95 protein-coding genes, 1 tRNA gene and 2 pseudogenes (2 of these 98 running past the window's edge) are annotated in these 115343 nt (G+C 44.8%); 62 read left to right on the top strand and 36 right to left on the bottom strand.

The genetic code is table 11. From position 1 onward, the window contains the following. From betA to L5M49_RS04880, 4 genes are all read left to right on the top strand, one after another. Positions 1 to 359, top strand: partial view of a choline dehydrogenase gene (betA, locus tag L5M49_RS04895; protein WP_263265562.1) — the final stretch only. It extends 1327 nt beyond the left edge of the window; only the last 359 of its 1686 coding nucleotides appear in the window; its start codon lies off the left edge, out of view; it ends in the stop codon at positions 357 to 359. Between the two features lie 350 nt (positions 360 to 709). Next, on the top strand, positions 710 to 1927 hold the full coding sequence (locus L5M49_RS04890; RefSeq protein WP_131523000.1) for a BCCT family transporter: 1218 nt from the start codon (positions 710 to 712) through the stop codon (positions 1925 to 1927). A 14-nt stretch (positions 1928 to 1941) separates the two neighbouring features. Continuing rightward, positions 1942 to 2646 (top strand): TorF family putative porin, encoded by a 705-nt coding sequence (locus L5M49_RS04885; RefSeq protein WP_263184775.1) that lies wholly within the window; start codon positions 1942 to 1944, stop codon positions 2644 to 2646. Positions 2647 to 2747: 101 nt separating this feature from the next. Further along, on the top strand, positions 2748 to 3224 hold the full coding sequence (locus tag L5M49_RS04880) for a MarR family winged helix-turn-helix transcriptional regulator (protein ID WP_006080852.1): 477 nt from the start codon (positions 2748 to 2750) through the stop codon (positions 3222 to 3224). Between the two features lie 128 nt (positions 3225 to 3352). Here the strand turns inward: L5M49_RS04880 and L5M49_RS04875 are convergent, their stop codons facing one another. Beyond that, positions 3353 to 3982, bottom strand: coding sequence for a peptidylprolyl isomerase (locus tag L5M49_RS04875; RefSeq protein ID WP_173497052.1), 630 nt, complete (start codon positions 3980 to 3982; stop codon positions 3353 to 3355). A gap of 566 nt (positions 3983 to 4548) precedes the next feature. On the opposite strand from L5M49_RS04875, the gene malQ reads away from it, so the two are divergent. From malQ to L5M49_RS04825, 10 genes are all read left to right on the top strand, one after another. Further along, positions 4549 to 6975, top strand: coding sequence for a 4-alpha-glucanotransferase (malQ, locus tag L5M49_RS04870; protein ID WP_263265561.1), 2427 nt, complete (start codon positions 4549 to 4551; stop codon positions 6973 to 6975). 131 nt (positions 6976 to 7106) lie between these two features. Beyond that, positions 7107 to 9338, top strand: a complete 2232-nt coding sequence (glgB, locus tag L5M49_RS04865; RefSeq protein WP_263265560.1) for a 1,4-alpha-glucan branching protein GlgB — start codon at positions 7107 to 7109, stop codon at positions 9336 to 9338. 1 nt (position 9339) lies between these two features. After that, positions 9340 to 11541: a glycogen debranching protein GlgX gene (gene glgX, locus L5M49_RS04860; protein ID WP_263265559.1), complete on the top strand. Its 2202-nt coding sequence runs from the start codon at positions 9340 to 9342 to the stop codon at positions 11539 to 11541. 11 nt (positions 11542 to 11552) lie between these two features. Continuing rightward, positions 11553 to 14084: a glycogen/starch/alpha-glucan phosphorylase gene (locus L5M49_RS04855; protein ID WP_263265558.1), complete on the top strand. Its 2532-nt coding sequence runs from the start codon at positions 11553 to 11555 to the stop codon at positions 14082 to 14084. Between the two features lie 59 nt (positions 14085 to 14143). Beyond that, complete coding sequence (locus L5M49_RS04850; RefSeq protein WP_263145093.1) at positions 14144 to 14275, top strand: hypothetical protein; 132 nt, start codon at positions 14144 to 14146, stop codon at positions 14273 to 14275. Then, positions 14268 to 15530, top strand: a complete 1263-nt coding sequence (gene glgC, locus L5M49_RS04845; protein WP_006085131.1) for a glucose-1-phosphate adenylyltransferase — start codon at positions 14268 to 14270, stop codon at positions 15528 to 15530. Before L5M49_RS04850 ends, glgC begins: the two co-directional genes overlap by 8 nt. Positions 15531 to 15714: 184 nt before the next feature. Beyond that, on the top strand, positions 15715 to 17334 hold the full coding sequence (locus L5M49_RS04840) for a glycogen synthase (RefSeq protein ID WP_263265557.1): 1620 nt from the start codon (positions 15715 to 15717) through the stop codon (positions 17332 to 17334). A gap of 128 nt (positions 17335 to 17462) precedes the next feature. Further along, positions 17463 to 20510, top strand: coding sequence for an EAL domain-containing protein (locus tag L5M49_RS04835; RefSeq protein WP_263145090.1), 3048 nt, complete (start codon positions 17463 to 17465; stop codon positions 20508 to 20510). Between the two features lie 129 nt (positions 20511 to 20639). Next, complete coding sequence (locus L5M49_RS04830) at positions 20640 to 22058, top strand: DEAD/DEAH box helicase (RefSeq protein ID WP_131522993.1); 1419 nt, start codon at positions 20640 to 20642, stop codon at positions 22056 to 22058. A gap of 240 nt (positions 22059 to 22298) precedes the next feature. Next, the gene (locus tag L5M49_RS04825; protein ID WP_263140381.1) at positions 22299 to 23405 is read left to right on the top strand and encodes a CobW family GTP-binding protein; all 1107 of its coding nucleotides are present in this window, start codon (positions 22299 to 22301) and stop codon (positions 23403 to 23405) included. A gap of 79 nt (positions 23406 to 23484) precedes the next feature. Here L5M49_RS04825 and L5M49_RS04820 read toward each other — a convergent pair whose 3' ends face one another. Beyond that, positions 23485 to 24246 (bottom strand): substrate-binding periplasmic protein, encoded by a 762-nt coding sequence (locus L5M49_RS04820; RefSeq protein WP_263140379.1) that lies wholly within the window; start codon positions 24244 to 24246, stop codon positions 23485 to 23487. Between the two features lie 384 nt (positions 24247 to 24630). On the opposite strand from L5M49_RS04820, the gene L5M49_RS04815 reads away from it, so the two are divergent. Then, positions 24631 to 25155 carry a DUF3087 domain-containing protein gene (locus L5M49_RS04815; RefSeq protein ID WP_219250127.1) on the top strand — a complete coding sequence of 175 codons (525 nt, stop codon included), beginning with the start codon at positions 24631 to 24633 and terminating at the stop codon, positions 25153 to 25155. Positions 25156 to 25255: 100 nt separating this feature from the next. On the opposite strand, the gene L5M49_RS04810 is transcribed toward L5M49_RS04815, so the two are convergent. Then, entirely contained in the window at positions 25256 to 26797 is a 1542-nt protein-coding gene (locus L5M49_RS04810) for an MFS transporter (RefSeq protein WP_263265556.1), read from the bottom strand. Between the two features lie 400 nt (positions 26798 to 27197). Here L5M49_RS04810 and L5M49_RS04805 point away from each other — a divergent pair, with 400 nt between their 5' ends. The 4 genes from L5M49_RS04805 to L5M49_RS04790 all read left to right on the top strand — a co-directional run bounded on the left by L5M49_RS04805 (position 27198) and on the right by L5M49_RS04790 (position 31505). Next, a complete protein-coding gene (locus L5M49_RS04805) occupies positions 27198 to 28553 on the top strand; it encodes an MATE family efflux transporter (protein WP_028760699.1) in 1356 nt (451 codons plus the stop codon). Positions 28554 to 28941: 388 nt separating this feature from the next. Further along, positions 28942 to 30453, top strand: coding sequence for a hypothetical protein (locus L5M49_RS04800; RefSeq protein WP_113941018.1), 1512 nt, complete (start codon positions 28942 to 28944; stop codon positions 30451 to 30453). Positions 30454 to 30574: 121 nt separating this feature from the next. Continuing rightward, the gene (locus L5M49_RS04795) at positions 30575 to 31042 is read left to right on the top strand and encodes a DUF6386 family protein (RefSeq protein WP_251071031.1); all 468 of its coding nucleotides are present in this window, start codon (positions 30575 to 30577) and stop codon (positions 31040 to 31042) included. A gap of 109 nt (positions 31043 to 31151) precedes the next feature. Then, a complete protein-coding gene (locus tag L5M49_RS04790) occupies positions 31152 to 31505 on the top strand; it encodes a hypothetical protein (RefSeq protein ID WP_263265555.1) in 354 nt (117 codons plus the stop codon). 11 nt (positions 31506 to 31516) lie between these two features. Here the strand turns inward: L5M49_RS04790 and L5M49_RS04785 are convergent, their stop codons facing one another. From L5M49_RS04785 to nadK, 7 genes are all read right to left on the bottom strand, one after another. Continuing rightward, positions 31517 to 32695, bottom strand: coding sequence for an AAA family ATPase (locus tag L5M49_RS04785; RefSeq protein WP_212600339.1), 1179 nt, complete (start codon positions 32693 to 32695; stop codon positions 31517 to 31519). Between the two features lie 633 nt (positions 32696 to 33328). Further along, on the bottom strand, positions 33329 to 33898 hold the full coding sequence (locus tag L5M49_RS04780; RefSeq protein ID WP_168823311.1) for a lactate utilization protein C: 570 nt from the start codon (positions 33896 to 33898) through the stop codon (positions 33329 to 33331). 1 nt (position 33899) lies between these two features. Further along, positions 33900 to 35294 carry a lactate utilization protein B gene (locus L5M49_RS04775; protein ID WP_131522986.1) on the bottom strand — a complete coding sequence of 465 codons (1395 nt, stop codon included), beginning with the start codon at positions 35292 to 35294 and terminating at the stop codon, positions 33900 to 33902. Between the two features lie 10 nt (positions 35295 to 35304). Next, positions 35305 to 36048: a (Fe-S)-binding protein gene (locus L5M49_RS04770; RefSeq protein ID WP_006085148.1), complete on the bottom strand. Its 744-nt coding sequence runs from the start codon at positions 36046 to 36048 to the stop codon at positions 35305 to 35307. 310 nt (positions 36049 to 36358) lie between these two features. Next, entirely contained in the window at positions 36359 to 39163 is a 2805-nt protein-coding gene (locus L5M49_RS04765; protein WP_263265554.1) for an FAD-binding and (Fe-S)-binding domain-containing protein, read from the bottom strand. A gap of 77 nt (positions 39164 to 39240) precedes the next feature. After that, positions 39241 to 40884, bottom strand: coding sequence for an L-lactate permease (locus L5M49_RS04760; protein ID WP_049821741.1), 1644 nt, complete (start codon positions 40882 to 40884; stop codon positions 39241 to 39243). Positions 40885 to 41900: 1016 nt separating this feature from the next. Then, positions 41901 to 42779 carry an NAD(+) kinase gene (nadK, locus tag L5M49_RS04755; RefSeq protein WP_081729057.1) on the bottom strand — a complete coding sequence of 293 codons (879 nt, stop codon included), beginning with the start codon at positions 42777 to 42779 and terminating at the stop codon, positions 41901 to 41903. 100 nt (positions 42780 to 42879) lie between these two features. Between nadK and grpE the strand changes: the two genes are divergently transcribed. Continuing rightward, positions 42880 to 43500 (top strand): nucleotide exchange factor GrpE, encoded by a 621-nt coding sequence (grpE, locus tag L5M49_RS04750; protein ID WP_113941025.1) that lies wholly within the window; start codon positions 42880 to 42882, stop codon positions 43498 to 43500. A gap of 126 nt (positions 43501 to 43626) precedes the next feature. Here grpE and dxs read toward each other — a convergent pair whose 3' ends face one another. From dxs to L5M49_RS04735, 3 genes and pseudogenes are all read right to left on the bottom strand, one after another. Next, positions 43627 to 45495: a 1-deoxy-D-xylulose-5-phosphate synthase gene (dxs, locus tag L5M49_RS04745; protein ID WP_263265553.1), complete on the bottom strand. Its 1869-nt coding sequence runs from the start codon at positions 45493 to 45495 to the stop codon at positions 43627 to 43629. Between the two features lie 21 nt (positions 45496 to 45516). Further along, positions 45517 to 46398 (bottom strand): (2E,6E)-farnesyl diphosphate synthase, encoded by an 882-nt coding sequence (gene ispA / locus L5M49_RS04740; RefSeq protein WP_028760690.1) that lies wholly within the window; start codon positions 46396 to 46398, stop codon positions 45517 to 45519. Between the two features lie 2 nt (positions 46399 to 46400). After that, positions 46401 to 46496 (bottom strand): annotated as a pseudogene (locus tag L5M49_RS04735) (exodeoxyribonuclease VII small subunit); the annotation flags it as partial. Between the two features lie 284 nt (positions 46497 to 46780). On the opposite strand from L5M49_RS04735, the gene pomA reads away from it, so the two are divergent. The 3 genes from pomA to thiI all read left to right on the top strand — a co-directional run bounded on the left by pomA (position 46781) and on the right by thiI (position 50390). Next, entirely contained in the window at positions 46781 to 47548 is a 768-nt protein-coding gene (pomA, locus tag L5M49_RS04730) for a flagellar motor protein PomA (protein ID WP_263140359.1), read from the top strand. A 3-nt stretch (positions 47549 to 47551) separates the two neighbouring features. Beyond that, positions 47552 to 48484 carry a flagellar motor protein MotB gene (locus L5M49_RS04725; protein WP_131522981.1) on the top strand — a complete coding sequence of 311 codons (933 nt, stop codon included), beginning with the start codon at positions 47552 to 47554 and terminating at the stop codon, positions 48482 to 48484. A gap of 451 nt (positions 48485 to 48935) precedes the next feature. After that, the gene (thiI, locus tag L5M49_RS04720) at positions 48936 to 50390 is read left to right on the top strand and encodes a tRNA uracil 4-sulfurtransferase ThiI (protein ID WP_028760687.1); all 1455 of its coding nucleotides are present in this window, start codon (positions 48936 to 48938) and stop codon (positions 50388 to 50390) included. 135 nt (positions 50391 to 50525) lie between these two features. Here thiI and L5M49_RS04715 read toward each other — a convergent pair whose 3' ends face one another. Continuing rightward, positions 50526 to 50762 carry a hypothetical protein gene (locus tag L5M49_RS04715; RefSeq protein ID WP_263265552.1) on the bottom strand — a complete coding sequence of 79 codons (237 nt, stop codon included), beginning with the start codon at positions 50760 to 50762 and terminating at the stop codon, positions 50526 to 50528. Positions 50763 to 50989: 227 nt separating this feature from the next. Here L5M49_RS04715 and L5M49_RS04710 point away from each other — a divergent pair, with 227 nt between their 5' ends. The 4 genes from L5M49_RS04710 to rlmM all read left to right on the top strand — a co-directional run bounded on the left by L5M49_RS04710 (position 50990) and on the right by rlmM (position 54240). Then, positions 50990 to 51901, top strand: coding sequence for a transcriptional regulator GcvA (locus L5M49_RS04710; RefSeq protein WP_105249769.1), 912 nt, complete (start codon positions 50990 to 50992; stop codon positions 51899 to 51901). Further along, the gene (locus L5M49_RS04705; RefSeq protein ID WP_263196237.1) at positions 51882 to 52556 is read left to right on the top strand and encodes an alpha/beta family hydrolase; all 675 of its coding nucleotides are present in this window, start codon (positions 51882 to 51884) and stop codon (positions 52554 to 52556) included. Before L5M49_RS04710 ends, L5M49_RS04705 begins: the two co-directional genes overlap by 20 nt. A gap of 28 nt (positions 52557 to 52584) precedes the next feature. Then, complete coding sequence (locus L5M49_RS04700) at positions 52585 to 52977, top strand: DUF423 domain-containing protein (RefSeq protein ID WP_263265551.1); 393 nt, start codon at positions 52585 to 52587, stop codon at positions 52975 to 52977. Between the two features lie 177 nt (positions 52978 to 53154). Next, positions 53155 to 54240, top strand: coding sequence for a 23S rRNA (cytidine(2498)-2'-O)-methyltransferase RlmM (rlmM, locus tag L5M49_RS04695; RefSeq protein ID WP_011846285.1), 1086 nt, complete (start codon positions 53155 to 53157; stop codon positions 54238 to 54240). Positions 54241 to 54460: 220 nt separating this feature from the next. Here rlmM and L5M49_RS04690 read toward each other — a convergent pair whose 3' ends face one another. Next, positions 54461 to 55468: an isocitrate dehydrogenase gene (locus L5M49_RS04690; protein ID WP_113941031.1), complete on the bottom strand. Its 1008-nt coding sequence runs from the start codon at positions 55466 to 55468 to the stop codon at positions 54461 to 54463. 254 nt (positions 55469 to 55722) lie between these two features. Here L5M49_RS04690 and L5M49_RS04685 point away from each other — a divergent pair, with 254 nt between their 5' ends. Further along, on the top strand, positions 55723 to 58557 hold the full coding sequence (locus L5M49_RS04685) for a prolyl oligopeptidase family serine peptidase (protein ID WP_263265550.1): 2835 nt from the start codon (positions 55723 to 55725) through the stop codon (positions 58555 to 58557). Between the two features lie 99 nt (positions 58558 to 58656). Here L5M49_RS04685 and L5M49_RS04680 read toward each other — a convergent pair whose 3' ends face one another. From L5M49_RS04680 to L5M49_RS04660, 5 genes are all read right to left on the bottom strand, one after another. Further along, the gene (locus L5M49_RS04680; protein WP_028760680.1) at positions 58657 to 59079 is read right to left on the bottom strand and encodes a DUF3192 domain-containing protein; all 423 of its coding nucleotides are present in this window, start codon (positions 59077 to 59079) and stop codon (positions 58657 to 58659) included. Between the two features lie 110 nt (positions 59080 to 59189). Further along, positions 59190 to 59996 carry a flap endonuclease Xni gene (gene xni / locus L5M49_RS04675; RefSeq protein ID WP_049821740.1) on the bottom strand — a complete coding sequence of 269 codons (807 nt, stop codon included), beginning with the start codon at positions 59994 to 59996 and terminating at the stop codon, positions 59190 to 59192. A 21-nt stretch (positions 59997 to 60017) separates the two neighbouring features. Further along, positions 60018 to 61373, bottom strand: a complete 1356-nt coding sequence (gene ppnN / locus L5M49_RS04670; protein ID WP_028760679.1) for a nucleotide 5'-monophosphate nucleosidase PpnN — start codon at positions 61371 to 61373, stop codon at positions 60018 to 60020. Positions 61374 to 61429: 56 nt separating this feature from the next. Continuing rightward, entirely contained in the window at positions 61430 to 62986 is a 1557-nt protein-coding gene (locus L5M49_RS04665) for a GGDEF domain-containing protein (protein WP_113941035.1), read from the bottom strand. Positions 62987 to 63137: 151 nt separating this feature from the next. Beyond that, on the bottom strand, positions 63138 to 65300 hold the full coding sequence (locus L5M49_RS04660; protein ID WP_263265549.1) for a tetratricopeptide repeat protein: 2163 nt from the start codon (positions 65298 to 65300) through the stop codon (positions 63138 to 63140). Between the two features lie 134 nt (positions 65301 to 65434). On the opposite strand from L5M49_RS04660, the gene L5M49_RS04655 reads away from it, so the two are divergent. Further along, positions 65435 to 67246 (top strand): M61 family metallopeptidase, encoded by a 1812-nt coding sequence (locus tag L5M49_RS04655; protein ID WP_263265548.1) that lies wholly within the window; start codon positions 65435 to 65437, stop codon positions 67244 to 67246. A gap of 171 nt (positions 67247 to 67417) precedes the next feature. On the opposite strand, the gene rdgC is transcribed toward L5M49_RS04655, so the two are convergent. Further along, complete coding sequence (gene rdgC / locus L5M49_RS04650; RefSeq protein ID WP_113941038.1) at positions 67418 to 68332, bottom strand: recombination-associated protein RdgC; 915 nt, start codon at positions 68330 to 68332, stop codon at positions 67418 to 67420. Positions 68333 to 68623: 291 nt separating this feature from the next. Here rdgC and L5M49_RS04645 point away from each other — a divergent pair, with 291 nt between their 5' ends. The 6 genes from L5M49_RS04645 to L5M49_RS04620 all read left to right on the top strand — a co-directional run bounded on the left by L5M49_RS04645 (position 68624) and on the right by L5M49_RS04620 (position 74914). Continuing rightward, a complete protein-coding gene (locus L5M49_RS04645) occupies positions 68624 to 69592 on the top strand; it encodes a porin (protein WP_168823290.1) in 969 nt (322 codons plus the stop codon). A 186-nt stretch (positions 69593 to 69778) separates the two neighbouring features. Next, entirely contained in the window at positions 69779 to 70468 is a 690-nt protein-coding gene (gene phoB / locus L5M49_RS04640) for a phosphate regulon transcriptional regulator PhoB (protein WP_006085167.1), read from the top strand. An 80-nt stretch (positions 70469 to 70548) separates the two neighbouring features. After that, positions 70549 to 71847 carry a phosphate regulon sensor histidine kinase PhoR gene (gene phoR, locus L5M49_RS04635; RefSeq protein ID WP_105249762.1) on the top strand — a complete coding sequence of 433 codons (1299 nt, stop codon included), beginning with the start codon at positions 70549 to 70551 and terminating at the stop codon, positions 71845 to 71847. A gap of 228 nt (positions 71848 to 72075) precedes the next feature. Beyond that, a complete protein-coding gene (locus L5M49_RS04630) occupies positions 72076 to 73047 on the top strand; it encodes a PstS family phosphate ABC transporter substrate-binding protein (RefSeq protein ID WP_113941039.1) in 972 nt (323 codons plus the stop codon). Positions 73048 to 73899: 852 nt separating this feature from the next. Then, the gene (locus L5M49_RS04625) at positions 73900 to 74706 is read left to right on the top strand and encodes a tyrosine-type recombinase/integrase (RefSeq protein ID WP_263265547.1); all 807 of its coding nucleotides are present in this window, start codon (positions 73900 to 73902) and stop codon (positions 74704 to 74706) included. Beyond that, positions 74690 to 74914 carry a hypothetical protein gene (locus tag L5M49_RS04620; protein ID WP_263265546.1) on the top strand — a complete coding sequence of 75 codons (225 nt, stop codon included), beginning with the start codon at positions 74690 to 74692 and terminating at the stop codon, positions 74912 to 74914. The genes L5M49_RS04625 and L5M49_RS04620 overlap by 17 nt, the downstream gene beginning before the upstream one ends. Positions 74915 to 74969: 55 nt before the next feature. On the opposite strand, the gene L5M49_RS04615 is transcribed toward L5M49_RS04620, so the two are convergent. The 12 genes and pseudogenes from L5M49_RS04615 to L5M49_RS04560 all read right to left on the bottom strand — a co-directional run bounded on the left by L5M49_RS04615 (position 74970) and on the right by L5M49_RS04560 (position 87261). Then, positions 74970 to 75860, bottom strand: coding sequence for an HNH endonuclease (locus L5M49_RS04615; RefSeq protein ID WP_263265545.1), 891 nt, complete (start codon positions 75858 to 75860; stop codon positions 74970 to 74972). Positions 75861 to 76517: 657 nt separating this feature from the next. Then, positions 76518 to 80285, bottom strand: a complete 3768-nt coding sequence (locus L5M49_RS04610) for a hypothetical protein (RefSeq protein ID WP_263265544.1) — start codon at positions 80283 to 80285, stop codon at positions 76518 to 76520. Positions 80286 to 80341: 56 nt separating this feature from the next. Then, positions 80342 to 80848, bottom strand: coding sequence for a hypothetical protein (locus L5M49_RS04605; RefSeq protein WP_263265543.1), 507 nt, complete (start codon positions 80846 to 80848; stop codon positions 80342 to 80344). A 106-nt stretch (positions 80849 to 80954) separates the two neighbouring features. Continuing rightward, positions 80955 to 82460 (bottom strand): annotated as a pseudogene (locus L5M49_RS04600) (replication endonuclease); the annotation flags it as partial. A gap of 15 nt (positions 82461 to 82475) precedes the next feature. After that, positions 82476 to 82922 (bottom strand): hypothetical protein, encoded by a 447-nt coding sequence (locus L5M49_RS04595; protein WP_263265542.1) that lies wholly within the window; start codon positions 82920 to 82922, stop codon positions 82476 to 82478. Continuing rightward, positions 82915 to 83217 (bottom strand): hypothetical protein, encoded by a 303-nt coding sequence (locus L5M49_RS04590; RefSeq protein ID WP_263265541.1) that lies wholly within the window; start codon positions 83215 to 83217, stop codon positions 82915 to 82917. Before L5M49_RS04590 ends, L5M49_RS04595 begins: the two co-directional genes overlap by 8 nt. Next, a complete protein-coding gene (locus L5M49_RS04585) occupies positions 83217 to 83465 on the bottom strand; it encodes a hypothetical protein (RefSeq protein WP_263265540.1) in 249 nt (82 codons plus the stop codon). Before L5M49_RS04585 ends, L5M49_RS04590 begins: the two co-directional genes overlap by 1 nt. Next, positions 83449 to 83637, bottom strand: coding sequence for a helix-turn-helix transcriptional regulator (locus tag L5M49_RS04580; RefSeq protein ID WP_263265539.1), 189 nt, complete (start codon positions 83635 to 83637; stop codon positions 83449 to 83451). Before L5M49_RS04580 ends, L5M49_RS04585 begins: the two co-directional genes overlap by 17 nt. 111 nt (positions 83638 to 83748) lie before the next feature. Continuing rightward, positions 83749 to 84879, bottom strand: coding sequence for a hypothetical protein (locus L5M49_RS04575; RefSeq protein ID WP_263265538.1), 1131 nt, complete (start codon positions 84877 to 84879; stop codon positions 83749 to 83751). 18 nt (positions 84880 to 84897) lie between these two features. Next, the gene (locus tag L5M49_RS04570; protein WP_263265537.1) at positions 84898 to 85752 is read right to left on the bottom strand and encodes a hypothetical protein; all 855 of its coding nucleotides are present in this window, start codon (positions 85750 to 85752) and stop codon (positions 84898 to 84900) included. 211 nt (positions 85753 to 85963) lie between these two features. Then, positions 85964 to 86039, bottom strand: a tRNA-Arg gene (locus L5M49_RS04565). Between the two features lie 55 nt (positions 86040 to 86094). After that, positions 86095 to 87261, bottom strand: coding sequence for a flagellar assembly protein FlgT (locus L5M49_RS04560; RefSeq protein WP_263265536.1), 1167 nt, complete (start codon positions 87259 to 87261; stop codon positions 86095 to 86097). A gap of 280 nt (positions 87262 to 87541) precedes the next feature. On the opposite strand from L5M49_RS04560, the gene L5M49_RS04555 reads away from it, so the two are divergent. Together L5M49_RS04555 and L5M49_RS04550 are read left to right on the top strand one after the other, a co-directional pair. After that, complete coding sequence (locus L5M49_RS04555; protein WP_028761216.1) at positions 87542 to 88174, top strand: FlgO family outer membrane protein; 633 nt, start codon at positions 87542 to 87544, stop codon at positions 88172 to 88174. Beyond that, positions 88171 to 88620 (top strand): LPP20 family lipoprotein, encoded by a 450-nt coding sequence (locus tag L5M49_RS04550; RefSeq protein ID WP_028761215.1) that lies wholly within the window; start codon positions 88171 to 88173, stop codon positions 88618 to 88620. The genes L5M49_RS04555 and L5M49_RS04550 overlap by 4 nt, the downstream gene beginning before the upstream one ends. A gap of 115 nt (positions 88621 to 88735) precedes the next feature. Here L5M49_RS04550 and L5M49_RS04545 read toward each other — a convergent pair whose 3' ends face one another. The 3 genes from L5M49_RS04545 to flgA form a co-directional block, all read right to left on the bottom strand. Continuing rightward, complete coding sequence (locus L5M49_RS04545) at positions 88736 to 89161, bottom strand: flagella synthesis protein FlgN (protein WP_028761214.1); 426 nt, start codon at positions 89159 to 89161, stop codon at positions 88736 to 88738. 2 nt (positions 89162 to 89163) lie between these two features. Continuing rightward, positions 89164 to 89487, bottom strand: coding sequence for a flagellar biosynthesis anti-sigma factor FlgM (flgM, locus tag L5M49_RS04540; protein ID WP_263201394.1), 324 nt, complete (start codon positions 89485 to 89487; stop codon positions 89164 to 89166). A gap of 75 nt (positions 89488 to 89562) precedes the next feature. After that, positions 89563 to 90270, bottom strand: a complete 708-nt coding sequence (flgA, locus tag L5M49_RS04535; protein ID WP_028761212.1) for a flagellar basal body P-ring formation chaperone FlgA — start codon at positions 90268 to 90270, stop codon at positions 89563 to 89565. Between the two features lie 205 nt (positions 90271 to 90475). On the opposite strand from flgA, the gene L5M49_RS04530 reads away from it, so the two are divergent. The 25 genes from L5M49_RS04530 to fliG form a co-directional block, all read left to right on the top strand. Continuing rightward, positions 90476 to 91396: a chemotaxis protein CheV gene (locus L5M49_RS04530; protein WP_028761211.1), complete on the top strand. Its 921-nt coding sequence runs from the start codon at positions 90476 to 90478 to the stop codon at positions 91394 to 91396. Positions 91397 to 91496: 100 nt separating this feature from the next. After that, positions 91497 to 92336: a CheR family methyltransferase gene (locus tag L5M49_RS04525; protein WP_168824478.1), complete on the top strand. Its 840-nt coding sequence runs from the start codon at positions 91497 to 91499 to the stop codon at positions 92334 to 92336. A 143-nt stretch (positions 92337 to 92479) separates the two neighbouring features. Further along, complete coding sequence (gene flgB / locus L5M49_RS04520; protein ID WP_028761209.1) at positions 92480 to 92881, top strand: flagellar basal body rod protein FlgB; 402 nt, start codon at positions 92480 to 92482, stop codon at positions 92879 to 92881. A 2-nt stretch (positions 92882 to 92883) separates the two neighbouring features. Further along, positions 92884 to 93300, top strand: a complete 417-nt coding sequence (gene flgC, locus L5M49_RS04515) for a flagellar basal body rod protein FlgC (RefSeq protein ID WP_263265535.1) — start codon at positions 92884 to 92886, stop codon at positions 93298 to 93300. A gap of 24 nt (positions 93301 to 93324) precedes the next feature. Next, positions 93325 to 94095, top strand: a complete 771-nt coding sequence (gene flgD, locus L5M49_RS04510; RefSeq protein WP_168824475.1) for a flagellar hook assembly protein FlgD — start codon at positions 93325 to 93327, stop codon at positions 94093 to 94095. Between the two features lie 82 nt (positions 94096 to 94177). Next, positions 94178 to 95539, top strand: coding sequence for a flagellar hook protein FlgE (flgE, locus tag L5M49_RS04505; protein ID WP_028761207.1), 1362 nt, complete (start codon positions 94178 to 94180; stop codon positions 95537 to 95539). A 173-nt stretch (positions 95540 to 95712) separates the two neighbouring features. Continuing rightward, the gene (flgF, locus tag L5M49_RS04500) at positions 95713 to 96456 is read left to right on the top strand and encodes a flagellar basal-body rod protein FlgF (protein ID WP_105251930.1); all 744 of its coding nucleotides are present in this window, start codon (positions 95713 to 95715) and stop codon (positions 96454 to 96456) included. Between the two features lie 10 nt (positions 96457 to 96466). Then, positions 96467 to 97255, top strand: a complete 789-nt coding sequence (gene flgG, locus L5M49_RS04495; RefSeq protein WP_028761205.1) for a flagellar basal-body rod protein FlgG — start codon at positions 96467 to 96469, stop codon at positions 97253 to 97255. 11 nt (positions 97256 to 97266) lie between these two features. Then, positions 97267 to 97941 carry a flagellar basal body L-ring protein FlgH gene (flgH, locus tag L5M49_RS04490; protein ID WP_028761204.1) on the top strand — a complete coding sequence of 225 codons (675 nt, stop codon included), beginning with the start codon at positions 97267 to 97269 and terminating at the stop codon, positions 97939 to 97941. 11 nt (positions 97942 to 97952) lie between these two features. Further along, positions 97953 to 99044: a flagellar basal body P-ring protein FlgI gene (locus L5M49_RS04485; protein ID WP_028761203.1), complete on the top strand. Its 1092-nt coding sequence runs from the start codon at positions 97953 to 97955 to the stop codon at positions 99042 to 99044. 17 nt (positions 99045 to 99061) lie between these two features. Then, positions 99062 to 100204, top strand: coding sequence for a flagellar assembly peptidoglycan hydrolase FlgJ (gene flgJ, locus L5M49_RS04480; protein WP_028761202.1), 1143 nt, complete (start codon positions 99062 to 99064; stop codon positions 100202 to 100204). Positions 100205 to 100244: 40 nt separating this feature from the next. Beyond that, positions 100245 to 102170, top strand: a complete 1926-nt coding sequence (gene flgK, locus L5M49_RS04475) for a flagellar hook-associated protein FlgK (protein ID WP_113939459.1) — start codon at positions 100245 to 100247, stop codon at positions 102168 to 102170. Positions 102171 to 102181: 11 nt separating this feature from the next. Next, positions 102182 to 103393, top strand: a complete 1212-nt coding sequence (gene flgL, locus L5M49_RS04470) for a flagellar hook-associated protein FlgL (RefSeq protein ID WP_263168860.1) — start codon at positions 102182 to 102184, stop codon at positions 103391 to 103393. A 94-nt stretch (positions 103394 to 103487) separates the two neighbouring features. Beyond that, positions 103488 to 104309: a flagellin gene (locus L5M49_RS04465; RefSeq protein WP_173497644.1), complete on the top strand. Its 822-nt coding sequence runs from the start codon at positions 103488 to 103490 to the stop codon at positions 104307 to 104309. A 253-nt stretch (positions 104310 to 104562) separates the two neighbouring features. Further along, a complete protein-coding gene (locus L5M49_RS04460) occupies positions 104563 to 105381 on the top strand; it encodes a flagellin (RefSeq protein WP_263265534.1) in 819 nt (272 codons plus the stop codon). Between the two features lie 140 nt (positions 105382 to 105521). Continuing rightward, a complete protein-coding gene (locus tag L5M49_RS04455; protein ID WP_263265533.1) occupies positions 105522 to 105899 on the top strand; it encodes a flagellar protein FlaG in 378 nt (125 codons plus the stop codon). A 33-nt stretch (positions 105900 to 105932) separates the two neighbouring features. Further along, positions 105933 to 107303: a flagellar filament capping protein FliD gene (fliD, locus tag L5M49_RS04450; protein ID WP_263265532.1), complete on the top strand. Its 1371-nt coding sequence runs from the start codon at positions 105933 to 105935 to the stop codon at positions 107301 to 107303. A gap of 30 nt (positions 107304 to 107333) precedes the next feature. Next, on the top strand, positions 107334 to 107654 hold the full coding sequence (locus L5M49_RS04445) for a flagella biosynthesis chaperone for FliD, FliT (protein WP_263265531.1): 321 nt from the start codon (positions 107334 to 107336) through the stop codon (positions 107652 to 107654). 6 nt (positions 107655 to 107660) lie between these two features. Continuing rightward, positions 107661 to 108071, top strand: coding sequence for a flagellar export chaperone FliS (fliS, locus tag L5M49_RS04440; RefSeq protein ID WP_212600932.1), 411 nt, complete (start codon positions 107661 to 107663; stop codon positions 108069 to 108071). 286 nt (positions 108072 to 108357) lie between these two features. Then, on the top strand, positions 108358 to 109791 hold the full coding sequence (locus L5M49_RS04435; protein ID WP_283090761.1) for a sigma-54 dependent transcriptional regulator: 1434 nt from the start codon (positions 108358 to 108360) through the stop codon (positions 109789 to 109791). A 109-nt stretch (positions 109792 to 109900) separates the two neighbouring features. Beyond that, positions 109901 to 110983, top strand: a complete 1083-nt coding sequence (locus L5M49_RS04430; RefSeq protein WP_113939465.1) for a sensor histidine kinase — start codon at positions 109901 to 109903, stop codon at positions 110981 to 110983. Then, complete coding sequence (locus tag L5M49_RS04425; protein ID WP_263148449.1) at positions 110976 to 112319, top strand: sigma-54-dependent transcriptional regulator; 1344 nt, start codon at positions 110976 to 110978, stop codon at positions 112317 to 112319. The genes L5M49_RS04430 and L5M49_RS04425 overlap by 8 nt, the downstream gene beginning before the upstream one ends. A gap of 231 nt (positions 112320 to 112550) precedes the next feature. Continuing rightward, on the top strand, positions 112551 to 112886 hold the full coding sequence (gene fliE / locus L5M49_RS04420) for a flagellar hook-basal body complex protein FliE (protein WP_028761191.1): 336 nt from the start codon (positions 112551 to 112553) through the stop codon (positions 112884 to 112886). Positions 112887 to 112931: 45 nt separating this feature from the next. Further along, a complete protein-coding gene (gene fliF / locus L5M49_RS04415) occupies positions 112932 to 114614 on the top strand; it encodes a flagellar basal-body MS-ring/collar protein FliF (RefSeq protein ID WP_263139440.1) in 1683 nt (560 codons plus the stop codon). After that, on the top strand, positions 114607 to 115343 hold the 5' portion of the coding sequence (fliG, locus tag L5M49_RS04410; protein WP_028761189.1) for a flagellar motor switch protein FliG. Its footprint extends 316 nt past the window's final position; only the first 737 of its 1053 coding nucleotides appear in the window; the start codon lies at positions 114607 to 114609; its stop codon lies off the right edge, out of view. Before fliF ends, fliG begins: the two co-directional genes overlap by 8 nt.

Below are 115343 nucleotides of genomic sequence, written 5' to 3'. Positions count from 1 at the left end.
AGTATCGTGGTGAGGAAATTCAACCCGGCACACAAGTGCAAACCGATGCGCAAATCGATGCCTTTGTGCGTCAATCGGTTGAGAGTGCGTATCATCCTTCTTGCTCGTGCAAGATGGGCACGGATGCGATGTCAGTGGTGGATCCCGAAACCCGCGTGCATGGATTGCAGAATTTACGGGTGGTGGATTCTTCTATTTTCCCGACTATCCCGAACGGCAATTTGAATGCGCCGACCATAATGTTGGCCGAGCGCGCCGCGGATCTGATTTTAGAGGCTGAGATGTTAGCGCCAGCAGACTGTGCCGTTGTGGTTGCCGACGCTTGGCAAACCACACAAAGAAGTACTGCGACAAGTTAAAGCCATAAGTTAACAACACGCCTGCTCAGTCCGTCGAATCGACGGACTGGCGGCTTCAATTTTGAAGTGACTCATTAATTGATGACTCAAAAGGGTCATTATTCATTTTATCTAAAGGGTCGGTCAGCCCGCAGTGAGTGTGCAAATGACCGCTTTCACGACTGATCATCTATCAGGGTTTAACTATCGCGGAGTGTTTTTAAGTAGCGATATTTAAGGCTTGAGGGCAGAACGTTGCCTTTAAAAATGGTTCAGTTTTTATTATTAAATAAAAACATGGAGTTACATTTTATGGGTTTATATCCAGATGCCGACTTACACCCAGTATCGACTGGGACTGAGTGCTCATTATGACTTGGTTATTATCCGCAGGGATACTGTTCACTTTTACCGCGATTGCGTTTGTGATTTATCGCTGGGGCAATATTCGCTGTATCGGCGTGACGCCTGTGCGTACTTTTACCTTTATCGCGATTCTGTTTACCTCAGGACTTGATGTCGGCTTGATCATGTTTCCGCTCACCGAGTTTGCGGGTTACGCCAATGTGGCGGCGAGTCCTGAATACGGCTTTAGTAATCCACTGGCGATTGAGTTTGGCTTCTGGGCCTTCTTGATTTGGAGCTTCTACTTTTTAACCTGTTTCTATTTTTGTGTCATCGAGCCTAGGGTGAAGTTTTTTGATATTCCTTGGGTTAAGTTCATTAATAATATCGTAATTATTGGCACCTGCGCCTTTACCGCCTATTTGCTATTGAGCAATTTACCTTGGTATTTACCCGAATTAGGTGATGGCGAAACTATAGTCGGTAGCTTCTATTTAATCGTATTTATGGTGATCGCCGCGGCTGTGTATTCCAGCACTAGCATACGTTATGTGCGTATCTTGAGTCTGGCTAGCACTTGGTTGTTTTTAGGCTTGATTGCCATGATGTGGGCCAGTGCATTTTTATCGGCTGACTCGAGTGTGGGCGAGTTCTTTACGACCTTTGCCATGCTGGGTGACTACTTCGGCAATATTCAACATTTTATGTTACCCATCAACGACTACCATGAGTTTTATCTGTTCTGGTGGTTTGCGTGGAGCATTATGATCGGTCAATTTACCTCGCGCTTTGTCGGCGGCATGAAAACATATCAAGTGCTGTTGGCCATGATGGTGTTTCCGTCTATCCCCATCGCTATCTGGTTCACCGTACTTTATTACTACAGCGCTAATGGCTTAGATACTTCGGGCTTCTATAATCTGGCGATGGTGATTGTGGGAATTACCTTTGTAATCAATTCACTCGACTCACTGGTGCGCCTCTATACCGATAATCTTAATTTGACGATTGAACGCTTAGGCAAGTTTAAATATGTCAGTTTTAACTTAGTCTTGCTCTGCAGTCTGACATTACTGTTTCAATTAGACTTTCTTCAAATTCAATGGGTTGGTGCAATCGCACTGGGCCTGATCTTTAGCTGTTTTGGTTACATCATGATGACGCAATTGCAAACTGTTCGTGCCATTGAGCGCTCGCCAAAAGAGAACAAAATCGACTTTACTAAAATTGAGCTAGCCAACTAATGGAAAAATTGATAATGAAATCAAAATGTTTTTATCTTGTCGCTGGTGGATTGTTATTGATGTCGACTGCGGCGAATGCCGGATTATCGGCCACTGTGACGGCGACGTCGGATTACACTTTTAATGGTGTCAGCCAAACGGACAACGGCCCAGCACTGCAAGGCAGTTTGGATTACGGTTTTGATTCGGGATGGTACGTGGGCGGCTTTACCTCGAACGTCGACTTTGGGGGGAACGACAGCACTTGGTTGGAACTCGATGCCTATGCGGGTAAGTTTTATCAGCTCAATGAGCAACTGAGTTTCGATGTCGGACTGGCTTATTACACTTACCACGGCGAGTCGTTTTCCGATGAGTACAACTATCCTGAGCTGTATAGCAAGTTAGGATATGATAGTTCACTGGGTCACTCTGAGGCTAAGTTGACCTATACATGGGATTACTTTGGTTTGGGTGGTGAGCATTACACTATGTTGCTTGGCCATACTGTTAGTGTCGCTGAAGGACATGATATTCGCTTTAGTGTCGATCGCTCGACATCACTTGATGAGGATAAATGGTCATGGGATGGTGGCAAATCTTTTAATCATTTCCGTATCGCCTATCTGACCAGTTGGAGTGGCTTTGATTTCAGTCTTGCTGCCGAAGATACTAGCATGAACTTAGATACCAGTGACGAGCGTCTAGTGTTGTCGGTATCGCGTCAATTCATGTTGTAACCTCAGGGATTTTGCCTTAAAAGCGCCTCCCGTGGGTGAGTTCAGTCGCGCTTTCTGGTAAGGTGCACTCGTTGCTTAGAATGGGGAGAATGAAAAGAACGATGGAAAAGTACGAACAACTGCTTATTTCGCTGCGCCGAGTGATACGCGCTATCGACATTCATTCTCGCCAGCTGAACAAACACTCAGGTTTAACTGGGCCGCAATTGATGGTGATGCAGAAAATCGCCCAATTGGATGCGCCATTGGCTAAAACCGTGGCGGAAGAAATTACGCTCAGCCCTGCGACTGTAACGACCATTATCGATCGACTCGAGGGCCGTGGTTTAGTGATCCGTCTGCGCAGTGAGACTGACAAACGTAAGGTGCATTTATATCTTAGCGATGCGGGACGAGCGCTGTTACAGGACTCTCCTAAACCGTTACAGGATCATTTTATTAAGCGTTATCAGAATCTTGAAGAATGGGAGCAGAGTCAATTGCTCTCAGCCGTTGAGCGTATCGCGACTATGATGGACGCCGATAAAATTGATGCGGCGCCTATGCTCTTGGTGGGGAAGATCCAAGGGGATGAGTAATCGTTTAGCTCATGCTTTAAATTGATTAGACGTTAAAATCGATTAGATTTTAAAATGAAAAAGCACTGAATCTTCAGTGCTTTTTTGCTTTTAGTTAGATGTCGTTTAGCTGTGCGTCTTTTAGATGCTTAAGCAGCAGGGCAGCTTGTTTTAGCAACAGAGTTAATCAGGATTTCTTGCACTGGCGTATTAGCAAAACCACCGCTGTTTTTTGTCGGTACTATGCTGATTTGATCCGCCACATCCATGCCGTCGACCACTTTGCCAAACACGGCATAACCATAATTACTCGCAGACGCATCCAAATGTGGATTATCTAACACATTGATAAAGAACTGTGATGTTGCAGAGTTAGGATCATCCGTGCGAGCCATGGAGATAGTGCCACGTTTGTTGCTAATACCGACAGCGGCTTCATTCTTGATGGGGGCATCGCCTGGTTTGCTTTTGAGCCCAGTGGTAAAACCGCCGCCTTGGATCATAAAGTTATTAACGGTTCTATGGAATAAGGTGCCGTTATAGAATGACTTATCAACATACTGCTTAAAGTTTTTACCTGTGATTGGCATGTTAGTTAAGTCAATGGCAAGTGTGATATCGCCTTTCGTGGTTTTCATTAAATAACACACATCCGCAGCTAAGGCTGGCGGAGTGGGATCGGGCGTCGGTGGCGTCGGCGTTAAATCACCATCTGTACTTCCTTCACAACCCGTCAAGGCAATGCAGCCGACAAATAGTAATCCTGATAACTTCTTCATTTCATATCCTTATTCTCAATCATCATTGGGGTGTTTTTGCTTTAGCATTCCATGGGAGCGAGCCACTGGCGTATATGCGAGGGCATATCAGGTTCCATGAATTTAATGTTGTTATTATGTTTCTATGCTGTAGCGAGACGAGATGTTGACAGAGGAGAGATAGGCTGTTCAAGTTATAAAACGCAATTGATACAAAGTGTTGCACTGATGTCTGTGGTTAATATGTCACCTGACGTATTTGTTAGTATTAGTCTGAACGCAATGACATAAAAATGACTTACGCTTGTCATGTTATTTCTACCCATTTGCTCTTCACTTATTGCATGCTTTAGGAGCCATGCTTGCCCTCTTGCTGAACGCATGCCCCAATTTAGTGCATTCCACTCTTTATATCCTGATAGCTACTGAGCGCCAACTTAACTGAGTGCTTCTAGTAAGTTACTGATTTTTTGAAAAAGTTTTTTGTTATTTCTCTGAAATATTTATGTCATCTTCTTGTTACTTTTCGTTGGCATGGTTACTGTATATCTAAAGCTATGGATGAGCGGTCGCGGGGGCGACAAAATATGGGGCTGGAAAAGTTGCTGTATTTGCGGGGAGTTGGAGCAGAATTTACTGATTGTTTTGGCCAAAATATCCATATTTCCGAGGTAGACAGGCAAGGTATCTTGACCTGTATGTTACAGGAAAAAAACAGCGTGGCAGGGACTGCCATTGATGCTCCTGCTACAGAAGCGTTATCGAGTGATGCTGGGCTGACCTGTGTCGATACGGTATTGACCGAAGCACTGATCGCGTCGCAAATTGATTTACTGGATGCCCGTCCTTGGACTCAGGTGCTACCTGAATTCCATTGGTGTTTTGTGGATGAACCTTGGATAAGCCTTTGTTTACCGGAAACCTACACCTCAGATCTGAGTGTGGCGATTGAATGCGAACAGGGTGAGTCCATTGTATTCGATGTGCCTTTCTCGGCGCTTAAGTCCATTGGCGATTACCGCATTGAACAAACGCTTTATCTACACTATCGCCTTGATCTTACGCAACTGGGATTCGCACGCCTCGATTTAGCTGAGGCCAAGACCCAAGCTTTCCCTGACAACTTAATGCCCGCCGAGACTGAAGCGGTGAATTTAGCGTCCTATTTCCTGAGCAGCCAAGAGTTTACTAACAACCCTGCCTTAATCAAAAACCAAGACTCATTTGCGCATGCAGCCGACAAAAATGCGAGTGATTTCTCTGTGTTAGGTTTGGGCTTTCATCGCATAGCCTTAAGCTTAAAACATGCCCTATCGACAAGTGCACAAGCGGCAAGCTCTGCGCTAGAGAGCAGTGTGACGGCTGAAGCTGATACCAGCACTTTGTTCTCTGGCACCTTAATGGTGGCGCCGCGGGCCGCCTACCAAGGCGTACTCACGGCTGTCGCCCAAGGTAAACGCCATAAACCTTGGGGGATCAGCGTTCAACTTTACAGTTTGCGCAGCGAGAGCCAATGGGGCATTGGCGACTTTGGTGATTTAGAACAACTGATCGGGCTGGTGGCGGCGCAGGGCGCGGATTTTATTCAACTCAATCCCTTGCATGCCCTCGATATCGCGGCGCCAGAGCATCCGAGTCCTTATAGTCCGTGCGATCGCCGCAGACTTAATCCTCTTTATATTCAATTACAAAGCGTTCCTGAATACCAAGCTCTTGCCACTGAATTTTCAAGCGCTACTTGGGTAGAGGCTATCGCCTTACTGAATCGTGATAATTGGCTCGATTATCCTAAAGTGAGCGAGCTGAAATACCGTGCCTTTGAGCAGTTATATCGCGTTTTTTGTGACACGCATCTGGCGAACGACACGCCCAGAGCGCAAAGATTCCATGAGTTTGTGCGTGAGCAGGGCAGTGCGCTACAAGAGTTTGCTCAAGCGGAATATTTACGTAGTCCTAAAGCGTTTGTGCAAGAGGAAGGTTTCTATCTTTACCTGCAATTTGTGGCTGAAAAGCAGTTACACCTCTGTCAGCTAAAAGCTAAAGAGGTTGGGATGGGGCTGGGATTGATCCGTGATTTGGCCGTCGGTGCAGCGCTGCAGGGCAGTGAAGTACAGGCTAATGCCGAGCAGTTTTGTTTGAATGCCAGCATAGGTGCACCGCCCGATCCCTTTGCACCCCAAGGACAAAATTGGGGCTTAACGCCACTCGATCCTGTGAAGTTAAAACAACATCATTTCAGCCATTTTATCGCCTTGATCCGCGCCAATATGGAAAGCTGTGGCGCCTTGCGTATCGATCATGTGATGGGCTTACTGCGACTCTGGTGGTGGCCGCTGGATAAGCAACTCGGTCACGGTGCCTATGTGTATTATCCCGTCGAAACCTTGCTTGCCATCGTTTGCCTTGAGAGCCAACGTGTTCGCTGTGTGGTGATTGGTGAAGATTTAGGACTGGTGCCACCTGACATTATTCATCGTCTCTACACTTCTGGCATTTATTCCAACGAGTTGTTCTATTTCTGCAAAGACCATCAAGGCTTTAAATCACCGGATCAATATAAGTCTCAAAGCTTAATGATGCTGGCGAATCACGATGTGCCGACTTTAGTCGCTTGGTGGTGTGGCAGCGATTTACACCTGCGTCGGCAGTTATCCCTGTTTGAAACTGACGAGCAGCTAGGCGAGGCGCTTGCTGGGCGTGAACATGAAAAGCAGCAACTGATTTCACTGTTAGTCGCTCAAGGTCTGTTAGCCGATGTGACGATAGCCGAACTCGATATTCAAACCTTGCTCACGGCTTGGATGACCTTAGGAGCTCGCGGTAATAGTGCGCTATACAGCGTGCAACTGTGCGATTTATTAGCCGATCGCCATGCGGTGAACATTCCTGGTACTTGGCTCGAATATCCAAATTGGCAGCGTCGCCTGCCGCTGAATTTAACGCAAGTGTCGACTTCGCCAGAGATACTGCAGCGATTACAAAATATCGCTGTGGCGAGACAGCTACCGAGCTAAATCTAGCACCAGCGAAAGGCTGCCTAAGTCGCACCACATTATGCCATCCCTAAAGATTAGATTATTAGGGGGTGTTATGTGGGTAAAGAGTGCCAATTTGCAAGTTTAATTGACTGATAAACGGAAGAAAAATGATGACTCAAGCCAATGCCTATTTCTACGATGGTGCCGACGTCGCCTTACTTAATGGTCAATACACTGATGTTTTTTCGCTCTTAGGTATGCACAGTGCCAACGAGGGTAAGGCATTAATTGTTCGTTGTTTTTTTCGCAATGCCCTCAATGTGGATGTGATCAGCATTAAAGATGGCCGCAAAGTGGCGAGTCTGGACAAAGTCAACGAGCAGGGACTGTTCGCCGGCACTCTGGGACGACGCGTCAAGCCGTTTCTCTACTTGCTACGGGTGGAATATCCCCTGTGTCAGTTAGATATAGTCGACCCTTATCAGTTTGATTCACTGCTCAATAGTGACGATATTTACCTGTTTGGTGAAGGCAGCGCCGAGCGAGCCTATGAATTTTTAGGTGCCAACTGGCGTCAAACCCAAGGCGTTGAAGGTGTGCATTTTTGTGTGTGGGCACCCAATGCTAAGCGGGTTTCTGTGGTGGGAGATTTTAACCATTGGGACGATACTCGCCATGTGATGCGCCAACATATTGCCAATGGTTTATGGGAGCTATTTTTACCCAATGTGGCTGAAGGTGCACACTATAAGTTTGATTTGGTTTATCAAAATGGTGAGCGCCATACTAAATCCGATCCCATGGCAACCCAAATGGAATGCGCGCCCCACAATGCTTCTATCGTGCCCAAAAAAGCCCACCATAGCTGGAATGATACCGCTTGGATGAGTAAGCGAGCGGCGACTGCTTGGCATAAAGCGCCCATGTCGGCCTACGAAGTGCACTTAGGTTCGTGGCGTCGTAAGGGAGAGCAAGGCGAGCAATATCTTGATTATCAAGACTTGATTGAACAGCTTATTCCCTATGTGAAGGAGCAAGGCTTTACCCACATCGAACTGATGCCGATCAGCGAGTTTCCCTTTGATGGTTCGTGGGGATATCAGCCTGTGGGTCTCTATGCGCCTACCCACAGATTTGGTGATGCCAATGGGTTAAAGGCCTTTGTGGATGCCTGCCATCAGGCGGGGATTGGTATTATCCTCGATTGGGTGTCGGCGCATTTCCCTAAGGATCCCCACGGCTTAGTGCGTTTCGATGGCACATGTCTGTATGAACATGAAGATCCTCGCAAGGGTACACATCCCGATTGGGATACCCTGATTTATAACTATGATCGCGGTGAAGTGCGCAGCTTCTTGTTGAGTAATGCTTGTTATTGGCTGCGGGAGTTTCATTTTGATGGCCTGCGTCTCGATGCCGTGTCTTCTATGTTGTATCTCGATTACAGCCGCGAGCCGGGCCAATGGCTGCCTAATGCCTATGGTGGACGGGAGAATCTCGAGGCTATCAGTTTCTTACAAATTTTGAATCAACGCTTGTACCAAGCTTTCCCCGGCATTTGCATGATTGCCGAAGAGTCCACCGCTTTTGCGGGGGTGACTAAGCCGACGGATCAGCAAGGTCTTGGCTTTGGTTTTAAGTGGAATATGGGATGGATGAACGACAGCTTAAGCTACTTAGGCCGTGACCCGCTTTACCGCCAGTTCCACCATCATCAATTGACCTTCAGTTTAATGTACGCCTATACCGAGCAATTTATGTTGTCCGTGAGTCACGATGAAGTGGTCCACGGCAAGGGTTCGTTGCTGCATAAAATTCCCGGTGATGATTGGCAGAAATTTGCAACTCTGCGTGCCTATTACGGTTTTATGTGGGGGCATCCAGGTAAGAAATTACTCTTTATGGGCTGCGAGTTTGGTCAGCGAAATGAGTGGAACCATAACCAGAGTTTAGATTGGCACTTATTGGCTTACAAGCCGCACCAAGGCGTCCAGCGTTGGCTTAAAGATCTCAATCACTTATATCAAAAAATGCCAGCCTTATCGGTTCAGGATTATGAGGGCGCAGGATTTAGTTGGCTAGATTGTGAGAATAGCCGCGACAGCATCTTTACCTTTGTGCGTTACGGGTTAGCGGGTGATGCGCCGTTAGTGTTTGTCATCAACATGACGCCCCAATTACACACTGGGTTCCGTATTGGTTTGCCTTTGGCGGGGGATTACCGCGAATATCTTAATAGCGATAGCCAGATTTATGGTGGCAGTAATCAAGGTAATGCGGGCACTGTGGTTGCTGAGCCGCTGCCGTGGCAAGGAATGGCGCAGAGCGCGCTGATCACTGTGCCGCCCTTGGGCTGCCTAGTGATAGGGCCTGCAACTGGATTGGCTGAGGCGAACTAGCATGCAAAAGCCCACGGCTGATGATATTAAGCTCAACCCTGACGCTAAAAATCACCCATTTCAAAGCGAAAAATGGGCGTTAGGGGTAGGTGAGCCTTTTCCGCTCGGTGCTAATGTTGAGGGCGATGGCGTCAACTTTGCGTTATTTTCAGCTAACGCCACAGCGGTTGAGTTATGTTTATTTGATGACAATGGCGAGCAAGAAGTCGCGCGTATTGTGTTAACTGAACAAACCCAGCAAATCTGGCATGTGTTTGTGCAAGGGCTTAAGGCGGGGCAACTCTACGGTTATCGCGTTTATGGCTCCTATGAGCCTCAGCTTGGTCACAGATTTAACCCCAATAAATTATTGCTCGACCCCTATGCGCGCCAGCTCGTCGGTGAATATCGCGACCATGAGTCTAACTATGGTTACGAGCTGAACCACATGGATGAAGACTTATCTTTCAGCAAGTTAGATAACGCTGCCTATGTGCCAAAATGCAAGGTCGTGGACATTCGTCCATTAATCGAGATAGCTGCCAAGCAGTCGATTCAGCCCCTTGCGACGAGGTTTCAGCCCAAACCCCTTGAGCGCAGCATCATTTATGAGATGCATGTTAAAGGCTTTACGGCGGCGCATCCTGAGATTGAACCCCATAAACGTGCCACCTTTGCGGGTTTAGCGACTCAGCCGGCTATCGATTATTTGGCCGAACTTGGGGTGACGTGTGTCGAGTTACTTCCTGTACAGGCCTTTTTCACTGAGCCATTTTTGCTCGAGAAAAAGCTCACTAACTATTGGGGTTACAACAGTATCGGCTTTTTTGCCCCTGAGCCGAGTTATCTATCATCCGACGATATTGGTGAGTTTCGGGCCATGGTGGATGCACTTCACGGCGCAGGTATCGAAGTGATCCTCGATGTGGTCTATAACCACAGCGCAGAGGGGAGTCGACTTGGGCCGACCTTTAGTTTTCGTGGCATAGATAATCTCAGTTATTACCGTCTGCATCCGAATGATAAGCGTTTTTATATTAATGATACGGGTTGCGGAAACACCTTAAATATCAATCATCCACGCATGTTACAGCTAGTGCTAGATTCGCTGCGTTATTGGGTAGAAATCATGGGCGTCGATGGGTTTCGCTTCGACTTGGCGGCTTGCTTAGGTCGCGAGGCCTATGGTTTTGATCCCGGCTCAGGTTTCTTCGATGCGCTGTTGCAAGACCCTGTTTTGTGCCGAGTGAAATTGATTGCTGAGCCTTGGGATATTGGCCCTGGTGGTTATCAATTGGGCAATTTTCCCGTGGCTTTTAGCGAATGGAATGACAGATATAGAGACACTATGCGCCGCTTTTGGCGCGGCGATCACAGCATGTTGCCCGAATTTGCTCGGCGTTTTCACGGCTCGGGGGATTTTTTTGAACACAGTGGCCGTCCACCAGCGACTAGTCTTAATTTTTTAACCAGTCACGACGGTTTTACCCTTAAAGACTTAGTGAGTTATACCCAGCGCCATAACTTGGCAAATGGGGAGGATAACCGCGATGGTCACCAAGAAAACTTCAGCCATCATTATGGGATTGAAGGGGAAACCGAAGATAGCGCAATTCTGGCACTTCGCAGCCGTCAACAGCGTAACTTATTGACGACACTATTTTTATCCCAAGGTGTGCCTATGTTGTTGAGCGGCGATGAAACGGGCCGCACCCAGCAAGGTAACAATAATGCCTATTGCCAAGACAATGAACTGAACTGGTTTGATTGGTCGGCAAAGGGCATGGACACTGAGCTGTTAGCCTTTACTCAGCAGCTAATCGCCCTGCGGAAACGTTTCCCGTTGTTATGCGCTAAACGCTTCATTCATGAACAGTTATTGGCCGAATCTTTAGCCGATACCGGTGCTCGCTTAGATTGGTTTAGTCGTCAAGGTGAGCAAATGACCAAGAGCCTGTGGACTGAGTCTATGTGTCGCAGTTTATCTGTGGTGCTTTCTGGTGACTTAGAAGGCCAAGGTAAGCAGCAAGCTCTGCTGTTGATGGTCAATGCTGACGACAACCCTTTGGCATTTACGCCGCCGACCTTTGAGCACTTGAGTCCGTGGCAATGCCTGATCCATACCCAAACTGAGCCGCTGGATGCTCAGATCTCTACGACGCGATACTTGCTGCAAGATCGCAGTCTCATGCTTTTTCATGCTGATTTGATTTTCAAGAAATGAAGGAATTAACTATGACTGACGAAAGCGAGCTGAGCCCAAATACCAGCGAAAAAACCGTATCATCCGCGCCAAAAGCGGCAAGTAAGAAGGCGCCAGCTAAGCGTCAGGCCAAGCCTAAAGTCGTTGAACCCTGCGAGCCCTGCGATGCCTTGCCCGCTTCTTTTGAGCGCCATTTACGTTATGGACTCAGCCGTGGCGAAGGCGTGAGCTGCGAATTATTTCAAGCGCTGGCCTATAGCGTCAAAGAACAGATGCTAGACAATTGGCGTCAGACCCGTGTGGATGACAGCCATTTTCAGCGCAAGCAAGTGGCGTATTTATCCCTCGAATTTTTGATGGGCCGGGCGCTGGGCAATGCACTGCTGAGTCTAGATTTACAGCAAGATAGCCGTGATGCCTTGAGCAACTATGCGGTATCGCTAGAAGAGTTAGAAGAAGCCGAACATGATGCCGGTTTAGGTAATGGCGGCCTAGGTCGATTGGCGGCGTGTTTCCTTGATAGCTGCGCCAGTATGGACTTATCCGTGACGGGTTATGGCATACGTTACGAATATGGCATGTTCGCCCAGAAGATAGTCGACGGTTATCAGGTTGAGCGTCCCGACCGTTGGCTGCGCGAAGGCAATCCGTGGGAAGTGCGCGTGCCGACCCACAACGTGACAGTGCCGTTTTTTGGCCACACTGAATCCTATGTCGATAAACAAGGCCGTAGGCACATTATTTGGGTTGAAACCCAAGATGTGCTCGCCGTCGCCTATGACATGCCAGTTCCTGGTTATCGCAATGGACGGGTGAATACCCTGAGATTGTGGAAGGCTGAAGCGACCGATGATTTTGATTTAGCTGAGTTTAACCAAGGCGACTACACGGAAGCCGTGGCCCGTAAAAACTTGGCCGAGCAGATCACTATGGTGCTCTACCCAAATGATGCGAGCGAGAACGGCAAAGAGCTGCGATTACGTCAGCAATACTTTTTATCCTCCTCTAGCTTGCAGGATTTACTCAAACGTTGGGTGAGTCGTCATGGTCATGATTTTACGCAGTTTGCCGCTAAAAATGTCATGCAGTTGAATGACACTCACCCTAGCATTGCCGTGCCTGAGTTGATGCGATTATTGATCGACGAATACGGTTTGGAATGGGACAGTGCGTGGGCGATTACCAGCCAGACCATGGCTTACACTAACCATACCCTGTTGCCTGAAGCACTAGAGCGTTGGCCCGTGCGTATGATGGCGCAAATGTTGCCACGCATCTTAGAAATCATTTATGAAATCAACGCCCGTTACTTAGATATTGTCGCCCACCATTGGCCAGGAAATAGTGAGAAATTGGCGAGTATGTCAATTATTCAAGATGGCCCACATCCCTATGTACGTATGGCGTATTTGGCGATTGTGGCGAGTTTCTCGGTCAACGGTGTCGCGGGTTTACATACGCAACTACTCAAATCTGGGTTGTTTAAGGATTTCTATGAGTTGTGGCCGCATAAGTTTAATAACCGCACTAATGGTGTGACGCCAAGACGTTGGCTTGCCCATTGTAACCCTGCCTTAGCTAAGTTACTGACCGCCCATTTAGGTCAAGAATGGGTGACAGACTTAAGCCAGTTAACGGCGCTCAATGCTCTCACACAGGACAATGCGTTTATCCAAAAATGGCGTGATGTGAAGCAAGCCAACAAGGCTTTGCTGGCTAAGATGATTGTTAAGGAATGTGGAGTTGAGTTCGATCCGGCTATGCTGTTTGACGTGCAAGTGAAGCGTATTCACGAATATAAACGTCAGTTACTCAATATCTTGCATGTGATCCATCTCTATCATCAGATCCAGCAAGGCCACACCGAAAACATGGTGCCACGTTGTGTATTGATCGGCGGTAAAGCGGCGCCCGGTTACTTTATGGCTAAGTTGATCATCAAGCTCGCCAGCAATGTTGCTCATATGGTCAATTCCGATCCTATGGTGACGCCTTACCTACGCTTTGCTTTCTTACCAAACTACAACGTCAGCGCCATGGAAAAAATCTGTCCGGGGACTGACTTGTCCGAGCAAATTTCAACCGCGGGCAAAGAGGCATCGGGCACGGGCAATATGAAGTTCATGATGAACGGCGCCCTGACCATCGGCACTATGGATGGCGCCAATATCGAGATGTTAGAGGAAGTAGGTTCAGAGAACTTCTTCCTGTTCGGACTCAATGCGGAGCAGGTCTCGCAGGTACGTAGTCACTATCATCCACGCAGCATTATTGACGATTCACCGGCGTTATCTGAGGTGATGAAGTTACTCAAAAGTGGTCATTTCAATCTGCTGGAGCCGGGGATTTTCGATCCCATTATTGCCGCCATCGAAAGCAGCGACGATCAATGGATGACGGCCGCCGACTTTGACAGTTACCGAGTCGTGCAAGAAGCCGTGGCGCGGGCCTATAAAGATCCGCAGGTGTGGACGCAGATGAGTATTCGCAATACCGCCGCCAGTGGACGTTTTTCGAGTGATGTGACGATCGCGGGTTATCGCGATGAAATTTGGAAACTGTAAGGGCTGGGCTCTGGGTTATAAGTCTTGTTATAGCGGTTGAGTATAAGTGTTTGAAAGGAATGCAGCAATCAATGGAAGGAATGGGGAATGCAAGTGAGAAATACTCAGGGGAGTACGGCAGTGTCTGCCGTATCGATAAGCCATTTATGGGCAATCAGTTTGCCGATTTCGGAGTAAGAGCCTATGTCTAATGTTCGTTATATCAGTAATTTAACTCGTGAAACCTATGCGTTGATTTTAGCTGGTGGGCGCGGGTCTCGCTTGCATGAACTCACGGATTGGCGTGCTAAACCTGCACTGTATTTCGGTGGTAAGTTTCGTATTATCGATTTCCCGCTCTCAAATTGTATCAACTCGGGTATTCGTCGTGTCGGGGTTGTGACTCAGTACAAGTCGCATTCTTTGATCCGCCATGTGATGCGCGGTTGGGGCCATTTTAAGAAGGAGCTCGGCGAGTCGGTGGAGATTTTACCCGCTTCACAACGCTATTCGGAAAACTGGTACCAAGGCACGGCCGATGCGGTATTTCAAAATATCGATATCATTCGCCACGAGCTGCCTAAATACGTGATGGTGTTGTCTGGCGATCACGTGTATCGCATGGATTATGCTGGGTTATTAGCCGCCCATGCCGAGTCGGGTGCAGATATGACAGTCTCTTGCCTTGAAGTGCCGATTGCCGAAGCTGCGGGTTCGTTTGGGGTGATGGAAGTCGATGAAGAGATGCGCATTTTAGGCTTTGAAGAAAAGCCGCTGCAACCTAAGCATTCTCCGGGTAATCCTGAAATGTGTTTAGCATCTATGGGCAACTATGTGTTTAACACAGAGTTTTTGTTTGACCAGCTCAAGAAAGATGCCTTAAATGAAAGCTCAGATCGCGATTTTGGTAAGGATATTATTCCTGCGATCATCGAAAAACATAATGTGTTTGCCTATCCCTTTAAGAGCGCTTTCCCGAACGAGCAAGCCTATTGGCGCGATGTGGGTACGCTAGATTCTTTCTGGCAAGCAAATATGGAACTGTTATCGCCCACGCCAGCACTGAATTTGTACGATGCGAAATGGCCAATTTGGACTTTCCAAGAACAATTACCACCCGCTAAATTTGTGTTTGATGACGATGACAGACGCGGTATGGCGTTGGACTCGATTGTTTCGGGCGGTTGTATTATTTCGGGGGCGACAGTGCGCCGTAGCGTATTATTTAACGAGGTACGCGTTTGTTCTTATTCGTTGGTTGAAGATTCAGTAGTGCTACCCGATGTAGTCGTGCTGCGCCATTGCAAAATCAAGAATGCCATACTCGACCGTGGCTGCATTATTCCCGAAGGCATGGTGATAGGTTATAACCACGATCACGACCGAGCCAAAGGCTTTAGAGTGTCGGAAAAAGGCGTCACCTTAGTGACCCGTGACATGCTAGGTTTACCAGTGGGTTATGAATAACATTGCAATTCATCCTTTGAGTCGCCATGCATAATGAGCGCAAATGGCTTAGAAACGGGCTTAAGTTCGAGCTTTAAGTACGGGCTTAAGTTAAGTGTTTAGATTAAGCCCTTAGATTTAGCGCTTAGGTACAGTCAGCTTATTAATAAGCCGCTGAAATGAAGTAGCGGGAGTATCCAATTAATTGAAACAACGCATTTTAATGGTCGCGGCTGAAAACGGTGCCCTTGCGGGCGCCAAGGTTGGCGGTATGGCGGATGTGATCCGTGACTTACCCGACGCTTTGGCGGGTGTGGATTTGTGCGCCGATGTGATTATGCCAAGCTATGGCTTTTTGACTGCGGTCGCGAATCAACCCCAAGATTTGGGTGAGTTAACCGTGGCCTTTGGCGGCCGATTGGAGCGGGTGCATTTGTTTGCCATGCCCCATCCTCAAGTGCCAGAGGCGATGATTTATCTGCTCGAACATGCATTATGGCAATCCGTACCTGGGCAGATTTATAGCCAAGGCAGTGCCGAGCGTCCTTTTGCCGACGATGCGACTAAGTTTGCTTTTCTTTGCGCGAGCGTCGCGACAGCATTAGTTACTGGCAGAGTACCTATGCCGACTGTGCTGCATTTACATGACTGGCATGCGGGCTGCTTAGCCATGCTTAGGGCGTTTGTGCCTGAGTTCAGTGCTCTCAAAGAAATTGAGTGTGTGTTCTCCATCCACAATTTGGCGCTGCAGGGGATACGTCCCCTAAGCCAAGACTCGTCCTCGTTTGCGGCATGGTTTCCCGAGTTATTTGCGTCTTTAACGCAGGGGCAAAAACAGCTGATCACCGATCCGCGTTATCCCCACTGCGTTAACCCAATGCGCATGGGGATAGTGCTGAGCGATAAAGTGCATTTAGTCTCACCCAGTTACGCCAAAGAAGTGTTACAGCCCTCCAAACCAGAGGCGGGATTCTTTGGGGGCGAAGGGTTAGAGCATGACTTACAGGTCAAGGCTAATGACGGCAAGGTGGTGGGGATTTTAAATGGCTGTGTATATTCATCGGCAGCCGATGTAAACCCTAAGCCAAAGGCGCGCATTCAAGGGGCGCAGTTCAAGCAACTGCTCAGTGCGATTGAGACTGCGTTAGTGCAATGGCAGGGACATCAAACCCAAGTGAGCGGCGTGGACATGATTGCCTTTGCGCGCACGCAAGCCCATTGGCGTCAAGCAATGGCGGAGCAAGTACCGAGTCTGTTACTCACTTCGGTGGGCCGTTTGACCGATCAAAAAGTCTTGCTGCTGCGGCATCAATTGCCCTCGGGCTTATCTGTGCTTGAGACCTTGCTTAACGCGTTGAAGCTAACAAAACCGACGGCGCTATTTATTTTACTCGGCAGCGGCGATGTCTCCATTGCTAAGTCCTTCCAAGCGTTAGGGGCTAAATACGATAACCTATTATTTTTGCAGGGATATAACGAGGCTTTATCCGAAGCGCTGTATCAGCATGGCGATCTCTTCTTGATGCCAAGCTCCTTTGAGCCCTGTGGCATCAGTCAAATGTTGGCTATGCGCGCGGGACAGCCATGTTTAGTGCATAGTGTAGGCGGTTTAAAGGATACCGTTGAGGATGGCGTTAATGGTTTTGCTTTTAACGGCAATAGCTTAAATGAGCAAGCCGAAGCGTTTTTGCAAAGGTTGGTGCAAGCCATTGCTTGTTTCGAGGGAAAAACATGGCCACAAGTGCGTGCTGCGGCCATGGCACAGCGTTTTGACTGGCATTCTATTGCAGAGCAATATCGTCAACAACTCTATTGCAAAATGTAATGTGGTAAGTCCAAAGTGTGATGCGACAAAGGGAATTAACGCATGATTTCTAAGTGATTCTGCTACACTTGTGGGGGAATGTTAAAATGGTATCAAGCCCCCTCATTTTTGGAGTCGCTCTCTGAGTTATGGATAAAGGTATTCTCTTTCCGTTAGTACAAAATGCGGCTTTATTGCTGGCGTTGGTATTTTTGTACGACGTGATCCCTAAAAAACACCAGCGGCAGTATTTTTTACTGTGGCGCATCATTATTGGGATGCTGATTGGTGGCATTGGTATCACTATTATGAGTACGCCTTGGGTATATTTGCCTGGCGTTTTCTTTGATACCCGTTCGGTTATTCTCTGTATTTCTGGTCTGTTTTTCGGTGGTTTACCGACCTTGGTTGCTGTCGTGATGACGGCGCTGTATCGCATCAGTATCGGTGGCGCTGGTATATGGATTGGCGTCGGCGTGATAGTGTCATCCGGTTTAATCGGGGTGATCTGGCGCCAATATCGTAAGTCTCTGTTAGCCAATATTTCAGGTGGAGAAATTTTTCTCTTTGCCTATACCGTTCATATTGTGATGTTGTTGTGGTTCTTATTTCTACCCGATGGCATAGCAATGCCATTGCTCGCCAAAGTGACCCTCCCAGTATTGACCATTTTCCCGATTGCGACTTGGCTACTGAGCCGCTTGTTATCGCGACGTTTTGAATTAGAGCGTGATGAACAAATTCGTCTGCAGGATGATTTCCTTTTTCGGAGCCAATTCAACGCGGGCAATATTGGTATTGCAATAACGGGGATAGATCAAAAGTGGATAAAGGTGAATCCGCGGTTATGTCAAATGCTCAAATATTCAGAAGCTGAATTGCTACGGATGACGTGGGCACAAATTACCCATCCCGATGATTTAGAAGCGGATGCCCTGAAATTTGAGCTTATGCTGCGGGGGGATATCGATAATTACGAGATGGATAAACGTTTTATCGTTAAAGACGGCAGCGTGGTTTACACCCATATGACAGTCGCCTGTAAGCGCGGTGGTAATAATGCCGTGTTGCTTGTTATTGCTGGATATTTAGATATCACCTCACAGGCCATTGCCGACCAAGAGGTGCTCGCTAGCCGTGAGCAACTCGAACTGGTGTTAAGCAGTAGCGATCTTGGGGTGTGGGATTGGGATATTCGTAATGATCGTATCGAACGTAACGCCCGCAGCGCCGATATTCTAGGCTGCGATGTTGATATGCTCAACGCTAATAGTCGTCAATGGATGGATGCGATAGTCGCCGAAGACAGGCCTAAAGTGCTGCATTCGATTGAGGCCCATATTCGTGGCGAAACGGCGCAACATAAGATGGAGTACCGCTTAAATACCGTAAACCGTAAGGTGCGGTGGATCCTTGATACAGGTAAAGTCGTGAGCAGAGATGCAAACAACAATGCTCTGCGTATGTGTGGAACCTATACCGATATTACCGACGCAAAACTTATCGAAGAATCCTTAAAGTTGTCGGCACTGGTTTACGATAACAGCTCAGAAGCCATGAGTGTCCTCGATGAAAAGGGTGTAATTATTACCGTCAATGCCGCCTTTAGTGTGATGACGGGTTATCGCGAATTTGAAGTGCGGGACCAACATATTCGGCTGCTTTATTGTGACCTCAATGGCCGTGATTTTTACACCAAAATGAATAATGATATCCGCGAGAAAGGCCAATGGCAGGGGGAAATGTGGCAGCGGCGCAAAAATGGCGAAGAATATGTCATCTGGTTAACCATCAATACGATTAATGATAAAGAAGGCCATCCCTATCGACGTGTTGCCCTGTTCTCAGACATTACCGATAAGAAGCAAAATGAGCATCTGATTTGGAAACAAGCCAACTACGATACGCTGACGGGGTTGCCCAATCGGCGCATGTTGTTGGAGTATTTAAGCAGTGAAGTGAAAAATGCCGACCGCAATCGCAACCACTTTGCCTTACTGTTCTTGGACTTAGATTTCTTTAAAGAAGTGAATGACACCTTAGGCCATGCCATGGGCGATTTACTGCTGATAGAAACCGCGAGTCGATTGAAATCCTGTGTGCGTGATGCTGACGTCGTGGCGCGTCTTGGCGGCGATGAATTTACTGTGGTGTTAAGTTCGATGGAAGACCATAAGGGGATTGAGCGCGTCGCCGAGAATATTTTGCGACGAATTGCCGAACCCTATGTGTTAGGGGAAGAAACCGCTTATATCAGCGTCAGTATCGGGATTACTTTATATCCCGATGATTCGACCAGTATTGAAGGGCTTCTCAAGCATGCGGATCAGGCTATGTATGCGGCGAAAGATCAAGGGCGTAATCGCTTCAACTATTTCACCCCATCGATGCAGGAATACGCCAAATACCGCATGCGCTTGATCCAAGACTTACGTCAAGCGGTCGTGAATAAAGAATTTGAACTGCATTATCAGCCGATTGTTGCCTTAGCAACGGGTGAAGTGACCAAGGCTGAAGCCTTGATCCGCTGGCATCATGCGGAGCGTGGTGCTGTGTCGCCTGCTGAGTTTATTCCTGTGGCAGAAGACACCGGCTTGATTGTTGAAATCGGCAATTGGGTGTTCGAGCAAGCCGCTCGCCAGAGTGCGGCGTGGCGTCACGAATTAGGGGTTGAAATCCAAATCAGCGTCAATAAATCCCCAATTCAATTTCGTGATGAAGGCACGCTGCTCAATGATTGGTTGAAGTTATTGCAAGATCTTAATATTACAGGTGCGGGAGTCTGTGTTGAAATTACCGAAGGCCTGTTATTGGATGCCAGTATGGGTGTAACCGAAAAACTACTGGCCTACCGCGATGCGGGTGTGCAAGTGTCGCTGGACGATTTTGGTACTGGCTATTCGTCACTCGCCTATTTGAAAAAGTTTGACATTGATTATCTTAAAATTGATCAATCTTTTACCCGCCATATCGATACCGATTCAAACGATCAAATTCTCTGCGAGGCGATTATCGTGATGGCCCACAAGTTGGGAATGAAGGTGATTGCCGAAGGTGTCGAAACCGATGCGCAGCGGCTAGTCTTGTTGGCTGCAGGCTGTGACTACGGCCAAGGTTACTTGTTCTCAAGACCTGTTCCTGCGGGTGAATTTAGCCAAAAATACTTACAGGATCCGCTTTTAGTCTCCCATGTCTGAGGATATATTAACTTAGTGGCGATAATTGCCTATAAAAACGCCGCGGATTTTGCTAGACTCCGCGGCCCCGCGTTGGGGCATTGAGTATCACCTCGCATCAAAGTTTTACTACTTAGCTAAAGAGTCCCTATGAAATTTGAAACACTCGGTTTATCTTCTCCTATTTTGAATGCGATAACTGAGTGTGGCTATCAGCAACTCACTCAAGTGCAAGAGAAAGTGATCCCGCTTGCCTTTGAAGGCAAAGACATTATGGCCTGCGCCCAAACGGGTACAGGTAAGACGGCTTCCTTTGCTCTGCCTGTACTTGAAAAGTTGGCGGCTGAGTCTTTAACAAGCGACAGCAATGATAAACCGATTTTACGCGCGTTGGTGATGACGCCAACCCGCGAACTCGCGATCCAAGTCTGCGAAAATATCCAGAAATACAGCCAGTTCCTGCCACTGAAAACCTTAGCGGTTTACGGCGGCGCCAATATGAATCCCCAGCGTAAAGGGGTAGAGCAGGGCGTTGATATTTTGGTGGCAACTCCTGGTCGCTTATTCGACATTATCGGCCAATTCCAGTTAGATTTGTCGAGCGTCACGACCTTAGTGATCGACGAAGCCGACCGTATGTTAGACATGGGTTTTGTGCGCGACATTGAAAAAGTGAAACGCTTAATTGCGCCGCAGCATCAAACCATGTTGTTTTCAGCGACCTATAGCGATGCCGTCAAACAACTCGCCGAGAAAATGCTGAATGAACCTCAGTGGGTGAATGTTGCTGACACGACTACCGCATCCACAGTTGTGCAGGAAGTCTATCGCGTTGATAAACGCCGCAAAGCCGAGCTGTTGTCAGAACTCGTTGGCCGCAACAATTGGCGCCAAGTGCTGGTGTTTGCCAGCACGAAAGAAAGCGCCGAGCATTTATTACAAGAATTAAAGCTGGATGGCATAGCCGCAGGTGTATTCCACGGCGATAAAACACAAGGCGCCCGTAATCGGGTGTTGGAAGAGTTTAAAGCTGGTAAATTGCGGGTGCTGGTGGCGACCGATGTGGCCGCTCGTGGTTTAGACATTCATGCCTTGCCTATGGTGATCAACCTTGAATTACCTTTCCTTGCCGAAGATTATATCCATCGTATTGGTCGTACAGGTCGTGCAGGATTAACGGGTCGCGCGATTTCGTTCGTGTCACCTTCTGACGATGAAATGCTCGCTGAAATTGAAGCCTTGATTGAGCAGAAACTGCCCGTGTCGGTACAACCGGGTTATGAAGAAGGCACGCCTTTGCCTGCCCGTTACCGTGATGCGCCTGCGGCACCGATTAAGCCGATTGGAAAGTGGAGCCATAAGGCGCCGCAGGATCGTACTATTGGTCAGTCTCGTCAGGGTAAGTACGCGAAAGGTAAAGCGCAGGATAGCAAAACCAGTGCCGATAAATCCTCTAGCCGTGCTAAGCCAGCTTCTGGCTCAGGTAAGCCGTTTAATGCGACTAAACCTAAGTCGAATTTGGTGAGCAATAAGTCAGGTTTTGGCTCTCGCACCAATAAGTCAAAATAGGCTAAGTCAAAATAAGCTAAGCCCAACAATCAAGGCTAATAAGTGCAAAGTGCCTATTAGTTTAGCCGTCTAACGGTTGCCTAGTTTGTTGATTTGACTGTTGAATAGTCAGTTGCATATTTTGCTACATAGCCTGTCGCGATTCTAAAAGCGCATCCTCACCGATGCGCTTTTTGTTGAGCTTCAAAGCCAATACTTCTACACTCGAGCGCTAAGCTTTCTATTCGAGCGAGTTTCCTTATGATTATCAAAGCGATTCCCACCAATATCATTACAGGTTTTTTAGGTGTAGGTAAAACCTCTCTGATTAAGCAATTGCTGGCGACTAAACCCGCGGATGAAATTTGGGCAGTGCTGGTCAATGAATTCGGTGAGGTCGGCATTGATGCGGGGTTACTTAATTCCTCCGATAACGGCATACAAATTCGTGAGGTTGCGGGTGGCTGTATGTGCTGCGCCGCGGGCGTACCGACACAAGTGGCCATCAATCAGTTGATTGCGAAAGCGAAACCTGACCGCTTATTGATTGAACCGACTGGGCTTGGGCATCCTAATGAAATCATTAAAGTACTGAGTGCGCCCCATTATCAGAATGTGATTTCACTGCGTAGCACCCTATGTTTGGTGGACGCGCGTAAGATCCACGATCCTCGCTATCGCGAACATGCAAATTTTATTCAACAGTTGCAAGTGGCCGATGTGATCATCGCAACTAAGTCTGACTTGTATGATGCTGAAAATACTAAGTTACTCTATGAATTGCAGACTTATTTAAGCCATATTGAACGTACTGATATTCCTGTAGTGAGCCACTCTAATCAACAGCCTTTACCTAGCGCTTTGCTGGACTATCTTAACCAACTAAGGCGCGTGTCACTCAATATAAATGGGCATGCTAGCGCTGGCCTAAAGCTGGGCAGCCTACCGACGACGGCCCCAAGCTTGTTTCGTGCTGGTGGTTCTCGCTTGAGTGAGTTGAGCCTCTTTGCCGAAGGTGCAATCGAAGCCGCACTTGATTTTGATGATCGCGGTATAGTGCGAAAGCAGAATCAAGGTGAAGGTTGTTTTAGCTGCGGCTGGGTGTTTGAACCGAGTCAAGAATTTGATTTTGATAAATTAATGGATTTTATTCAGCGGCAAGCTCAGTCATCCAACGTTGGGCAAGTGTTGCTTAGATTAAAGGCCGTGATGATCACTACTGATGGAATTGCGGGATTTAACTGGATTGACCATGAGTTTACTGTGGTTGAACTCGATGACACCTTAGATTCCAGACTAGAAATGATTACCATGGACGACGTCAATTGGAACGAGATTGAGCTGCAGTTGATTGCTTGTCTTAGCTAACAGAGTTCCCCATCACTCTTTATTACAGGTGTGAGCATAGGTAAGAGGGGTCAGATTTGGTGGGAATAGTAAGGCCGGCTCAGTAAGGCAAGGTCACGCGGTATTTTTGGCCGAGTGTCGTGAGTGTGCCATTTTGGATCATCTCCTCGAAGAAGCTGTCAAAACGAATTCTTAGCGGATCAAATTTAGCTTGTTTCGGAAAAGCCATAAAGCCGTCTCGCACATCGATTATCGGCATGATTGGCGTAATTGCTTTAGGGATTTTGATTTGGGCGAGCACTGCATTGGTATTGCGACTATTGGTGGCGAGTAAATCTAAATCACCCCGCGAAAGCCGTTCTATGCCACTTTTAATATCGACAAATTCATTGATATTTAATGATTTAGTTTGTTCAGTAAACCGTGTGCCATAACTCCAACCCTGCATTTTTCCAATCCGTTGCGTTTTAATACTGGCATAGTCGCCATTCCACACTATTTCATTGTCTGCCCGAGCATAAAACACCATATCATCGCGGTAAAATGCCTTCGCCGCAAAAACCAAGTTGGCATTACGTTCTGGGGTATCGTAGGGACCAATAAGAATATCCGCTTGGCCACGTTCAACCATAGAGATAGCGCGGCGCCATGGGGTAATTTGATAGTGAATGTTCACACTTTGCTGCTGGGCGAAGCGATTCAAAATATCGACACCTAAGCCGGTATATTCGCCATTGGCTTGTAGTTCAAAAATTTGACTGAAACTCGAACCCACTGCGAGCAGATCTTTGGCCTGTGCAGTCAAGCAAAGGCTGCTGAGCACCAAAAGGACGACTTGTGCAAAGCCTTTGCTGAGTATCATGGCATTCCTTGTGTGGTTTGAATGCGGAAGGTTAGAACACTGTCTCTCGTAAAAGCGGCGATATCGTTATGCAATTCACTAGGGTTAAGGTTAGCAAATTTTACTCAGATTTGATTGCACGTTAACATTTTAATGTTTTGAAATAAATGGAAGATTAATCGTAAGGGCATTAAGCCGTTGATCTTCAATCGATACATCATCCTATCCCTCAGCCTGCTTAGTTACGCCTAAAAGTTTCAATTTGTATCGTTTGTAAGTGAGAATGAGAAATGTATTTTCGTTATGCGTTTAAATCAGTTAAGGCCGAATAAAGGGGATTGCGGTATGCTCTGCCATTGATTGATTTATACGCCAATGCTGGGCGGTTTATTTGAGCGGGATGTTATGAAGCTGCAGGAAATAGATAAAACCTTGTATCGTAAAAATATGAATTTATTCATTGTGATTCTAGTTGTTAGCTTAGTCGTGTTATCGCTGATTTTTGGTACTGGACTCATTGCGCTGTTTGGGGCGACGCCTGTGCCAGGTGAGCCTACAGGTAATTTCCATTTGAATCTCTTAGGGGTGATTTTCAGTCTGGGTCTGTGTAGCGCAGTGATTTACAACTTGAAGGATAAATCCTTCTTCAGCGAAATTTATTATGTGTGGCAATTAAAGCAACTCCATAATCGTATCTATCGCAAGTTGATAAAGATTAAAGCCGCTGCGGCGCAAAATGATGTGAATGCTTTGATTATATTGCTGTTTTATTACACTAGTTTAAGGCAAGTGTATGAGCTCGATGACAATACGCTAACCTTGCCGGCGCTGACTCAAGATCTCAATCGTTTGAATGCACAAATCGAAAGCCTAGGCTTATTGCTGTCGCCCGAACAATTTACGCCTGAGTTGCTGACAAGATCTTTCTGATACTGATGAGGTAAGATGAGGATCGCTCCTCACCTTGCCATCATCTAGCCCTTATCTTGTCTTTGTCGTCCTTGCCCAGAATGAGGTCAGCGAGTTTCACTTAGGCGGCTTGCTGGGCTCTTTGTAGTGTGAGTAACCACTTACCATAGATGTAAATCCCTACCGCTGAGATAGTCCCTATGGCGGCGATGATGTACCACGCCATGCCAATGTTATGGCTGTGGTATAGCAGTTGGGTGAGATCGTGTGCGTTTTCACCTGTGTAACTCACCAAAGTGGTAAAGGCTTCACCTTGGGGAATGGCGCTGACCTCAGTGCTGTTCATGCCGCGCTCTAGCAATAAATCCCGCGAAAACAATTCCTTTGATGCATAAATCTCGTAGAGTTTAGGGCCAAAGTAGCCTTCTAATCCCCAGCCGATCCCTTGGGGCAACATCACAAATCCCAAGTACATGGCTTTTTTGCCTTCGGGAGCAATATTACCCATAAACTCGTTTTTCTTCGGGCTAATCATCATTTCGCCAATGGAGAACATGGCAATCGCGAATACGATAAACCATGCCGCATGGAAAGCACCGATAAACACAAAAGCTAAAATACTCAGCAAACAACCAATAAACATGGCGGTAGTGATACGGTATTTAGCCGTCAGTGCCGCGACGATAAAACAGCAGGTCATGATCAGGCCCGCATTAAGGTTGAGCATGCCTTCGGGCATCACCTTAGTGCCTTCGTTATTGAGGCCAAGCCAAAATTGCAGAATGCCGTTACTGGTGCCTTCGCTGCCAAAGAGGGAGGTGACGATTACGCTGGTATCGACCCATTCGGAAATATGGATAGGCAGCACATCGAATAAGGCATTGAACAAGAACCAAAATCCTGAAAAAACGAGCATATAGTAGATTACAATCGGCTTTTTCAACTCGCGCCAAGCATCACGCCACAGGGGTTCTTGTTCGACTTCACCTGATTTTATTTGCTTATTGCGTTCCAGTCGCTCGGCTTTACCTGGCTCGGTATAGGTGAGTAAGAATAAGAAGTTGAGTGAAATAATCGCGGCGCAGGCGAAAAATACATTGTCCCACGACAATTGGCGCATATGCACGGCAACTAAGGGTCCGAGGAAACCGCCAATGTTTACAACTTGGTAAAAAATGCCCCAAGCCATTGAAGTGTTATTGCGATTAGTGGACAGCACTAAGGTGCCTTGAATGCCCGGTTTAAATATCCCTGTGCCTATGGCAAGGAGTAATGCACCGACAAGGAAGCCCCAAAAGCTGGGGAAGAATGCCATGACGAGATAGCCAAAGATTTTAATGATGGTGGAGCCGAAGATGGTTTCTTTGTAGCCCACTCGGTCAGACATGCCACCAGTGAACACGGGCACAAAGGTTTGCATGATCGCCCAGAGGGAAATAATAATGCCGTAGTCACTTAGGCTGATCCCAAGGCCGCCCGCAGACTCTGGCGCTTTAGCGTACAATCCAGCACTGGCTTTAACACCGTAGTAGGCGATACGCTCGACTAACTCCATACCACCAACTAACCAAAACACATAACCTAAGCTAGTAATGGAGGCCCACATGCCGAGCTGTTTGACTTCTCGCAGATCGTTGCCTGCATTTGGACTATTCTGACTCATGTCCTTCCCTTATTATTGTTATTGAATTTATTTCTGTTTAACCCATTAATTATCAAAAACTTAAATTTATAAAGTTAATGATTTCATCTTGCTTAAATACGTTAATGGGCTTGCTTGAACGGATACTTTACCTAATTCGGCCTTAAACACCAAAAAAGTAGCAGAAAATGATGAATTAACCCACATCTGTTATTGAACTGTACTGAGTTTGTCATTTGGCTGAAATTGGACTGTTTCTGCTTAAGTCATTGTGATGATTAATCTTTATTGTTAATTATTCACAATGAACATGCTTTGAGTTCTCGCTATTTTTAGGTACAATCCATTGTCGCATTTTTGTTCACCCGATCATTTTTCTAGATAGATACGACTCTAGCCCCCCTTTTTGTGAGAAACGCTAATGACAGCAACAACATCTAATCATGCTCCTGCGGATATGAGCTTGCTCGAGGAGCCGATTGCGAAGCTTTTTTGGCGCTATACCATACCCACCATAGCCTCTATGTTGGTCACGGGCGTATATGTGACAATTGATGGCATCTTTGTTGGCCACTATTTAGGTGAAACAGGGCTGGCGGGGATGATGCTAGCTTACCCTGTGGGCGCGATTTTATACGCTATTGGCGCCATGATAGGTATGGGTAGCGCGGCATTAGTGTCAATCAATCTTGGCCAAGGTAATGTAGTCAAGGCCCGTAAACTACTGGGTAATGCCTTTACGTTATGTTTATTAACGGGATGCTTTTTTGCCCTTGTTGGTGGGATATTCTCGCGAGATATTTTGGTTGCCCTCGGGGCGCAAGGGGAGATGCTCGAAAATGCTAACGAATACTTATTCTGGTATTTTGCACTGTGTCATTTCCCCATAATTTCAATGACCTTCACCACACTGCTGCGTAATGATGGCAGGCCATCCATGGTGACTTGGGTGCTGATTTTGGGTGGTGTATTAAACACTTTCTTAGACTGGCTGTTTATTGTGGTTTTCCCCTTTGGTTTAGCAGGTGCAGCGATTGCGACTATGTTGTCGCAGGCGGTAACGGGGCTTTTGTGTTTACAGCATTTTTTCAGTCCGCGCACTCAGCTTAAAATCACTTTTGAGCAGATGAAGCTCAAGCTCGATAATTGCCTTAATATAGCCCGCGTTGGTTTCCCCAGCTTTTTGATGAATCTGTATTTGTCGATAGTGTTAACCCTGCATAATACGGCTTTTTTGTGGGTTGGCGGTCCATTACATGTGGCCGCCTATGGTGTGGTGAGTTACACCGAAGCGTTTTTCTATCTGATTTTTGAGGGCATTGCGCTTGGTACTCAACCCATTTATAGCTTTAACGCGGGAGCTGGGCGCTTTGACAGGGTTAAACAAGCGCGCAATATTGCCTTTGGTATGACGTTACTTACCGCAGCCTTAGGTTTAGCGCTGATTTATTCTCGCCCTGAATGGTTAGTGTATTTGTTTGCCGGTGATAATCCGAATTTAACACCAGTGGCGATTGAAGGTATGCGCTGGTATTTTTGGGGCTTGCCTATGGAAGGCTTAATCTTAGTTGGTGCGAGTTTCTTCCAAGCGATTAATTGTTCGAAACAAGCTTCTATGCTGACGGGCGCTAAGCTTATTCTTATCGCTGCGATTATCTACTGCTTTGCATGGGCGTTCGGCGTGATTGGTGTGTGGGTGTCGCTCGCGACCTGTAGCACTATCTTGACGATATGGATGTTTTACGCCATGAAGCGAGTCGAGGCACGTTTGCATTAATTCTTGCTTTGGGCTGTATTGGTTTCGCCTGATATATTGACAAGACAAGGGGCGAGGCAAGTAACCTGTAGCTGTGGCATAAGTGTTTAGTTTTACGTAAATTTTACAATTGGGGCGATTAATGGCCCCAATTGTAATTGCCCACATATCTTTCGTCGTTAAACATGACTTAGGGCTAGCGTGGGATGATGGCCTCTGGTACATTTCGCTGGTTTAATCTGCAATCAAAAATGACTTATCCAAGCGTGCTGTTGAGCCGAGGCTATAGCCCTCAATTAATAGACTGAGTTCGCTTAGGCTTTTAGGTCGATTGATCGTTGATATGACTGGGTATTGAGCCGAATGACTCGCTCGTTGATTTTAGTAATTTATGTTTTATGAGGCCCTTATGCGCACCACTGCAGTCATTTCTATGCTGTTGCTTGGCGTGTTAACGACAGTTAATGCCAGTGCCAAAGAGAATGAGTTAGTGTTTGCCAGCGACTTCGAAGGCAATCGTTTATCTCAACCTTGGTCGTGGATCATGGGTTGTCAATTTGAAGGCGCTGAACCTCACACAGGTGAAAGTGCGCTGCTTTGCGTCGAAGGTAATAGCAGTATCGTCAGTAAGTACCCTATTTCTGAAGCGGGTCTATTAGAGTTTTGGGTAAAAACCCAGAATACTCAAACCCAATATCGAATCAATGTATTGACCTCTCCGGTATTAAAGCTCGATGCCCAGTGGCAGCATGTTGCTTTAATCGATATCACCCCTGGGGCTAACGAATATTTAGCACACCGAGTGTCTATTGATGATCCGAGTCGCCAATATATCCGTCTTGATATTGAGGCCATTAATGGCCCTATCAGTTTGGACGATTTGAGCTTAGGTAAAATTCGCCTTGATATGGCCCTGCAAAAAAATGAGCAGAAAATTATCGGCGGGATTTTAGATAAGCTGAAAGCTGATAAGAATTACGAAGTGCAGTCTGAGTCATTTCGTACTTTAGGTAAAAATTATGCCGCCCAGCTCGAGAGCCAAAGACAATACCTCGAGTACTCGAATGCTATTTATTCAAGTATCACCTTTGTGTTGGCGACGTCTGAGCGCAATAAAATGTCTAACCCTATGGGATATAACACCTTTAGGTCGGTTTTAACTGACGCTAAACGTGTGGCATCGCCTCTCCAACAGGCGCGTTTAGGCTCTATGGTGAAACCCTTTGGTGACTTGGCTACTGCCACCTTAAACGTGGTCAGTGCCGGTGCGTATTCCGCCTTTGCCGAACCCTTTAAGTCATTCTTAGCAGCGACTTTTGATCGCTCTAATTATGACAACAGTGACTTAAGCCGTAGTGATAAAAAGTTTGCTGAAGAAAATGGCCTGAAAATTTATCAGCAGGCCGAACGGTTTATGTCTGAAATCGAAAAAGAACTGCAACAAGTCACTGCACTCGATAATGATTTAGTTAGTATGCAGAAGAACTTAGATAATTTCCGTAAGGATCTCGACAAGCATCTGCGCAGTTACTTACAGCATGCCAGTATTGCCCGCACACCTGAAAATTACAGCCGAGTGATGAGTAAAGACGAGCAGGCACGCGCGCTGGTGATTGCTGAGGCGAGTGCCAATATCAGTGCTAAAGCTGAGGCGCTATTGGCTTCGAACAGCAATGCAGAGTTAGTGCAGTACATGATTAAAACCACTGAGAAGATTGATGAATTTCAAGAGTTCAAGGAACGTTTTAATCAGATCACTTCGGCCATGCTGACCTTCTACGACAAATTTGAGCGCTCAATTGCCGCCGAGCAAAACCCCTTTACCGATCCTAGCGATCGCGCCGTGTGGGAGCAGCACGCCAAAAGCGCCCGTAACTACATTCGCCAGTCGAAGGAAGCGTTCACTAAAGCCTTTATGTAAAGGATTGTTGTAAGTAAGTGGTAGTAACGGCCTAAAATTATGGCGATTTTTCTATTTTAGGTTTGGAGTTATCAAGGATAAAACAGGTAGTCAGAATCATTTCTGTTAGTGGGCAAGGATGATGAGTAAACCCTATACAACAACTCGGTTTGACACAGATACTGCCACAATGGCGATATTTGATCCCGCGGCATTAACTCATCGCTGTGAAGATACGGCTGATTGGTGGTCTGTGCCGAGTGACGAAATTTTGGAAATCAATCAAGGTCATGTGCTATTCGTAGGACTTGGTGCCGATGGTTGTTATGAGGTTGAAATTTTCCGCAAGCTAGGTGAGGCTGGGCTCAATTCGAATTATCTCTCTGCAAACTTAACAGTATTGTCAGGGTGCCTGTATATTGGCGCCGCCGAGCAAGTTCCAGCAGGAGATCTTGGGCCTGAAACAACCTATGGCGGCGCTTTAATTTATGCTGTGCGAGGGAATATTGAGGTGAGAGTGTATCGGCTTACACCCCATAAACTGGTGGTTGAATATGAGTCAACCTCAGAAGATGTACTAAACGAGTTTACGTCTAGTCCATTACTTTAAGCGGCTTACTTTATTCGCTATCATTTTTAATCCCTATACGGGCTGTTAAACACCAAAGGTAACTTGTTAATCATCAGGGGTAAAAAAGCAATTTAACATTATGAGTTCTATGATGAATAATACCAAATGGCGCGAATGTATGACGCTGTTAGCTTCTTGTCCTGTGTATTTGCAACTACAGTTGGTCGGTGAAGAGGACTTTCCTCTCGATTATGAAGCCTCAAATCAAGTGTTATCCGAGATCATGGCTACTGATTGTCTTTTTGTGCAAAGGCGTATTCGCTATAAATCCATTAACGCGATTAGAATTGCGAAAACCGTTTTTCCCGCCGGTTTGGCGGATGACAATGTATTTCTGCTTGCTGAATTAAAAATCAGATTACAGCAACTCGGCCAGTTACCACTAATTGAAGACGATCAGTTTATTGTTATTCATGGCTATCATGACCTCATGGTTTGTTGAATCCAGAGCATCTACACTGGCTTACAACACACACCATATCTTAAGTTCGCTCTGCGATGGAGTTCATAGACTTCACAACCTAACAATGGCTCAGTTCTATTAAGAACTGCGCCAAAACGTTCAAAGTAGTCTTCATTAACTTGTTTTGCACTGATAAGTGGTACTTCAATACTGACATCTACACGACCTTTACGTATCAACGCTGGGTCAAGATTATCAGGATGATTTGTGGTCATTATTACAAGGCAGTCATCAAGAGGAATGATTCCGTCTAACGCGTTTAGAACGCCACCTAAAGTGAGTGGTGGGTTATCTGCATTACTTTCAGCAGTACGTGATACCGTAGCCTTTACACAGTCACAGTCCTCTATTAACAACATAGCTCCGGGCGGTACCTTTCTAATCGCCTTATGAATAGTGGCATCATTTACAGTAGATAGATTCAATATGTATAGATCGCGATGATACTCAACAGCTAAGGCTCTCGCTATACCCGTCTTACCAGTACCCGTTTTTCCATGTAACAGTATGGTTAGCTTACTTACAACCGACTTCCCTCTACTTGCGAAGTTATCAACTTCCCCCATCAACTTCTGCTTAAACCCTTCATCTAGCACTAATTCACTAAAACCCGATGATTTCAATGTGCCATAGCGACACCATTCGGTTTCTTCGAAAATATTAACTTTCGGCTCTGTAGAGATGTCTCCACGAGTATCTTCTAAAAAACTATATAGTTTATCTTTTGCCCACCATGGTGCACTTACAGTAATAGTATCGTATGCCATTGTACTATCGACCTTAGATCGGGTAGCCAACATGAAACAACCACCGTATTTGAACAGGTGCATACCGTAGCCGATAGACTTAACACTGACACGCCCGTCGTAACTCACACTATAGTCATAGTACACAGCCTCAGAGATAGAGCGTGAAAAAAACGGAATAGTAGTATTACTGATCAAAAAGGACAGTTTATTGAATACCTCTGTGCGCGCCTGATGGCTATCGTCTATAGTGAGCCGCACAAACAGCAGACTACTGAGCCAACTTAACAGCTTCGCGGGGACATCTTTTAGCATGTAGCCTACGAGTCCAATTAACGTTAATGTTAATACTCCAACAATGACAGCCGTCAACAAAGGATCACCATTGGTGAGCGCCTTTATTTGTAGTAATACCTCGTTCATTTACTCACCTTTACTATAAATGCCTCATGGACATAATCGAGAATACTATCAACCGAGTCGAGGATACTACCAAGGTATCCTCAGTATGTGCGCTATCGCACGTGGTTAAAGCGACTTGATAAAGATCCCCTGCTTATCACTAACGACTGCCTTAGAACGTAGTAATATCACAGTGTAAATCAACATCTTAATTTTGGTTTTATATTTAAGCGTCACTAACGTACACAGATAAATATCAGAGATGGCGCCGTTCATCAAAGAGCAGGACGGGGCGACCCTGCATCCACGGATTGACTTGAACAACATCCGCGTTTAACTGCCAGTTCGCCATCTGATAGGCAGGACGCCTGAATGTCGTGCAATGCAGGGATGCATGAGAACGACCATGGCTCTCGTTCATAAGCTTAAAGCCCTAGGTTTCTATTCACCGAGTCGGCGAGTGAATGCCATGGCAAGCCTGTAAACTGCTTGTCAATAAACGTTAATTAGTAAGCTGTGTTAGTGGTTTATCAGCCTACAAATCAAATATCATTCAGCGAAGTCTCAATAAGAAAGCCGCTAATGAAGGCGGCTTTTGTGTTTCGATTATTCCATAACCCTTGAATTTTCTTGGTTACATTAAATCTCGAGGCATTAGAGCAAATACACGTTCAAGCTGCAGGCGCCGTGGGCGCCGACGACAAGGGCTTGTTCGATATCGGCGGTTTTTGATGGACCCGCGATAAACACCCCGAACTCACCTGAGGCTAACGTGATTTCTTTGGCTGCCTGATGTAGGGTCGGCACAATCTTATTCGTTGGCAGGGCTAAGATCAGGTTTTCACAGATAAAAGGTGTCACTCTGTGGCCTAGATTCTTATTGTTAACCCAAATGGCACCGTTTTCGGCAACGCCAATGTCACCTGGGATCACTGCATAATCTATGTTTTTGAGCTCGTGGGCTGTGGGTGGCATTTCACGGTTTGCCGTGACCCCCTCTACAAGGGAGATGACCTGTAACCCTTGGGCGATAAGTTCATCGACTTTGGCTTGCAGGGCTTTGATGCCACCTTCTTTATGCAGCGTACCCGCGACAGTATTGAGGTTGGTCTCGAACTGGCCGACGAGATTTTCGAGCCTTGGCGCCACTTCTATGCTTGGCATAGGATGATTTGTTAAGGCCGACAGTTTGAGCGCATTGAGAATTTCAAGTTTACTAGACATCTTATAGGCTCCTGTGTTTCTTAAACCAAGCTTCGAAGCTGGAGTTCGGGGCAACGGGCAGTTCACGGTATTTACCCCATGCACCGCTAAAGGGTTTTAACAGACTACCAGGTAGAATGCGCAGCGCAGTTCTCGCCACACTCATAGAGCAGTTCAGCATGGTTTCGCTTGCCATAAATTTACCCACTAATGGCATGTAACTGTTTTTGCCATAGGGGAGTTTTCCGGCTTCAGCCTTAAGGCGTCTGTGGTGGAAAATAATCTTATCGAGCGGCACCTTAGTTGGGCAGATATAGGTACAGCTGCCACACAAGGTACAGGCCCAGGCAATCGAGTTAGTGTCATCAATCTTAGCACCCACTGCGATACCAATTGGGCCGGGGATAGTGTAGTTGTAGCTGTAACCGCCGGAGCGACGATACACAGGACAGGTATTGAGGCAACCACCACAACGAATACACTTCAATGATTCTGCGAGGATTTTATCCTTGAGCATCTCAGTGCGGCCATTGTCGACGATAATAATGTGCATCTCACCTTCGGGCTGTGGGCCACGGTAAAAGGCGCTATAAGTCGTGACAGGTTGGCCTGTGGCGTTGCGTGCCAGTGTGCGTAGCAAGACGGCTGCGCTATCGATATCGGGCACCACTTTGTCGATGCCCATTGAATGCAACTGCAACTTAGGCAGGTTAGCACCCATGTCGGCGTTGCCTTCGTTCGTGCAGACCACCACGGCGCCTTTATCGGCAATCGCCATGTTCACGCCTGTCATCGCGGCATCGGCGCTAAGGAACTGTTCACGCAGGTGGGCACGGGCGGCGCGGGTTAAATACAAGGGATCGGCTGCCCCCGCTTTAGTGCCGAGTTTTTCATGGAAGAGTTCGCCGACTTCTTCTTTCTTCATATGGATCGCGGGCACGACTATGTGTGATGGCGGCATTTTAGCGAGCTGAATAATCCGCTCACCTAAGTCGGTATCTATGACCTCAATGTTACGTTGTTCTAAGTACGGATTGAGGTGACATTCCTCGGTCAGCATAGACTTAGACTTCACCAACTTTTTGACTTTATGGCGGGATAAAATGTCATGCACGATACGATTGTGCTCTGCGCCATCTTTCGCCCAATGGACTTGTATGCCGTTGGCGATACAGTTTTGTTCAAAGGTTTCAAGATATTGAGCAAGATGGGTTAGCGTGTGGAGCTTAATTTCTGAGCCAAGCTGGCGCAGTTGTTCCCATTCTGGGATGCTACCCGCGGCGCGGTCGCGTTTTTCTCTGAGCATCCATAGCGCTTTTGAATGCCAGTCGACACGGGTTTCGTCGCGGCAAAAAATATCGGCTTTATGGGCATGGACTTGGGAGCCATTAGCCCCGTGATTATGATTGTAAGCCATGGTGAGTCTCCTAGAGCGCGGCGTTTAGCACTTGCGCTATGTGGCGAATTTCAATCGGCAATTGCTGTCTGCGGATCATGCCATCGAGGTGCAACAGGCATGAGGGATCAAAACCCACCACATACTCAGCACCCGTTGCAGCGTGGGCTTGGGCCTTGTCTTTGCCCATTTTGGCTGACACTGCGCCTTCATCGACGGCGAAGGTGCCACCAAAGCCGCAGCATTCGTCGCGGCGGTCTGGATACACTATGTCTATGCCTGCAATATTGGCCAATACAGCTTCGACTTTGTTGAATCTTGGCCCCATTTGCTCACTTGGGGTGGCAAGGCTTAACATGCGAATGCCATGGCAACTCAGTTGCAGGCTTACCTTGTGCGCGAAGGGCTTGGTAAAGGCTGGGATCGGCGCGATATCGTGTAAAAACTCTGTGAGTTCATAGAGTTTGTTGATCACAGCTTGTGCTTCTGGGCTGCTATCAAACTCGTGGAAGTTTTCTTTAGCGGCCACTAAACAAGAGGCAGCAGGGCAAACAATAGCGTCGCATTCCACTCCTTTAAAGGCGTTGAGCAATTTAAGGGTGGTACTGCGTGCTGCATCGAAGCAACCCGAGTTTGTCATCGGCTGGCCACAGCATGTTTGACCCGCGGGTAGAATCACTTGGTGCCCGAGTTTCTCTAATAATTCCAAGGTGGCAATCGCGACCTCTGGCATCATTTGATTGACTAGACACGGGATGAAAAGGGCGATTTTCATTGTGTTTTCTCTTTCTTGTTAGTGAACGACATTGCCTTGCAGTGTGACCCAATATCCACACTAATGCTAAGGTAGTTGATCAAATATAGGCCTATCTTAGCGGAATAAGTAGCCCTAATTTAGTAAATGAGCTTGTAGATTTTTTCAAAAATGAGAATATTTTAACTCAATGATTACATTGATTTTAAAATGTATTTATTCAGGTTTTAAATTCTCAAAAAGTACTTAATGACAAATAAATGAGAATAGTTCGCTTATATAAACAAACGGGGCAAAAAATAGCCCCGTTGTTTACTACTGTCATACCAGATTAGCGGCTGCACTCTTCGAGCAGATAAGCTAAGTGGCGGTAGGAAATGCCGCTGTGTTGGGTCAAACCGACTTCGCACATACGGTTGGCGTAATAGCCTTCCTTAATCTCGACAGGAATGAGCTTTTTGATATTACGCAGTGCGCTGGCGTTGATTTCAGGCTTATACAAGCCTTTTTCACCCGCATAACCGCAGCAGTCAATTCCTGCAGGTTTGAGCACTTGCGCTGAGCAGGCATCGGCGATTGCTTGCATCTTAGGCTCGAGTTTCATCTTGCGTGCGCTACAACCTAAGTGCAGTGCCACATTGACTTTTTTGCTGATGTTGAGCTTAGTCAGTAGCTTGTCGTGCATAAACTCAACTAAGTCGATAATTTGTACTTTTGGATTACCTGACAAAGTGCGGTAGGTGCAAGACAAGGCATCGACGATCACTGGCAGCTTGCCACCATTGGTCATCTTGCTCACTGCATCGATAAGTTCTTGGCGTTTGGCATCGGCGTTTTTAAAGTCGCCCTTAGATTCCCACATCTGGCCGCAACATAAATCGCGGGTTTTTTCTGGCGTGATGACGTTATAGCCTGCACGTTCCAGCAGCGTGACGACCACCTCAGGCAAAGTGCGGTTATCGGGATCTTTGGGTGTCGGACCAAAGGTTCTGCCGCCACAGGCTGGGAAGTAAACCACTGTTTCTTGGCCAACTTTAGCGGGGGATGGTTTTGGCAATTTGCCGCCTTTCGGGAAATCGGGGTTCCAATAAGGCACTTCTTTTGAAATCAAACGGCCGGTTTTCATTAGGGCACTGGTAATGTTGTCGCCAGTGATCTTGTGGATCACGCCAAGCATGTCAAAACCTGAACTGATAACCTGGTTAACTGCGCCAAAGTGTTTGGCTTGGAAATCTAAGACTTTTTGTTCAGTAGTGCTGATGTACGGCGTGCGCAGTTTACGCACCAGTTGGCCCATGCTGTTATCCACTGGGCAAGCAATAGTACAAAGCTGGCAGGCGGCACAGGTATCAACTACATCGTATTTAGCGGCGGCGCGCATTTCTGCTGCGGCGGCTTTATCACCGGATTGTTCTAAACGTTCGATTTCACGCAGAGTCGCAATACGCTGACGAGGTGAGAAGTTGAGTGCCGATGTTGGGCAGGTTTTTTCACAGAAACCACATTCGATACATTTATCAACAAAATCATCGACCACAGGGCAGGGCTTGATGTTTTTAACGTGGACATTGCTATCGTCGTTAAGAATAACGCCTGGGTTTAGAATACCCTGTGGATCAAATACTTGTTTGATGCTCTTCATCAAAGTGTAAGCATCTTGTCCCCATTCTTTTTCGACGAACGGCGCGACAGCACGGCCAGTACCATGCTCGGCTTTCATTGAACCGTCGTACTTGTTAATCACCATGTCGGCAATATCATCCATAAAGGCATGGAAACGATCGATATCGGCTTGAGTCGAGAAGGTGGGGGTAATGATAAAGTGGAAGTTCCCCGCAAGAGCATGGCCATAAATACAGCCTTCAGGGTAACCATGTTTATGGAAAAGCTCTGTGATATCGTGCGCCGCAGCCGCAAGGTGCTCTAGTTCAAAGGCTACGTCTTCGATAATAACTGAGGTTCCCTTTGGACGTTCACCGCCAACAATCGGGAATAATCCTTTGCGCATTGCCCAATATTTGTCATAAACCGCAGGATTAGTACTAAATTCCATCGGGCGAATAAAGTCGAAGCCAGCAAGTTTTGCAGTAACATCTTGGGTATAGTTTTCGAGCGTTTGAGCATCATCAGCACGGGATTCAATGAGTAGAATCGCTGATAGGGCAGGGAGTTCAGACAGCCAATCTGGCATGCCAGGCTTACCCGTTACCGCTTTAATTGATGGCCAATCAAGGAGTTCAGCAGCAGAAACGCTTTCACCGTTTATCAGTGGTATGGCTCGTGCGGCATCTTCCATATTATGGAATACGGCCATAGCAGAGGCTTTAAATTTAGCTTCATTCACTGTGTGATAAGTGACTTCATTAATAAAGGCTAAGGTGCCTTCCATCCCCACCATTAAGTGGTTGATGATGTCAAATGGGTCGGTAAAATCGAGTAACGAATTGATGCCGTAGCCGGTGGTATTTTTAATGGAATACTTTTTACGAATTCTGTCCGCTAACACTGTGTTATGACGAGTCATGTGCGACAGTTCTGTCAGCGCATCCAGTATTTTTCCATGGGATTTAACAAAGGCAGCTTTTGATTTTTCACAGCCTGTATCGAGTTCAGTACCATCTGCAAAAAGAAGTTTCGCGGAAGCGATAGTTTGGTAACTGTTTTGCGCAGTACCACAGCACATTCCCGAAGCATTGTTTGCCACAATACCACCAATTTTGGCGGAGCCTATGGTGGCGGGATCGGGACCAATTTTGCGGTTAAGCGGCGCGAGTACGGCGTTAGCATCGGAACCAATGACAGCAGCACCTAAGGTGATCTGTTTGGCATCGCTACTGACTTCAATCTTTCTAAAACCATCATGGCCAAGGATCAACAAAATACCTTCACCGATAGCTTGGCCAGATAAACTGGTTCCAGCGGCCCTAAACGTGACGGGTGCATCATGCTTACGGGCAACGGCTAATGTGAGCTTTACCTGTTCTAGGGTTTCTGCATGGACAACCACTTCTGGGACTATCCTGAAGTAGCTTGCATCGGTGGACCAGGCAAAACGGCGAACGGGATCATCCGTCACGGGATGATCACCTAATTGCGTTCTTAGATCATCGATGACCAGTTTATAGTTAATCGACATAGCATCACTCTCTTTATTAATAGATTAAAGCCGAAGTCACTGGGAGTGACTTCGGGCATTCAATAAAATAAAACGGCTTAGAATCCACCCCACAGGGTAGCTATTGTGCCCGCCAGTAAGGCATAACCAATGGCAACAGGCATTGTTTTACGGATAATTTCTGATTCTCTACCTGCCATACCCACTACCGTTGCAGCGGCAACCACGTTCATTACGCACATCATGTTACCGGCGTTTGCACCGATACCTTGTAGTGCCAATACCAGTGTGTGGTTCATGCCAATATTGTCGGCCACGCTGTATTGAAGGCTGGAGAACATCATGTTTGAGAAGGTGGCTGAACCCGATAAGAAGGCACCAAAAATCCCCACGATAGGCGCCATCCAAGCCCACACAGCGCCCATGGAACCTGCCAACATATCCGCTAAAGCGACAGGCATTGAGGCAAGGCCTGCACCATTCGCGCCTGAGTTTAAGAAGATTTTCACCATAGGCACTGATGCGCCTAATGAAATAATGGTTGGCAACATGGACTTACATGAAACACCGACCGTTTGCTGAATCGCAGGGCTTTTCATTTTGAACAGGAAGAAACCTAGAATACACACGGCAACAAAGAAGGCACCTGGTGCATATAAGGTTGCGAAGCTGGCTTTAAGCTCAGTGCCCATTAGGCCTGTCCAGCTGATGTTAAAGCTTGATAACCATGCTTTTAACGGTGCAACTGTACGCGACAGTACCAAAAGCGCAGCCATGATGATGTAAGGTGTCCAAGCGGCAATTTGGGAAAACTTAGCCGTTGTTTCGACTTTTCCGCTTTCTTGACTGTCATTCTCTGCGAAATCATTCCATGGCGTTTTAGGCAGTAAGTAGCCTTTACGCGCAACCGGGATCACTAAGGCCATACCGATCAATGAACCGATAACCGAAGGGAATTCTGGGCCTGCAAGGTAGTTGATGATCCATGCGGGGACGGTAAAGGCAAGACCTGAGAAAATCGCAAATTTCCAAATTGCTAAGCCTTCCTTAAAGGATTTATTGCGACCAAAGAATCCAGTTAGCATGGTCACCATTACGAGAGGAATTAATGACCCTGTGATTAAGTCGATAGTGATCATATGCATGACGATATATCGAGCATAACCAGCATAGTTACCCCCATGGGCAGCAAATTGCTCCGCCGCCATGCTCACGCCACCTTGGATCAGACCCTGTTCCATCCCAAAAAGTACGGGTAGGCCAATTGCACCGAAGGATACACAGGCCGAGTCAGCAATCAAAGCCACGACAGCTGCGGCAACGGGTGGTACACCAAGCAATACCAGTAGTGGTGCGCCAATGGCTGCGGGAGTACCAAAACCAGCACTACCTTCAATAAAGGCACCGAATAACCAACAGATGATGATGACTTGTACACGGGCATCGGCACTGATGTTAGTAAACCCAGCACGGATAGTGTCCATGGCACCTGAGTATTTCAGGGTATTGAGTAGGAATACGGCGCCAAAAATGATGGTTAACGGTGTGATGGCTGAGAGCAGTCCTTCGAGGACCGATGCCGCCAGTAATGTGGTATCCATTTGCCAAATAAACACGGCGGCGAGCGCTGTGATTATCATGGAGATAGGCATAGCCTTAGATGCAGGCATTCTGAGTAACACTAGAAATAGCATTACACTGAGCACTGGCGTCAAGCTAGCGAGGAGTTGAAGTATTGTCATGCTTGCCTCTTCATAAAGTGGTCTGTCTTATTATTGATATTAGGATTTTTCATCTGCCTTCATGTCGACTTCCCAGACCAATAAATCAGCAGTTAATACTGCAAGTACTTACGGTCTCGACATTCTGTGTTGTGTACTAGACGCTATTGTGAGCTTGACTAATATGATCTAGATCATCTTGGCTGTTATATGAAATGCTAATTTACAGTGCTGCGGGGTGCTTCTCTCGGGGGATTTTCTTATATGTGACAATGATCACTTAGACTGTTGGGTGTATATCTACTTTGGTTATATTAAATTAAATTTGTTGTTTTTCTGGTTATTAAAAGTAGAGCTATCACTCATATTCATCGTCATTATTGCAATTAACTGATCCATTTATTTCATTAATAGTCTGTTATTGGTTTTTTCAGTCATTTTTAAGGTGTGATTAAGGTCGCATAGATTGTTGTGGCTGGATTACCTCATTTACTTCTATTTTCATCAAGCTATTGTAATGTTTGCCTAATATGTCCATTTTGGAATGTTTTTTTATAGTGATCTAGAGCACCTTTTAAAATGGTGGGATTTTATTGTGATGGATATCACTTAATGAATTTTACTTTAATATGAAATTTTATAACCATTGTTTAATTTAATTTCAGTTTATTTGAGCGAACAGCCAGCCAAAATATTCAAGTATATTGAGAGAACAACAGAAAAGTTGAAATAAATAGTGACCACTTCTAATGGGTTAAGAGGGGAAATTGAGAGAATAGGGTGAAATTGAAGCAGAAATTTTAAGTAACAAAACTAAAAAATACTGTTTGAACTTTTATCAAACTGGTTAGTGTCATTAATGCTTAAACGTCATTAATGCGAATATCAGCCGTTTGTGAGAGGTGCTAAAAAGTTCACCAAAGACTGTGCAGGGGAAAAGATAAGGCTTTAATGGCAACCTTTTAGGTTAAATTTACAAAATAAAAAAGAGACGTGATATGTCTCTTTTGTTGGTGATTTAGCCCAAAGATACAGACTTAAAACAACTTGCTGCCCCAGCCTAATTTGGTCCGCAGCACGTGGAAATAGTTGTGTCCTTTAGGATGAATAAGCCGTAAACGTTCAGAGCTGCGGCGCACTATGATTTCATCGCCGGGTAACACGGCTAAATGCACGTGGCCATCACAGCTGACTTCGAGGTTTTCGCCATTTTCAGGTGACACAACCATTTTTATGGTGCTGCACGCATCGACAACAATCGGGCGACACGACAGAGTGTGCGGGAACATAGGTACTAAGATTAGGGCCTGTAAATTAGGCGTCAGAATAGCGCCGCCAGCGGAGAGGGCGTAGGCCGTTGAACCGGTAGGCGTTGACACTATCATGCCGTCGGCACGTTGGCTGTACATGAACTGATCGTCAATATAGACCTCAAACTCAATCATGTGGGCAATTTTACCCGGATGGAGTACGGCTTCGTTGACGGCGGTGTTGCTCGCCTTGAGCATACCGTGGCGATAGACTTCGGCTTCGAGTAAGAATCTATGCTCGGTATCGAACTCTCCATCGAGTACCTTGGCGAGCGCCTCTTCGAAGGCATCGGGCGGCAGATCGGTTAAAAAGCCTAAATTGCCGCGGTTAACCCCAATCACGCCTAAATCGAAGCGGGCTAATACCCTTGCCGCGCCGAGCATGTTACCGTCACCACCGACGACTATGGCTAAGTCGCAACGCGCGCCAATTTCTAGTAAATCGACCGCTATGATATTGGGTCCTAATTCGGTAGCAACACGCTCTTCCACTAAGACTTCAAAGCCCTGCATTGTCAGCCAATAATGCAGACGCTTTAAGGTTTGGTTGGTCCCTTGGTGGTGAGGTTTGCCGATAAGGCCGATAGTATGAAACTTTGTGGTCATATTTATGCTAGATCTGGCCTTAGGCCTTGAAACGTCAAAATTGATCCCCATAATATGCCCAGAGTATTTCAGAAACAAAGCATTTTTAGCTGGAGTGAAAATGAGCAACGAATCGATTAAAGCAGAACAGGATCTGATCCAAGAGGGTGTAGAGTCTGAAGTATCTACCGCAGAAGCAAGTCTGATCGATGAGCTTACCCAGGCCAATTTCCGTATTGAAGAGCTGGAACAGTTACTCGCTGAAGCTTTGGCGAAAGTTGAAGAGCAGAAGGATTCAGTCATCCGCGCCGCAGCCGAGGTCGATAACATTCGTCGTCGTGCCGCAATGGATGTGGAAAAGGCGAACAAGTTTGCCTTGGAAAAGTTCGCCAATGAGCTTTTGCCTGTGCTTGATAACATGGAGCGCGCGCTAATGGGTACAAACCCAGAAGATGAAGCGACGAAAGCGATTTATCAAGGTGTTGAGTTAACTCAAAAAAGCTTACTCACTGCGGTGGCTAAATTTGGTGTTAAGCAAATTGATCCACAAGGTCAGTCATTTAACCCTGACCAACATCAAGCGATTGGCATGCAGCCAAGCGCCGAGTTCCCTGCGAACACTGTGATGTTGGTGATGCAAAAGGGTTATGAGCTGAACAGTCGCTTGCTGCGCCCTGCGATGGTGATGGTGTCACAGGGTGGCCCAAACCAAGAAACTGCGACGATAGATATCGAAGCTTAAGCTTTATTGGATCAGCCGCTGTTATAAAAGACAGCAACAAAAAAGGACTGCAATTGCAGTCCTTTTTTATGGGCGGAATTTTTTATTGATAACATTTAGCGTCTTAACGAGATAAGCAAGTTCAGCCTATTGCGCTAGATAAGCATTGATTTGCGCCAGTATGCCTTCGGCATCCAGTTGCAAGTCGTGGATGACTTCCTCTGGCGAGCCATGTTTAATGAACTCGTCTGGCAAACCAATTTGGAGTACGGCTTTAGGCATTTTTAGCTTTTGAAGCTGTTCAAGCACTCCGGCACCCGCACCGCCTATAATGGCATTTTCCTCCACAGTGACTAACACTTCATGGGTTAGTGCCATTTCTTTTACCAGATCAACATCAAGTGGTTTCACAAAGCGCATATCGACAACCGTCGCATCTAAGCTTTCGGCAGCGGTTAATGCCGATGCGAGCAAGGTACCAAAGTTAAGTATGGCAATACGCTTACCGATGCGCTTAATGACACCTTTACCAATTGGCAACGCAATCATGGACTCGACTTGCATCGCTCCCGTGGCACTACCTCTTGGGTAACGCACCGCACTTGGGCCTGCATCATAGCAATAGCCAGTGTAGAGCATTTGACGACATTCGTTTTCATCGGACGGCGCCATGATCACCATATTAGGGATACAACGCATAAAACTTAAATCGAATGCACCTTGGTGGGTTGGACCATCGGCACCGACGATACCGCCACGGTCAATGGCAAATAACACGGGCAATTGTTGTAGTGCGACATCGTGAATAAGCTGATCATAGGCGCGTTGCAGGAAAGTCGAGTAAATCGCGACGACAGGCTTGAAACCTTCGCAGGCAAAACCCGCCGCTAAGGTGACTGCATGCTGCTCGGCAATCGCTGCATCAAAATATTGTTTCGGGAAGCGCTGGGAAAACTCCACCATGCCAGAACCCTCACGCATCGCAGGAGTAATCGCTAACACTTTCTCATCTTGTTCGGCAATGTCGCACAACCATTTACCGAAGACTTGAGAAAAGGTCGGTAAACCGGGTTTGGTGGCCGGTTTTTTAAATAGTGATGGGTCAAACTTAGGCACAGCATGCCAACCGATAGGATCTTTTTCAGCAGGTTCATAACCACGACCTTTTTTGGTCATGATGTGCAGCACCTGTGGACCTTTCAGATTACGCATATTGCGCATGGTCTCGACCAGAGCGTCTACGTCGTGGCCATCGATAGGACCTATGTAGTTGAAACCTAACTCTTCAAATAGAGTGCCAGGAACGACCATACCTTTGAGGTGTTCCTCAGTCCGCTTGGCCATTTCTTTGATGACTGGCATACCTTTCAACACTTTTTTGCCGCCTTCGCGCAGTGTGGTGTAGAAACGGCCTGACATCAGTTGTGCTAAATGATTATTGAGGGCGCCGACATTTTCTGAAATCGACATTTCGTTGTCGTTCAGTACCACGAGCATGTCATTGTGCAAGTCGCCCGCGTGGTTCATGGCTTCAAACACCATGCCGCCGGTCATAGCGCCATCGCCGATGACAGCGACCACTTTACGACCTGCTTGCTCTTTTTCTGCAGCTATCGCCATCGCCAGCGCGGCGCTAATCGACGTGCCAGAATGGCCAACACTGAAAGTGTCGTATTCACTTTCTTCACGCCATGGGAAAGGATGTAAGCCATCTTTTTGCCGAATGGTGTGCATCTTGTCACGTCGACCCGTGAGAATTTTATGGGGATAGGCTTGATGGCCTACGTCCCAGATCAGTCGATCAAAGGGGGTATTGTAGACATAGTGCAGTGCCACAGTGAGTTCTACTGTGCCGAGCCCAGAGGCAAAATGTCCGCTGGACATGCCAACAGACTTAAGAAGGAACTCGCGCAGTTCATCGGCTACTTGTGGTAAAAGTGCCTGAGGAAGCTGGCGGAGCTCATTGGGGGTGTTGGCCTGCGCCAACACGGGAAACTGAGAAATGTCCAAACTCATAGCGAGATACTTCGACTCTTATTATATTCTTCGCTCAATGATATAGCGGGCGAAGTCTGCAATTAACTGGCTATTGTATGGCAATTTAGCCAGCGCTGATAGTGCCTCTTGGATCAGTTGTTTGGCGGTGTCTTGTGCACCTTGTAGTCCAAGTAGTTGTGGAAACGTACTCTTATTCGATTCAGTATCAGAGCCTTGCGGTTTACCTAGCTCTTCGGTGGTGGCTACGATGTCAAGGATATCGTCTTGTACTTGGAAGGCGAGTCCGACCGCACGAGCAAAATCCATCATAGCAGCATACTGATCTTTTGGCGCGTTTGCGGCGATCAAAGCTAACTCAACGGCGCAGCTGATAAGGGCGCCGGTTTTCATATTATGTAGCTGAGTTAATGCTTTAAGATCAATATGTTTATCGGTCGAGGCTAAGTCTATCGCTTGGCCTCCACACATACCACGATAACCTGAGGCTTTGGCTAATACTCTTACCATAGCAATATGTTGTTCGCTGCTGATCCCTGGTACGGCTTCGGTGACAATTTCAAAGGCTAAGGTTTGCAGAGCATCCCCCGCTAAAATGGCCGTCGCTTCATCAAAGGCGATATGCACGGTCGGCTGGCCACGGCGGAGCTCGTCATCGTCCATGGCGGGTAAATCGTCGTGGATTAATGAATAAGCATGGATACATTCAATAGCTGCGGCGCAAGCATCTAACTTTTCAAGTTCGACCCCAAACATGCGTCCTACACTGTATACGAGGAACGGTCGAATGCGCTTCCCTCCCAATAAGGCACCGTAAGTCATAGCGGCTTTTAATTGGGGAGCTGTATCTTCAAGCGTACTAAAACGCTGTTTTAATTGATCATCAACTCGTTGTTGATATTCTTGAATGGTACTGACTAACACGCTTATTTGCCCTCAACGGCATAGGGGGATAGGGGCGCATTTTCATCTTGTTTCAGTAAAATGGCCACTTTTTGTTGGGCTTGTTCGAGTTTTGCTTGGCGTATATCAGGGCGGCGTAAGGGTCAAATTCAGACTAAAGATATTTGCTCAATAGCACGCTTTGTTACTGAAATTTTTCCAGAAAATATAAATTGTCGCTAAACTTGCTTAGTGTGTGTCCGATAACTGACAATAGTATCATCATTTGTATGGTAATTTTTAACTGGATAAACAAGGCTCGTATGTGTGTCGGTGGGATTATCTTATTCGGTAGAATAACTGAGTGTTCTTGCTTACCCAGAGTAAGTATTATGTCGTTTATTACGAAAATTGAGGAGCCGTTGTGGATTTAGCAACAATAATCGGAATTGTGGGAGCCTTTGGTTTTATTCTCGGCGCTATGGTGACCAGTGGCGGCTTGATGATTTTCGTTGATGTGCCCTCGATCCTGATTGTGTTCGGTGGGTCCTTCTTCGTGGTAATGATGAAGTTCACTCTTAAACAGTTTTTTAGTGCCGTTAAAATTGCTTTGAAAGCCTTTGTATTTAAGATTGATAAACCAGAAGATTTGATTGAGCAGTCCGTGACTATGGCGGATGCCGCCCGTAAAGGGGGGTTTTTGGCATTAGAAGAAGCGCAAATTACCAATACTTTTATGCAAAAGGCTGTTGATATGTTGGTCGACGGTCACGATGGTGAAGTGGTGCGTGCAGCCCTAGAGAAGGATATCGCTCTAACGGAAGAACGTCATCGGACGGGGATTGGCATATTTAGAGCCTTTGGCGATGTTGGCCCAGCGATGGGCATGATAGGTACGCTTGTGGGTCTTGTGGCCATGCTATCTAACATGTCAGATCCTAAATCTATTGGTCCCTCGATGGCCGTTGCTTTGTTAACCACATTATACGGCGCTATGGTCGCTAACATGGTTTGCTTGCCTATCGCGGATAAGCTAACAATTAGGATGGGAGAAGAAATGCTTAACCGTAATCTTATTATGGATGCGGTATTGGCGATTCAAGACGGACAAAACCCTAGGGTGATTGAAGGCTTCTTGAAAAATTATCTGGCTGAGAAAAATCGCAAAATAGATACAACGGACGGAGAGTAGCCAATGGCTAAGGCTAAGTGCAACTGTCCACCGCCCGGAGCACCTATGTGGCTTGCAACATTTGCCGACTTGATGTCGCTGTTGATGTGTTTCTTCGTATTGTTATTGTCATTTTCTGAAATGGACGTGATGAAGTTTAAACAGATCGCGGGCTCAATGAAGTATGCCTTTGGTGTGCAAAATAAGGTGGAAGTTAAAGACATCCCGAAAGGGACTTCTGTCATTGCCTTAGAATTTAGACCAGGTCGCCCCGATCCGACTCCGATTGAAATCATTAACCAGCAAACGAATGAAATGACTGAACCTGTATTGGATTTCCAAGCGGGTGAAGACGATAGTGCGGGCGGCGTGCAGCAGCAAAATGGTTCTCAGCGGGGTGGCGAAGCGAGTGCTACGGCGCAAGAAGTTGCCGATGCGGTTAAAGCGGAAGCGGCAGCGGCGCAAGAAAAGATCAATCAGCAAGTGAAGAAGATGGCGCAGGAGCTCAATAAAGAGATCACCGATGGAGCGATTGAAATTGAGTCATTAGGTCAGCAGATTATTATTCGTATACGTGAGAAGGGGTCATTTGCTTCTGGCTCAGGTTTCCTACAGCCTCGATTTAAACCTGTGGTGCGCTCAGTCGGCGAATTGTTAAAAGATGTGCCAGGTGTCATCACAGTGTCAGGTTACACGGATGATATGCAAATAAGCGATGAGCTCTATAGTTCTAATTGGGATTTATCCAGCAAACGTGCCGTGGCAGTGGCCCATGAGTTAGTACAGGTCAGCGGCTTTGATTCTAATCGAATGAAAGTGGTTGGTATGGCGTCTAACAATCCGATTGTGCCTAACGATTCTCCGGAAAATCGTGCCCGTAACCGCAGGGTTGAAATTGCTATTGAGCAAGGTAAAGCTAAGGAGTCTGAAGAAATTCAGATCGGTAATTCGCCTTAAGTGTTTAGATACTCTCCCAATCTAAAGCCGCAATAATCTTGCGGCTTTTTTATTGAGCTAATGTGGACTTTTCCCTTTTTAGTTAACGTGTTATGCATCAAATTTCTGTGGTTGATTTAAATCCATTTGGGCTTTACGTTAATCACATTGAGTGTGTAATCCCTAAGTTTCCTTAACTATCCCTCAACGACTTATTGTTAATGATTCATCTCAAATCACTTATTTTAAGCAGGGAAATTCAAACCATTCGAATAGGCTTTAGTGACATTATTTCAGCCTAATTAGCTGCCGTGATTTAGTCATTAATACGCGATGAATACGCCATAAATGTGGCCTGTATCGCTGTTGGCTATGTGCGCTGAAACTCGCCTTTTTAGGTTGCTTGGGTATATAATCCCCCGATTATTCTTTTAACCAATTTTGCTGTTTTAAAATTGCCCGCGGAAATCCCATGAAGTTTATTGTAAAGCTGTATCCAGAAATCATGATGAAGAGCAAGCCTGTACGTATGCGCTTCACCAAAATGCTCGAAACTAACATCCGTAATGTGCTTAAAAAAGTTGACGAAGATGCAAAAGTGCAGCGTCAATGGGACCGCATTATGGTGATGGTACCAAAGGATAAGCCTGAATTGGCCCAAGCTTTCGGTGAGCGTCTGGCGTGTATTCCTGGCATTGCACACGTAGTGCAAGTGGATGAGTACAGCTTTGAATCTGTTGATGATATTTATCAGCAAGTCTTGCCTGTTTACCGTGACCAACTCGCGGGAAAAACCTTCTGCGTGCGAGTAAAGCGTACTGGCGATCATGATTTTAATTCTATTGAAGTTGAGCGTTATGTCGGTGGTGGCTTAAACCAGTTTACTGATGCGCTGGGCGTGCGTTTAAAGAATCCGGACATTACCGTTAATTTAGAGATTGAGCGCGATAATCTTTATATGGTGACTAAGCGTATTGAAGGTCTAGGCGGTTTTCCGATGGCAACACAGGAAGATGTTTTGTCCTTGATTTCGGGTGGTTTTGACTCTGGCGTCTCTAGCTATCAATTTATCAAAAAAGGCGCTCGTACCCACTATTGCTTTTTCAATCTGGGCGGCGCACAGCACGAAATTGGTGTTAAACAAGTGGCTTACCATTTGTGGAAAACCTACGGTGAATCCCACAAAGTGAAGTTTATCTCCGTGCCTTTTGAGCCTGTGGTTGCTGAGATTTTAGAGCGTATCGATAACGGACAAATGGGCGTTGTATTGAAACGCATGATGATGCGTACCGCGGCGCGTATCGCCGAGCGTATGGGTATTCAAGCCTTAGTTACCGGTGAAAGTTTAGGCCAAGTGTCTAGCCAGACCCTGACCAACTTAAACGTCATCGACCGTTGTACTGAGTTATTGATTCTACGTCCCTTAATCGCCATGGATAAGCAAGACATTATCAACGAGAGCCGTAAAATCGGCACCGAAGATTTTGCTAAATCAATGCCTGAATATTGCGGCGTCATTTCGCAAAAGCCGACGGTAAAAGCGGTATTAGCTAAGGTTGAAGCGGAAGAGAAAAAGTTCTCTGAGGATTTGATCGATCAGATCATCGCCCAATCTGTCACTATCGATATCAGGGAGATCGCAGAACAAATGGATACTCGGATTACTGAGACAGAAACGGTTGCCAGTATCGATACTAACCAAGTGGTCATTGATATTCGTGCCCCTGAAGAAGAGGAAAGCAAACCGCTGCAAATTGAAGGTATTGAGATAAAGCGTATCCCATTCTTCAAGTTAGCGACTCAGTTTGCCGATCTTGATAAGCAAAAGACTTATTTGCTCTATTGTGAGCGTGGGGTGATGAGTAAATTGCAGGCATTGTATTTAATCGAGCAAGGCTACACGAACGTGAAAGTGTATCGTCCATAAGTCGGGCGAAAACTTGCCCATTGCCGTATATCGTCAGTGGGATTGATTTGCTATTCAAGTACAAAAAAGCCGCATATTAATGCGGCTTTTTCTTTGCTCTTACTGAGCGCGACCTGAATTTAAGTGTCGTTTAGGTTATTCGGCTTTAACGACTTGCTGATGAGATGTGACATCGTCTGTGGCAATCAGCAGAGTGGCTTCTTGTAGCACTTCTTGGTGCATTCTATTCATTGCAGCGGTTAAATCTGCAGTGATATTGGCTTGCAAGTCGCTTGTGTCAATGACGATTTCGTCAACGAGTACATTTGCACTGGCATTAAAGCTGAGTGCTGAGACTAATATTAACGCAAATGCCGATTTTAAATTGAACATAGTCGCCTCCGGGCTGGCAAATTAACGCTGTCAGACATTCCCATCATCAACTTTGAGATTGTCTAACTTAGGTATTTCATAGCTATGGATGTTTCATCGCTATTGGTGTTTCGTTGATAAGCTGTTTCATTGGCGCAAAATTTAACCAAAAACGCTGGCCTTTACAAACGATTAAATGTAACAATACGGATTAGAAAAACTAATTAAAAAACGAGACTGAGATCACTATGTCGAGACGATTACCACCGCTTAATGCGGTTAAAGCATTTGAAGCCGCCGCACGGCATTTGAGCTTTACGCGGGCAGCGGAAGAATTGTTTGTTACACAGGCTGCGGTGAGCCATCAAATAAAGGCATTAGAGGATTTCCTCGGATTAAAATTATTTCGTCGAAAGAACCGTTCTTTACTATTAACCGAAGAAGGGCAGAGCTATTTTCTCGACATCAAGGATATTTTTATTCAGCTTGCCGATGCTACCGACAGATTACTCGCCCGCAGTGCGATTGGTTCGCTGACGGTCAGTATGTCCCCCAGTTTTGCGATTCAATGGCTAGTGCCACGCTTGGCTAAATTCAGTGAGAAAAATCCCGATATCGATGTGCGAATTAAGGCCGTTGATACCGAAGCGAGTTCATTAACCGATGATGTGGATGTGGCTATTTATTATGGCTTAGGTAATTGGCCCGGGCTACGTGCAGATAAGCTCAGAAACGAAGTGCTTATTCCCGTGTGTTCGCCCATGTTGCTCAACGGTCCTAAACCACTCTCAAAACCGAGCGATTTAAAGTATCACACGTTATTACATGATATGAATCGTCACGATTGGCAGGCGTGGTTTAGGCAATGTGGCATTACCGATATTAATGTGAATCAAGGACCTATTTTCAGTCATTCGTCTTTGGTATTGCAGGCGGCGGCCCACGGTCAAGGGGTTGCTCTGGGTTACAGCGTGCTGGCACGCCCCGATATCAAAGCTGGGCGGCTTGTGTGTCCATTCCAAGAAGTCTTGGTCAGTAAAGATGCTTACTACTTAGTTTGCCAGCAAAACCATGCTGAGCTGGGTAAAGTGGTGGCGTTTCGTGAATGGATGTTAGACATGTTTGCCGAGGAGTCTCGCAGTGAGTTGTTGCCCGGATAAGCCGAGTTATGTATTAGAAGGGGAGCCTGCGAGTACTTTGATTTTATTGGCCCACGGTGCGGGTGCTAACATGGATTCTGATTTTATGCAGGCCATGTCGGCGGGATTCGTTGCTCAGGGCTTCCGAGTGATGCGCTTTAATTTTCCTTATATGCAGGCGAATGCAGTCGATGGCAAACGGCGTCCACCGGACCGCGCGCCTAAATTGCTCGCGTGTTTTACACAGATGCTCGATATCGCCCACTCACAACCACAAGTTAAACGTGTGGTGTTAATGGGGAAATCCATGGGCGGTCGTATGGCGGCCCTATTAGCCTGCGATCCTGCATTAGCGGCGTGCATCGATAGGGTGATTTGTTTAGGTTATCCTTTTGTGCCACTCAAAGGCGGCGAGCCTAGATTGGAACCTTTGAATGAATGCCAAGTCCCAGTATTAGTCGTACAGGGTGAGCGGGATAAGTTTGGTGGCAAAGCGCAGATCCCAAGCTGGCCCTTGAAAGCTGAGATAGGATTGGCTTGGATAACCGACGGCGATCATAGTTTTGTCCCAAGAAAGTCGTCAGGCACCAGTGAAGCCGCTAACCTTGCACGTGCTATTGATTTATCAAGTGATTTTATTCGTGAGCTTGATGTTGAGCGAATAAATGTTGAATGAGTTAATCCCATTCCAGCAGGAGCGTTAAATGCGTAAAGGTTTATTGTTACTCGCCGCCGTGAGCGGATTCTTAGCCGTCGCCTTAGGGGCTTTTGGTGCCCATGGTTTAAAAGCGGTCGCGCCACCAAACTTAATTGAAGTCTTTAACTTAGGTGTGCAATATCATTTCTACCATACCTTTGCCCTCATCATGGTTGCCTTCTCGGGCCAATGGTTAACCTCGCGTTTACTGGACTGTTCGGCATATCTCTTTGTCGCAGGCATAGTTCTATTTTCGGGCTCACTATATGGATTGGCCTTGTTTGGGACTAAGTGGTTAGGTCCTATTACGCCTATGGGCGGTGGTTGTTTCTTACTCGGTTGGTTATTATTTGCCGCCGCGGTATGGCGTCACAAAGTTATCGACGGTCATGAGTCTTAATCACTGATGCTTATGTGAGTTAACAGGCTTAGGGTGCACCTAAGCCTTTTTTATTTCTCTAATCGCAATTCAAGGTTCAGCAGTAGGCAAATAGGGCATTTGTGGATTGAAATTGGTATACTGGCGCCCAAATCGATAGTCAGCCAATGCTTTGGCTTGGATTTCTCAGGGATCCCCATGAAAAACCTATTTTTATTTTGCCGCGCAGGCTTTGAAAAAGAATGCGCTGCAGAAATCCAACAGCGAGCCGGTGAGCTCAATGTGGGTGGCTTTGTTAAGGCCAACAATAACGACGCATATGTTGTATACCAATGTTTTGAAGACGACGCTGCTGATACATTAGTCAAACAATTACCTTTAGATTCGCTCATTTTCGCTCGCCAGATGTTTGCTGCTAGCGACTTGTTAGTCGACTTGCCTGAAAATGACAGAATAAGCCCAATCGTTGCGGCGCTCAGTGACGTCAGCAAAGCGGGTGAAGTGCGGGTTGAAACACCTGACACTAACGAAGCGAAAGAGCTCTCGGCTTTTTGCCGTAAGTTCACTGTGCCTTTACGCCAGCATTTGAAAAAATCGGGTAGCTTGCTAGCGCAGGAAAATCCAAAACGTCCGATTATCCACGTGTGTTTTATTGGACCCGGCCGTGCCTATGTGGGTTATTCCTACAGTAATAACAGTTCGCCACATTTTATGGGCATTCCACGCCTTAAAATGGCGGCGGATGCACCGAGTCGTTCTAGTCTGAAACTCGACGAAGCCTTTGGCCAATTCGTGCCTAAGGAAGAGCAAGAAGAGCGTATTCGCAGTGGCATGAACTCAGTGGATTTGGGCGCTTGCCCTGGTGGCTGGACTTATCAACTGGTGCGTCGCGGCATGTTTGTGTCGGCAGTTGATAATGGCCCTATGGATGAAAAACTGATGGAAACGGGCCAAGTGAAACATTACCGTGAAGACGGTTTCCGTTTCGAACCGCAACGTAAAAATATCTATTGGCTGGTGTGCGACATGGTTGAGAAACCTGCGCGTGTTGCCGAACTGATTGAAGCTTGGGCGATTAACGGTTGGTTTAAGGAAGCGATTTTTAACCTTAAATTACCGATGAAGAGCCGCTATAAAGAAGTGACTGCTATCCTTGAGACCATGCAGACGATTCTTAAAGAGAATGGTGTGACTGATTTTAAAGTGCAGTGTAAGCATCTTTATCACGACCGTGATGAAGTGACAGTGCATTTATGGCTACGCCCTAATACCGCGTGGAATTAATTCCAGTGCTAACCCTGCGGTGATCTTGTTGTCGCTAGAATGGTAATTGTCACGCGGGTATAAAGCCACGCAGGTTTAAAAGCTAGATAACAAAAAGCCCCAAAGGAAACTTTGGGGCTTTTTCGTGTTTACTCATTTGAGTTTCAAGCGCTTGCTTCTTTTAAGCTTTTACTTGAACACGCGCGTTATAGGCTCGTCTTAAACGCGCTTAACATTGAGATCACAGACGCTCAAGCACAGCTTGCGTGAAGTCAGTCGTGCCGTGAGTGCCGCCTAAATCGCGAGTCGTACGGTCGCCTTCTTCGATCACTGCAGATACCGCTTTACGGATTTGCTCAGCTTTGTCAGCCATACCTAAGTATTCCAGCATTTGGATAGACGCTAAAATCACTGAGGTTGGGTTTGCGAGGTTTTTGCCAGCGATATCAGGCGCACTACCGTGAACGGCTTCGAAAATCGCAGCATCACGGCCAATGTTTGCGCCAGGTGCCATACCTAAACCACCTACTAAACCGGCACACAGGTCCGATAAAATGTCACCGAACAGGTTGGTCGTCACGATCACATCGAAGTTTTCTGGGTTCATCACTAACTTCATGCACGTTGCATCGACGATCATTTCTTCTGTTTTGATGTCTGGGTAACGTAGGCTCACTTCACGGGCCACTTTCAGGAACAGGCCTGACGTTGACTTCATAATGTTAGCTTTGTGCACGATAGTGACTTTCTTACGGTTTTCTTTGCGAGCTAGTTCGTAGGCGAAAGTGGCGATTTGCTCGGCACCTTGGCGAGTCACGATACTGGTTGCTTCTGCTGTTAAACCATCTTCAGACACTTTTTGACCATGGCCAGAATACATGCCTTCGGTGTTTTCACGTACTGTGATGATATCGATATTTTCGTAACGGGCTTGGGTACCTTTGAAAGACAGTACTGGGCGTACGTTAGCATACAGACCGAATTTCTTACGCAAGGTTACGTTTATAGAAGTAAAGCCTTCACCAACGGGAGTCGTCAGTGGCCCTTTCAGCGTGATACGGTTTTTTTCAATGAGTTCTAAAGTGCGTGCTGGCAGTAACTCGCCTTGCTTTTCAAGTGCAGTCAGGCCGGCATCGGCAAATTCATATTCAAAATCACAGCCCGCTTTATCAAGAATTTTTAAGGCTGAATCAATAATACTTGGGCCAATTCCATCACCTGGAATTACGGTTATCGTTCTTTTTGACATGGAGAAGTCCTTCCACGGTTCGTCGTTACTGCAATTGTCTGCCCCAGTGCTAACTGGATAGCAGGACTATGAATTTGGTATTTTTTCTGCCTATTATTTTAACCATCTTTGGTCAAACTTCACAGGAAATAGTGAGCAATATCACGATTTTTTATGTGGTATAACTTGTAAAAATACTGGGTTCTCACCATGATGGAGAGCCAATGGTTAAAAAAGTCTACTTTAGTCTAACAAATATATAAAAGAGGAAGACATTGAAGTTAATCCCTATCACATCTCTGGTTTTGTTATCCCTTGGAATATTGCCAGCAGTGCAGGCTGAAACCAGCACTAAACCGCTCACCCTAACAGACATTATGCATTTTGAATCCCTTGAAAAGCCGGTTATCTCAGATAAGGGGCAAGTCATCGCGGTCGAGTCTGCGCCCGATCGCGGGGATAGTCACGTCATTGTGAAAAATGTCCTGTCGCAGCAAAGCTATCAAATCGCGGGGGGGTCAGATCCCTTGGTGAACCACGATGGTCGTTATGTAGCTGTGGTGGTTAAACCGAGTTTGCTCACGCGTGAAACGAGTGATGCCAAGGCGAAGAAAAAACTCAAATCCGACATGGTGTTGCTCGATACTCAAACTGGCACGCAAACTCGCTTCGAGCGTGTGAAGGAATTTGTGTTCAGTGATGACGGTAAGCATCTGGCGATTTGGTTTGAGGCTGATGAAGAGTCCAAAAAAGATGCTGGGCCTAAAACTACCGAAAAACTCGCTGAAGCAGGCACACAAAGCCCTGCGAATATTGATAAGCCAAAGGTCGATAAGTTTGACCAAGGTCGACGTTTTACGTTGCTCAGTTTAGAAGACCAAACAAAGCGAATTGATGTCGAGCAGGTTACTGGCTATGTTTTTGATAAGGCAAGCCGTAGACTCGCGCTGGCAGTGAACGATATCACCAATAAGCAACATCAATTGCAGTTAGTCGATTTAAACACTCACAAAAAAATCGTTGTCTTTGATTCGCTTAGCCAACAGATTGGTGCGTTAGCGCTGGCTAAAAATGGTCGTTGGCTTGCATTTACGCAGGGCAAAGACAGTGAATTGCCCTATGGCCGCAGCTATCAGTTATCGCTGGTCGATTTGCAGTCGGGCAAAATCAGTACCCCCCCTGAATCACCCGAGTGGAAACTGAATCGCTACACTAGCTTAAGCTTCTCATTGGATAGCGAACGGCTGTTCTTTGGCCGCGTACCTGAGGTGAGTCAACAGCTCAGTTTGCAGAAGATCACCGAAGAAAAAGACCTGTTCGATACAAATATTGTCACCGGACAGCGTGGGCTTAAGGTGTGGCATGGGGATGATCCTCGTATTAAGCCTAATGAAATCAAGCAATATGAGGATGAGCAAAAACGCACTTACCTTGCGGTATTGCATTTAGGCTCAAATAACGTGGTGCAGCTTGGCGATAAAACTGTTCCAGATGTGGCGATTTCACAACATAAACGTTTTATGTTGGCCAGTTCAGATTTGCCCTATCGCAAGATGGCGACGTGGGCGGGCTTCTACCAAGATTATTATCTGGTCGATATTAATACTGGCAGTAAAGTGCCATTTTTGACACAACAGCCGAGTGATGCCGAGCCTACGCTGTCGGGAAATGGCAAGTATGTGGCTTATTATCAGCAAGGTAATGTGTATCTCTATGATATTGCACAGGACCGTCGCACTAATCTCACAAAATCCCTAAAGGTCAGTTTTGCTGATGAAGACCACGATTATCCATCCAGTGCTCCAGGATATGGTTTTGGTCCTTGGCTTAAAAATGATGCGGGTTTCTTGGTTTACGACAAATACGATGTTTGGCAGTTTAATACCGAATCTAAGGCGGGTTTTGCCTTAACCGCAGGTAAAGGGCATACCCAGAAAATTCAATATCGCCTTGAGGGCTTAGTCGATAATCCCGATGAGCCGGCAGAGCTTGCCTATAACGCCACTGTGTTACTCCATGGTTATAGTGATAAAACCAAGGCCGATGGTTTTTATCAAGCCACCTTGGGTAAAGCAGGCGTGAAGACGTTGATGCAAGGTGAGTATAAGCTGACAGTATTGGGACGCAGTAAAGACGGCGATACTATCGTGTTTTCTAAGGAACGTTTTGACTTATTCCCTGACTTGTATACGGCCAGCTATAGCGCACCGCAAAATGCAGTTAAGCAAACCGATTTAGATAAGCAGCGTCAAGCCTTTAACTGGAGCCAATCCGAGTTAGTTCACTGGACAAATGGCGATGGTAAACCGTTAGATGGCGTGCTGATCAAGCCGACGAATTATCAAGCGGGTAAGCGCTATCCTGTACTGGTTTATTACTATCGCTTTATGACGGATAGACTGCACGCCTTCCCGCAGATGAACATTAACCACAGACCTAACTTTGCTTGGTACATCAATAATGGCTATGCGGTGTTCCTACCGGACATTCGCTTTGAAATTGGTTACCCAGGGGCGAGCTCAGTACAAGCGCTCACGTCTGGCGTGCAAAAGCTGATTGAGATAGGCATTGCCGATCCCGATGCTATTGGTTTGCAAGGTCATTCTTGGAGTGGCTATCAAACGGCGTTTGCCATTACTCAAACTCAGATGTTTAAGGCAGCGGTTGCAGGTGCTCCAGTATCGAATATGACCAGTGCCTATAGCGGTATTCGCCACGGCACGGGCATTGCGCGTCAGTTCCAATATGAAACCGGACAGAGTCGTATTGGCGCAAGTTTGTTTGCCGCGCCGCAAAAGTATATTGAAAACTCGCCAGTATTTTATGCTGACCGTATTCAAACGCCTTTGATGATCATGTTTGGTGATAAGGACGATGCAGTGCCTTGGGAACAAGGTGTTGAAATGTACTTAGCCATGCGCCGTGCGGGTAAAGAGGTGGTGTTCTTGCAATACGAGGATGAGCCGCATCACTTGAAAAAGTACCCGAACAAGCTCGATTACAGCATTCGCATGATGCAATATTTCGACCATTATCTGAAGGGGAAACCCGCGCCAGAATGGCTCAGCAAAGGTGAAGCCTATGTCGAGTATAAGGCCGATGATGAATAGGCAATTGGCTTAGTTGTTTTACAACTGAGTCAATTCGTTGATTATAAAAGTAAAAACACCACCGATTCGGTGGCGTTTTTATTTAACTGTCAGTCGTATTTATTTACTGGTTAATGTCTCTTGGGCAGAGCTGAGGGCTGTGTCAGTATCTGCATCGAGATATTGCTTATAGGTATCTTGGCCCCAAGCAATCAATTGATCATTTTCAAAAATAAGTGGGGTACATTCCTCTTTCGTGGTTACACCGTCTGATTTTTCATGGTGAGTGCGATAAAAGAGCACCTGTAGCTTGGTTTCTTTTACGGCTTTGGCCTCTGAAAAGTCAGCTTTACCTAGTAACTGTTTTACTGAAACGATATTTTGCCCTAGCGCTAACTCGTTCATTTTTTGGCTGTTATAGGACTGTCTGTCCTCCCAACTCATGTCATCTGGCGTAGGTTCATAAACGAGTACCACCACAGCGACAAAGGCGACGTAGGCGGCGAAAATGCTACCGATGATTACCGAAACTTTTGATTTCATTTACAGTTATTCCTTTACCTCATTAAATGAGTCACGTTATTACGTCCATAAAATACGCTTTTGTTGTTCTAAGGTAAATGCGTTAATTGCAACTTTATATTAACAGATGTTTAGGCTGGATTGATTGGGTTTTCAGGCAGGCAGTTATTATCAGGTAATGAGTTCATCACGCGAAAATCTTTTAAATTAATATTGAGTGGCAGGTCCGTTTGTAACTGTGCGAGCTTATAGCTGAGTCTTGCCATCTCCTTACCTTCGGCAAGTTTTTTGGCTTGTTTAGCACCTAAGTTAGATAGCGATGAAAACAAGGTTGGTAAGCTTCTAAAGGTTTTCAATAATTCGGCGGCTGATTTAGGGCCTATGCCTGCAATTCCGGGAATTTTATTACCGCTATCGCCCGCTAATGCCATCAAGTCGAGAAATTGACTGCGTTCGACACCGAGTTTCTGTTCCAATGCAGCGATATCTAAGTACTGCTGATTAAAGTGATCCCACTGGCTGATTTGGCGATGATTGAGCTGACTAAAACCTTTGTCGGTGGACACAATTATGGCTTCACCCTGCGCTTTGGCGGTTTTTATCGCTAGAGTGGCAATCACATCATCGGCTTCAGCCGCCGCATAAATAGAGCCAATGTTCATCATGGTTAAGTGATCTTGCAGCGCAGCAAGGCCTTTTGCCAGCGGCTCAGGCATAGGTTTACGGCCTTTTTTGTAATCGGGGTAAAGCTGTTTACGCCATGAGACTTCATCCCCATCCCACACGATAGCTACATGGGTTGGGCGATGCACACGCAGCAGTTTAGTGCACGCCAAACTGACGCGCTCTGTGAGGCTTTGCATATCGGATTCATCGGGGATCGCCGCATAGATGCGGCGAACCAAGTTGAGACCATCTATGATTAAAAACTTGTTCATGGGGTGTTGTTGCTTCGCTCTCTATTTCACTATTTGATAGCAAGGAATATAGGCGCTTCCTGGAAGCTTCATTCTTTGTTGTTGTACAAATGCACTTAAGAGTTTATCCATCATATCCATGAGCTTAGGATCGCCTTTTAATTGGAAGGGGCCATCACGCTCTATGTGCTTGATTGTTTCCGACTTGACGTTACCCGCCACTATACCCGAAAACGCTTTACGCAGGTTGGCGGCAAGTTCGGCTTTATTGGTTTGGAAGTGTAGATCTAAGTTTGCCATCACTTCGTGGCTTGGGATAAAAGGTAACTGAAACTCAGACTCTATCTTCAGTGCCCACTGATATTGGTAAGCATCACCCGTTGAGCGGCGATAGGCTTTTACTTGCTCCATTCCTTGCTTCATGATGCGTGCCACTTCAGTGGGATTATCTATGATAATTTGGTACTTTTTCTGAGCTTCGGGTCCTAAGGTTGAGGCAATAAACTCATCAATCTTAATGAAGTAATCTGCGCTCTCCGTTGGGCCTGTGAGTATCAGGGGGAAAGGTGTTTGTTGGTTTTCTTCGTTAAGTAAAATACCCAATATATAGAGCAATTCTTCAGCCGTGCCAGCACCGCCAGGGAAGATAATAATGCCGTGGCCTAAGCGCACGAAAGCTTCGAGGCGCTTTTCAATATCGGGTAAGATCACCAGTTCATTGACAATTTGATTCGGTGGCTCGGCGGCAATAATACTTGGTTCAGTTAAACCAATATATCGTGCATTTTTAATCCGTTGTTTGGCATGACCTATCGCCGCACCTTTCATCGGACCTTCCATCGCGCCAGGACCACAGCCAGTACAAATATCTAATTCCCTCAGGCCAAGTTGATAACCTACCTCACGTGTGTACTGGTATTCGATGGCATTAATACTGTGTCCGCCCCAACAGACGACCACATTAGGGTCTTTCATTGGTGCTATCGCCCGCGCATTACGCAGAATATCAAACACCACATTGGTGATATGGTGGGCATTGGTCAGATTAATGTGTTTTAGTGAGTCATATCTATCACTGATATAAAGGATATCGCGTAAGACTGAGAACAGATGCTCTTGAATTCCCGTGATAATTTGACCATCGACAAAGGCTTGTTCGGGGGGATTGATCAGTTCTAATTTTACCCCACGCTCCCGTTGTAAAACGTTGATGTCGAAATCATGGTATTGCTCGAATAGGGCTTTAGAGTTGTCGGTTTTTAAACCCGCGGCAAGTACTGCTAAGGAGCAGTTGCGGTACAGTTGGTATAGGGCACTTTTGGCACTATTTTTGAGTCGATCAACTTCAAGTTGCGAAAGCTGATCCATGCTGCCTTTTGGGCTGACTTTTACTATCATTTACCACTCCTTCGTCATGACAGGAGTGATTAGAGGAGGCGTATAGTGGGGCTTAATTATACGTCAATCACAACCCTGTCTCTGCTTTCGTGTTTCGCTTTGTAGAGTGCTGCATCGGCGCGTTCAAAGGTCTCATGTATGAGTTCACTTCCCATAACTTGCGCAGCCCCTATAGATACTGTAACTGTAATTCTCTGATTTTTAAATTTAAATGGAATATTTTTTACTTTCTCGCGCACTCTGTTTAAAAGTTGAGCGATATCAGCTGGGGCCACATCAGGTAATAGCAGTACAAATTCTTCACCGCCATAGCGGGCTACAAATTCTGTATCTCGCAGGGAGTTTTTCAATGCCATTGCTATAACTTGCAAGGTTTTATCACCTGTGCTGTGGCCAAAACTGTCGTTGATGGTTTTGAAGTGATCGATATCGGCAACGGCAACCCACAGCGGGGACTTATGCCGTTGATAGTTACGGTATTCTAGCTCCATGCGCTCTTCTAATGCAGCACGGTTAGGCAATTGAGTTAAGCTGTCGAGTAAGTTGAGTTTTTGTTGTTCAAACAAACGCTCTTTGTAGGTGTTAGCCTCACTACTTAACTCATTAAGCTCTTTGCGCATTGTCTCCATCGACTTGCGCAGCAGAGCTTGCTCTCTTTGCTCTAGGGCTTCTTTACGGGCTAATGCCGAGCGGATAGAGTTAAGTTGCTCTGTTAGTTGAGCTTTAAGGTCAACGACGTCTTCCACATCGATAATGATTTCACCTGCATTATCGACGCGGGTGTTAATCTCACGATTTAGCTGGGTTTTTAATTGGAAGCTACGTTGATTGTGATTGTAAGATTCGCTCACCACCTCACGCACCGCGGTTAAGGCATCATTGAGTGCAAACAAAAACTCTTGGGATGCCGATTTCTCGCGGGCGATGTTATCAAGCAATAACGCTAAAATGGTTTGGTAGGCTTCGAGCAAGCTATCAACTTCAATCTCAGAAGAGAGTACTTCTTTGATCACTAATACTTGGTCACGTTGATCTTTACGGAACTCGATTTCCGAAATCATCTGCGCCAGCTCATGGGCTAGTTGCCTGTGTTTTGGTAAGACATCAAGTTTTTCAGATTCGCTAAATTGTAGCTGTAATATGGTTTCGTAGAAGCCAATGATTTGCTTAACTTTAGGTATATATTCCCACACAGTATGAAAAGGTTTGGCCAGATCTTGCTTGAAGTAATTGACTTCTTTTTTGAGCTTTTCAGGTGCAGAGTTAACACGTTGGATCTGACGGATCACCTGTGACAAACCAGTACGACTCTCTTCGAGTTGTACCATCACATGGTGATATTGGCCTTTTAGCAGGCGCTCGACATCAACTAATTCTGGCAATGCCTCATCGACTCGCTCAAACGTATTTAAGTTATGACGAAGTTTGGCGAGTTTATTATCCAGCTCAAGATTTTGCCCTTTACAGGCGAGGCTTAAGTGACCAATAAATTGGAGTAATGTCTGTAACTTTGCATTTCTATCTTCATTAACTTCATCAAGGGCAAGTTTGGCCGAATGGAGTTTCTGTTGCAGCAAGGCAAGTTGTGAAACTGTAGCGCTTGAATCCTTCATCCTGAGTATTGTCCTAACTCTGCAAGGCTAAAAAACATGACCATCCTATGTCCAGATTAGCTGTTAACTCATATGATACTAATGTTATAACACTGGGCGTAGAGTGCAAATGCGATTTACCAGTGACTCTGTGATTAATTACCGATATTGATCAAATATTTTCCAGTAATTGCCTATCTTGGTTATTTTCCCAGCAAGGCCAGCGAACATCCTCTTTATTGCCGTTGGTCTCTAATCTGATTAATCCACGCTCAATGCCTTTTTCAAGGTGCAAAAATAACGGGTTTGCAAATAAGCTCAAAGGAACAAAGTCGAGGGCTCTGAGAGCGACATAATAGTCGTTATTACCACCTAAACTACGGGCACAGGCAAGCGCCATCTGCACTGTTTCAAATTTTAATTTCGCGGCCATTTTAATTTCTGATTTCGCTAAAAGTGGCAAATGCGCAAAGCCAAGACGGAAATGATGTGTGATTTGCTGTTGATCGAGTTTCAGGCGTACTTGGCTGAGTATTTGTGTCGGCTCAATAGGTTGCGTGAAACGAACCGCAAATACCCCTTGGCGTACCACATAAACAGATGCTGCGAGTGCATCCGTTAGATGATTGGCAATTTGCGCTGTTACTGCATCACTAAAATATTGGCCATAGTCCAGATCCGCCGTAAGTTGGGTGGGGAAGGCGATAATCGCGAGTGCCGTTGTGGATTCCTGACTTTGATTATGGCTTAAATGTGCTAATAATGCGGCATATCCTAAATTGTGAGTGAAGGGCTCCTGTAGCGTTAATTGAGTTAATGCCGCGTTTTTAGCTGTTATTTTGCGACGATTTTGTAGCATGAAAATAATCACGAGCAGCAAGAGTCCGGCAATAAGGCTGCAAATGAGCAGTAGCGTGTGAGTGTTGTTGCTTTCTTTCACTGTCTCAACGAGTTTTCCCTGTAGCATGTTGAGCTCAAGTTTAAGTTGTTGCTCTGCAAGGGCAGAGGCCGACACTGGGGAGTCTTTATCTGTCTCAGCTGGCTTTTTACCTAGCTCAATGATACGGGCTTGGGCATCGATGGTTTTTGATAATTCACCTAATTTTTGCGCCGCCGAGGCGATAAGGGTGAGTGCGGATTTTTGTTCATCGACCAGTTTTAAATCGACCGCGAGTGCTAATGCGATATCGGCATGGGCCATCATCAGCGGCCAATCTTGGTTGGTTTGGGCGATTTCACCAATTAAGAGTTCGTTATAAACTTGATAGTGATGGCTTTGTTTTTCTTTGAATATTTGATTGGCCATCAGTAAATATTTTAGGGCGTTAACATTGTCTTTAATATTTGAGTAGGCTTGTCCTAAATTATGGAAATTAAGCCCCTGTGCGATGTAGTTACCGCGTTTTGCATCTAATTGCTGGGCATTTAGGTAGTAATCAATCGCTTTATGCCAATCCCCTTGTTCGCCATAGACCATAGCGATCACTGTCATACAACTTGAAAGATAAGTGTCATTGCCCATCTTTTTAAAGCCAGCCGCGGCTTCATGAGCGTTTTTAAGCGCTTCATCCCACTGCTTTAAGTCACGGTATACCTTAGAAAGTTGCAATTGCAGATTGGTTTTCATTGAAGGGTAATTAGAACGATTGGAGATCCGAATCGCTTCACTATAATGCTGTAGTGATTTTGTAAGCTGCTGATTAAAATTGTAATAAAAGCCAAGCCTCGCTTCAGCCGCCGCGATTAAGTAATCGTTTCTGAGTTTATAGGCAATGTCGCGGTATGTGTGGAAGTGCATCAGTGCAGGCACTTCCTGGCGGATCAATAAATGTAAGCCACCTAGATGTTCATGAATATTGTGTTTAAGAATCAATGCTTCGATGTCATAGCTGTCGTTGATGCGGGTGAGCGCTTCGTTATAAAGACCAATCGCTTCTTGATATTTCTGTTCCGTACGGCCAAGGTAACGGCCATTTAACATGGCGACCATGGCAAGTTCATAGGGCGATTGCGCCGCAGTCGATAGGAGTTCAATCAAGCTTTTTGCGTTTTGAAAATCGACCTTGGTTTTAACGTTCGGCTCCATATTGAGGCGGGCCAGTAAATACAAAATCTGTTCAAATTCGAGTGGATTGTAGCCTTGTTCTTGGGCTGCGCGCTCAAATTGGTCACGGTTTTGAAATGCGAGGGGAAAGGAAATCGTTTTGTTGAGCGCATCATACATTTGCTGTGGTGATTCTCTTAACTCAACCTCATCCGCTTCGAGATCTCGGCTTTGGACTGTAAAAGGCAGTGACAGCAACAAAGTAAATAAAATAACCGTGAGTTTTTGCATTTGAACTGTGATTCCTCATTCCTTTAGTCAAGGAACTTATTTTGTTAGCTTTTGTTAGCGCCTAATGAGGATGCTACATCGACTTGTTATACTTGGAAAAATCATAAGAAGCATAATAACAGAAGGAAGCAAGAGTGAAACCCAACAGACTATCAATCTTGATATTAAGCGCATTATTTTCGGGTCAAGTATTGGCCGATGTGAAATACCAAATCGACCTTATTAAACCCGAACACCATATTGCCCAAGTGAGTGTCACTTTTCCTGAAGTGAAGACGAACGATTTTACGGTGAATCTCCCTGTGTGGCGGACGGGCAAATATCAAGTATTGCCTTTGGCCGATGGTGTGCGCTTATTTAGTGCTAAAGATAGTCAAGGTCATGAACTGCAATGGAAGCGCACCGCGAGCGGTGAATGGCAAGTGGCGCTCACGCAGCCAACCCGTGTTACCGTCAGTTATCAATTGTATGCTAATGAATTAGGCCAAAGGGTGCGCCATATTGACGCGAGCCATGCCTATTTAGATGCTAGCGGTGTGTTCATGTACAGTCCGCAATTTCGCTCTGAACCAATATCCGTAGAATTAAAAGTGCCTAAAAATTGGCAAAGTTACTCTGGGATGTCATCGGGTAAGGCCGCTCATTCCTTTATTGCCCCTAATTATGATGTGTTGATCGACTCCCCGATTGAAACTGGTATGAGTACCCATAAACAATTTAGTGCTAATGGTAAAAACTATGAATTGGTGTTTTGGGGTGAAGGTAACTATGACACGGATAAAATAGTAAAAGATCTTAAAGCCTTAAGCGGTCAAGCCAAGGTGATTTGGGATGATTATCCTTTTGATCGTTATGTTTATATGGTGCATGCAACGAGTGGTGCCAGTGGCGCGACAGAGCATTTAAACTCTACTGTCATTCAGCTGCCGCGCTTTAGTTTCCGTGAACGCAAGGACTACCTGCGCTTTATTAGCACTGCATCCCATGAGTTTATCCATACCTGGAACGTGAAGGCTTATCGCCCCGAGGGATTAGTTCCCTATGATTATCAACATGAAAACATGACGGAATTACTGTGGATGGCTGAAGGTTCTACCAGTTATTTTCAAGATCAGTTGCTGTTGCGGGCTGGAGTGATAACAGCTAAAGAGTTCCTCGAAGATTTAGCCAAGCGCGTCGAGAAAAACCAACTCAATCCGGGTCGTGAAACTCAATCTGTGGCAGAGGCGAGTGCGGGGGAGTGGAGCAGTATCGGTGGCGATTATGCCATTAACCACAGTGTAAATATTTACTCAGAGGGTTACTTAACCTCTTTAGCCTTAGATTTTTCATTACTGCAAGACTCCGAGCTTAAGTATTCATATCGCGATGTGCACCGTCGTTTATATCAAGAACATCGCGTACCAAAAGGCTATGGTGTTAGTGATGTTCAGTACATTCTTAAAGACTTATCCGGCAAAGATTATGCACCTTGGTGGCAAGCCAATGTGAATCGTCCCATGAGTTTAGATTTCCCCGAATTATTATCACAGGCAGGGTTAAATCTGTCCTATGGTAAAGATTCAAAAGCTGAGGCATTTGCGGGAATGACCTTGAGCAGTACCCATGGCTCTTTAGTGTTAGACCAAGTGTTGCGTAATGGTCCTGCTTGGCAAGCGGGCATAGTTGCGGGGGATGAAGTATTAGCGATTAATGGTCTCAAGGTGACTGCTGCGGGTTTCTATAAGCGCATCAAAGACTTTAAGGTTGGCGATAGTGTAGAGGTGATATTATTTAGCAACGATAAAATCAAGCAAGTACAGCTCATCCTTGGCGAGCAGCAAAGCGGTAAGCTAGTGCTCAAGGGGGATGCAAAAGCGACTAAACAGCAAAAAGCTTTCTTCAAGACTTGGTTAGGTATTGATTGGCCGTTTGACAATAAAGGCGAGTTAGCGACTAAAGCTTAATGTGGTTAGGGCTTCATCTTTAGCATCTAAATGCCTTTGTCTTAAAACCACCTTAAGTAAAATCGTCATAAAAAAGGCGCAACCATTATTTTGATGGGGGCGCCTTTTCTTATCTTGTACGGCTCAGTCTAACAAGCGAGTCGTAGCTCTCGTCTGCTTAACGAGTTTTGCTTAAACTTGTGCGTCTTCGAGTCCACCAAGGGCGGCCACGAGTGCATGCATCAAGGCGACTAACTCGCTGCCCATTAGGGCAAAGTCTGCATCTAAACGAGCCATAGGATCGTCAGTGCCGACTTCATCGTTCCCTGCTCTAAATTCTTCAGAGAATTTAAGGCGCTTCACGCTGGCATCTGATTGCAATAATAGTGCAATCGATTGGCCGAAATGCAGCGCTAACTTGTGTACTTGCTTACCTGTTGCTAAGTGAGCTAACACTTCGTCTTCTTTCAAATCCTGCTGCTTAAAGCGCACAATTCCGCCTTCATCAGCTTCAGATTTTAGCTCGGCTTCGTCTTGCATTTCAAAGGGTAATGGTGCGCTGCCAAGTTTTAACCATTCAGTTAAATTGGATTCGACTGGCGCTTTAAAGCTCAGTGGGATCACAGGTAAACTGCCGAGAGCTTTACGTAATAACGCTAATAATTCTTCGGCCTTAGTGGCACTTGAACTATCAACGAGGATCATTTCTAGCTCAGGCAAAATCAAGGCGTGGGTTTGGCTTCGACGCGAAAAAGCGCGTGGCAGTAGGCTAGTGATGATTTCATCTTTTAGCGCATCTTTTTCTTTTTTCGCCAGTTTACGATTTTCTTCATCTTCAATGAGAGCCACTTTTTCTTCTAAGGCTTCTTTGATGACTTGGCCTGGCAGAATTTTCTCTTCTTTAGTCACGCAGATCAGATGGCGATTGTCAGCGCTATGGACCAAAGAACTGCCTTTTTTGCCTAACGCATTTGAGAAACCAAATTTACTGACATCTTGGCTTGAGCAGGGGGAGAAAGTGAAATCGGCCAACGCAGTTTCTAGCGCTTCGGTTTCGACGGCAAAAGGTTTATTGAAACGATAAAGAGTAAGATTTTTAAACCACATAAGAGGCGCCCATTGAAAATTAAAGTGGCAGTTTACGGCATAGTTTGGGCGGGGTAAACCTGTGTTCAATAGCTGATTTTTAACTGAGGATCAGAATTCATTAAACTGTAACATAATAATTAGCTTAGCTGCAGCCCGCATTTTTACTGGGTTTTATGCCTGGCTTCGCGTCAGCTTTTTTGCACGCCAACGTTAATGGTCACAATTGAAATAAAATTGAAACACATTCATTGCAAACTTTCGGTCGTTCCAAACCAATAACCAAGACGAACATAACGTCGAAAGGATTAAATGATGAACGTTTTTTGTAAAACTCTACTTGCTTCTGCGCTAGCTTCTGCAACTCTGGCTTCAGCTAATGCCGCTGAGCCACTGACTGTTTATGGTAAGTTGAATGTCACTGCTCAATCAAATGATGAGAAAGGTGATGCTACAACAACTATTCAAAGTAATGCTTCTCGTTTTGGTGTGAAGGGTGATTTTGCGCTGTCTAGCTCGCTGGAAGCTTTCTACACAGTGGAATATCAAGTTGATACAGGTGCAGCATCAAGCGATAACTTTACTGCACGTAACCAATTTGTTGGTTTGAAAGGCGCATTTGGTTCGTTCTCTGTGGGTCGTAATGATACCTTGTTGAAAATTTCTCAAGGTGATGTTGATCAGTTTAACGACCTTTCAGGTGACTTAGGTAAGCTGTTCAAGGGTGAAGTTCGCGCTGCTCAAACGGCGACTTACCTTACGCCTTCCTTTGGTGATTTTGTATTCGGTGTTACCTATGTTGCCGAAGGCAATGATGTAAAAGGTCAATTTGCTCAAGATGGTTTTAGCTTAGCGGCCATGTATGGTGATGCGAAACTGAAAAAAACACCCGTTTATGCATCTCTTGCCTATGACTCAGATGTGTCTGGATATGAGATTGTTCGTGCCAGCTTACAAGCTAAGTTAGCCGGTATTAAACTGGGTGGTATGTACCAGCAACAAGAGCAAACCTATAAATTTGATTCTGCAACGTCGATGCCAGTTGAAGTCACTGCAGAAAGTGCTAACGGCTATCTATTAAGCGCTGCCTATGATATTGATGCTGTTACTTTAAAAGCTCAGTTCCAAGATATGGAAGAACTTGGTGATTCATGGTCGGTAGGTGCAGACTACAGCTTAGGTAAGCCAACTAAACTATTCGCTTTCTACACGAACCGTTCGTTAGAAGCGTCTACAGATGATGACAAATACATTGGTGTTGGCTTAGAACACAAATTCTAAATCTAGCATTAAAACTCAATTAAGGAGGCATATAGCCTCCTTTTTTATTGCTATAAACAAACAGTTATATAAACTTATTATGACAAATATTACTACTATATGGCTCAAGCGGCGTGCTTATTCATAAATCTGTAATAAAAATGACTAATAATAGCCGTGTTGACATTCACTGACAGAAAATCACTTATGACTGCAAGGATATTGATAGTAGAAGACGAGTTGGCCATCCGCGAGATGCTGACTTTTGTAATGGAACAGCATGGGTTTACAACCTCTGCGGCGGAAGATTTTGATTCGGCCATTGCGCTGCTAAAGGAGCCTTACCCCGATCTGATTTTATTGGATTGGATGTTTCCTGGCGGAAGTGGTATTCAATTGGCGAAACGCTTAAAGCAAGATGAGTTTACGCGCCAAATTCCGATCATTATGTTAACCGCCCGCGGTGAAGAGGAAGATAAAGTCAAAGGCCTCGAAGTTGGCGCCGATGATTACATCACTAAACCTTTTTCCCCTAAAGAGCTGGTCGCACGTATTAAAGCCGTATTGCGTCGCAGTGCACCGACTCGTTTAGAAGAAACCATTGATGTACAGGGCTTAATGCTCGATCCTGTGAGTCACAGGGTGAGTGTGGGTGAAACTGTATTAGATATGGGCCCAACCGAATTTCGTTTATTACACTTTTTCATGACCCATCCTGAGCGTGTTTACAGCCGTGAACAGCTACTCGATAATGTGTGGGGCACAAATGTGTATGTTGAAGACAGAACCGTTGACGTGCATATCAGACGCCTTCGTAAAGCCGTTGAAGAGTCTGGTCATGATCGCTTGATCCAAACGGTTCGTGGCGCTGGTTATCGTTTCTCTACACGCATTTAGTGCTGAATAACTGTTAGGCACAAGTTAGCTTTTACGCTATCTTGTGCTCCTCTTATTTAGCCTGATGTTTGGGTTTATTTATGTCTGACTCTTATTCAGGGTATCGGTTGTTTACGCGCTTAGGTTTATATCTACTGCTTTGCGCGCTAATAGGTTTATTGGTAGGGAAACTTCTCTGGATACTCTTTATCGGCACGCTAGGGTTAGTTTGCTGGCATTACCGACAATTATCACGGCTTAACTTTTGGTTATGGCGGGATAGGAAACTCACGCCGCCGCAGGGCAGTGGGAGCTGGGAAGGTGTATTTAACGGTATTTATCGCCTTCAAGGGAAGAATCGTCGACGTGTCGGTCAACTGGCCGCACTGCTGGCACGATTTCGTCAAGGTGCAGAGGCGTTACCCGATGCCGCCGTCGTGCTTGATTCAGAACATAATATTTTATGGTGCAACAAGTTAGCGCAACTCATTCTCGGTTTTGTGTGGCCACAGGATAATGGTCAACGAATCGATAATTTAATCCGTCATCCTGATTTTTCTGCTTACATTAAATCCGCACAATACAAAGAGCCGCTGGAGTTACCTTCGCCGGTATCGGATAGGCGTTTGCTTGAAATCCGTATCATGGCTTACGGTGACAGGCAGCTACTGTTAATTGCGCGGGATATCACTCGTATACGTCAGCTTGAGGGAATGCGAAAAGAGTTTGTCGCGAATGTGTCGCATGAATTAAAAACGCCGCTCACTGTGCTACAGGGTTACCTCGAAATGATGCAAAGCATGGCTGAGCCTGATTCGATGAACGTCAAGCCGTTAGCATTGATGCAGCAGCAGACACGACGAATGCAGTCTATGGTCGAACAGCTATTGATGTTATCGCGAATTGAAGATGCGGCGGATATTAACCTCGAAAACACTGTGAATATGACGCAGTTGATGGAGGTGCTCAAGGAGGAAGCTAAAGCGCTGGCACAAGATAAGTATGAGTTGAGTTTCTATTGTGAGCCTGGACTTGATTCTCATGGCAATGAATTGCAGCTGAGAAGTGCCTGTTCTAACTTGATTTCTAATGCGATTCGTTACACAGAACCTGGCGGGAAAATTACAGTGCAGTGGTGCAGTGTGGCTACGGGGGCCATCTTTAGCGTAACGGATACGGGTGAAGGTATTGCGGCTCAGCATATTGGTCGATTAACGGAACGCTTTTATCGGGTAGACAGTGCGCGCTCAAGGCAAACTGGTGGTAGTGGTTTAGGTTTAGCGATAGTAAAACATGCGCTTAACCACCATCACAGTAAGCTTAAAATCAGCAGTGAAGTCGGTAAAGGCAGTACTTTTAGCTTTATTATCCCTTTGCATCTTATCGAACGTAAGAAATAGTATGTGTGAGTGAAATATTTACAATAAATAATAAAAACAGGCCATTAGGGCCTGTTTTTATTTCTAGATTTATTGAGTCTTTATTTAATGACAGAAAAAAGCGATAAATAGTGCATTGTCATTTAAGTGTCATATCACGGACATAGAATTGTCATTGTAGCGATTGATACTGGCTGCGTCTGAAGAAACTTAAGTTACAAATTAGTTAGCTTACTACTGGAGCACATAATGAAACTGAAAAAGCTTGTCGGCGCGATTACTCTAACAGCCGCTGGTGTATTCTCTGCCACTGCGATGGCATCGATTGATCCATCTCTGCCTACTTATGAAAAAGCGAGCGGTGTATCTGGCAACTTATCATCTGTAGGGTCAGATACCTTAGCCAACATGATGACACTTTGGGCAGAAGAATTTAAACAAATGTACCCTAACGTCAACATTCAGATCCAAGCGGCGGGTTCTTCTACTGCGCCACCAGCGTTGACTGAAGGCACTTCACAGTTCGGTCCTATGAGCCGTAAGATGAAGCCTAATGAAGTTGAAGCGTTCGAAAAGCATTTTGGTTATAAACCAACTGCGATTCGTGTAGCTATCGATGCTTTAGCCGTATTCGTGCACAAAGATAACCCAATCAAAGGCTTAAGCGTTGAGCAAGTTGATGGCATTTTTTCTTCTACTCACAAATGTGGTAGCAGTGACATCCAACGTTGGGGCGATTTAGGCTTAGACGGTAACTGGTCTGCCAAAGACGTTCAACTTTACGGTCGCAACTCAGTATCGGGCACTTACGGTTACTTTAAAGAGCACGCGCTTTGTAAAGGTGACTTTAAAGCTAACGTAAACGAGCAACCTGGTTCAGCTTCTGTTGTGCAATCTGTTTCTCAATCTCTGAATGCGATTGGCTACTCAGGTATCGGTTACAAAACTGCAGGTGTTAAAGCTGTTGCCATCGCTAAGAAAGGCAATGAGTTTATCGAAGCTACAGCTGAAAACGCGGCTAATGGTACTTACCCACTATCACGTTACTTATACGTTTACGTGAACAAGCAACCAAACAAAGACTTAGCACCAATGGAAAAAGAATTCCTGCGTTATGTATTGTCTAAGCAAGGTCAGCAAGTGGTAGAGAAAGATGGCTATGTGCCAGTGCCTAATAGCGTAGTTGCTAAAGATTTAGAGCAAGTAGGTATTCGCTTGTAAGCCAAACGGCTTGTTAATCAAGGACCTCTTAGGAGGTCCTTTTTGTTTTTGTGGTTTTAAATGTGTGATGATGTCAGGTTTAGACCAAATTAAAGACATAAAAAAAGCAACCTAAGTAGGTTGCTGTAAATTCCAATTCGGAATCTTGGGATTCGATGATATCTTCGAGTGTGTGAGTGAACTTTTTTGGCGATGAAATTTCCGTCACAAACCTGTTTTTCCTGTTCGTTAACTCATAGGGCAAGTATTAGAAATAGGGTTAATTGTCCATAACTGAGATGAAAAGGGCAAAACGGGGATTTTTGGAAATGTTACGAAAAAATTTCTAAAAACTGTCATTCCTATGGCTGCACATAAGCAGTCAAAAAAATTTTAGTTTCTGTAATTTATTGAAATTTAAGGTTAAAAAGTGAATATCGGTCTCTCCGCAGGAGATGGTTCACGATATTAACGAAAATTATCTGAAATTAATAAATCATTATAAAACATGTTTTAAAGTGTATTTTATGTGGTTTTGACATTAACTCAAATTACTGTATTTTAGTCTAAATTAATCCCTATAGTGTCACATAGGCTGCATAGGATTTAAGGCTAAGCCATTATGAACATTGAAAAAAGCTTCACAAAACGTGCTTTCGAACAGCTCTGAATCGGTCAAAAACGCTTCAGAATTGCGGATTTCGGCCATAGAGACTCAATTAATGGCTTAATCCTAGATGTTTTCCCATCGGGAAAATTTTTTTTCGCTTTCGCCGCAAGCGTTTAGGTAAAGACGTCACTGTCACTATAGGGGAGTTCCCGCATTTAACCATAGAGAACGCCCGTAAATAGGCCAAGCACATTGCCTTAGACTTGGTAGAAGGGGCAAATCCGAACGAAGCGAAACGCCTTGCCAAGCTTGAAGCTGAGCGCAAAGAAGCCTTGTCTATCAGCGTTCAACAATTGTTTGATTCCTTCGAAGCTGAGTTTATGGTCAAAATCAAGACGGGAGAGCGGCGACTCAATTCCCTTAAGGATATTCAATCCACATGGAAGAACCATATTCAGCCGCGCATTGCCCATTTACCTGTTGAGAGTATCACCACTGTCGAAGCCGAAAACCTGCTTAAGCTGATTATCACCAAAAACTCTGCTGCAGTGCGTAACAAATGCCTGACCTTGCTCAAGTCGATGTTTAACGAGCAAGCAATTAATCCCTTTGGCCGCATTAAAAAATTGGCGGCGGTGAAGCGTGAGCGGATTTTGAATCAGCATGAGGTGCGGGCATTACTCGAGTCATTAGAATTTGAAGCGCCGCTTTATCGTGATGTAGTCATGCTATTGCTGTTAACTGGGCAGCGTAAAAGCTGCGTGTTCAGTATGGAGTGGCGCGAGATAGATCATCAGCGCGGAGTATGGATTATTCCGACCAGTAAAATTAAATCTAAAAAGCCCCATGCGGTGCCGTTAACCAAAGAGGTGATGGCGATTCTTGAGCGCCGCAGCCATGAGGCCGCTCAAGGCGTTAAATATGTGTTCCCTGCCGAGCGTAGTCATTCAGGTCATATTACCGAGAATGCGGGTAAAGGCAGCTTCTGGTATCGCATCACAGAGCGGGCAGGGCTGCGAAGTCCTGAGAAGTCTGTTACCGCAAAAGAGGATAATGTCACTATCCATTGACCTGCGGCGAACCATTGCCAGTTGGAGTGTGATGCGCGGTGGCAATATTCAAACTACAAGTAAGTTGTTAGGTCATAGTGATATCAGTATCACCGCCAGCACTTATGCCCATTTAGACATTGAAAATGTGCGGGTAGAGCTGGGGATCACTACGGCGCACTTACTTGGGACTTACCAGCATGAATCCAAGGTTGATAGGTTAAGTTAGGGAAATAGAACAGCTCTCAGGGGATGAAATGAGAGAGCTACTAATTCACTTAAATTTATAATTTAATGAGATTTTTAAGGGTTTCAATCTTCATTGCAGGTTTGGTTCTATGCAGCATTGCGTGGCAATTGGGACAAACAGGGATTAAATCGTTTATGGGATCTACCTGATATTCTTTATTTATTGTTGCGAGATCAACCTTATGGTGTACATGTATAAAATTCTTACCAATATCCCCATATGTTTTGTGAAAATCAAAATTGCAAACGCTGCAAATAGCTTTGTAATGATTAATACATGCATTACGAGCATTAATATTTCGTTCATATTTATTCACATAGATTTTAGTTGCTCCGCCCTCAAAAAAAACACTTTTATTCTGCATTAACTCATATTCTGATATTTCATCAGTGAAATCATTTAATATATTGTTTTCGACATTGCCGTTACAAACAGAATCTATATGAAGTAATGCTCCTCGCATGAAGCTGAGCATTGTATTTTTAACTTCATTTTCATCTGATAGTGAATGAATGTCATCAAAGATATACTCAACTCCAATTATAGGGGTTTCTTTTGTCGAGTATTCATAAGTGATATTTTCAGCTTTATAGCACCTAACTAAATGGCCATTAATTGACGCTTTTTTGCAATTAATTACATCATTAACAAGCTCCTTATTAAGTTCATAAAACCATACTCGAACTGAAAGTTGAGAATATGGAATTGGTTGCCTAAGTTTTATGGATATCAATCGAATATTAGGTGATGGTGAATTAATTAATAACCAAAAAGTTTTTGTTGTTTTTTGAAATCTGGCACTAACCGAAGCTGGTTTTACATCCTTAAAGAATTCATTTTGAATAATTTTAGCCGCATTTTTACCAGATACTTTCCAGATTTTAAGATAGTCATCAGGGTACTCGAATGGTGTTTTATGAATCATAACGCATAATCCCTATGCAAATTGTTTTATAAGTTATTTATTAATTAAGCTTAGAATTTTTTTTGGACTTTGCAAACATATATTTAGATGAATTTTGCTTTAAACTGAAAGATAAGATAAATAAGTTTTACTTGGAACTAGCAGCATTACCCATTGCACCATTGACGATTTAAGGCTCTCACAAACTATCGCCAGCTGAAGCGTGATGCGAGGCGGTAACAAACCACCAGCAAACTATTAGGTCATAGCCCTAGGGATTTATACAAGAACCAGTATCACAGCCAGCACCTATGCCCACTTAGATGTTGAACAGGTGAGGGCAGAGCTAGGCATCACCACGGCGCAGCTATTAGGTACTTACGTTCAAGATTCGAAAGTCGATAAATTAGTCAGAGAGATTGAACAGCTCTCTGATGATGAAAGACGAGAGCTGTTTGAGAAACTTTCGATTATTTAGCCTGCTACAGTCAAACCTTGGCGTTTATACTCTAAGGTCTTTTCTAGTGTAAAACCTTTAGCAATCCAACGGCTCGCTTCTTGTGCATAGCGATATCAGTATCACAACAAGCACTTATGCCCACTTGGACATAGAGCAGGTCAGGTGAGAGCTTGGGATCACCAATGTGGTCTTGCTGGGTTTGTGCAAAAAAATTTGATTCAGAATAGTCCTAAATCTCTCTCTTCATCTCTAACTGACTCATGACTAATTTCCTGATCAATATAGCCGATTTGAGCTTTCACCCACGTCCTGACTTTGTCATTTTTATGCTCCAACAATGGACTTAGCGCTGCTTTGTCATCTTCAAGGTAAGGTACTAGTGAGCCTGACCATCCGCGTGTTCTCATATTCGCCCAGAGACAACTTTGTACTCGTTCATCATTCCCGAAACTCTCAAGTAATGCTATAAACAAATCCGAAGGTTGCGGATTATTATCGACGGTTTCGAAGATATTTATACAGCTAGCAACGAAACTTGGCCCAACTTCAGGTTGTTTGTTACACCATGAGATCACACTCTCAACCGGTACTACAGATAAGACACTTGGTAACTGGCTCGATAAACTGTTTTCACGATCAAGCAATTGTTGCAACCAATACAGTTCCATTCCCTTCGCTTGGCTAATAGTAGTCGCAAATATCGGCCATAATTTATTACTATACTCGCGCATAAGATTGAGTAGTAACGGCTTTGTATAATGCAAAATATCACCATGATTTAAGCCGTACTTGCAAGCTTCAATAAGCTGGTTAGTTAATGCTATCGCAAAACTCTCATCTGGTTCTTTTAACAACTTTTCAGCCAAGTCACACCAATTATAAGTATCTCTTGTTGTTCCGCGAGAATCTCTATGTAATGGCACGCTTGAAACGAGCTGTTTCAGTTGATTGCTGAGTAATTTAATGCTTCCGCTTTTGCTAAAACAATACATGTAGATCACGCTTAAAGCTGTCCAACTTGCGTCTTCGCTGAACTGAGCAAGAGATAAACAGAAATCCATCATTGTTGCCGGATCTATATCGGAAGTGACACTTCCATAACTTAATTTATCAGCAGCATTATATGGTATTAGCCCTCTGTGAATTAAATCTAATAATTTATCCAGATGTAGCTTTTGAATTTCCCCTGTGCCAATAACATCAGGATATAAACGAATAAGATTTTCATCTTCTAATAGTTTATCGATATTTTGTTGCCACTGTTCTTGTGATTTTTTAAATATTCCTCGGTATATTCCTAAAATAAATTGAGGGTTTGCAGGATCACTTTTTATAAGCTGTGCGAAGGACTGCTTTAACAGGTGCGTCGAATCTTCAAGGCTCAGAGCTATCTGATAGCCAAAGGAAAAAGAGTGCCTTTGCTCACCTTGTAGAAGTAAGTCGAGATGAGGTATCAGTGCTTCTAGATCTTCTACCACTTCTCTTCCGAAAGCCATGGCATTCTCACAAGCTACATCGATGTAGTGACCTTCTTCGTCTTTGCGGTGCTCCCAAGGCGGATTTATCACGAGTATCTTTAATTTTTCGGGTAACCCCGCTTCATTTGGGCTAAGTAGTTTTAGCCAATTATTAAGCGATTCAATGGCCTCTTGCTTCAATCCCGTTGTGTCATACTCAAAAGAGTGTTTGATACTTTCCAAAGCGGCAGGCCAGTATCGACCATTAACTGCGATTATTTTATGTATTGCAGAGTCCAGCATCTCTAGGCGCCCCCGACTAACAAAACTGCGTATTGAGTGGCCTATAGTTGAGAGTACTTTTTCTTTTTGACTGTCTCCCCTTACTAGCAGGGATATAAGTAAATCAAAGGCCTCTTGCCAGTAATCGAAAATTTCCTGCCAAATTCTTGGCTTCCATTCTTGAAGGGGCGCTTTAGTACCTTGATACTCAGCGCCTACCATACGAGTGCCGCCATCTGGGCGAATCGCCTGCTCAAGTGCTTCTAATACAACCATATCTACAGAATCTTGATGTAACTCTAAAGCCCGATTTAGGAGCGTAAAGCGGGCTTGAGGTGTGGCAGCTGTACCAGAAAGGTAAATGCTGAATAGCTGAGAAAATATTCCCGTTGCGTTGTTACCATAAGCTTCATTTTCTGATGACGCTAGAAGCAACATGCACCATGCAGCCTCTGAAAATATACCAGAGTGAAAACATAGTTTTTCAAGCGCCCACACCAAATTTCTTCGAATAGAACCATCGATCGCATGAAGTTGCTGAGTGTTTTTTGCACTGAGTATTTTATAGAGTGCTTCGCAGGTAGATTCGGGATTCACAACTACAAATGAGCGAAAGAGTCTAGAACCCCGGTTCGATAAGATCACTTCCGCTTGGCCAAAAGGGCCTTGGGGGCCACAAAGCTTTTCGCTTAATTGTTTAACATCCGGGTGAAAATCCATCCTTTCTATTTGATGACAAAACCCTTCAATCATTCCCTCTGGAATTTTATCCACTAAATCTATTTGTTTTCTTTCTCTAGTTTTGCTCCACCATTGACCCGCTAATCTAATAGCTAATGGCTTTGGAACAACTTGGCCGTACCGGCCTCGACGGTCAATTAGCCCTCTCGCTGAATATTCTTGAACGCATTCGTATACATTGTCGACAGGTATATCAATAACAGTTGCAATAAATTCAAGTTGATTTTCTACCTCTCTTTCTACTCCAAATACATCAAACAGAGAACAAGCCTGCAATACCTTTATCCGTTCAGGGCTTTCAGTTTCGCCACGCCTCCACAATAACTTGTTTGCCAATTCGTCTTCTGTGAGTTCGCCAATCCGAGGGTCTTCGGTTAAACGGGCTTGTGCCAATAAAACAGCCATTTGAGGAAAACCTTGTGCAAATGATGTAATTCTATCAAGATCAGGTAGTTGGTCTTTATATATAGGGGTTAACAACTGAAATAGTTCTTCATCAGTCATTGGGGTTAGTCTAAAACACACGGTAGGAGCTGATACAGATTCCATGTTGTAGTCCAGCGTCAAGAGGCTTATTTGACTACTTGTACGGCAAACTTCTTTAACGAGACGTTCATGTAAACGATACTCGCAATTATCAACCACCAAAATTGCCCTCAACCCCAATCCAACCCAATCTGCAACTAGTGCATCAATTGTGGGAGCGTGATTGGCATCGACATAAACAACTAAATTTCTTATGGCTTCATTTTCAAAAAAAACCTGAAAGGCGGTTCTCGTTTTACCCAAGCCGGATAGGCCTATAATGCGAAAACACGATTTTGGTGTTGAGACATTTTTAATAAGCGTTGCAACAATATCATTTCTACTATTTACGGCCGCAAAAGGGAGACGAGACAAATCTTCATCTTCGCTCCACATGTTGAAAGGCTTTAACCCGCGTTCCATGGGCCTTCCGACCCAATGTTGAACAGAAACTATTGCTGAAATGAAATTATTCGTCCATGCAGCTATTTGAGCAGCATCATAAATATCAATGATGCAAGTCTTAGCATATTCTTTATTTTGGTCTTCGAGCTTATTTCTTATAGCTGTTATGCGTGCATCTTTTTGCAGTTTGTTTAATTCTTGCGTGGTAAAAACGATGTATGCGCCCCCTTGGTCTAATACTTCAGCAACCTTTGGCTTTAACACGCTTGGATAGTCTTTTCTTGCTGTTGTCATTATTTCATTTGCATAATCTGCGGACCCCATTTCTGTCGCTTTATTTTGAAATAATGTTAGGCGATTAGGGATGTAATCTGTTTGGTCGGGCCCTTCAATCCAACTAATACGACCATCTTCCCCACCATCACCAACACGGATATTCAATGCTACTTCTACAGCACGCTGCTTTATTTCGAACTTATACGCCTCAGCTTGCAATAATTCATTTAATAGCTGCGTTAATTGAATATCAGTTAGACGGTTAACATCCTCTGATTCAACTTTAAAAGGTCTAGTCATATTCACCTATCCTAAATTATATTCTTTTAAGCCGATAAAAGGTTTTTGCTAAGAATCTATTTTATCTGAGTTGTTTCATTAAACTTTGTCTGAGCACACGTTTCGTCCCTTCGTTTAGCTAATTCTGGGCTGTTGTCCTGCATCGTCTTTAAGATAAGTTGGTTGCATACCTTCTCTTTAAGCTGTTGGTCTTTTTTGTGAGCAGGTGCACTTATGGTGGCGATTATGGGTTTGTAGTTAAGGGATGCGTTACAGTACATCTGAGTCAGGCTCCGACCTTTTGAGTTAATGTTTTTCATGGTCGAAAGCTGATTGCACAAATCGGTGAACATTGCTTTTGCTTGCAGAGTGCACTTGGAGTAGGCGGTTGCTTGCTGCTTAAGGTTTGCACAGACACTTTCTTGCTTTACCTGCCAGAGAAAGTGCTGGAATCGAATGTTGGTTCCTTTGTAGGTGAGAGTTTGGTCTGTGACAGTGGTGTTTGCTGCATCAACATAGGCATTGGTGATGTTATTGCTCACCATCTCCAGATAGGCTGCGAATAGCTGTGACAATGGATCCATTACTCATCCCTAAGTGATTATTAAAACTATTTAATAGGATCTTATTTTGTTTTTTTATATTATTTTTATCTCTAATTGATAATACATTTTTATACCATCTGTACACTTATTGACAGAACTCCAAGTTAGAGCAAAAAAGCGTTTTCTGAGCCTGAGACTTAGTTGCTAGCGTCCATGTATAGACGCGGGTAATGATCTCCACACCGAAAGAGACAATCCCCTTTAGCTGGGTTAGTGCAGCATCGCCATAGCGATTGGTTTTGAGTGGCTGATAGTGTTCTGGGGCAATTTCGGGATTTGCTCCTGCAACTCCTGCATCTAATCCCGAAGCTAGCTCCGAAGTCAATCCCGCATCTACCCCTGAGGCTAATTCCAGAGCCCCTGCAACAGTTCCTGAAATGATTTCCTGCATTCCTGAATCGTAGTCCTGAAATTCCCGAGATGGTTCCGGCATGTTCCTGAAATCGCCCTGCAATAGATTCTCGGAATTTTCGGGATGATTTCTGCATTTTTTCTGGCTATTCCCGCATTCCTGCAATGCGTTTCGGGATTGTTGTTGGATTAATGCGGCAATTGGCTTGCTTTGTGTGTTAGTTGCTCCACTGTTGATGATACCGGCTTGGAGCGCATTGGTTTGGGTTTTATATAGCGGACGAATGGTTTGCTCGACACGTTTACAAAACACGCCACCCATAAGCTGAGTGTATAAAGCCCAGTTGCTGCTGTCGGCTGCTTGGCGAATGGCCTCTATCCAATTAAGTGATGGATCTTTAATTGCGTCTAGGCGTCTTAATTCGCGCCAAGGGGTTACACCAACGCCACCGATTTGTTGAAACTGCCGTATGCCCCAACAGGACGCCCATACTTTTATCCGTATTGCTGAGGTGGTGGCATCTTTGCCGTAGCTGTCGTATTCAATCCCTTCACCATCGATGTTTTTATTAATGTACTTCATGATGTAACCCGTTCCTGAACCAATAGCGGGATCGATATATTCCACTTTAAAGCGGCGCTCCTTTGCGCCTTGCTCATCACCATCTTCCTCTAAGCAATAGTGTGTGAAGGTATCGACTAAGGTTTGCTGTTGCTCACTTGGGACAAATAACAGTAAGTGCCAGTGTGGGGTGCCGTCATGGTGTGGCTCTGCTACCCGAAAACCGAAAGGGGTGACTTGTTCACGGGCAAGGGCGGCACGAATGCGGGCAAAGGTGCGATTTAAGTATTCTTGGGCATCGAGTGGGGTTGCGCCGTTCCAATTGGGATTTTCATCGCCCGTCCTGGCAAAACAGCGATGGTATTTAGACGGTGTAGTCATGGTTAAGAATAGGGCGCTATAGCCCATCTCTTTGGAATAATCTTCAAAGCCACGGATGCGAACCATCAACTCGGCCTTGCGAATAGCGGGGTTAGAGACATTGAGCTTGGATAATTCGGCAAGACTTGCACTATAACCGTGTTCGTTGGTGGCTATGGTGTTTTCTAATAGCTGTTGATTGTTCTGCCATTGGGTCTGAAAATTGCTGACGGTAATGTTACTGGCATAAATGCCTTTTTGTTTACTGACCAAATTGAGTTCCCATGAAATGGTTTCAATTTGCAGATTGCGCTGTTTTCTTAATTTCCGCTTTCACCAAATTTCATCGCCAGCGCGGGCGAGTGCGCCATAGACTTGGGCAAGCTCAATCTCATCAAGTGTGTCCAACTTAAGATGGTTGATAATTGTCTCGCTCAGTTTTGGCGGCTTAATGCTATAGCACGCCATGTAATGCAATAGCGTGCTGTAAATAGTGAGTAATCCCTTACCTTCTGCTTGCGCTGTGATCTGTATACAGCGGCGGGCGTGTTGCTTTGCCTTTGCGCTTATATCTTGCTGCTCAATATTGATGTGGTAAAAATGTTTGTCTTTACCCATAACGGCGGCAATGCGTGTAGTCAGGTGTAACACGCTTAAGTTGGCTTCGCGGCGATTAGGCTTCTTACGATATTGCCGCATAATCGCTATACGATGAGGTGAGGGCAGACCATAGAGCTTATTATCAAGCCATTGCTTATCGTGTTCATGGACATTAAGCATGTGCTTTTACCTCGCTGTTAGTCAGTAATTGCTTACCTCGCTCGTTAAGCGTGAGCTTTTGCCAACGAATGCCCATCTCAAACACTGTTGCTTCAGTAAGTAGTCCTTCACGTTTTAACCGAAACAAGGTGCGTTTTTGAAAGTGACCGTTAAAGGTTTCTAGGCCATCGACTTTGCCAATGTCTTGGCAGACTTCGATGCAGCAATAGGCGTAATTGCCTTGCGCAAGCCATAGGGCGAACTCAAGTTGTTCATCGGTGAGCTTAGGCATGGGGATAGAAGAGGAGGTCATCATTATTTAACCTCCCCGTTATGTAATGGAACTGTTTGCTTTTGGTCAGTGGCTTTTAAGGTGTACCCGTTAACAGAGTCATTGTTTGTTAACGGGTACACCTTTTCGATTTCGGTCTCGGTACCCGTTAACGGGTACTTGGACTCGTTATATAGCCTAATGGTCTCTTGGCATTGTTGAAGTGTGTGGTCGATCATCGCTAATTGAATGATGACGCAAAACAGGAAACCGAATTTAAAGAGTGTGATCATAAACCCTCCCGTTAACGAAGGATTCAACATCACTTTGACGGTACTTAACACAGCGGCCAACCTTAACAAAGCGCAATGGGTAGCGGCCAGTACAGCGCCAAACGGATAGAGTGCCGATGGTGACGCCGAGAAATTCGGCGACCTCGGTCGGGCTGAGTAATAGATCGTTCATGGTAACTCCTGATTAAAGTAGATTTGTCAGGAGTTAAGATAATTGTGAGGGGTTAGGATGTATTCACGTCACAGGGTGTGACAGTACCGTCACACCCTGTCACGGTAATACTTAAGGCTTACTAAGCCAGTCATATTTGTGACCAGTTGCAATAAGGTTTTGCTTAAGGCGGCTTTTTATTTCATCACTGGCTCTGAAATAAACGGATTTGATATCGTTGTCATAAGCATTTTGAGTGAACCCTCTATCTTTTGCTTTACCGTACCATTCATGACCTAGGTCAAACTCACCAGTTGATAGATAAATCGCTCCAAGCAAGGTGCATGGCCTGAAATTTAAAGGTGTCACTTTATGTGCTTCATGCCCAAGTTCTATTCCTCTGGTGAAGTCTTCTTGATCTCTACAGACCCCGCCAAAGGTCGTTAATAGAGCTGACTTCAGCTTTTTGTCTTTCCCTGAATGGGTAAATGGATACTGTTCATTTAGTGTCTTTCGGATTTTCTTTAGTTCGCCACCTTTTCTGTAGGCTGCACTTGCATTGACCAGCTCCCAAGGCATGTTTTTCTGTTTCCAGTTTTGATAATGCTGGTGAGCTAATTGAATATTATTTTTTTGCTCAATAAGTTCATTGTAAAAGCCTACGTCAGAAAGCCAGATCATTTCTTCTTGGGTGATTGGCTTTTTGCGAAGTTGGTTCAGAAGCTTGTCGACTCGCGAGTTTTTCTTTACGCCGTGAATTTCGAAATCATCAAAATCAATGTGACTTGCTTGATATGCTTGTTCCGCTGCTAGCTGTTTTTTCAGGAGTTCATCTGCTTGAGCTTTTTTCTCGGCTAACTCTTTAGTTTGTTTTTCTTTGACTGCTTGTTGTCTTCTAATTTCAATATTGTCGAGAACGGTTTTATATTGCCCAAATAGTAGTTTTGCAACCGCTTGATTTGACCTTGCTGATAGCTCACTTCCTCTAGTAAAGATTGAGGTCAAAATTTCAATTTTTAGCTTAATGAAATTATTGAAAATAGAATCAATTTTATCAGATGGACTGGTTTTTGACCGAGCTTCTATGTACAACTTATGAGCGCCATCGCCCAATGCAATCGAGAGCATCTCCATATCGGATTCACAAATGTTGCTTTCATCCTCGGTAAAAAATTCAATCAACAGGTCAGCGTATGCGCTAAAAATTGGATACTGTCCTGTGGAGAATAGCGCAGTAACTAAAGAAGTTTTATGGTTAATCATTGGACAAATCCATTTAAATTATTTATTAGTTTGTTGTGAACTAAGCCAACTATTAATTGTTCTAGTTGCTTGATATGGAGATGAAAATGAGTAGCCAACGCTTTTTGCGAAATCAAGGACTTGTTCTGTAATCATCTGTGCGGCTTGGTGAGGATTATCGTAATTTCGTTGATTATAAAGTTGGATGGCGTAGGCCATGACTTTATCTCTAGTGCCATGACGCTTATTTCTTCCTGAACTTCCAGATTTAGAAGCTTTGTCGAATAATTCTTTATGCTTGGTTATGTCAGCTTGAAGTGTCAGATAGCTTTCGTTTTCAATGACCAATACGTGCTCTGCAAAAAGGCGACTTAGTAGATTGGCTGCTTTGGTCATTCCAGCCATGTGGCACGCCATCATCGCTTGCATAAACTCAGCTATGGCCTCTGGTTGGCTGTTGAGTAAGTTTATTAATACAGTTTCATCTTCATCACTCGTGTCCGATGAAAGCGGAAAATCGGCATTTGCGAACCTTCGTACATAATTCATATCGATCTGAGATTCATTGCTCGATGATGAAGATAGCATTTCAATAAATAGCTCCACCATTTTCTGCTGTTCTTCACTAAGGATTTTCTGACTGTCTGGAATTTTTGCCAGCTCTTTTGCGACCGTATCTTCAGTTGTGCCTTTGGGGAGTTTGCTGGATAGTTCAGAGGGTGAAGTTATGGCGCGAAATACTTCATCCATATCTTCAAACATTTTGTCTTTATCTGGAGAGTCAGGGAGAGCTATGAGGACTTTCAAAAATTCGGGTGGTTCGGAAATTGAATATTGCTCGATGATCCCTTCGAGTGTTTGAGTGAACTTTTCTTGCGATGAAGTTTCCGTCATAAAGCTATTTTCCCTGTTCGTTAACTCATAGGGAAAAGTATTAGAAATAGGGTTAATTGTCCATAACTGAGATGAACACGGCAAAAGGGGGATTTTTGAAAATGTTACGAAAAAAAATTCTAAAAAACGTCATTCCTATGGCGGCACATAGGCGGCACAGGATTTTTCAAATTCCGTAAATTATTGAATTTTATAGATAAAAAGTGACTTATGGTCTCTCCACAGGGACTCGAACCCCGATCGGCCGCTTAGGAGGCGGCTGCTCTATCCTGTTGAGCTATGAAGAGACGACAGTGATTATACTGGTTTTATCTTTGATTAAAAGGCTTATGATTTAGTTGCTTAAATCTTAAGCGCTATGTCGTTTATCTGTACATTGTAGGCGGCATTTTGGTCTACAAGTACTGCGGTGGCGCTTTCTTCGCTTACTTGCTCAATTTTTACCGTTGCACGACTTTTGGTCGCGACGGCGCGCATTTCATTGAGTCTATCGGGTAAGTTTTGTTGTAATACTACTTGGAATTTATCACCGACACGAATGCCATGTTTACGGCCTAGATTTAATATAATCCTGTCTGCTTGTCGGCTAACGACTTGGCCAAGTAATGGCCTGCAATTAAGTGTGCTGTCTAAATCTCGGGTAGCTTGCAATATTAATTGAGTAATACTTTTTCCATAGGAGGAACGCCAGAATCTATTACTGTTGGGAGCAATGATAGCCTGTTCTTCAAATTCCCATGGGGCCGATGTGCTGTAGTTTTTGCTCCAGACCTCTTCGCCACTGATCCCATGATAGAGGCTGAGTTTGAATTGAAATTGCCTTAGCGGAGCTTCATCCCAAAATCCTAAGAAGGTGGGTTGTACAGGCTCTATCGATATATCAATGATCTGCGGTTGAAGAATATATTGGCTGTCGGTAATTTCACTGAGCCAGCTTGGAAGTCGATAACCGCGAATATCCACTAGGTCTTGTTCAATATCGAGTCGCTCGTTAGCATGGATGTGACTAAAGCCAGTTGAAGAGTAATCTTCTATAGTGTTCCCTAACGCCTCTGAAATGACCTCTTCAAAGCCTGAAAGTTGTCCATATCTAAGCTGAGAACGATCTTTTATTTGTGTTTGAGGTATTAAAATAGCGGCCTTTAATTGGCCATTAGGACACTGTTGTGTTGGATCATCATTTAGATCGAGGCGAAGGGATACATATATTTTATTTCCCTGAATTTGTTCACTAACGAGTTGGATGTTTATGGCTTGGGCGTTGCGATTTATCGCAAAGTTATTTTGTGTGAGGTTACCATTAGAGGTTTGTTGCTCGCTGGATATTTGAATACCTGTGCTTAATGTCGCATAGCTAACAGCTTGATTAATCGCTTCTTCCCTTGCTTGAGCTGTATTACCATTGATAATAGTTGCTTCTCCGCTGGCTTCTATCCATTCGGCTCTGGTGGGCAAAGAAAGTAGTAAAAGGCTCAAAATGATGAGCGAAGCTGAACCTGGTATGTGCATCAATTCAATCCTTATCGCTAAGCTAATGGCGATATTACCAATCGAGCCAGTTTTCTGACTCTTAATCTAATATGTCAATAAAGCAAATTTCGTGCCTGAGTATGAGAACTTTTGATAAAGTTTCCAGTGTTACAGTCGATATACTGCGTAATAGAAGAATATTGTCGGACTGAGGTTAATATTGGTCCGAAGATTGCTGGTTTTTGTTACTCATTAAAAATTTGAAGCTTAGAAAGTGAGTCACTTGACTGCCAATGCACCCATAGATGAGGTAAATCCAATGCTAAAGCGTGTGATTATTCCCTTAACATTGATAATGTTAGGTGGATGTGTAGCTAAACCGGTTACGCCGCCCAAACCGAGTTTAGTGGATGGCAATGGGTTGCCGCCAACGGCAGTGATTAACCATTTAGCACAGCGAATAGTGACTGAGCTCGTTAAGCAAAATGATGCTCTGCGTTCTGATCAACCTATCGTAGTTGCAACACCTGTATTAGTGGGTGATTTGAATGGCACTAATGCGTTAGCGCAACAGTTACAGCAAGGATTAATGACATCGCTCCATAGCTTTCAGTTTAATGTGGTGGATTTAAACTTAGCTGATGGCTTGAGAGTCACATCTGACGGGGATTTTATTTTGACGCGAGATTGGCAAAAATTGTCGAAAGATCTTCCTGTTGAGCATCTTGTCGTTTCGACTATGAGCGTAGTAACCAATGGTATGGCGATCAATACTCGGATTGTGAACATTAGTAACAATCGCGTGGTATCGGCATCTCAAACTTTTGTGACTCAAAAAGAGTTGGCAAACTACATGCAGCCTTCGGAGCAAATTGTGTCACAAAATGGCATCTTATATCGTCAGGCGAGTCCAGGTATGAATGAAGTGCGTGTTTTAGGAGATGGAAAATGAAACGCTACCTTTTAGTTATTGTGGCGCTAATGCTAACTGGCTGCGCTGCTAAAGATAGATATGTGCAATGGGAAGATGTGCCGCCGCCGAGTTTTCCTAAGTTAACGGCTATAGGATATGCGCCGTTAGCGACTCAACCGGCTAAAGAGCAATCACAAAGAGTGTTGATGGCTATGCAGGCATCAAAAATTGTGGCTTATCGTGAATTAGCGGAACAAGTTTATGGGCAGAAAATAACGGCAAACAGCAGTGTCAGTGATTGGATGTTGACGGACGATAATGTCAAAGCGTCAGTTTCTGGTGTGATCCGCGGTGCACGAGTCGTTAAGAGTTATCCAGCAGGCGAGCATTATGTCACTGAGTTAGAACTTGATTTTTCACAGGTTTGGGCGCTTTATCAACAACAGAACCGTCCACAACGAGTGAAGGAAGTGACGTATTTCTAGCGTTTTTGAGAGCATGTATTGAGCCGCGTATTTACGCGGCTTTTCTTTTTGTACAAGACATTAATATCTAATCAGAGCTTAGAAAAGGTAATGCTAAGTGGGAGTGATGCGCTTGTTAGGCCTTTAAATCATTGCCTAAACTTGAGATAGTCGAGGTCTTGCCTTTATCGTTATAGGTGAGGCTGGAGGCGTTTCTGCTGGCTTGTAAAGCTTGAGCAAAGCGATTTAAACTCGCTAAATTCATCTCAATTAAACTGGCATTTTGTTCGTTTAATTCTTTGCATTCAGTCAATGCGTCTTTGATCTCAGCCATTTTATGCACGAGTTCGACTTGCTGAGTGAGTAGCGATTTATCACTGTGTTTTGCCAGAATATCATCATTATTCTTTAGTTCTTTCAGACATTGCGATTTTTCGTTAGCAAGGGAAAGCAGTAAATCGGCGTTTTGGTCAACCAAAGCGCCTTTTTCCTTGAGTATGATTTGCTTAAGAACAGCCAAATGGGCGTGTTGTAGATCTACCAGTTTAGCTATTTCAGTCATAGTTACTCTTTATTTAAGTCATTAAGTTCGGCTTCAAAACTTGCAATATTGGCAGCCAACTTTTCAGGGTCAATTTTATAGCGACCTTCGGCAATAGCTTGTTTGATTTCTGCTACTTTCTTTTGATCAACTTCAGGAAGGCTAGCCATTTTAGTCTGAGCTCCTTGAAGTTGTTGTGCCTGGGCCGTAATGACCACAGAGTCGCTTCTCTGTGGTGTTGTCGATTTTGTAGAAACTTGAGCAGATTGATCGCTGCTCGTTTTCGTTGCGCCTGAACGAACTTGCGCAGTCGTTGCAGTGTTGAGTTTGCTAATATCAATTGCCATTTTAGGCTCCAGCGTCGTGTGTACGGGATTTCTTAACTGGGGTATCGGCAGCTTACAAAAAAGCTTTAGATTATTTTACATTCTTACTTCAACTTCGCCAATGCCTGTGACTATAGCATCTAGTTCTTTGTTTGAACTGCTATTTTTGACTCTGATCCGATCACCTTTATTGCCATCTTGTAGGGCTTCGCCTACTGTTTTGAGCTCGAATGAGCCAGAACGAACGTAGATAGATACCGAATCATTTTTACAAACGAAGCATAAGTTGTTACTTAATATGGGATTATCTTTTGCTACTCGTCGTTTTACTCGCACGCCAGCCAATTTACTCGGGTCATCGAATTCGGCACCTCTCAAGCTATTTTGTTCAATGTAACGGACTTCTACTTGACTAGGAGAGATGAGTTCGCCTGGTGCTAAGATTTCGGTTGAGACAACAACGGGGAATAAGATATCCACCCGAACCGAGATATAGATTTGCCAAGGGTAAGCTAAGTCTTGTGTATCGCAGCTGACTTTTAAGGTGTTATTACGGCTAATTTCCCTATCGCTAGCCAGTTCAACTTTCATTGGAGACGAACATTGTGACGGCAGCATTCTTGCGTCAACCATCTGTGGCGAAATATTTACTTTGGCATTTTCTGGAACGGATATTTTTTCTGAAATAAGCGCTTTAGCTAATTCTGAGATTGCCGATACGGTGGGGACAATAGGCTCTGCACTCGCAAAAGCGGGCATGAAGAGGGTGAAAAGACTAAAAAAACAGACTAAATTTACTTTCATAATGAAGAGACTAGCTTGTAACGCCAGAATGCACCTATACTTTTATTAAGTTCGAAGCTGACCACTGTAATAATAATTTGCATCACTGTCAGAAGATTGACTCAGTTTCGACTATGTTTATCGATAGATAAGACGTAAGCAATTAATATGCCTATACTCAACTGAGTTATAGGGCCGAACATAAACAGAACAACAAGGCAGAGTTATGTCGAGTATTCTTGATTCAGTCAACAAACGAACCCAGCTCGTTGGACAAAACCGTTTAGAATTACTGCTTTTTAAATTAAACGGTCGTCAACGGTTTGGGATTAACGTGTTTAAGGTGAAAGAAGTACTGCAGTGTCCACCACTGACCACTTTGCCTAAACTTAATCCTTATGTGAAGGGTGTTGCTCATATTCGTGGAACAACCATTTCAGTGATTGATTTGAGTGCGGCAACAGGGGGAAAACCTTTAGCGAGCACTGAAAACTGTTTCATCATTATTTCTGAATATAACCGCAGTGTTCAAGGCTTCTTGGTCAGTTCTGTTGAGCGGATCATCAACATGAATTGGGAAGCGATTATGCCTCCGCCGCAAGGTGCTGGCCGTTATTCTTATCTGACAGCTGTGACTGAAATTGAAGGTGAATTAGTTGAAATTCTCGATGTGGAAAAAATCTTAGATGAGATTTCACCAGTTAAAACGGCTATCAGTGAAGAAGCCAATGAAAAACTGACCCTCGACAGAACTCAGCATTACCATATTATGGTTATTGATGATTCTGCCGTGGCGCGTAAACAAATTATTCGTTCACTCGAGTCATTGAATTTACAAATTGATACCGCAAAAGATGGTCGCGAAGCATTAGACAAGCTTAAAGAGATCGCCAAAGAGATGGATAATGTGGCCGATGAGATCCCCCTCATCATCTCTGATATTGAGATGCCTGAAATGGATGGCTACACCCTGACAGCTGAAATCCGAGATGATCCTAAGCTTAAGCATATTAAAGTGGTACTGCATACTTCGTTAAGTGGTGTATTCAATCAGGCAATGGTTCAAAAAGTGGGGGCCAATGACTTTATCGCTAAGTTTAATCCTGACGAACTGGCCGCTGCTGTGAATAAGCATTTAAGTTTGTAATTGCTGTCGGTTAGTACCTAGATACGCTTTACGCTATAATCTCGACTTTATAACATGATGGTTTCGCACTGATTTTGGTGCTTGCTATAGGATTTAGGATGTGAATGTGCCAAATAAATCACTCGCTGAGGCTGAATATAATCAATTTAGGTTGTTCTTAGAGCAACACAGCGGCATCGTACTGGGTGAAAATAAGCAATATCTTGTGCGCAGTCGTCTTGCTCCTTTGATGGGCAAATATAACCTGCCATCCTTATCTGATGTGGTTAAGCATTCGATGAAGCCTACTGAGCGTGCGCTCAGAGCTGAAGTGATCGATGCTATGACGACCAATGAAACCCTTTGGTTCCGTGATCGTTATCCATTTGAGTTGTTGAATAATGTCCTACTACCAGAATACAGTCGTCTGGGGCGTCCGCTTAAAATTTGGTCTGCGGCTTGCTCGTCAGGCCAAGAGCCATACTCATTGGCTATGACTATTCTTGAGTATCAACAGAAGAAGCCTGGTGCCTTGGCTGGTAGTGCTTCGATTCAAGCAACGGATTTATCTCCTTCCATGTTGGAACGCTGCAAAAATGCCGAGTACGATAGTTTGGCATTAGCGCGTGGTTTATCTGAAGAACGTAAGCGTCAGTTTTTTGATGCATTACCTTCAGGTAATATGAAGTTAAAGGATAATGTGAAGCGGTTGGTGAACTTTAGAGCGCATAATTTGCTTGAGAGTTATAGTCTGCTTGGCAAGTTCGACATTATCTTTTGCCGCAATGTGCTGATTTATTTTGCACCAGAGGCAAAGGCAAAAATTTTGCGGCAATTCGCTGCCGCTCTCAATCCCAAAGGGATTTTATTTCTCGGTGCATCAGAATCTATCGCTGGTTTAACGGACGAGTTTGATATGGTTCGTTGTAACCCTGGCATTTATTACCAGAAAAAGACTTAACTCAGCCGCTCTAAAGAAAATTACCGACAATTGTCGGTAATTTTTTACCTATCACTTGCTCATCCTTGTTGTTATTCTCAAAATTTTCCTGATGTTGGCACATGAATTGCTTTATTTTCGTGAGAACACGAGGAGGCAATTTTATGGCGATCAATTTTGATAATGCACTGGGTGTGCATCAATACACTCTCGGTATTAGAGCGCAGCGGGCTGAAGTTATTTCAAGCAATATCGCTAACGCAGATACGCCACATTACAAAGCCCGCGATGTTGATTTTTCTGCGGCAATGCAGGCCGCTCGAGGCCAACAGCAGCGAAATAGTCTTGAAATGCAAGAGCCAGATAAGCATTTTGGGCTTGCGGAGTTGACTGGGCAATTTGTTAAGTTCCGTGTGCCAAATCAACCCGATACCGGTGATGGTAATACTGTTGATATCCAACAGGAACAATCGGCATTCATGCAAAATGCACTTGAATATCAAATGTCACTAGGTTTTTTAGACAGTAAGTTTAGTGGCATGAAGAAAGCGTTGAGAGGGGATTAATCATGAGTTTATTTAGCATATTTGATGTTGCTGGCTCGGGAATGTCTGCTCAATCGGTCAGGCTAAACACCACCGCGAGCAACATAGCCAACGCGGATTCCGTCTCGAGTAGTGTAGATAAGACCTATCGTTCCCGTCATCCCATTTTTGAAGCCGAAATGGCTAAAGCCCAAAGTCAGCAACAAGCTTCTCAAGGCGTTGCAGTAAAAGGCATTGTAGAAAGTGATAAACCACTACTGAAAGAATACTCGCCCGATCATCCTATGGCGGATACGGACGGCTTTATTTATAAACCGAATGTTAATGTCATGGAAGAAATGGCAGATATGATTTCTGCTTCGCGCTCATATCAAATGAATGTTCAAGTCGCTGAAGCAGCTAAGTCTATGCTGCAACAAACACTTGGGATGGGTAAATAACATGTGTTACTTAGGAGGTAAGCTGTGAGCCTCATTAATCAAATTAACCAAGCGTCGGCGCAGACGGCTCAAAATAAGAGTCAGCCAAATGCCGTTACGACGAATTCATCAACCAGCTCAACGGGTAATCCGTTTCTTGATGGCATACGTTTGCCAAAAGATTCAATAGTACCGGAAGCAAAAAGCCAGCAGTTAACTCAAGATGACTTTTTCTCGTTATTAAGCCAACAGTTATCGATGCAAGATCCCTTTAAGCCCGTCGACAACGACCAAATGATTGCGCAGATGGCATCATTCTCGACGGTTGATGGTATTACTAAGTTGAATAAGGAAATCGTTAATTTAAACGGTGTTATGACATCAAGCCAAGCATTACAGGCATCAGGACTTGTTGGTCGCAAGGTATTGATCCCAACTGATACAGGTAACATTTCAGCTGAAAGCCCAACAATAAAAGGTGTGATTAGCACGCCAGCTAAAATTCCTGAAGTTACTGTACGTGTTGAGGATGAGAAAGGCCAAGTTGTGACCACCTTTAAAGTTGATGGCAGTAAGGGGGGCAATGTCGATGTTAACTGGGATGGCCTCGATAAAGATGGAAACCCTGTAACCGCAGGTAACTATACGATCAAGGCGAGTGGTTTAGTGGATGGGAAATCCCAAGAATTGCCAGTCTCGACCTATGCTCATGTGACCAGCGTTTCTCTCGGTACGGCCAGTACTGGCGCGATTCTTAACTTGAGAGGCGGTATGGGCATCAAGTTAACCGATGTGTTAGCTGTGTCTGAAACCTAAGTTTGCATAAAAGAATTTTTGCAGTATCCGAATTGGGCGTAAGTTGCTCATAAATGAATTGAGTCAAGTGTAGAGGTGAATTATGTCGTTTAACATTGCATTGAGTGGCATTTCTGCCGCGCAGAAAGATTTAAACACTACGGCGAATAACATTGCTAATGCGAACACCATTGGCTTTAAAGAGTCCCGTGCTGAATTTGCGGATGTTTACGCTAATTCTATTTTTTCAAATGCTAAAACTGCTGTCGGTGGTGGTGTTGCTACGAGTCAAGTGGCACAGCAATTCCATCAAGGTAGCTTACAGTTGACGAATAACTCCCTTGATATGGCGATTAAAGGTGGCGGCTTTTTCGTTACAGCCTCTGAACTGGGTACATTAGACCACTCGTTTACCCGTGCTGGAGCATTTAAGGTCGATAAAAATAATTACATGGTTGATTCTGCTGGTAATTATTTGCAAACTTTCCCAGTGGATAAAGATGGGAACTCAACATCAGTGAGTTTAACGACGGCTAAGCCGGTACAAATACCAGACACTGCAGGTAGCCCTGTAAAGACTGAGAATGTTACTTTACAAATGAACTTAAATGCTAAGGAAAGTGCACTCGACCCCGCGGCATTCGATCCTCTAGATGCAAAAACCTACAATAACGTTACATCAATGACAATTTATGACTCACTCGGTGAGCCACATATTATGACCACTTATTTTGTTAAGCCCAAAGATGGTTCGTACAATGGTGAGAACAATTGGGTGGCTTACTATGCTGTTGATGGAAAGCAAGTCGATTTAGCCGGTCCTGCTGGTACTTATCAAACAGATACCACCGGCGATGGTACGCCTGATGCAACGGGCACAGCTCAAACTGCTGGTGGTTGGAAAGGCTCTGTACTCAAGTTCAATTCTGTTGGTGTCTACACTGGTAGTGATCCTGCTATAGTCAAGACTGAGGCTTTGGGCGTCAGTGGTGCGGGTGTTTTAGGGCCAGGTGCCGATGGTACTCAAGAGTTGACTGTGAAGTTTAATGCCCCAACGCAATATGCTGCTCCTTTTGGTGCAACTGAGTTGACGCAAGATGGTACGACTGTAGGTCGCTTAACTAACGTTGAAATCGGCGAAGATGGTTTAGTGACCGCGAGTTATTCTAATGGTTCAACCGTGCCTTTAGCACGGGTTGCTTTAGTTCGTTTTGCTAACGAACAAGGTTTAACGCAAGTGGGTAATACGTCGTGGAAAGCCAGTTTAGCTTCAGGTCCAGCGTTAGCGGGTGAGGCAAATAGTGGAACTTTTGGTAGCATCAGTTCATCGGCGTTAGAGCAATCGAACATCGATTTAACTACTGAACTGGTCGATTTAATTTCGGCGCAGCGTAACTTCCAAGCGAACTCTCGTACCCTTGAAGTGAATAACACGCTGCAACAAACCGTATTACAAATCCGCTAATCATTACTTTATTTAACTAAGTGTTGCCGCCAGTGGCAACACTTAGCCTTTATCCTGCCGTCAAATCACTTCATTTTCATATTTTTCAATTCTATCAGTAAATTAAACGTTATTTTTTATTGGCATGATGCTTGCTTTGATATTGTCATGTAGAAAATTTGACGGAGCAGTCTGTGGACAAATTCCTTTATGTCGCCATGAGTGGCGCTAAGCAAAATATGAATGAGCTGGCACTCCGTGCGAACAACTTAGCCAATGCTAATACCGATGGTTTTAAATCAGATATGGCGCAGGCCAGATCGATGCAAGCCTTCGGTGAAGGGTTGCCTTCAAGGGTGTTTGCGATGACAGAATCTCCGTCAGCTAATTTTCGCTCTGGTCCGATAAAAACCACTGGACGGGATCTCGATGTTGCCATTAAAGGCGATGGCTGGTTTGCCGTTCAGGCGAAAGATGGCAGTGAAGCTTATACCCGTTCAGGTAGTCTCAGTTTCGATGCGACGGGCATGTTGTATAACGACAGAGGCAATCCCGTGATGGGGGACGCTGGCCCGATAGTGCTGCCATTACCTATTGATAAAGTGTCAATTTCACAGGATGGCATAGTGTCTGTTCGCCCTCAGGGGGCGACTGCTGAAGTGATAGAAGAAGTGGCTAGATTGAAGTTAGTTAATCCCGGCAATGCGCAGATGATGCGTGGTGAAGATGGATTATTTCGACAAATGTCAGGCGAACCAGCACCAGCTGACCCTTTCGTCGCAGTTGAAAGTGGTGCCGTAGAGGGCAGTAACGTTAACCCTGTTGATGAAATGGTGTCTTTGATTGATCTTCAGCGCCAGTTTGAATTGCAAGTCAAGATGATGAAAACCGCGGAAGAGAATGATCGCGCTTCATCCTCATTAATGCGTATTAGTTAGGAGATAGATTATGCATCCGGCGTTATGGATTAGTAAAACTGGCTTAGACGCACAGCAAACTGATATTTCAGTGATTTCAAACAACGTAGCGAACGCTAGCACTGTGGGCTACAAAAAAAGCCGCGCAGTATTTGAAGATTTACTCTATCAAACAGTTAACCAAGCAGGTGGTGTTAGTGCATCTAACACTAAGCTACCCAACGGATTAAACATAGGTGCGGGTACGAAAGTCGTCGCTACTCAAAAAATGTTTACTCAGGGTAACATGCTGACGACGGATAACTCACTGGATCTCATGATTGAAGGTCCTGGATTTTTTGAAATACAGCTTCCTGATGGAACCACTGCTTATACTCGAAATGGTCAGTTTACCTTAGATGATACGGGTCAGATTGTGACGCCAGGTTCTGGCTATTTGCTACAACCCGCGATCACTATTCCTGATAATGCGACCAGTATTACCGTTTCAGCGGAGGGTGAAGTTTCAGTAAAAACGCCGGGTACCGCTGAGAACCAAGTCGTGGGTCAGTTGACTATGACGGATTTTATTAATCCATCGGGTCTAGATCCTATGGGACAAAACTTATATACGGAAACTGGTGCGAGCGGCACGCCAATTCAAGGTACCGCTTCGTTAGATGGTATGGGTGCTATTCGTCAAGGCGCCTTAGAAACCTCTAACGTGAACGTGACCGAGGAACTGGTGAACCTTATCGAAAGTCAGCGCATTTACGAGATGAACTCCAAAGTGATTTCAGCGGTAGATCAGATGCTGTCTTATGTGACTCAGAATTTATAGAGGCAAACATCATGGCTAGATATCTTGTGTTGGCCGTCGCGTTATTGCTTGCAGCCTGTAGCTCGACGCAAAAGAAACCCCTTGCGGATGATCCCTTTTACGCGCCGGTATACCCAGAGGCGCCGCCGACAAAAATTGCCGCAACTGGCTCTATTTATCAAGACAGCCAAGCATCTAGCTTGTATTCGGATATACGCGCCCATAAAGTCGGTGACATTATCACTATCGTATTGAAGGAATCGACTCAGGCGAAGAAGAGTGCAGGCAATCAGATCAAAAAAGGCTCAGACATGAGCTTAGATCCCATCTTTGCTGGTGGTAGTAATGTGTCCATTGGCGGAGTGCCAATTGATTTGCGTTACAAAGATAGCATGAACACTAAGCGTGAATCGGATGCGGATCAGAGCAATAGTCTAGATGGCAGTATCTCGGCAAACGTGATGCAAGTGCTGAACAACGGCAGCTTAGTGATCCGTGGTGAAAAATGGATTTCAATCAATAATGGTGATGAGTTTATTCGTGTCACTGGTCTCGTTCGCTCGCAGGACATTAAACCCGATAACACTGTCGATTCAACGCGAATGGCTAATGCCCGTATCCAATACAGTGGCACAGGCACTTTCGCAGATGCTCAAAAAGTGGGCTGGTTAAGCCAGTTCTTTATGAGCGACTGGTGGCCCTTCTAAGGAGTCGTATCATGAAATATAAACTGGTGTTAGCCGTTGCCATGCTAGTGTTTTCTCTACCTAGTCAGGCTGAACGAATTAAAGATATTGCCAATGTGCAAGGTGTGCGTAGTAACCAGTTGATTGGTTATGGCTTAGTGGTCGGTTTACCGGGAACGGGGGAAAAAACCAGTTATACCGAGCAGACCTTTATGACTATGCTCAAAAACTTTGGGATTAATCTTCCTGACAACGTCAAACCGAAAATTAAAAACGTTGCAGTGGTAGCCGTACACGCGGATATGCCTGCCTTTATCAAACCTGGTCAAGATCTTGACGTGACGGTATCTAGCTTAGGCGAAGCCAAAAGCTTACGCGGTGGCACCTTATTACAGACCTTTTTGAAAGGGGTAGACGGTAATGTGTATGCGATCGCCCAAGGTAGTTTAGTGGTGAGTGGTTTTAGTGCCGATGGTTTAGATGGTTCAAAGGTGATTCAAAATACGCCAACTGTAGGTCGTATACCCAATGGCGCAATTGTTGAGCGTAGTGTAGCAACCCCATTTTCAACTGGCGATTATTTGACGTTTAACCTACGTCGTTCGGATTTCTCTACTGCGCAGCGCATGGCCGATGCGATCAATGATCTATTAGGTCCAGATATGGCGCGTCCTTTAGATGCGACGTCTGTTCAGGTAACGGCTCCACGTGATGTATCACAACGAGTCTCCTTTTTAGCAACGCTTGAAAACCTTGATGTTGTTCCCGCAGAGGAATCTGCCAAAGTGATCGTTAATTCACGTACTGGAACCATAGTGGTTGGGCAAAACGTACGCTTACTCCCTGCGGCGATTACCCATGGCGGCATGACTGTCACGATTGCGGAGGCGACACAGGTTTCGCAGCCAAATGCCTTGGCTAATGGTCAAACAACCGTCACGAGTAATAGTACGATCACAGCGACAGAAAGTGACCGTCGTATGTTTATGTTTAATCCAGGCACTACGCTGGATGAGCTGGTTAGAGCGGTTAACTTAGTCGGTGCAGCCCCTTCAGATGTGTTAGCAATACTTGAAGCATTAAAAGTGGCAGGAGCTTTGCATGGTGAACTTATCATCATCTAATTTCTGTCGGGAAAATCATGGAAAAGCTTTCAAGTTCATCACATTTTCTTGACCTGGGCGGGCTAGATTCACTCCGCGCCCAGGCTCAGAAAGATGAGAAGGGCGCCTTGAAAAAGGTCGCCCAACAATTTGAAGGTATTTTCGTGCAAATGCTGATGAAAAGTATGCGCGATGCCAATGCGGTTTTTCAGTCTGATAGTCCACTCAATAGCCAATACACTCAGTTTTACGAGCAGATGCGCGATCAGCAGTTATCGGTCGATTTATCTGACAAAGGTGTATTGGGCCTTGCCGATATGATGGTGCAGCAACTCTCTCCCGAAACAAGTCATTTCACGCCTGCATCGGTATTGCGTGACGATGGTGGCATGAAAATGCTCCACGACGATAAAGCGCTTAATGTGCCTATGCAGAGTTCAGCCGCTCCTGTGGTTGAACCCACAGTTGTAAATCATGGTGTGCCGGCTGCTATCGCTCGGCCTGTATTTGAACCGGATAGAGCTGAAGATGCAAATTCATCAATGGACATTGATGCGCCTAATCGTTCACTGGCTATCGATACGCCTAAGCCGAGCTGGAGTGAACAATCACTTTCAGTGGTAGAACCTGTGATTAGCGGCCAAGTTTTGCCGACGGCAGCATTTAGGGAAACCCAAAAGATTGTCAGGTTTGGTAGTCGAGAAGAATTTTTAGCGACCTTATATCCACATGCTGAAAAAGCCGCAAAAACATTAGGTACTCAACCAGAAGTATTGTTGGCGCAATCGGCACTGGAAACTGGCTGGGGACAAAAAATCGTCCGCGGCAATAACGGTGCGCCGAGTCATAACCTATTCAACATTAAAGCTGATCGTCGTTGGTTAGGTGATAAGGCTAACGTCAGTACCTTAGAATTTGAGCACGGTGTTGCTGTTCAGCAAAAAGCTGACTTCCGAGTTTATAGTGATTTCGAGCATAGCTTTAACGATTTTGTGTCCTTCATTGCCGAAGGTGAACGTTATCAAGATGCGAAAAAAGTGGCCGCTTCCCCTACTCAATTCATCCGAGCTTTGCAGGATGCGGGTTATGCCACTGATCCTCGATACGCTGAAAAAGTGATTAAAGTGATGCAGTCGATCAGTGAAGAACTGAAATCAATTCTGCCAGGAGAAGACAAATGATGAATCTTACAACCCTGTTTGTTCATAGGAGTGTCAACTAATGGCCGTTGATCTACTGAATATAGCGCGAACTGGGGTGCTTGCCTCCCAGTCGCAACTGGGTGTTACCAGTAATAACATAGCTAACGCCAATACCGCTGGTTACCACAGACAAGTGGCAACCCAGTCGACTCTTGAATCGCAGCGTTTTGGTAGTAGTTTTTATGGCACAGGAACTTACGTTAATGACGTTAAGCGTATCTACAATGACTATGCCGCAAGAGAGTTACGCATTGGCCAAACAACGTTAAGTGCCGCCGAAGCCAGCTACGGTAAATTGAGTGAGCTAGATCAGCTGTTTTCACAGGTAGGTAAAGTTGTGCCACAAAGCTTGAATGACCTGTTTTCGGGGCTGAATAGTGTGGCTGATTTGCCTGCAGATTTGGGTATTCGGAGTTCGACCCTAACAAACGCACAGCAAGTTGCCAGCAGTCTTAATCAGATGCAGTCGTATTTGAATGGCCAGCTTAATCAGACCAATGACCAGATCACTGGTATGACTAAGCGTATCAATGAGATCAGTACAGAACTGGCAAATTTAAACCTAGAGTTAATGAAGTCGCCGAATCAGGATGCGCAGTTGCTTGATAAGCAAGATGCACTTGTTCAAGAGTTAAGCCAGTACGCTCAAGTGAATGTTATTCCATTAGAAAATGGTGCTAAGAGCGTAATGCTCGGTGGCTCAGTGATGTTGGTTTCTGGCGAAATTGCTATGACGATGGGAGTCCAAGCGGGTGATCCATTTCCGAATGAGCTCCAATTGACTTCAAGTATTGGTTCGCAAAGTGTCACTGTTGATCCGAGTAAACTTGGCGGTCAGTTAGGGGCCATTTTTGATTATCGTGATCAAACGTTAATTCCCGCGGGTCATGAGCTCGATCAATTAGCCTTGGGCGTGGCTGATAACTTCAATAAAATGCAAGCACAAGGTATTGACCTCAATGGACAAGTTGGTGCCAATATCTTCAAAGATATCAACGATCCTATGATGTCTTTGGGCCGTGCAGCAGGTTTTTCTGGTAATACGGGTAATGCAACGTTAGGCGTCACCATAGATGACACCAGTTTATTAACTGGTGGTGCCTACGAACTGTCATTTACCGCGCCTGCAACTTATGAACTGAGAGATTCGAAAACGGGGGCAATTACGCCACTGACGTTAAATGGCTCGACTTTATCGGGTGGATCTGGATTTTCAATTGACATAAAAGCGGGCGCTATGGCGTCTGGCGATCGTTTTGCCATTCGCCCGACAGCGGGTGCTTCAAATGGCATTGAAGTGGTCATGAAAGACCCTAAAGGCATTGCCGCCGCATCACCAAAGATTACCGCAGATGCCGCTAACTCTGGCAATACCCAAGTGAAGCTGACTCAAATTAGCAATCGTAATGCCGCAAATTTCCCTGTAACGGGCAGTGAGTTGACGATAAAGCTCGATACCACAGTTGTGCCTCCAACCTATGAAGCATTCGACGCCGCGGGAACATCCCTTGGGGCTGCAGCCCCTTATACGCCTCCGAGTATTAGCGCTTTTGGTTTTACCTTTGAAGTTGACAGCAAAGCGGCTGCAGGCAATGACAGATTTACCTTCGATTTATCCTTCGCAGAGGGGGATAACTCTAATGCTGTCGCTATGGCTAAGTTGAGCGAAAGTAAGGTGATGAATGGGGGAAAGTCGACCCTAGCTGATGTGTTCGAGAATACTAAGCTCGAGGTAGGCAGTAAAACGAAAGCGGCTGAAGTGCGTGTCGGTTCGGCAGAGGCCGTGTATCAACAAGCTTATGCGCGAGTAGAGAGTGAGTCGGGTGTGAACTTAGATGAAGAAGCAGCAAATTTAATGCGTTTTCAGCAAGCCTATCAAGCCTCTGCGCGGATCATGACGACTGCACAGCAGATTTTTGACACCTTATTATCCTCAGTGCGTTAGGAGATTTAACTATGCGATTATCATCCGCGCAGATTTTTAATCAAAGCATTACCAGTGTGCTGCAAAAGCAAACGGCGACCAGCAAAATTCTTGACCAATTGAGCAGTGGTAAGAAAGTCAATACTGCTGGTGATGATCCTGTGGCGTCACAGGGTATCGATAATCTGAATCAGAAAAATGCGCTAGTCGATCAGTTTATGAAAAATATTGACTATGCGAAAAATCGTCTTGCTGTGGCAGAAAGCAAACTCGGTAGTGCTGAAGATTTAACTGGCTCTATGCGTGAGCAAGTTATGCGAGCGATAAACGGCACACTCTCAGGAACTGAGCGGCAAATGATTGCCGAAGAGATGAAAGGCAGCTTAGAAGAATTGCTCTCTATTGCGAATAGTAAGGATGAATCTGGCAATTATATGTTCTCTGGTTTCAGTACCGATAAAGAACCTTTTGCTTTTGATAACTCGACGCCGCCTAAAATAGTGTATAGCGGCGATTCTGGCGTCAAAAATAGTTTAGTACAAACGGGTGTTGCCATGGGGACAAACATCCCTGGCGATAGCGCGTTTATGAAAGCACCCAATGGACTTGGTGATTATAGCGTCAATTATTTGGCCAGTCAGCAGGGGGAGTTAAGCGTTAAAACAGCAAAAATTGCTGATACAGCAACTTATGTTGCTGATACATATACATTTAACTTCACTGATAATGGTGCCGGTGGTACTAACTTGCAAGTGCTCGATTCTGCAAGTAATCCCGTCGCAAACGTAGCTAACTTCGATGCCACTAATCCCGTTAGTTTTAATGGTATAGAAGTTAAAATTGATGGAAAACCCAGCGCTGGCGATAGTTTCACCATGGAGCCGCAGGCCGAAGTCAGTATTTTCGATACGATCAGCAGTGCGATTGCATTAATTGAAGACCCTAATTCTGCCAACACTCCCCAAGGGCGAGCTCAGTTGGCACAGATATTGAATAACATCGATAGTGGCGTCAATCAAATTAGTTCTGCCAGAAGTGTGGCGGGGAATAATCTGAAAGTTGTCGAAAGTTACAAAGAGACTCATACCGAGGAGAAAGTGGTGAACTCATCAGCGCTATCACTCTTGGAAGATCTCGATTATGCATCAGCGATTACGGAATTTGAAAAGCAACAGCTTGCATTGAACGCAGTCTCTAGCGTGTTTAGTAAGGTGGGTTCTGTTTCCCTGTTCGACTTTATTTAACAGAAAGCAAGTACCTATCCATCTGTAAGATAAATTGTTAAAAATTTAGCCAAGCTCCAAGCCTTGGCGGTATAACTAGGAAGAGGAACTCAACATGGCTATTACAGTAAATACCAACGTGACTTCAATGAAGGCACAAAAGAATTTAAATACTTCCAGTAGCGGTTTAGCGACCTCAATGGAACGTTTATCCAGTGGTCTACGCATTAACAGTGCGAAAGACGACGCCGCTGGTCTAGCCATTTCTAACCGCTTGAACAGCCAAGTGCGCGGTTTAGATGTGGGTATGCGTAACGCAAATGATGCGATTTCAATTGCTCAAATTGCCGAAGGTGCGATGCAAGAGCAAACCAATATGTTGCAGCGTATGCGTGATTTGACTGTTCAAGCAGAAAACGGTGCGAATAGCACTGATGACTTGACTGCATTGCAAAAAGAGATGGATCAATTAGCAGAAGAAATTACTGCTATAGGTGATAGTACGGCGTTTGGTAATACCAAATTAATGACTGGTGGATTTTCTGCGGGTAAAACCTTCCAAGTAGGGCACCAAGAAGCTGAGGATGTCATTATTTCGGTAGGGACAACTAATGCTGCAAGTTTATCTGTCAATTCGTTATCAGTAGCGACTTCTGCTGGTCGTTCAACTGCACTTGCGAATATTGATGCTGCCATTAAAACAATTGACAATCAACGAGCCAATTTAGGTGCGAAGCAAAACCGTTTGGCCTATAACATTAGTAACAGTGCTAATACTCAAGCCAACGTTGCTGATGCTAAGAGTCGTATCGTGGATGTCGATTTTGCGAAGGAAACTTCAGTTATGACTAAGAACCAAGTGTTACAACAAACGGGTTCTGCAATGCTTGCACAGGCTAACCAGTTACCTCAAGTTGCATTATCTCTTCTGGGTTAATGTTACTTGCGTGATGTTATATGAAGTGCTTTTGCCTACTTGTTCTAGAATTATCTAGAAAAGTAGGCAAAGTTTTATAGGAGTTGATATTTATGTTTATGATAATTAGAGTTATTTTTTAAAATCAAGATATTTTAAAAAATAACTCTAAAGTTAAAAAAGATGCTGCCGTTAAATATACTGTAACCACTAAGACCCGCCTGGCTTAAGTAGACAGGCAAGTTCACAAGCCAGGTATAAAGAGGAAACGATCATGGCCATTACAGTAAACACAAACGTCACTTCATTAAAAGCTCAAAAGAATTTAAATACTTCCGCAGGCGGTTTGGCCACATCTATGGAACGTTTATCCAGTGGTCTGCGTATTAACAGTGCCAAAGATGACGCTGCTGGTTTAGCGATATCTAACCGACTAAACAGCCAAGTGCGTGGCCTTGATGTTGGTATGCGCAATGCTAACGATGCCATTTCAATCGCCCAGATTTCTGAAGGTGCGATGCAAGAACAGACTAACATGCTTCAACGTATGCGTGATTTGACGGTACAAGCAGAGAACGGTTCTAACAGTACTGACGATTTGACAGCATTGCAAAGCGAGATAGATGAACTGGCATTAGAAATTACAGCAATCGGTGATACAACTGCATTTGGTAGCACAAAATTACTGAATGGTAATTTCTCCGCAGGTAAGACCTTCCAAGTTGGACACCAAGAAGCCGAAGACATTACGATTTCAGTAAAAGCAACGAATGCTGGAGCGTTATCTGTTAATAGTTTGTCTGTTGGAAGTTCTGCTGGTCGTTCAACTGCACTTGCGAATATTGATGCTGCTATTAAAACGATTGATAATCAGCGTGCTAACTTAGGTGCTAAACAAAACCGTCTAGCATACAACATCAGTAACAGTGCTAATACTCAAGCCAACGTTGCTGATGCGAAGAGTCGAATTGTGGATGTAGATTTCGCGAAAGAAACATCACAAATGACCAAGAACCAAGTGTTGCAACAAACGGGTTCTGCAATGTTGGCCCAAGCCAACCAGTTACCTCAAGTGGCCTTGTCACTGCTGTAGTTTAAAGCAGAATAGTGAGAAAGTGATAAGGGAGGTTCGGTGACGGATCTCCCTTTGCCACTTTAAAGGTTAATGTAGTTTTATAGGGTAATTTTAATGTAACCGTTTAAAGTTATTACTAAATTTGCTGAGGTATGGCTATGGATATCAATATAGCAAGTTCACCTTCTATGCTTCACAGTAAGGTTGATTTAGCTCAAACGCCGCTAAAAGCATCTGATCCAGATGCTGAATTAAAGCTAAATACGACTATTGAACAAGCTGTTGAACAAGATGTAACGAAAAATGAACAGAATCCAAGTAAGCTGGCTCAAGTTGCCACAGAGTTGTCTGATATGATGTCTATGATGCGTAAAGGTTTAGCATTTAAGGTTGATGAGAACTCTGGACAAGCTGTTGTGACTGTACTTGACCGAGATACTGGTGATGTGATTAGACAAATGCCAAGTGAAGAAGCATTAGCCTTGGCAGAAAAACTATCAGAAGTCACAGGGCTTTTGATGAAAACAGAAGCATAAATATTTGTAAGTACGTTTGATTGAGAGGTCTATATGGCATTAACAGCGACAGGCATGGGATCTGGCCTTAAAATTAGTGAAATTGTGCAAGTTTTAGTTGATGCCGAAAAAACACCGAAAGAAGCGATGTTTAATAAAACGGAAGACAGCATCAAAGCAAAAGTTTCAGCTATGGGAACCTTAAAAAGTGCGTTGTCTACGTTTCAAGATGCCTTAAAAAAACTTCAAACTGGCGATGCCCTCAATCTGCGTAAGGTTTCTGTTAGTAATCAAACTTATTTGTCAGCAACAACAGACAAAACCGCACAAGCGGGTAGCTATGGTATTAAAGTTGAGCAACTTGCGGTAAATCATAAAATTGCTGGAAAAAACGTTGCAGATCCTGGATTACCTGTAGGTGAAGGGAGCCTTGATTTTGGTATCAATGGTAAGAATTTCTCCATTGATGTTTCGGCTACCGATTCACTTGCTGCCATTGCTAAAAAAGTTAATGAATCCCCAGATAATGCGGGCGTAACTGCAACCGTTATTACCAGTGATGCAGGCAGTCGATTGGTTTTTAGTTCAGATAAGTCAGGTGAAGACAATCAAATTAGTATTACAGCTAATGACACGACTGGAACTGGACTCAATGATATGTTCGGTGCTGGAAATATCTCTACGCTTCAAGATGCTAAAAATGCAGTTGTTTATATCGATAATCAGAAAGTTACCTCACAAACTAATGAAGTTAAAAATGCTATTGCAGGGGTGACGTTAAACTTAACTGATTCTGATGTTTCTAAGACGACTACGTTAAAAATTGAACAAGATGATGATGCAGTAAAGACAAATGTAAAAGCTTTTGTTGATGCCTACAATAGTTTAGCGACTGCAGTTGATAAAATGTCGTCTTATGATAAAGAGAAAAAAACAGCAGCTGCATTACAGGGCGACTCTATGATCCGTTCTATAGAATCGCAACTCCGAAGTATATCGAGTGAACGAGTGCCAACTGATAGCGGCAGTTCGATAGCATTATATGATATTGGTATAAAAACAGATAGATATGGTAAGTTATCTGTCGATGACACTAAACTTAATAAAGTTATCTCTGAAGATATGGCCAGTGTTGAGGCATTATTCTCGACACCAGATAAAGGGCTTGCTAATCGTTTTAATGATCTTGCAAATAGTTATGTTAAGTCTCGAGGATTAATTGCGTCACGTCAAACCGGATATACTAATCAACAAAGCCAGCTTACTGATAGAAGAGAAGCTTTCACGCTTAAGATGGATCAACTAACTGCCCGTTTAACAAAGCAATTTAATGCAATGGATCTAGTCGTTGGAAAACTAAATCAGCAGAGCAGTGGTCTTGTTGATCGTTTGAATTCGCTTCCTGGAGCAGTTAAAAAACGATAGTGAAATTATAAATGAGTAAGGGGAGTATAAGTGAAACAACTCGATGAGCTTAATGTCCTTTTGAGTGAAATTTTAAATAAACTGACTCAGCTTCCTGCTGAATCACCTCAATCTGACGAGTTGGTGTCGAACTTGCAGGTACTGGTTGGAGAGCGTCAAATTTTACTCAATGTATTAGTGGCTGATGCTAATATGACAGATGTTGATTATCTTCAACATCAGCTTGAACTTACTCAAGAGTACACAGGTAAAGCAAGTGTTGTTATGGCAGATAGACAAGCATTATTACATGCAGGTAATAAGAATAAGCGCCAGATTAGTGTTTATGAGACTATAGATTTAAACAGGTAGGTGTTTATGAGAGGATCACTGCAATCGTATCGTAAGGTGTCTTTAGAGAGTGAAATTACTGTTGCGTCACCACATCGTATTATTCAGCTTATGTTTGCGGGGGCATTGCAACGTTTAGCACAAAGTCGTCTTGCGATTGAACAAAATGACTTGTCTAATAAAGGTATGTATATTGGCAAGGCTATTGGAATTATTACTGGTTTAAACAATAGCCTAGATATGGATGCTGGTGGCCAGATAGCCAGAAATTTGAGTGATTTATATGACTTTATGTTGCGTAGAATTTCTGAAGCTAACCTAAATAATGATGTGAAAGCAATCGATGATGTATGTGATATTTTACGTACAATCAAAGAAGGTTGGGATGCAATTCCTGCAGATAAACATAATATTTCTGCGCATTCTGAAGCGGGTTAATATTTTATTTGGTGATTAAAAATAGACGCACTGGTTGCGTCTTTTTTTGGCTAAAAGTCAAAGTATTGACGTTTTAGACTAGAATCATGATGTAAATGAACTAAAATCAATTCAGTTTGGCATAAACCTCATCTGAGGCTTGCTTCTCGCCTGCTGATAATACAATATTCATCACAAGTAGTGATGGTGGCACAGATTGTTACATTGAATTTGTTAAGCTTTTACAGCAACTAATCATAAATAATTAATGCGAATTAATACATATTAGAGCTTTACGGCCTACTGAATGATGCAAACAGATCAACGAATTTTACTTATCGGCCCTCCATCAGAGCGATTAAATCGCCTGTGTTGCATTTTGGATTTTTTAGGTGAGCAATTTGTACAAATTGACACCGAAAAATTAAGTGCTAGCCTCCAAGATACCCGTTTTCGAGCTTTAGTTATCCTAACTGATGTTATGGATGCTGATGGGCTTAAAAACATCGCAGGTCAACATCCATGGCAACCTATGCTGTTGCTTGGCAATGTTGACAATCTGCAAGTGTCTAATATTCTTGGACATATAGAAGAACCTTTAACGTATCCTCAGCTCACTGAATTATTACACTTTTGCCAAGTATTCGGTCAAGTTAAACGGCCTCAAGTCCCTACTAGTGCGAATCAAACAAAGTTATTCCGAAGCTTAGTGGGACGCAGTGATGGTATTGCGAATGTGAGGCACTTGATAAATCAAGTAGCAACATCTGAGGCAACCGTGCTTGTTCTGGGTCAATCAGGTACAGGTAAAGAAGTGGTCGCCCGTAATATCCATTATTTGTCTGAGCGCCGTGACGGTCCATTTATCCCTGTTAACTGTGGTGCTATACCGCCTGAGTTATTAGAGAGTGAGCTATTTGGTCATGAAAAGGGGTCATTTACTGGGGCAATCTGTTCTCGTAAAGGCCGTTTTGAATTAGCTGAAGGTGGTACACTATTTCTCGATGAAATAGGAGACATGCCACTACAAATGCAAGTTAAATTACTCCGTGTGCTGCAAGAGCGGGTATTTGAGCGCGTTGGTGGTACTAAGACAATTAATGCTGATGTACGCGTAGTTGCTGCGACACATAGAGATTTAGAAACCATGATCAGCGTTAATGAGTTCCGTGAGGATCTTTATTACCGCCTAAACGTATTCCCGATTGAAATGCCCGCGTTGTGTGATCGCAAGGACGATGTGCCTTTGCTATTACAAGAGTTAGTTAGCCGAGTCTATAACGAAGGCCGTGGTAAGGTGCGTTTTACGCAGCGTGCGATAGAGTCGCTGAAAGAACATGCTTGGTCGGGCAACGTGCGCGAGCTGTCTAATTTAGTCGAACGCCTCACCATTTTATATCCGGGTGGACTGGTCGATGTTAACGATTTACCTGTCAAATATCGCCATATCGATGTGCCCGAATATTGTGTAGAGATGAGTGAAGAGCAACAGGAACGTGATGCTTTAGCTTCTATCTTTAGCGATGAAGAGCCGGTTGAAATCCCTGAAACGCGTTTCCCTAGTGAGCTGCCGCCTGAAGGTGTGAACCTTAAGGATTTGTTAGCAGAACTAGAAATAGACATGATACGTCAGGCGCTAGAGCTACAAGATAATGTCGTAGCTCGCGCTGCTGAAATGCTTGGAATACGCCGTACAACGCTTGTAGAAAAAATGCGTAAGTACGGAATGACAAAAGATTAGTTTTCTATTTTATTGTTATATAAGTTGTTTTAACCTCTAAAGTTCAATTTCCAATTTGGCATAGATACTGCAGTCACCCCGTCATAAGCAATTTTTTGACGGAGTGACTATGTCAGCCAACCCACTAGCGCAAATTGAGTCATTCAAGCACACTAGCAAACAATGGAACCAACTGCGTGAGGCCGCGAATATGTCCAATCGAATGGAGCATATTTTACAGGCTATGCCATCCGGCGTGGTGATTATCAATGGCGACGGTATAGTCACGGATGCAAATCCGGTTGCAGTTGAATTACTTGAGCGCTCCTTGTGTGGTGTTCGCTGGATTGATGTGATCCACAGTGCCTTTGCGCCGCAGGACGATGATGGCCACGAAGTGTCGCTGCGTAATGGCCGCCGCGTTAAATTAGCGATTACGCCATTGACGCCAGAGCCTGGTCAATTAATTGTGCTAACTGATCTGACTGAAACTCGGTTATTACAGAAAAATATCTCCCATTTACAACGTTTATCTGCACTGGGCAAGATGGTAGCAACTTTGGCTCATCAGGTGCGCACGCCTTTATCAGCCGCTTTGTTATACGCTTCAAACCTTGCGAGTCCGAAGTTATCCGATGCCGCTAAAGCTAAATTCCAACAAAAACTTGTTGATAGACTCAATGAACTCGAGCGGCAGGTTAACGACATGCTATTGATGGCGAAAGGCCGTCAGGATGAACTTGGAGATCTAATCTCGTTGGCTGAGGTTATCGACAATGTTTTGGCAAATTGTGAGCCAATAGCGGCAAAGCAAGGCTGTGACTTGTTATTTGATGATGCGTCAAGCAGCTCGATGTTAGCTAATTCCAATGCATTAAGCTCGGCGATTAATAATTTAGTCATGAACAGCATAGAAGCCGGAGCAACTGAAATTCGTATCCAAGCGAAGGAAGAGGGCGAACGGTTATTATTGGACGTCATCGATAATGGTAAAGGCTTAGACGCCACTATGCAGCAGAAGGTATTTGAACCTTTCTTTACGACTAAGTCGCAGGGAACTGGGCTTGGGTTAGCCGTTGTGCAATCTGTGGTGCGCAATCATGGGGGGCAACTGCAACTCAGTTGTGTACCGAATAAAGGCTGTACTGTGTCTTTAGTATTCCCAAGGGCTAAATCCGCGGTGATATTACCTTTGGAGATTACCCATGTCTGAAGCAAAGTTATTGCTCGTTGAGGATGATGCTTCATTACGTGAAGCCTTGTTTGATACCTTAATGCTGGCTCAGTATGAGTGTGTTGATGTTGCCTCCGGTGAAGACGCTATTTTAGCCTTGAAACAACATCAGTTTGATTTAGTTATTAGCGATGTGCAGATGCAAGGTATTGGTGGTTTAGGTTTATTGAACTATCTGCAGCAGCATCATCCTAAGTTGCCAGTGCTGTTGATGACGGCCTACGCGACTATTGGTAGCGCGGTGAACGCTATAAAATTAGGCGCTGTTGATTATTTAGCCAAACCTTTTGCACCAGAAGTGTTACTCAATCAAGTCTCACGCTATTTGCCATTAAAACAAAATGTGGATCAGCCCGTCGTCGCTGATGAGAAAAGTTTAGCATTATTAGCACTTGCTCAACGGGTTGCCGCCTCCGATGCCTCTGTCATGATCTTAGGTCCTAGCGGTTCGGGTAAAGAGGTTTTGGCCCGTTATATTCATCAACATAGTAGCCGTGCTAATCAAGCCTTTGTGGCCATTAACTGTGCCGCTATTCCTGAGAACATGCTCGAAGCCACCCTTTTTGGTTATGAAAAGGGTGCATTTACGGGGGCTTATCAAGCGTGTCCGGGGAAATTTGAGCAGGCTCAAGGTGGCACTTTGCTGCTCGATGAAATCTCTGAGATGGATTTAGGCTTACAAGCTAAGTTGTTGCGGGTTTTGCAAGAGCGTGAAGTTGAGCGTTTAGGTGGCCGTAAAACTATTAAATTGGATGTGCGCGTGCTTGCTACATCCAATCGTGATTTAAAGGCAGTGGTCGCCGCAGGGGGATTTAGGGAAGATCTCTACTATCGAATTAACGTATTTCCTTTAGCTTGGCCTGCGTTAAGTCAACGTCCTGCAGATATTTTACCTCTTGCGCGTCATTTACTAGCTAAACATGCTAAGGCATTGAATGTTGCCGATGTGCCTGAGTTGGATGAGAATGCGCGTCGACGTTTATTGAGTCATCGCTGGCCTGGGAACGTACGTGAACTCGACAATGTGATCCAGCGTGCTTTGATATTAAGAGCTGGTCAATTGATCACTGCCAATGACATTATTATCGATGCGCAGGATGTGATTTTAAGCGGTGAAGATCTAGACTCATTTTCTTCTGAGCCAGACGGTTTAGGTGAAGAGCTCAAAGCTCAAGAACATGTGATTATTTTAGAGACCCTTAATCAATGCCAAGGAAGTCGTAAGTTAGTCGCCGAAAAGCTAGGAATTAGCGCACGAACCCTAAGATACAAGATGGCAAGGATGCGTGATATGGGGATCCAACTGCCAAATTAGTCTATAAATTCAAGTTATCATCACGCAGCCTCCACATTGAGTGTGAGGCTGTATTTATTAAAACACACAACCGCAAAAGTGGCTCATTTCATCCAAAATCCTTAGTTATTGACATCTTCTTATCCCGTCAATTTATTATCAATCACGACCATCTGAAAACTTGGCCGTTATTTTGCATTGTCCCGTTATCGGTATTTTGATCGTCAAGAACTCGACGACTGGGAGCTCAGCATGCAAATAGGCGCAAATTCATTCCTGCAGGAAATGCAGAAACTCCAAGGCGAAATAACGCCGTCGTTTGGCGTTCAGCCAAATATCATGCAGCAAGTGAATAACACCAGTGGTGCAGACTTCGGTCAGTTGCTATCGCAAGCCGTCGGCAATGTCAGCGGCTTACAGTCTGCATCGTCAAACCTCGCGACACGTTTAGAGATGGGTGATACTACCGTTTCTTTATCGGACACTGTGATTGCCCGTGAGAAAGCGAGTGTCGCTTTCGAGGCGACAGTGCAAGTGCGTAATAAGCTTGTCGAAGCCTACAAAGAAATAATGAGCATGCCTGTCTAGGCCAGTGAATAACCCAATTAGCAGGTACGAATCGTGAGTACAGAAATGATTGTCGGATCCAATTCCGGTTTAGCTGACCAAGGTGTCCAGCAAGAACATAAGTCAGGAATGATGGGAAATCTTGGTGGTGTCGATATGATGCGCCAAGTGACTATGATTTTAGCCTTAGCGATTTGTTTAGCCTTGGCGGTATTTGTCATGCTGTGGGCGCAGGAGCCAGAGTATCGTCCATTGGGTAAAATGGAAACTCAGGAAATGGTTCAAGTGCTAGATGTACTTGATAAAAATAAAGTTAAGTACCAAATCGACGTGGACGTTATTAAAGTTCCTGAAGATAAATATCAAGAAGTCAAAATGATGTTGAGCCGTGCTGGTATCGACAGTCCTGCAGCCAACCAAGATTTTTTGAATAAAGACAGTGGCTTTGGTGTCAGCCAACGCATGGAACAAGCTCGTCTTAAGCATAGCCAAGAAGAAAACCTCGCCCGTGCGATTGAGCAACTACAAAGTGTCAGCCGTGCCAAAGTCATTCTTGCGTTACCTAAAGAAAACGTCTTCGCCCGCAATGCCTCTAAACCGAGTGCAACTGTGGTGATCAATACCCGTCGCGGTGGCTTAGGTCAAGGTGAAGTCGATGCTATCGTCGATATTGTTGCTTCTGCAGTACAAGGTTTAGAACCATCAAGGGTGACGGTAACTGATTCTAACGGCCGTTTATTGAACTCAGGCAGCCAAGATGGCGCGTCTGCGACGGCTCGCCGTGAACTTGAATTAGTACAGCAAAAAGAAGCTGAATATCGCACTAAGATTGAATCGATTCTGGTGCCAATTCTAGGTCCTGATAATTTTACCTCTCAAGTCGACGTCAGTATGGATTTTACTGCTGTTGAGCAAACATCAAAGCGTTTTAACCCTGATTTACCAGCACTGCGCAGTGAAATGACCGTTGAAAATAACACCACTGGCGGCTCTTCTGGTGGGATCCCTGGCGCGTTATCCAATCAACCGCCAATGGAGTCAAATATTCCAGAAGATGCGACTAAAGCGACCGAGTCTGTCACCGCAGGTAATTCGCACCGCGAAGCGACCCGTAACTTTGAATTAGATACCACCATTAGCCATACCCGCCAGCAAGTTGGTGCAGTGCGCCGTATTAGTGTGTCAGTCGCGGTGGACTTTAAACCTGGTGCCGCTGGAGAAAATGGTCAAGTAGCCCGTGTTGCCCGTACCGAACAAGAACTGACTAATATCCGTCGTTTGCTTGAAGGCGCGGTTGGTTTTAGTTCACAACGGGGTGATGTGCTGGAAGTGGTAACCGTTCCCTTTATGGATCAATTGGTTGAAGATTTACCCGCACCTGAACTTTGGGAGCAACCTTGGTTTTGGCGTGCGATTAAGCTTGGGATTGGTGCGCTAGTGATTTTGGTGCTGATTCTAGCTGTGGTACGTCCTATGCTGAAACGCTTGATCTATCCTGACAGTGTGAATATGCCTGAGGATGGCAGATTAGGTAATGAATTAGCAGAAATTGAGGACCAATATGCGGCTGATACGCTAGGGATGCTCAATACTCAAGAGGCGGAATACAGTTATGCTGACGATGGCTCAATTCATATCCCTAATCTTCACAAAGATGATGATATGATTAAAGCTATCCGTGCGCTCGTGGCGAATGAGCCTGAGCTCTCTACTCAAGTCGTGAAAAACTGGTTACAAGACAATGGCTGAGAATAAAACGAAAGAAGTGGCTCCTGCGGCCGCACCTGCCTTTAATATCAAAGATATTAGTGGCGTTGAAAAGACCGCTATTTTACTCCTCAGTTTGAGTGAGGCTGATGCTGCATCCATTTTAAAACACTTAGAGCCGAAGCAAGTGCAAAAAGTGGGTATGGCCATGGCGGCAATGGATGAGTTTGGTCAGGAAAAAGTTATCGGGGTACATAAGCTGTTTCTTGATGACATTCAAAAGTATTCTTCAATTGGTTTCAACAGCGAAGAGTTCGTCCGTAAAGCCTTAACCGCTGCGCTGGGTGAAGATAAAGCGGGTAATCTGATTGAACAGATTATCATGGGCAGTGGCGCTAAAGGTTTGGACTCGTTGAAGTGGATGGATGCACGCCAAGTGGCGACCATTATTCAAAACGAACATCCACAGATCCAAACCATTGTTTTGTCTTATCTAGAACCCGATCAAGCGGCGGAAATTTTTGGTCAATTCCCTGAGAATACCCGCTTAGACTTGATGATGCGTATTGCAAATCTTGAAGAAGTGCAGCCCGCTGCACTGCAAGAGTTGAACGACATCATGGAGAAACAGTTTGCCGGTCAAGGTGGCGCTCAGGCCGCGAAAATGGGTGGCTTAAAAGCGGCTGCCAACATAATGAACTACTTAGACACGGGTATCGAAAGCCAGTTGATGGAAACCATGCGCGAGTCTGATGAAGAAATGGCGCAGCA

Source organism: Shewanella sp. SM74 (genome assembly GCF_025653725.1).
Taxonomy (GTDB): domain Bacteria; phylum Pseudomonadota; class Gammaproteobacteria; order Enterobacterales; family Shewanellaceae; genus Shewanella; species Shewanella oncorhynchi.
The sequence above is the reverse complement of the archived record's forward strand: the minus strand, read 5'-3'. Positions and strand labels throughout refer to the sequence as shown.

Coding starts and splice junctions, on each gene's coding strand:
- L5M49_RS04890 (WP_131523000.1), top strand. CDS start 710: ATGACTTGGTTATTATCCGCAGGGATACTGTTCACTTTTACCGCGATT.
- L5M49_RS04885 (WP_263184775.1), top strand. CDS start 1,942: ATGAAATCAAAATGTTTTTATCTTGTCGCTGGTGGATTGTTATTGATG.
- L5M49_RS04880 (WP_006080852.1), top strand. CDS start 2,748: ATGGAAAAGTACGAACAACTGCTTATTTCGCTGCGCCGAGTGATACGC.
- L5M49_RS04875 (WP_173497052.1), bottom strand. CDS start 3,982: ATGAAGAAGTTATCAGGATTACTATTTGTCGGCTGCATTGCCTTGACG.
- malQ (WP_263265561.1), top strand. CDS start 4,549: ATGGGGCTGGAAAAGTTGCTGTATTTGCGGGGAGTTGGAGCAGAATTT.
- glgB (WP_263265560.1), top strand. CDS start 7,107: ATGATGACTCAAGCCAATGCCTATTTCTACGATGGTGCCGACGTCGCC.
- glgX (WP_263265559.1), top strand. CDS start 9,340: ATGCAAAAGCCCACGGCTGATGATATTAAGCTCAACCCTGACGCTAAA.
- L5M49_RS04855 (WP_263265558.1), top strand. CDS start 11,553: ATGACTGACGAAAGCGAGCTGAGCCCAAATACCAGCGAAAAAACCGTA.
- L5M49_RS04850 (WP_263145093.1), top strand. CDS start 14,144: ATGCAGCAATCAATGGAAGGAATGGGGAATGCAAGTGAGAAATACTCA.
- glgC (WP_006085131.1), top strand. CDS start 14,268: ATGTCTAATGTTCGTTATATCAGTAATTTAACTCGTGAAACCTATGCG.
- L5M49_RS04835 (WP_263145090.1), top strand. CDS start 17,463: ATGGATAAAGGTATTCTCTTTCCGTTAGTACAAAATGCGGCTTTATTG.
- L5M49_RS04830 (WP_131522993.1), top strand. CDS start 20,640: ATGAAATTTGAAACACTCGGTTTATCTTCTCCTATTTTGAATGCGATA.
- L5M49_RS04825 (WP_263140381.1), top strand. CDS start 22,299: ATGATTATCAAAGCGATTCCCACCAATATCATTACAGGTTTTTTAGGT.
- L5M49_RS04820 (WP_263140379.1), bottom strand. CDS start 24,246: ATGATACTCAGCAAAGGCTTTGCACAAGTCGTCCTTTTGGTGCTCAGC.
- L5M49_RS04815 (WP_219250127.1), top strand. CDS start 24,631: ATGAAGCTGCAGGAAATAGATAAAACCTTGTATCGTAAAAATATGAAT.
- L5M49_RS04810 (WP_263265556.1), bottom strand. CDS start 26,797: ATGAGTCAGAATAGTCCAAATGCAGGCAACGATCTGCGAGAAGTCAAA.
- L5M49_RS04805 (WP_028760699.1), top strand. CDS start 27,198: ATGACAGCAACAACATCTAATCATGCTCCTGCGGATATGAGCTTGCTC.
- L5M49_RS04800 (WP_113941018.1), top strand. CDS start 28,942: ATGCGCACCACTGCAGTCATTTCTATGCTGTTGCTTGGCGTGTTAACG.
- L5M49_RS04795 (WP_251071031.1), top strand. CDS start 30,575: ATGAGTAAACCCTATACAACAACTCGGTTTGACACAGATACTGCCACA.
- L5M49_RS04790 (WP_263265555.1), top strand. CDS start 31,152: ATGATGAATAATACCAAATGGCGCGAATGTATGACGCTGTTAGCTTCT.
- L5M49_RS04785 (WP_212600339.1), bottom strand. CDS start 32,695: ATGAACGAGGTATTACTACAAATAAAGGCGCTCACCAATGGTGATCCT.
- L5M49_RS04780 (WP_168823311.1), bottom strand. CDS start 33,898: ATGTCTAGTAAACTTGAAATTCTCAATGCGCTCAAACTGTCGGCCTTA.
- L5M49_RS04775 (WP_131522986.1), bottom strand. CDS start 35,294: ATGGCTTACAATCATAATCACGGGGCTAATGGCTCCCAAGTCCATGCC.
- L5M49_RS04770 (WP_006085148.1), bottom strand. CDS start 36,048: ATGAAAATCGCCCTTTTCATCCCGTGTCTAGTCAATCAAATGATGCCA.
- L5M49_RS04765 (WP_263265554.1), bottom strand. CDS start 39,163: ATGTCGATTAACTATAAACTGGTCATCGATGATCTAAGAACGCAATTA.
- L5M49_RS04760 (WP_049821741.1), bottom strand. CDS start 40,884: ATGACAATACTTCAACTCCTCGCTAGCTTGACGCCAGTGCTCAGTGTA.
- nadK (WP_081729057.1), bottom strand. CDS start 42,779: ATGACCACAAAGTTTCATACTATCGGCCTTATCGGCAAACCTCACCAC.
- grpE (WP_113941025.1), top strand. CDS start 42,880: ATGAGCAACGAATCGATTAAAGCAGAACAGGATCTGATCCAAGAGGGT.
- dxs (WP_263265553.1), bottom strand. CDS start 45,495: ATGAGTTTGGACATTTCTCAGTTTCCCGTGTTGGCGCAGGCCAACACC.
- L5M49_RS04725 (WP_131522981.1), top strand. CDS start 47,552: ATGGCTAAGGCTAAGTGCAACTGTCCACCGCCCGGAGCACCTATGTGG.
- thiI (WP_028760687.1), top strand. CDS start 48,936: ATGAAGTTTATTGTAAAGCTGTATCCAGAAATCATGATGAAGAGCAAG.
- L5M49_RS04715 (WP_263265552.1), bottom strand. CDS start 50,762: ATGTTCAATTTAAAATCGGCATTTGCGTTAATATTAGTCTCAGCACTC.
- L5M49_RS04710 (WP_105249769.1), top strand. CDS start 50,990: ATGTCGAGACGATTACCACCGCTTAATGCGGTTAAAGCATTTGAAGCC.
- L5M49_RS04700 (WP_263265551.1), top strand. CDS start 52,585: ATGCGTAAAGGTTTATTGTTACTCGCCGCCGTGAGCGGATTCTTAGCC.
- rlmM (WP_011846285.1), top strand. CDS start 53,155: ATGAAAAACCTATTTTTATTTTGCCGCGCAGGCTTTGAAAAAGAATGC.
- L5M49_RS04690 (WP_113941031.1), bottom strand. CDS start 55,468: ATGTCAAAAAGAACGATAACCGTAATTCCAGGTGATGGAATTGGCCCA.
- L5M49_RS04680 (WP_028760680.1), bottom strand. CDS start 59,079: ATGAAATCAAAAGTTTCGGTAATCATCGGTAGCATTTTCGCCGCCTAC.
- xni (WP_049821740.1), bottom strand. CDS start 59,996: ATGAACAAGTTTTTAATCATAGATGGTCTCAACTTGGTTCGCCGCATC.
- ppnN (WP_028760679.1), bottom strand. CDS start 61,373: ATGATAGTAAAAGTCAGCCCAAAAGGCAGCATGGATCAGCTTTCGCAA.
- L5M49_RS04665 (WP_113941035.1), bottom strand. CDS start 62,986: ATGAAGGATTCAAGCGCTACAGTTTCACAACTTGCCTTGCTGCAACAG.
- L5M49_RS04660 (WP_263265549.1), bottom strand. CDS start 65,300: ATGCAAAAACTCACGGTTATTTTATTTACTTTGTTGCTGTCACTGCCT.
- rdgC (WP_113941038.1), bottom strand. CDS start 68,332: ATGTGGTTTAAAAATCTTACTCTTTATCGTTTCAATAAACCTTTTGCC.
- L5M49_RS04645 (WP_168823290.1), top strand. CDS start 68,624: ATGATGAACGTTTTTTGTAAAACTCTACTTGCTTCTGCGCTAGCTTCT.
- phoB (WP_006085167.1), top strand. CDS start 69,779: ATGACTGCAAGGATATTGATAGTAGAAGACGAGTTGGCCATCCGCGAG.
- phoR (WP_105249762.1), top strand. CDS start 70,549: ATGTCTGACTCTTATTCAGGGTATCGGTTGTTTACGCGCTTAGGTTTA.
- L5M49_RS04630 (WP_113941039.1), top strand. CDS start 72,076: ATGAAACTGAAAAAGCTTGTCGGCGCGATTACTCTAACAGCCGCTGGT.
- L5M49_RS04620 (WP_263265546.1), top strand. CDS start 74,690: ATGTCACTATCCATTGACCTGCGGCGAACCATTGCCAGTTGGAGTGTG.
- L5M49_RS04615 (WP_263265545.1), bottom strand. CDS start 75,860: ATGATTCATAAAACACCATTCGAGTACCCTGATGACTATCTTAAAATC.
- L5M49_RS04610 (WP_263265544.1), bottom strand. CDS start 80,285: ATGACTAGACCTTTTAAAGTTGAATCAGAGGATGTTAACCGTCTAACT.
- L5M49_RS04605 (WP_263265543.1), bottom strand. CDS start 80,848: ATGGATCCATTGTCACAGCTATTCGCAGCCTATCTGGAGATGGTGAGC.
- L5M49_RS04595 (WP_263265542.1), bottom strand. CDS start 82,922: ATGCTTAATGTCCATGAACACGATAAGCAATGGCTTGATAATAAGCTC.
- L5M49_RS04590 (WP_263265541.1), bottom strand. CDS start 83,217: ATGATGACCTCCTCTTCTATCCCCATGCCTAAGCTCACCGATGAACAA.
- L5M49_RS04585 (WP_263265540.1), bottom strand. CDS start 83,465: ATGATCACACTCTTTAAATTCGGTTTCCTGTTTTGCGTCATCATTCAA.
- L5M49_RS04580 (WP_263265539.1), bottom strand. CDS start 83,637: ATGAACGATCTATTACTCAGCCCGACCGAGGTCGCCGAATTTCTCGGC.
- L5M49_RS04575 (WP_263265538.1), bottom strand. CDS start 84,879: ATGATTAACCATAAAACTTCTTTAGTTACTGCGCTATTCTCCACAGGA.
- L5M49_RS04570 (WP_263265537.1), bottom strand. CDS start 85,752: ATGACGGAAACTTCATCGCAAGAAAAGTTCACTCAAACACTCGAAGGG.
- L5M49_RS04560 (WP_263265536.1), bottom strand. CDS start 87,261: ATGCACATACCAGGTTCAGCTTCGCTCATCATTTTGAGCCTTTTACTA.
- L5M49_RS04555 (WP_028761216.1), top strand. CDS start 87,542: ATGCTAAAGCGTGTGATTATTCCCTTAACATTGATAATGTTAGGTGGA.
- L5M49_RS04550 (WP_028761215.1), top strand. CDS start 88,171: ATGAAACGCTACCTTTTAGTTATTGTGGCGCTAATGCTAACTGGCTGC.
- L5M49_RS04545 (WP_028761214.1), bottom strand. CDS start 89,161: ATGACTGAAATAGCTAAACTGGTAGATCTACAACACGCCCATTTGGCT.
- flgM (WP_263201394.1), bottom strand. CDS start 89,487: ATGGCAATTGATATTAGCAAACTCAACACTGCAACGACTGCGCAAGTT.
- flgA (WP_028761212.1), bottom strand. CDS start 90,270: ATGAAAGTAAATTTAGTCTGTTTTTTTAGTCTTTTCACCCTCTTCATG.
- L5M49_RS04530 (WP_028761211.1), top strand. CDS start 90,476: ATGTCGAGTATTCTTGATTCAGTCAACAAACGAACCCAGCTCGTTGGA.
- flgB (WP_028761209.1), top strand. CDS start 92,480: ATGGCGATCAATTTTGATAATGCACTGGGTGTGCATCAATACACTCTC.
- flgC (WP_263265535.1), top strand. CDS start 92,884: ATGAGTTTATTTAGCATATTTGATGTTGCTGGCTCGGGAATGTCTGCT.
- flgE (WP_028761207.1), top strand. CDS start 94,178: ATGTCGTTTAACATTGCATTGAGTGGCATTTCTGCCGCGCAGAAAGAT.
- flgG (WP_028761205.1), top strand. CDS start 96,467: ATGCATCCGGCGTTATGGATTAGTAAAACTGGCTTAGACGCACAGCAA.
- flgH (WP_028761204.1), top strand. CDS start 97,267: ATGGCTAGATATCTTGTGTTGGCCGTCGCGTTATTGCTTGCAGCCTGT.
- L5M49_RS04485 (WP_028761203.1), top strand. CDS start 97,953: ATGAAATATAAACTGGTGTTAGCCGTTGCCATGCTAGTGTTTTCTCTA.
- flgJ (WP_028761202.1), top strand. CDS start 99,062: ATGGAAAAGCTTTCAAGTTCATCACATTTTCTTGACCTGGGCGGGCTA.
- flgK (WP_113939459.1), top strand. CDS start 100,245: ATGGCCGTTGATCTACTGAATATAGCGCGAACTGGGGTGCTTGCCTCC.
- flgL (WP_263168860.1), top strand. CDS start 102,182: ATGCGATTATCATCCGCGCAGATTTTTAATCAAAGCATTACCAGTGTG.
- L5M49_RS04465 (WP_173497644.1), top strand. CDS start 103,488: ATGGCTATTACAGTAAATACCAACGTGACTTCAATGAAGGCACAAAAG.
- L5M49_RS04460 (WP_263265534.1), top strand. CDS start 104,563: ATGGCCATTACAGTAAACACAAACGTCACTTCATTAAAAGCTCAAAAG.
- L5M49_RS04455 (WP_263265533.1), top strand. CDS start 105,522: ATGGATATCAATATAGCAAGTTCACCTTCTATGCTTCACAGTAAGGTT.
- fliD (WP_263265532.1), top strand. CDS start 105,933: ATGGCATTAACAGCGACAGGCATGGGATCTGGCCTTAAAATTAGTGAA.
- fliS (WP_212600932.1), top strand. CDS start 107,661: ATGAGAGGATCACTGCAATCGTATCGTAAGGTGTCTTTAGAGAGTGAA.
- L5M49_RS04435 (WP_283090761.1), top strand. CDS start 108,358: ATGATGCAAACAGATCAACGAATTTTACTTATCGGCCCTCCATCAGAG.
- L5M49_RS04430 (WP_113939465.1), top strand. CDS start 109,901: ATGTCAGCCAACCCACTAGCGCAAATTGAGTCATTCAAGCACACTAGC.
- L5M49_RS04425 (WP_263148449.1), top strand. CDS start 110,976: ATGTCTGAAGCAAAGTTATTGCTCGTTGAGGATGATGCTTCATTACGT.
- fliE (WP_028761191.1), top strand. CDS start 112,551: ATGCAAATAGGCGCAAATTCATTCCTGCAGGAAATGCAGAAACTCCAA.
- fliF (WP_263139440.1), top strand. CDS start 112,932: ATGATTGTCGGATCCAATTCCGGTTTAGCTGACCAAGGTGTCCAGCAA.